Source organism: Saccharothrix sp. CCNWYY140 (genome assembly GCF_037401995.1).
Taxonomy (GTDB): Bacteria; Actinomycetota; Actinomycetes; order Mycobacteriales; family Pseudonocardiaceae; genus Actinosynnema.
In genome coordinates this window covers 1-95,414 of sequence record NZ_JBBEGC010000015.1, presented here as the reverse complement: position 1 = coordinate 95,414, position 95,414 = coordinate 1, and the positions used below count along the sequence as shown (strand labels likewise).

The window sequence follows — 95,414 nt, the reverse complement described above, 5'->3', positions numbered from 1 at the left end:
CGTTCGAGAGCGTGCGAGCGCGGAGAGCGTTCGAGAGCGTGCGAGCGCGGAGAGCGTTCGAGAGCGTGCGAGCGCGGAGAGCGTTCGAGAGCGTGCGAGCGCGGGGAGCGTTCGAGCTTGCGTGGGCGGAGCGTGTTGCGTTTGGACCCGCGAAGCGTGGGCTTGTCGGTGGAAAGTCCGGTTCAAAGATCAAAAGCGCCTCGCCGGCGGGCAGGCCGCCAAGGATGACCCAACTGCAACTGCGGGGGCTTCTTGCTTGTGCCATCCCCGTATGGCCTGGCGGAGCCAACCACAGATTTCCCTGGGTGCCGCTAAATTTTTTGCTCGTTCCTCACAAAAAATTCGGCTGCACCCAGGGAAATCTGTGGTAGCCCTTCGGGCAGGCCATACGGGGATGACACAAGCAAGAAGCCCAAGTTGAGTTGTGTCCTCCCCGGCGGACTGCCCACTCGCCGGCTTCGCCGAAGGGCGGCGCTGCGCGCGGGAGGGTGTTATTGCATGGCGTTGATGGGGGGCTCTTCGGTCACGGGGGGCTTTAGTTGCTTGGTTGTCCAGGCTACTGTCACGGTGATTGCGGCGAAGATCAGGGCGGTGATCACGGTGGCGGGTGCGCCGTGGCGGTCTAGTGCTTGGCCGCCGATGAATGCGCCGAAGGCGATGCCTACGTTGGCTGCCGAGACTGGGAGTGACTGCGCTAGTTGGCCGCCGGGGCCGGCCAGGCTGATCACTCGGACTTGCAGTGAGGGCACGATTCCGTACGCGAACAAACCCCAGGCCAGTAGTGCTAGCGCGACCAGTACGGAGATTGGGCCGACGAAGTGCAGCGTGAGAAGCGACGTTGTGATGCCGATTGATCCGATCAGCAGGGTGCGTCCGGCGTCTCGGTCGGCGAATCTGCCGCCGCTGAACGAGCCGAAGGCTGTGGCGACGCCGAATGCCAGGAGGAACACGCTCAGGACGGCTCCGGAGATGCCGGTGACGTTCTGGAGGAAGGGCACGATGTAGGTCAGTGCTGCGAAGGTTGTTGCGAATACGATGAAGTTCAGGAACAGCACGGCTAGTACGCGTGGGGCGAAGGCGTAGCGGGCCTGGTCGACGGCGCCTGCGCCTGTGGGGGGTACGGGCGGGATCAAGGTCACGGTGGCGACGGCTACTACTGCGGTGATGGCGATGATGGCTGTGAACGAGCCGCGCCAGCCCAAGGTTTGGCCTACCAGGGTGCCTAGTGGCACGCCTAGTGCTGTCGAGACCGATACGCCGGAGACGATGATCCCGATTGCCCTGCCGATGCGTTCGGGTGGGACGACTGACATGCCGGCGATGAACGACGTGGCGATGAACAGGCCTTGCAGCGCGCCGATCAGGACGCGTGCCACGACGAACACGGCGTAGTCGTCGGTCAGGACTGCGGCCACGTTGGCCGCGATGAACAGCACTAGCGTGCCGACCAGGACGGTCTTGCGGTCCAGTTTGATGGTCAGTGCGGCCAGGATTGGGCCGCCGATGGCCAAGCCTAAGGCGTAGGCGGTCACCAGGGCGCCTGCCTCGGAGATGGTGACGTGGAGGTCGGCGGCTATCAGGTCCAGTACGCCGACCACGAGCAGCTCGCCGCTGCCCAGTACGAACATGCCCAGGAACAACGTGGTCAGGACCAGGTTCACCCTGGTCGGGCTCAGCACCGCTTGTTGTGCACTCAATGGGCTCTTCTTCCGCTTCGGCGATCCTTGTGCAACCGACAGGTTGCACGACGATCGGCCAATGTGCAACACTCCGGTTGCACATCAACCTGCCAACGGGAGGAGCACCTCGTGATCGAGGACCGGATTGAACGCGACACCCTGATCGACGCACCGGTCGAGCGTGTCTGGCCGCTGGTGGCCACGCCTGGGTTCTGGGTCGACATCCCGGAGGACATCGCGGGTACGGCGGTCGAGGGTGGGACTGCTGTGGCCAGGCATGTCGAGCATGGGGAGTTTCCGGTGCGCGTGGTGAAGGTCGAGGAGCCGTCCTACATCGCCTACCTGTGGGCGCCTGCCACGCCGGGGCAGGAGTTGGTCGAGGGCAACAGCACGCTTGTGGAGTTCACGTTGTCCGCCGAGGGGGACAAGACCCGGCTCACCGTGACCGAGAGTGGCTTCGCGGCGCTGAGGGTGTCCGACGACGTGCGGGAGCAGACGGTTCGGAACCTCGCCGAGGGCTGGCCCCAGGTCCTCGACGCGGCCAAGAAGCACGTGGAAGAGTCCACCGGGTGAGGCCCGAACCGGACGACGCGGTCGGCGGCGTGCTGGCCGCCCTGGCCGACCCCACCCGTCGCCGGCTGCTCGACCTGCTCGCCGCCCACGGCGCGGTCACCGCGACGACGCTCGCCGGGTGGCTGCCCGTGACCCGGCAGGCGATCGTCAAGCACCTGGCCGTCCTGGAAGCCGTCGGGCTCGTCGGTGGCAGCAAGGTCGGTCGGGAGATGAGGTACTCGCTGCGGCCGGAAGGGCTGGACGCCACCCAGCGGTGGATGAACGCGCTCGCCGCCGACTGGGACCGTCGACTGGCCGCTATCAAGCGGTTCGCGGAGGCTGCGGAGGACTAGGGTCCACTGTGGACGGCATGGCACGGATGTGCTCGTCGGTGAGGACCGTGCAGGTGCACCAATCGCCGTCGCACGGCCTGCCCACCTCGCTGCCGTACGGACCCAGCCCGCGCATCAACGCCAGCACCTCGGCGCGCTGCTCGTCGGTCAGCCTCGGTCGGGTCTTGACGTCCAGGTCCCACGAAGTCGCACGGACGTCCTCCACGTCGCCCACTACCACGCCGTCGATGAACAGGGTGTACAGCGGGTGGTCGGGGAAGCTGTTGCGGCGCAGCACCCACCACCCGTCGTCCACCCGGGCGGCGCGGGCGAAGACGCCGTTGCCGGTGTCCAGCCAGGCGACGGGGCGGGCGAGGACGTCGGGCATGGGGCTCAGGATGCGGGGCGTGCCGTGATCGTGGCAAGGGTGGACGATCCGCTACCTTGGCGCGAAGGGGGTGGAGGAGGGCGGCGTGGCGGCAAGGGATGCGATCGCGTCGGCAGTTCGGCGGGCGTCGCGTCGCAAGCGGCCGGTGTGGTTCGTCGAAGTGCCGGTGTTGGTTGTCGGGTATGTGTTGTTCGGGCTGGCGCGGGCGGCGGTGGATCGGGGGGAGCCGGCGGCGACGGACAACGCCCTGCTGGTCCAGCGCCTGGAGCAGGTGTTGCGCATCGCGGTCGAGTACCCGCTCAACCAGGCGTTGGTCGACAACCCGGTCGCGATCTACGCGACGGGCTACTTCTACCGGTTGAGCGTCCTGGCGGTGCCGGCCGTCCTGATCTGGCTCTACCTCAAGCGCCCGGAGCGCTACGGCCACCTGCGCACGGTCCTGGTGGTGATGATGCTGCTGGACATCCTGCTCGTCTGGCTCTACCCGGAGGCACCGCCGCGTTTCGCCCAACCCGGCATCGTCGACCACATGGCCGTCCACGACATCCTGTTCAGCGCCGAGTCCCGGGTACCGCGGCCGGGGGTGAACCTGTTGGCGGCCATGCCGAGCATGCACGTCGCCTGGACGACCTGGTGCGCCTACGCCGTCTTCTCGTCCCTGCGCTCGCGTGCGGCTTGGGTGGTGTGGCTGTTCCCGCTGGCTGTCGCGTTCATCGTGCTGGTCACCGGGCACCACTACGTGCTGGACATCGTGGCCGGGGTCGCGCTTGTGGCGGTCGTGGCCGGTGTCATGGCGCGAGTTGGTCGCGGCGGCGGAGCAGGTGGGTGATCTCGGCGGTGTTGCCGGCCAGCTCGATGGCCTGGTTGTAGGCGGCTCGGGAGTCCTGGCTGCGGCCCAAGCGACGTAGCAGGTCGGCGCGGGCCACGTGGTAGGCGTGGTAGGTGGTGAGTTGGGTGTCTAGGCGGTCGATCGCGGCCAGGGCGACTTCGGGGCCGTCCAGTTCGGCGACGGCGATGGCCCGGTTGAGGGCGACCACCGGGGACGGGTCGAGGCGCACGAGGTGGTCGTAGAGGGCGACGATCTGGGACCAGTCGGTGTCGCGCACGTCCCGGGCCGAGGTGTGCACGGCGTTGATCGCGGCCAGGACCTGGTAGCGGCCTGGGGGCTGCCCGGTCGCGAGGCGTTCGCGGACCAAGCGGTGGCCCTCGGCGACGAGGTCGGCGTCCCACGCGCCGCGGTCCTGCTCGTCGAGGGGGACCAACTCGCCGGTCGACGAGACGCGGGCGGTGCGGCGGGCCTCGATGAGCAGCATCAGGGCCAGCAGGCCGGCCACCTCGCCGTCGTCGGGCAGGAGCTCGCGGACCAGGCGGGTCAGGCGGATCGCCTCGGCGGTCAGGTCGTGCCGCACCGGGTCGGTGTCCGGGCCGGTGGCCAGGTAGCCCTCGTTGAACACCAGGAACAGCACGGCGAGCACGCCGGACACGCGGGCCGGCAGGTCCTCGGCGGACGGCACCCGGTAGGGGATGCGCGCCGCCTTGATCTTGGCCTTCGCGCGAGTGATCCGCCGGCCCATCGCGCTTTCCTGCACCAGGAACGCGCGGGCGATCTCGGCCACGGTCAGCCCGCCGACCATGCGCAGCGTCAGCGCCAGGCGGGCCTCCACCGCCAGCGCGGGGTGGCAGCAGGTGAAGATCAGCCGGAGCCGGTCGTCGTCGATGGCGCCGAGGGGCTCGGGCGGGTCGTCGTCGTGCACCGTCCGGGCCTCCTTGTGCTTGTCGTCGCGCTTGTTCTCGCGCCGGATGCGGTCGATGGCCTTGCGCACGGCGGTGGTGGTCAGCCAGGCGCCCGGGTTGGGCGGCACGCCGTCGACCGGCCAGTGCTCGACGGCGGTCGCGAACGCCTCGGCCGCCGCCTCCTCGGCGACGTCGAGGTCGCCGAACCGCTTGGTCAGGGCGGCGACCACCCGTGCCCACTCCTCGTGGTAGGCGCGGGTGACCGCCTCGGGGGCACCGGTCACAGGAACGGCCGCACCTCGACCTTGCGGTTGCACGCCTTCGAGCCCTCGACGGCGAGCGCGAGCGCCACGTCGAGGTCGGCCGCCTCGATGATCCAGAAGCCGATGAGGAACTCCTTGGTCTCCACGAACGGCCCGTCGGTGACGACCGGCCGCTCGCCCCGGTTGTCGACGACGGTGGCGGCGTCGGGTCCCGCGAGGCCGCCGGCGAACACCCAGTGCCCCTCGGTCTGGAGCCGCTCGTTGAAGACGTCGATGGCGGCCATCTCCTCGTCGGTGGCCAGCTGGGTGGAGTCGGTGACGACGGACACCAGGTACTGCATGGCAGATCATCTCCCGTGGTTCGCGGCGCCCCTCGCGGGCGACCGGTTCACCTCCACCACGAACGAGCCCACCCCGATCGGACAACGCGGTCCGAAGATTTTTTCCGATCAGTCCGGAGCTTCGAGGATCAGCGGGGTGCCGGCGGTGACTTCCCGCAGGTGGGTCATGGTGCGGTCCAGGTGCACGGCCAGGCGGGGGATCGTGCTGGGCGGGACGTAGACGTCCGCGCCGGCGTTGATGAGGCGGCGGACCGGGCCGTGGTAGCTGACGCCCAGCTCCTCGTCCTCGATCTCCGCGATGACCACCCGCGCCCGCGGGAACATCGCGCGCAGGCTGCCGATCAGCTGGGGGCTGACCGGCGGCACCAGCAGCACCTCGGCGCTCTTCGGGGCCTTGTGCATGTCCAGCACGATGTAGTCCGGGCCGAGCCGGTCGGACAGGGCCGCCCGCGCCGAGTCGGACAGCTTCATCGCGGTGGCCACGACGGTCACGTCGTCGAAGCCCGGGTCACCCGAGGGCGGGCGTGCGAAGGCCTGCGTGCCGGAGATGGTCGCGATCGGGCGGCCGTCCCGCCGCACCACCAGCTCCTCCCCGGGACCCAGGGCGTCGATCAAGGCCACGACGTCGGCCGGGAGGCGGCCGGCGTCGATCTCCCGCTCGGTGTCCCCCGTCATGCCCCCGATTGTTCCACTACGGACCGACGGGGTGCAGGCGACGGCCGGCGCCCTCCGGGCGGATGTGGGCGCCGCCGGACCTCGGGTCGGGCAGCCGGTGGCCGGCGGCGGCGATGACCGCCTCGTCGACGTGGACGCCCAGGCCGGGCTGGTCGCCGAGCACGAACGACCCGTCCTCGACGTGGTGGTCGACCGTGACGCCGAGCGGTGGCCGGAGGTCTTGCAGCTCGCTGACCAGGTGGTTGGGCACCGACGTGGCCGCGTGCAGCAGGCCGACCGGGGTCGTGCCGATGGGGCTGACCGGCAGGTCGTGGGCGTGCGCGAGGGCCGACACGCGCAGGAAGTGGGTGATGCCCCAGACCGCGGCGGTCTGGACGATGTCCACCGCGCCGGCCGCGATGAGGGGGCGGTGCTGTTCCAGCCCGGTCAGGTTCTCCCCGGTGGCGACCGAGGCGCGGACGCCGCGGCTGACGGTCGCGTGGCCCTGGGCGTCCCAGCGGCGCACCGGTTCCTCGATCCAGGTCAGGTCGAGGGTCCGTTCCAGCTCGCTGACGTGCCGGACGGCCTGCTTGCGGGTCCACGTCTCGTTCACGTCGAGCATCAGGCCCGGTCGCGCGCCCCGGCCCGCCTCGGTGAGCACGTCGCGCACCAGCGTGAGCCGGTGCCGGTCGCGCTCGACGTCCAGCCCGCCCTTGAGCTTGGCGGCGCGCAGCCCCAGCTCGGCGTAGGTCTGGTAGAGCGCGACGAGCTGCTCGTCGTCCAGCGCGATGTCCAGGCCGGACGCGTATGCGGGCACCCGCCGGTCGCGTCCGCCCAGCAGCCGCCACAGCGGTTCGCCGGCGGCCTGCGCCTTGATGTCCCACAACGCGGTGTCCAGCGCGCCGATGGTGCCGAACACCGCGCCGGCGTGGCCCGCTTTGAAGGTGTGCCGCAGCATCCGGTCGTACAGGGCGGTGACGCCGCGCGGGTCCTCGCCCTCGATGGCGGCGAAGACGGTCTCCACCTGCACGTGCGACCCGAGGCCGACCCCGGTCAGCCCGGCGTCGGTCTCCACGACCAGGACGGGGACCCGCACGAGGCCGTCGGCGTAGACGCCGTTGGCGTCACCGACCGGCCGACCCCAGTCCTGGACGGTGGTGAGGACCCGGTAACCCGTGATGCGCATGTTCGTCAGCCCTTCGTGGCCCCGGCGGTGACACCGTCGGCGATCTGGCGTTGCAGGAACAGGTAGACCACCAGCACGGGTACCGCGGCGATCAGCACACCGGAGGCGAAGGTGGGGATGTCGTCGGAGTACTGCCCGCGCAGCGAGGTGACGCCGACCATGAGCGTCCGGTGCTCCGCGGACGGCATCACCAGCAAGGCGATCAGCACGTCGTTCCAGCAGAACAGGGCGTTGAGCACGCCGACCGACAGCAGCGCGGGCCTGCCCATCGGCAGCATGATCCGCCAGTAGACGCCGTAGGTGGTGTTGCCGTCGATGCGGGCGGCGTCCACGATCTCCGGTGGCACGGTGGCGTAGTAGCTGGTGAGCAGGAAGATGGTGAAGGGCAGGAACTGCGCCACGTAGGCGAGGATCAGCCCGGGGTAGGTGTCCAGCAGGCCGGTGTCGGCCATGATCCGCGCCAGCGGGACCATGATCACCTGGAAGGGCACGAACAGTGCCGCGAGCACGCCCAGGAACAACGTCGACGAGCCCCGGAACCGCAGCCGTGCCAGCGCGAACCCGGCCATCGAGCCGAGCAGCAGCAACAGGGCCACCGAGCAGGCCACGACGACCACGGAGTTCAGGAAGTACCGGGACATCCCGACGCTGGTCCACGCCTTGACGATGTTGTCCCAGCGCAGGGAGTCGGTCACGGAGAACCGGTCGAGGACGTACTCGCGGCGGGTTTTCATGGCCACGTTGGCGGTGAAGACCAGCGGGTAGATCGTGGCCAGGGCGAGCGCGGCCATCGGGATCGCGACGACCCAGCGGGTGATCCGGGTGCCGGCCATCAGTCCTCCTTGCCCGCGGCGCGGCGCAGGATGCCGATCTGGGCCAGGCCGACCAGCAGCATGATCAGGAACAGGGCGGTCGAGGCGGCGGAGGCCAGCGCGGGCTGGTTCATCTGTCCCTGCTGGATCCAGATGTAGTACTCGGGCAGGTAGGTGGAGCCCTCGGGTCCGCCGCCGGTCATCACGTACAGCAGGCCGAACATCGAGGTCAGCATGCCGATCATGGTGGTGACGAAGACGAACTGGATGGTCCGGGTCAGGCTGGGGACGATCACGTGCCGGATGGTCTGCGGCAGGGTCGCGCCGTCCACCTTGGCGGCGTCCAGCAGCGACGGGTCCAGGGTGGAGAACCCGGCCAGGAAGACCACCAGCGCCATGCCGAAGGTCGCCCACACGTGCACCGCGACCACGGCGAAGATCGTCACGTCGGGGTCGCCGAGCCAGTCGACCGGCCCGAGGCCCACCGCGCCGAGCAGCCGGTTGACCGGGCCGTCGAAGGCGAGCAGCAGGTTGAAGATCGCGGCGACGATCACCGGCGACAGCACGGCGGGGAAGAAGTACACGCCCCGGTAGACCTTGTGGCCGGGCACCTTCAGGTAGACGAACGTCGCCAGCAGGCCGGGGATCGCCACGGCGATCGGCAGCAGCAGGACCAGCAGGCCGACGTTGCGCAGCGAGGTCTGGAACAGCGGGTCGTCCAGCAGGGTCAGGTAGTTGTCGAAGCCCACGGCCGTGCCGTTGCGGTCGCCGTCGCCGGTGAAGGAGAAGTTGATGCCCAGCACCAGCGGCCACAACCGCAGCACGACGATGACCAGGACCGCCGGCGCCACCAGGACCAGCGGCGCGAGCCGCTCGGCCCGCGAGCCCCGGCGCCTGCGCCGTGACCTCGGCCCGGCCGCGGGTCGGCGTTCCGTCGGGGCGACGGCGATCCCCTCGGCCGGCCCGGCAACCGCCGGGTCGACCGAGGGCAGTGAACGTCCGGCCACGTCGGTCAGCCGGTCCGGTCCGAGGTGGCCAGCTGCGCGAGGACGTCGTCCACGGAGGCCGAGCCGCTGAGCAGCTGCTGGGACAGCCGTCCCATCAGGTCGATGGTCTTGGAGGACAGGGCGACGTGTAGGGCGGGCTTGCCGGACTTGACCTCGTCGACGATGGACTTGACCGCCGGTCCGCCCTCGGAGACGTCGATGGTGGTGTCGGAGGCGATCGCGCCGCCGTCGACGTAGAAGGCCTTCAGGGCCTCGGTCGAGGTCAGCGACCGCACCAGGTCCGCGGCGACCTTCGGGTCCTTGGTCCACTTGGCGACCGCGTAGCCGATGCCGCCGTCGTAGGGCAGGCTCGGCGACGCCGCCGCGTTGACCACCGGCGCCTCCAGCACGCCGACCTTGTCCGCGTCGAGGAACTCGGCGAAGTCCTTCCAGTGCCCGATGTCGGACATCAGCCCGATGACGTGGGCGGCCTTGCCGGACTGGAAGGCGGCGAACGCGTCGTTGAACATCGCCGTGGAGTTGGCGCCCTCGGTGTTCAACCCGGCGTCGTTGGTCTGCTTCCACAGCTCGAAGATCCGCTTGACGCCCGGGGAGGTCCAGTCGCGCTTGCCGGCGATCCAGGCGTCGTACTCCTGCGGCGTCAGCGTCGCCGAGCCCAGCGCGGACAGGAAGAACTGGATGCCGATGCCCTCCTTGTTGCCCAGGGAGAAGCACTTCGTGCCGGTCTTCTCGGCGATCACGCCGCAGTTCTTGACGAACTCGTCCCACGTCTTGGCGGGCGTGGAGATGCCGGCCTTCTCGTAGAGGGCCTTGTTGTAGTAGATCGGGTGGCCTTGCAGGGTCACCGGGGAGGCGTAGACCTTGCCGTCCTTGGTGAACGCGTCCCACCCGGACAGCCGCTGCTTGTCCCCGGAGACCATGTCGTCCAACGGGGTCAGCGCGTCGACCCGGTCGCGGATCTGACCGCCACCGTTGAACAACACGACATCCGGTCCCTTGCCGGCCTGGATCGCCGCACCGAGCAGGGTGTAGTACTGGTCGAAGGGCTGGGCCACGAACTCCACGGTCACGCCGGGGTGCTTCTTGGCGAAGTCCGCCTTGGCCTTCTCCACGAACCCGGCCGCCTTCGGGTCGCCGGACTTCCAGTCCCAGACCACGAGCTTGTCACCCGAACCACCGGACGACGCGCCCGGTCCGGCGGCGCTGCCGCACCCGGCGGCGAGGGCCAGCCCCGCGGCCAGGGCGGCGGCCCACAGTGTGCGCTGCTTCATCGCTGCTCACTTCTCCAGACGGTGGCCGGGCTGGGCCCGACGAGGTGCGACGAACGTAACTCGTATGACGTATGACGTCAACGGCCGTGATCGGGTACAGTCGCGCGATGCTCCGGATCGACGCGCACCACCACCTTTGGGATCTCGCCGCCCGACCGCAAGACTGGCTGGACGGGCCGGACCTCGCCCCGATCCGGCGCGACTTCGGACCGGCCGACCTGCGGGCGGTGACCACGCCCGCCGGCGTGGAGGCCACCGTGCTGGTCCAGGTGCTGCCCGACCTGCCCGAGACCGCCGAGTTCCTGGCGCTGGCCGCGAAGTCCGAGCTGGTCGCCGGCGTCGTGGGCTGGGTGGACCTGACCGCGCCCGACGTCGCCGAGCAGTTGGACCGGCTGCGGTCCGGGCCGGGTGGCGACCGGCTGGTGGGCGTGCGGCACCTGGTGCAGTCCGAGCCCGACCAGGAGTGGCTGGTCCGCCCCGACGTGCTGGCCGGGCTGCGCGCGGTGCGCGACGCCGGGCTGGTCTACGACCTGTTGACCCGGCCGCGCCAGCTGCCGGCCGCCGTGGAGGCGGTGCGGGCGGTGCCGGACCTGCTGTTCGTGCTGGACCACCTGTCCAAGCCGGACATCGCGAGCCGGTTGTGGGAGCCGTGGGCGAGCGGGGTGGCGGCGCTGGCGGCCGAGGAGAACGTGGTGGCCAAGGTGTCCGGGCTGGTCACCGAGGCCGGCCCGAACTGGACGGTGGCCGAGCTGTGGCCGTACTTCGACGCCGCCCTGGACGCGTTCGGCCCCGAGCGGTTGATGTTCGGCTCGGACTGGCCGGTGTGCCTGCTCGCCGCGTCCTACGGCGAGGTCGTGGGCGCCGCCGAGCAGCTGACCGCGAGCCTGGGCGAGGCCGAGCGGGCCGCGGTCTTCGCCGGCACGGCCGCCCGCGTCTACGGGTTGGGGGAGCGGTGATGGAGACCGTGCGGCTGGCCTACGGCGAGACCGGCCTGGACCTGCGGGTCGACCCGGATGTCACCACCGTCGTGACGCCCCGGCACCACCAGGCCACCGAACCGCCGGTGGAGATCCTGCGCCGGGCGCTGCGGTCCCCGGTCGCCGGTCCGCCGCTGCGCGAGCGGGTGCGGCGCGGCCAGACCGTGGCGATCTCCGCCTGCGACGGCACCCGCCCGCAGCCGCGCGAGCTGATGATCCCGGCCATCCTGGCGGAGCTGGACGGCCTGGTCGACCTGGACGACGTCGTGGTGCTGGTCGCGACCGGGACCCACCGCGGCAACTCCGAGGCCGAGCTGCGCCGGATGTTCGGCGACGAGGTGGTCGACTCGGTGCGGATCGTCAACCACGACGCCCGCGACCGGAGCAGCCTGACCTGGGTGGGCGAGCTGGGCGAGGGCGTGCCGGTGTGGCTCAACCGGGAGTGGCTGGCGGCGGACGTGCGGATCACGACCGGGTTCGTCGAGCCGCACTTCTTCGCCGGGTTCTCCGGCGGGCCGAAGCTGGTCGCGCCCGGCCTGGCCGCCCTGGAGACCGTGCTGGTGCTGCACGACGCGCGCCGGATCGGCCACCCGCGGGCGGCGTGGGGGATCGTCGAGGGCAACCCGGTGCACGACGACGTGCGCGCGATCGCGGCGGCCACCGGGGTGACCTACGGGTTCGACGTGGTGCTCAACCAGGACAAGCAGGTGGTGGCCACGTTCGGCGGCGACCTGCTCGCCATGCACGCCGAGGCCGTGCGCACCGCCCGCGAGGTGGCCATGCGGCCCGTGCCGCACCGGTTCGACGTCGTGGTGACCACCAACTCGGGCTATCCGCTGGACCAGAACCTCTACCAGGCGGTGAAGGGCATGTCGGCGGCCTACCAGGTGGCCAAGCCGGGCGGCACGATCGTGTGCGCGGCCGAGTGTCGGGACGGGTTCCCCGACCACGGGTCCTACCGGGAGGTGCTGGCGTCGGCGGACTCGCCGGCGGCGCTGTTCGCGGAGATCTCCGCGCGGGAGGTGACCGTGCCCGACCAGTGGCAGGTGCAGATCCAAGCGCGCATCCAGGCCGAGTGCCGGGTCGTGATGCACACGTCGTACCTCAGCGACGCGGAGTTGGCTTCCGCGCACCTGACCCAGACCGACGACGTGTCCGCGACCGTCGCCGAGGCTCTCGCGGCGGCGGGACCCGGCGCCCGGCTCTGCGTGCTGCCCGAGGGGCCGCAGACGATCCCGTACGTGGGGTGAGGCATGGAACTGGGGGCGGTTGATCTCGGGTTCGCCCGGGTGGACGTCGATCGGGAGGCCCGGCAGGGCTTGCCCGAGGTCGTGTACGGCAGCGGGAAGACGCCCGAGCAGGTCGTCGGGATCGTGCGGACGTTGTTGCGGCACAACGACGGACCGGTGCTCGTCACGCGGGTGGAGCCGGACGCGGCGGAGTCCGTGCTGGCGTCCGTGCCCGACGGCGCGTACGACGATGCCGCGCGGTTGCTCGTGTGGCGGCCGGCGGCGCTGATCGGGTTCGACGTGGTCGTGGCGGCGGCGGGGACTGCGGACTTGCCCGTGGCGCAGGAGGCCGCCGCTGTGGCCCGTGCGGTGGGGTTGGGCGTTGCGACGGTCACCGATGTCGGGGTAGCGGGTCTGCACCGGTTGCTGGCCGAGCGAGAGCGTCTGTCCACTGCGGACACTGTGATCGTGGTGGCGGGCATGGAGGGCGCGTTGGCCAGTGCGGTCGGTGGGCTGGTCGCGTGTCCGGTGGTCGCCGTGCCCACCTCCACCGGGTACGGGGCCGGTTTGGAGGGCATCACCGCGTTGCTGGCGATGCACGCCTCCTGCGCGGCGGGGATCACCGTGGTGAACATCGATTCCGGGTTCGGGGCGGCGATGGCCGCGTTCCGGCTCGCGCGCGTGGTGGGGCGGAGGACGACGTGAGCCGGGTGTGCGTGATCTCGCCGTTCACCGGCTTGGCCGGGGACATGCTGTTGGCCGCCTTGGTGGACGCGGGCGCGCCGCTGGACGCGGTGCGGGCGGCCGTGTCCGAGACCGGGCTGACCGGGTGGGACCTCGCGGTCACGTCGGTGCTCAGCCACGGGCTCACCGGTTCGCGGGCGGTGGTGTCGGTGTCGGACACGGCGACCAGTCGCACGGCGGCCGAGTTGATCGCTATGGCGGACCGGGTGCGGGACCGGGCGGTGGCCGACACCGCGGTCGCCGCGCTGCGGGCCATCGCGGAGGTCGAGGGCCGCCTGCACGGCGAGGATCCGGAGCGGGTGCACCTGCACGAACTGGGCGGGCACGACACCCTGGTGGACATCGTCGGCGTGGCCGCCGCCCTGCGCGCGTTGGACGTGGAGGCCGTGCACTGCGAGGCGTTGCCGATCGGGTCCGGGTCCGTGCGGACGGCGCATGGGGTGCTGCCGTGCCCGGCTCCGGCGACCTCGGCGTTGCTGGCCGGCGCGCGGGTCGTGGGCACGACTCTGACCGGCGAGACCGTGACCCCGACCGCCGCCGCTCTGCTGCGCGCGATCGGCGTCTCGTACGACCCCGCGCCGGCGATGCGGATGTCGGCCACCGGGTACGGCGTCGGCACCCGGACCTTGCCCGACCGGCCCAATGTGGCCGTGGTCCGGCTGGGTGACCGGGAATCGGACGTTCGCGACCTGGTGGTGCTGGAAACGAACCTGGACGACGTGACCGGCGAAGTCCTCGGTTACGTGGTGGGTGTGCTGTTGGAGTCCGGTGCGCTGGATTGCTGGATCACCCCGGCGACCATGAAGAAGGGCCGGCCGGGGCACGTGTTGCACGCGTTGGCCACACCGGAGAACGTCGAGACCATCCAGCAGCGGATGCTGGTCGAGACAGGTTCGTTGGGGGTGCGGCGGACGGACGTCGTGCGCACCGCGTTGCCGCGGACCACGTCCGTCGTCGACGTCCACGGGATGCCGGTGCGCCGCAAACACGGACCGCACCACGGAAAACCGGAGTACGACGACGCCGTGGCCGTCGCCCGCGAGACCGGTCTGCCACTGCGGACCGTGCTGGGCCTGGCCTGGGAGGAGCGCTGACATGGACACCGGTACCGCCGCCGCGCGGCTCATGGCACGTCTGACGGAGGTGGGCCCGGTCGCCGTGGCCTTCTCCGGCGGCGCGGACTCCGCCCTCGTGCTAGCCGCCGCCGTCCGCGCCAGTGGCGCTGACCAGGTGCTAGCGGTGACCGCGAACTCCGCGAGCCTAGCCGCCGCCGAACTCGCACACGCCCGGTCCTTCGCCGCCGACCTGGGCGTCCGGCACCTGACCCCGGAGACCCGAGAACTGGACAACCCGTCGTACGCGGCCAACGGCCGAGACCGTTGCTACTTCTGCAAATCCACCGTGCTGGACACCATCACCGCAGTCGCACGCTCAGAGGGCGTGACCGCCGTGGCGACAGGCGTGAACGCCGACGACGCCGTGGACCCGTTCCGCCCGGGCATCCGCGCCGGCGACGAGATCGGCGTGCACACCCCGTTGCGTGACATCGGGTTGACCAAGGCGGAAGTACGCGCGGTAAGCCACCGATGGCTACTGTCCACTTGGGACAAACCGGCAATGCCGTGCCTGGCCAGCCGGGTGCGCTACGGCGTGTCGATCACGCCCGCGCGCCTGGCCAGGGTGGAGCGGGCGGAGACGGCCGTCCGAGCTTGGCTGGCCAACGCCGGCACCCCAAGCCGAGACGTGCGCGTGCGAGACCTGGGCGAGGTCGGCCGAGTAGAACTGGACCCACACCTGGCCACCGCCACCGGCGTCGGCCCGGCACTGACCGAGGTCGTCCGGGCAGCGGGTTTCGCCGACGCCCAGGTGGCGGTATTCCGCTCGGGAGCCCTCAACCACGAGTGACCTGACGGGCCCCCGTGACGACCTGGACAACCAAGCCTGCGCGCCCGCAGGGCGTGCTCTTCGAAGTAGCTCGCGCAGCAGACCGCTCTCCTGGGCTTCTTCCGTCATCCTTGGCGGCCTGCCCGCCGGCGAGGCTCTTTTGATCCTTCGACTCGCGCTTCGCTTCCTCAAGCCCACGCTTCGCGGGTCCAAACGGGACGCGCTCCGCGCTCGCAAGCTCGAACGCGCTCCGCGCTTGAACGCGCGAAGCGCTCGAAAGATGAAAAGCGGCGCTCGCCGCGCGGCAGGCCCCCGGGGGAAAGAAACCGAGGCCCTTCCCGTGGGCGCTGCCGCTTGGCGGAACGCAAGAGCGTGCCGCCTTCGGCGGGAAAGCGCGCGAATTGCGCGTTACTCGTCTAGCAGCGCAGGCCCACGCGCTGGGCCAGCAATGCCGCGTGCATCCGGTTCGGCAGGTCGAGCTTCGTGAGGATGTGGGACATGTGGGTCTTCACCGTCGCTGCCGACACGTGGATCTCCCGCGCGATCTCCACGTTCGACCTGCCCTGCGCCACCAGCCGCAGCACCTCGCGCTCCCGCACGGTCAACCCGCCCAACGGCGGCAGGCCGCGCAGGCGGTCCACCAGGCCGGCGGCCAGGTAGGTCCCGCCGGCTGCCACCGCCCGGACCGCCGGCACCGCGTCCGCCCCGTCCCGGCACGCGAAGCCCCGGGCGCCCGTGTGCAGCGCCCGCACGAGCTCCACCGGCTCGATCAGCACGACCACCCGCAGCCCGGCGTCGGCCAGCCGCCACACCAGGCGCTCGGCGAACCCGTCCACCACCACGACCTGCGGCCGGTCGCGCAGCACCACCTCGGGCAGGGCGCGTCGGACCGGGTCGAGGCCGGGCAGGGGGCGATCGGCTCCGCCCACCAGCAGCACCTCCACCGCCCTGGGCATCAGTGCCCCATCCCCAGGCCGCCGTCGACCGGGATCACCGCGCCGGTGATGTAGCTCGCCGCCGGGCCGGCGAGCCACTCCACCACGCCCGCGACCTCCGTCGGGTCGGCGAACCGGCCCAACGGGATCGAGTCGCGGTAGGCCGCGCCGTACTGCTGCGGGAGGTTCGAGGTCATGTCCGTGGTGACGAAGCCGGGGGCCACGACGTTCGCCGTCACGTGCCTGCTGCCGACCTCCCGCGCGATGGACCGCGCCAGGCCGATCAGGCCGGCCTTGCTCGCGGCGTAGTTGGTCAGGCCCGCGCTGCCGTAGAGGCCGACCACCGACGAGATGAAGATCATCCGGCCGTTGCGGGCGCGCACCATCGAACCCACCGCGCGCCGCGCGCACCGCCACGCGCCGGTGAGGTTGGTGTCGATCACCCGGGTGAACCGGTCCTCGGTCATCCGCGTCAACAGGGTGCTGTCGGTGATGCCGGCGTTGGCCACGAGCACCTCCACCGGCCCCAACTCGTGCTCCACCTCCGCGAACGCCGCGTCCACGGCCGCCGAGTCGGTCACGTCGCACCGCACCCCGAACAGGTACTCGGGCACGGCCGCGCCCCGGTGGGTGATCGCGACCCGGTCGCCGCGCTCGGCGAACGCCCGCGCGATGGCCAGTCCGATACCGCGATTGCCCCCGGTCACCAGAACCGTCCGGGCCATTGGCACTCCTTTACCCTAGGCCGGTCGAATGAAAGAACGCGCATTCACACCGGCGACGTCGATTCGACCAATACGGTGGAAGCCGGTAATGGGCACCGGCGCCCCTCCCCGGACATTAAGGAGGGACGTCCTGCGCGCGTCAGACTTCACCGGCCGCACGATGGGCATTTCCGGCCGGCCGGCCTGGCTCACCCGACGCGGAATCGCCGGAATCCGCAGCATGGTCGAGGTCGCCGCCGCGCACGGCGTGGCCGCGGGGACGTGCCTGGAGGGCAGCGGGGTCACGCCGGACCTCCTCGACGACCCGGACGCCGCCGTGCACGGGTCCCAGGAGCTGGTGGTCGCCGGCAACCTCGTGCGGGCGTGTCCCCGGACCGGTTTGGGTGTCGAGGCCGGGTCGCGGCTCGGGTTGCGGCACTACGGCGTGTGGGGTTTCGCGATGTTGGCCAGCCCGACCCTGGGCGTCGCGGCGGAGGTCGGTCTCCAGCGGCTGGAGTTGACCTACGTGACCGCCGGGGTGGCGTTGTGGGTCGCGGGCGGGGAGGTGCGGGTCGAGGTGGACGCGGCCGGCGTGCCCGCGACCGTCCGGGACTTCGTGGTGGAACGGGAGTTGGCCACCGTCCGGACCATCGTCGATGCCATCCTCGGTGAGCCCGTGCCGTTGCTGCGCATCGAACTGCGCCGCCCGAAGGTCACCGGCCTGTTCCCCGGTGTTCCCGTGGTGTTCGACGCGCCCCGCGATGCGCTGGTCGCCGCCGCCTCGGTGCTGGACAGACCGCTGCCGCAGGCCGACCAGCGCACTATGCGCTTGTGCGCCAGGGAATGCGACCTGCTCCTGCACGACCGCCTGGACCATCGGGTCACCGAATGCGTCCGTAGCTTGTGTCGGACCACGGGCTCGTTCCCGGACATGACCACCACCGCCGCCCGCTTGCACTTGTCCACCCGGACGCTGCGCCGCCGCCTGGCCGCTGAGGGCACCTCGTACCACCGGCTGGTCGCCGAGGTCCGCCACGCGACGGCGATCGAGCTGCTGTCGACCACCAGGCTCGGCGTCGAACCCATCGCCCTGCGCCTGGGCTACACCGACGCGTCCACCTTCACCCGCGCCTTCCGCCGCTGGACCGGCACCACCCCGGGCGCCTACCGCTCCCTGGCCCGCTGACCCCGGTGGTGGGAAGCACTATCCAGGCGACCGGCGGGGGTGGCACCATTCTGGCCGACCTGGCATCACCCGCCAGGCCCGCACCTGCTGAAGGGCTGGGGGCCCGTGGAGCCGACCGCGATCCTGCCGATCGTGTCCTTGCTGTCCATCGTCACCGTCGAGTTCGGCGGCCATGCGCTGCTCAGGTTCATCACCACCGACCGCGAGACCCTCGGTGAGCTGCGGGAGCGGTTCTTCCGGGCCGGGCACGCGCACGCCGGCGTGCTGCTGGTGCTGAGCCTGGTCTACTTCCTGTACCTGCCCAGGGCCGAGTTCTCCACGGGGATGCAGTGGGTGTGGGGGATCGCCTTGATGGCGGGCGTGCTGGCCCAGTCCGGCGGGTTCTTCCTGCACCTGTGGCTGGGCAAGCCCGGCGCGAAGTCGCCCGGCACGGCGGTGACCCGCGTCGGGGCGCTGCTGATCGCCGCCGCGCTGGTGGCGTTGGCCGTGGGGCTGATCCAGGCGCTCTGACCTGGAACGTCCACAAAGGACCAAACGGTCGCCTGGTCATCTGTCAACGTGCGGAAGAGGGTGTTCTCACCGCCCCGCGCGGGGTTGAATCGCGCTCTCACGCCGCACGCATGCAAGGGAGTGCCCATGCGCACAGCCACCGTGGCCGCAGCCGTGGTCGCGATCGCCGCCGCGACCGCCACGCCCGCCTCCGCGATCAACACCTACAACGCCACCCCCGCGCCGGAGCGGACGGAGGTCGGCGCACTGGTCGCGACCTGGGACAACGACGCCAACCCCGCAACCCCCGACCGCGTCGACTGGGTGTGCAGCGGCACGATGGTCGACCGCGACACCTTCCTGACCGCCGCCCACTGCACCACCGACTGGCCGTCGAACGTCAAGTTCTACGTGTCCCTGCTCCAGGACGTGCAGTCCGCCCTCGACAGCGCCACCGGCACGCCCGCGCAGAAGGCGGCGGCCGTCGGCGTCCCCGGCGTGGCGCACAACGACCCGGCCTACCCCGGCACCTCCGCCGACCCGCACGACATCTCGGTGGTCCAGGTCTCCGCCAAGCAGATCGCCGCCCGCTGGTCGTTCACCCCGGCCACCCTGCCCACCGCCGGCAAGCTCGACGCCCTCGGCCCGCAGGCGTTGAACGACACCGACTACACGGTCGTCGGCTACGGCACCGAGGAGGCCCTGAACGCACCCGGCGGCCAGACCCACCCGGGCGGCGGCGTCCGCATGAAGGCCACGCTGGGCTTCAACGCCCTCAACAACAGCTGGCTGCGCCTGTCCATGATCGAGTCCCAGGGCTACGGCGGCGCCTGCTACGGCGACTCGGGCGGCCCGAACTTCGCCACCATCGACGGCAAGCGCACCCTGGTGGCCACCACGATCACCGGCGACGCACCCTGCTACGCCACCAACGTGGTCTACCGCCTCGACACCCCGGCGGCCCGGACCTTCCTGAGCCCGTTCGTCACCCTGCCCTGACCGCCTGGACCTGCTCGGCTCCTCCGCTCAGGCGGGGCCGAGCAGGTCCCACTTGTTGCCGGCGATGTCCCGGAACACCACGATCCGCCCGTAGGACTCGGTGCGCGGCTCGGTCAGGAACTCGACGTTCGCGGCGGTCATCCGGGCATGGGCAGCGTCGAAGTCGTCCACCCGCAGGAAGAACCCGACCCTCCCGGCCACCTGGTCCCCGACAGCGGCGGCCTGCTCGGGACCGTCGGCCTTGGCGAGCAGGATTCCCGTCTCGGCCCCGGGCGGTCGCACGACGACCCAGCGCTTGGGGCGGCCGTCGTTGGTGAGAGACGGTGAGTCGTCGACCAGGTCGAAGCCGAGTACCCGGGTGAAGAACTCGATGGCTGGGTCGTAATCGGCCACGACGATGGTGATGAGATCGACTCGCATCTCCGGGAGCTTAGGCGGTGCCCATCCGTCGAGGCGCATATCTGCGGTGTGGGTTGGCGATGTGGGCGGGATCATGGTTCGTGTTGGGGTTACCCAGTCGGGGGTTGCTCTCTCCGATGGGGGTTGTGCGCGTATGACGCTGCTTGGTGATGCCCTGCTGTCCGTGCGTCGACGTGAGTGGGCGTCGCTGTCCGGGGACGAGAGCCGGTCGATCGAGTCGATCTGGGCGGAGGCGTTCCCGCCCACCGAGCGAGGAGCGCACGACACCGTCTCCCGGCGGGCCGGCACCTGGTTGTGGACCGCTCACCTCGACGGCGACCTCGTCGGGTTCGCGACCGGGTTGGCGCTGCCCACCTCGGGAGCCGCCTACCTGGAGTACCTGGCCGTGTCGTCGGCGACCCGGGGCCTGGGCGTGGGCGCCGCACTGCTGGACGTGATCGCCGAGGACGTGCGGGACGACGTGCGCGGGATCGTGCTGGAGGTGGAGGACCCCGTGCGGACACCCGGGCAGGACCCGCTGCTGGCCCGGCGGGTCGCGTTCTACGAGCGGTGGGGTGCACGGCCGGTGCGGTGGCTGGACGGGTACTCCATACCCGACCCGACCGACCCGGGCGGGGTGGTGCCGATGGTCCTGTTGTGGCGCGGGGACGAGGAATTGGACCCCGACGGGGTGGCGCGAGTGCTCACCGACCTGTACGAGGGCTACTACGCCGGGGTCGCGCCGGCCGGGCACCTCGAAGCGATGCTGCGCCGCGTCTCGACCGGCGCCGATGACTGAGCCCGGTTCCGACCACGTCCACAACGCGGTTGGCAGTTCCGTGACGGGTCCGGTGGTGCAGGCGGGCACCGTGAGCGGCGGGATCACCTTGTCCGTGCCCGCCCCGCCGGTGCACATCGTGCCGCACCAACTGCCCGCTGTGGCCTCGCCGTTCGTCGGCCGGGCCGCGCAGGTGAGTCAGCTGAGCGAGTCGCTCACCGACGCGGGTGACGGCGGGTCGCTGATCCACGTGATCAGCGGGACGGCGGGGGCGGGGAAGACGACGTTGGCGGTGCGTTGGGCGCACCAGGTCGCCGCGCGGTTCCCGGACGGCCAGTTGTACGTCAACCTGCGCGGCTTCGACCCGTCCGGCGCGCCGATGACGCCGGCGGAGGCGATCCGGGGCTTCCTCGACGCCTTCGGTGTGCGCTCCCAGCAGATCCCGGTCGCGCTGGACGCCCAAGCCGCCCTGTACCGCAGCCTGCTGGCCGAACGGCGGGTGTTGGTGGTGCTGGACAACGCCCGCGACGCCGAGCAGGTGCGCCCGTTGCTGCCGGGGCCGCGCTGCTTCGTCCTGGTCACCAGCAGGCACAGCCTGGACAGCCTGATCGTCCGGGAGGGCGCGCGCAGCATCCGGCTGGACCCGTTGAGCCACGCCGAGGCGACCGAACTGGTGGCCGCGAGGGTCGGCGCGGCTCGGGCCGAGACCGACCCGGCGGCCGTGCGCGACCTGGTCGACCGGTGCGTCCGCCTGCCGCTCGCGCTGGTGCTGGCCGCCGCGCGGGCGATCGCCGACCCGGAACTGCCGCTGGACGCCCTCGCGGAGGAGTTGCACGGCGAACAGGACCGGCTGGACGCCCTCGACCTGGGCGACACCTACCTGGGGATGCGCGCGGTGTTCTCGTGGTCCTACCACGCGCTCAGCCCGCCGGCCGCCGACCTCTTCCGTCTGCTGGGCCTGCACCAGGGGCCGAAGATCGGCCTGCACGCCGTCGCCGCGCTCGCCGACGTGCCGGTGCGGCGGGCGCGGGTGCTGCTGGCGGAGCTGACCAAGGCGCACCTGGTGCAGGAGTCGGGGAAGCGGTACGCGCTGCACGACCTGTTGCGCAGCTACGCCGCCGAGCTGGTGGGCCGGTCCGTGCCCGAGGAGGCCGTGCGACGGCTGCTGGACCACTACTTGCACACCGCGCTGGCGGCCGATCGCCGGCTGGCCCCGCACCGCGCGAAGATCACCGTGCCGCCCGCGACCAGCGCGCCGCTGGAGATCGCCGACGAGACCGAGGCGCTGGACTGGTTCGCCACCGAGCACGCGAACTTGCTGGCCGCGGTGAAGACCGCCGAACAGCACCAGGAGCACACCCGCGTGTGGACGTTGGCGTGGAGCGCGGTGAACTACTTCGAGCGCAAGGGCCACTGGCGGGACTGGCTGGCCACCCAGAGCGCCGCCGTGACCGCCGCGTCCCACGCCGGGGACCGCTCCGCCGAGGCCCGCGCGCACCGCCTGGCCAGCCGGGCGGCCATCCGCCTGCACCGCTACGACGAGGCCGCCGAGCACCTGGAACAGGCGTTGGGGTTGTACGAGGAGCTCAACATCCCGGTGGGCAAGGCGCGGACGCACATCTCGTTCAGCTGGGTGCGCGAACTCCAGGAGCGCTACACCGAGGCCGTGGACCACGCGATCTACGCGTTGAAGCTGTTCCAGGAGGTCGGCAGCCGCACCGGCGAGGCACGGGCGTTGGACCAGCTCGGGTGGGAACTGGCCCTGTCCGGCGACCACGAGCAGGGCCTGGTGCACTGCCAACACGCCCTGGACCTGTTCCGCGCCCTGGACCACCGTCCCGGCCAAGCCGAGACCGAGGACAGCGTCGGCCACATCAACCACCTGCTGGGCCGCTACGACCAGGCCGAAGCCCACCTGCGCCGCTCCATCGCCCTGTCCCGTTCACTGGGCGACCGGCACACCGAAGCCGTGGCCCACAACCGCCTGGGCGACACGCTGCTGGCCGTGGGCCGCCGAGACGAGGCCCGTCAAACTTGGACGACCGCGTTGTCCCTGTTCGAAACCGAGGCCGCTCCGGAGGTGACGGCGGTGCGGGCGAAGCTCGCCGGTCTCCGCTAGGCCGGTCTCCGCTAGGCCGGTTTGGTCGGGGTGGAGGTGATGAACGGGCTGCGGAAGGTGAAGTCGGGCCGATTTGGGCGGTCGCGGTGGGGAGGTCGCCTCGGAAGCGGGCCTCGTGGTAGGTCCGGACGGGGGTCATGGCGTCTCCTCGGTGAGGCGTAGGTGCTCTTCGATCCGTCGCTGGTTCTCGACCACTCGCAGGCACAGGTGGCGGAACTGGGCGAGGTCCTCGTGGGTGAAGCCGGCGAAGAGCGCGGACATCGCGCGGCGGGTGGGTTCGCGGAAGGCGTCGAGCCAGTCGCGGCCGGCGGGGGTGAGGTGGACGCGGACCGAGCGGCGGTCTTGGCGGTCGGGGACGCGGTGCACCAGGCCGTCGCGCTCCAGGGTGTCCACCAGGCCGGTGACGTTGCGCGAACTCACGCCGCCGGCGCGGGCCAACTCGCCGATGCTCAGGCCGTCGTCCGTGGCGAGGCGGACCAGGACGTCCATCGCACCGGCACTGACCCCCCGACCGCCGGCGCCGTGCCCCCTCATGCGGTCGACGGCCTGGGTGGCGGAGCGGAGGCCGGCGGCGGCTTCCAGTGCGAGCGTGTCGCCGTCGGTGGCTAGGACCTGCATGGACGTGCGGACTGCGGGGTCGTAGAGGAAGCCGTCTTCGGAGTTATGTACATACTTCACAATGAAGTACTACCACATCTCGGTGATCAGCTCGGCCAAGTGGTCCGGGTCGTGGTGGTCGGTGTCGATGCGGCGGCCGATGGCGCGTTGGTCGAGGTGCTCGGCCTCGGCGACGGCCTGGGCGGTGATCCGGTGCAGGTCGGCCGCCGGGAGGTCGCGGAGTGGGTCGCCCGGCTGGGCCCAGCCCTCGCCCGCCGCGCGGGCGGCGATGCGGGCGGCCAGGCGGTCGGGGCTCGCGTGCAGGCGGTACAGGGTGATGTCGGGGAGGACCTCGGCATAGACCTGCGTCTCCTCCGGCACCGGACCGGTGAGGACCAGGGTGCGGGCGCCGGCTGCGCGGTAGGTGCGCCACAGGTCCGACAGGACGCGGGCACGGAGGCGGTGGTCGAGCGGGCCGTGGCCGGCGATCTGGTCCAGGTCCACGTAGGCGGCGGTGTGGCCGGCGCGCAGGAGGCGTTGGTACACCGCGAAGCCGACCGTGGACTTGCCGACCCCGGTCGCGCCGCACAGCCACAGCACCCGGGGTGGGGCGAGCCGGCCCTGGGCGTGCGGCAACACCTGGTCCACGACGTCCGACACGGCCAACCCGGTGGTGTCCACGCGGAAGGCCACGCCCGGTTCGAGCAGGGCAGCCTCGGCCAGCGCCTGGTCGACCATGTCCGCCGGAGCGCGGCGTTCGAGCAGGCGAGCGCGGAGCACGGGCGGGTCGACATCGAGGCGGCACAGGGTCACCGCGGCGTGGGGGAGGAGGTCTGTCGGGACGCCGCGAGCCACGTCCACCACCCCGGACACCACGACGCACCGCACACCGGTCGCGGCGAGGTGCGAGACCACCGCGTCGAGGTTGCGCGCCTGCATCCGGTGCCGTCCCGGGTCGGACGGGGGTTCCGGGTAGCAGATGCCGAGTTGGTCGATGTCCACGAAGCCCGCGGCCACGCCCGAGTCGCGCAACCGCTGGTGGAGTGCCCATCCGACGGTCGACTTGCCGACACCGGGTGGGCCGCACAGCCACAACACAAGCACGGGTTCCGTCACGACGAGCGATTGTCCGAACCGCACCCGGCCCGTGTCACGCGATTTCCCCGCCCACCGACCGCACGCAGTCACGACCTGGCCGGGCTGGAGCCGGGTAGCTGGGCCGAAAAGGCTGATGTGGTCGCATCCGTGTGCGGTCGGCTCGTGCGCGGGTAGAGAAAACGCTTTCCCAAACCCGAATTTTCGGGTCACGGCTACGCCGACAAGGGCGCGTACCCGAGCACCGGGGTGGGGCTCGTTGTCGCTTTCCCTTGCCGTTCCTAGGGTTTGGCACACGGACCGACCGGCCCGGCGACCATCACCGACCAGATCGGCTCGGCGCACGCCTACGCTCCCGGTTCGCTGCGCGTGCCGCCGGGGTGGACGCCGCAGTGGTCGACCGACGGCACCACCTTCCAGGACGCCGAACCCGCGTCGGGCACGGTCGCGGTCCGGGCGACCAACGCCGCCGCGCGGCCCGGTGGCACGGTGCTCGCGTCGCAGCTCACCCCGCCTGTGCAAGCAGCGGTCACGGCGACGGGCGGCGACGGGTTCACCCCGTTGCTGCACCGGACGCCCTCGGGCTCCTTGCAGGCGTGGAACATCTTCCACCACGCCGCACCGAACACACCCAAGGTGGTGTGCAGCGAGCTGGCCACCGGCACCCTGTGCGCGTGCTGGCGTTCACACCGGAGGTGGTCGTGGGGCCGGACGGTCACACGCGCAGCTACCTCGCGGTGTGGGGCGGCGGCATCGCGGGTGCGGCGATCTGCCACGACTGGACCACCGGCGCGGGCTGCGCGGGCTTCCCGAACCCCGCCACGCACCCCGACGTCAACGGCGGCGCGACCCGCGACTACGGCTACGCCTACGACACCACCACCGGGTGCCTGATCGGCCTGGGTGACTCGGGCGTGCTGTTCTCGATGGACCCGGCCACCGGCGGATCGCCGTGCGCGCGCAGCGGCGCGGCGGTGACGCTGACCCCGTCGGCGTCCTACTGCGACGGCGACACCGACCACGTCACCGGCTACGGCCTCGCGCGGCTGGAGGGCATCACGCCGGCCAACGTGAACTTCGCCGCGTCCAGTGTGTCCGTGGTGGACCAGAACGGCGCGGCCGTGCCCACGCCGGGCTTCGCGTCCGACGGCTCGGTGGGCCTGACCGGCGTGTCGGCCACCGCGCACACGTCCCTGACGGTGACCACCCGGCTGGTGCTCAACGACGGCGCGGACTTCGCCGGCGGCGCCAGGCCGAACCTGGTGGTGGACTTCGTCGGCGACCCGCCGCAGGTGTGCTTCAAGACCACCGCGGTCACCGCCTGCACGGTCACCGACGTGGTGAACACGGCCACGAGCACCGACGCCTCCGGCTCCTTCAGTTCCAACGTGGTGTCGGTGCCGGTCGCGCCCGGCGCGGCGTGCCAGCCGGTCGTGCGGACGGAGAAGGCGATCTGCGCGTCCCACCACGCGGCGGACTGCGGTCCGGGCGGCGCGGGACCGTGGGTGAAGCAGGCCCCGGTCGGCCTGCTGGGCGCGTTGTTCGGCACGGCCCGGTGGCGGATCACCATCACCAACGACGGGCCGGTGGCCGTGGACAACGTCACCGTCTACGACCTGGACGAGCCGTCGTGCGAGACGGCCGGCGGGACGTTCAGCCTGGCGCCGGGCCAGTCCAAGCAGGTCTACTGCTCGACCTACGCGGTGGTCTCGCTGTTCCCGATCACCAACCACGCCAAGGCCAAGTACACACGCGCAACTCGCCGGCGGGCGCCCCGCCGTCCTACTCGCCGTACTCGTCGGCGAAGGCGTGCCTGTTGTTCTGCAACACCTGATCCCAGGGGAACCCGCCATCCAGCCAGGGTGGCGGGTTCCGCATGTTCGGAACTATGCTCCCGCTCATGCCGAATCTGCGGATCAGCGAGGCCGCGGCGCTGCTGGGCGTCAGTGACGACTCGGTGCGGCGCTGGATCGATCAAGGCCGGTTGCACGCGGTCGTGCTCGACAACGGCCGCAAGGCCATCGACGGCGCCGAACTGGCCGCGTTCGCCCAGCAGTTGTCCGAGGTCGCCGAGCCCGGGGTCACCGTGGCCGCGTCCGCGCGCAACCGGATGCGCGGCATCGTCACGCGCGTGGTCAAGGACGGGGTGATGGCGCAGATCGACATGCAGGCCGGACCGTTCCGGATCGTGTCGCTGATGAGCCGCGAGTCCGCCGACGAGCTGGGCCTGGAGGTCGGCAGCGTCGCGGTCGCCTCGATCAAGTCCACGCACGTCGTCGTCGAGATCCCGGAGGCGTGACCGTGCGGAAGCTGCTCGCGGTCGTGGTCTTGCTGGTGGCGGGCTGTGGCACTCCCGGAGCGTCCAGCCGGGGCGGTGCCTCGGGTGACATCACGGTGTTCGCCGCGGCCTCGCTGACCGAGTCGTTCACCAAGCTGGGCAAGGACTTCGAGGCCGCTCACCCCGGGGCGAAGGTGACGTTCAACTTCGCCGGGAGTTCGGCTTTGGCGCAGCAGCTCAACCAGGGTGCCCCGGCCGACGTGTTCGCCTCGGCCGCGCCGGCGAACATGAAGCAGGTCACCGACACCGGGACCGTCAAGGCCGCGCCCACGACGTTCGCGAAGAACACCTTGCAGATTGTGGTCCCCAAGGGCAACCCAGGTGGGGTGACCGGGCTGGCGGACTTCGCCAGGGCGGACCTGAAGATCGCGCTGTGCGCGGAGCAGGTGCCGTGCGGGGCGGCGGCGAAGAAGGTGTTCGAGGCGGCGGGCGTCACGGCCCGGCCGGACACGCTGGAGCAGGACGTCAAGGCCGCGCTGGCCAAGGTGGCGCTGGGCGAGGTCGACGCGGCGCTGGTGTACCGGACGGACGTCAAGGCGGCGGGGGACAAGGTGGAGGGCAAGGACTTTCCCGAGGCCGCCGAGGTGGTCAACGCGTACGTGATCGCGCCGGTGGCCACGGCGTCCAACTCGGTGGGGGCGCAGGCTTTCCTCGACCACGTCGTCTCGGCGGAGGGGCGGGCGGTGTTGGCTGAGGCTGGGTTCGCCGCGCCATGACGGGTGTGCGGAGGGCGCGGCTGCCGGTGGTTCTTGTGTTGCCGGCGGTGGTGGGCTTGGTCTTCCTGCTGTTGCCGCTGGTGGGACTGCTGGTCCGCGCGCCCTGGGCCACCCTGCCGCAGCGGCTGTTCAGCGCCGAGGTCGGGGACGCGCTGCTGCTGTCGCTGGTGTGCGCGAGCCTGGCGACGGTGGTGTGCGTGGTGCTGGGTGTGCCGCTGGCCTGGTTGCTGGCGCGCAGCGACCTGCCGGGACGCGGAGTGCTGCGCGCCCTGGTGACCGTGCCGCTGGTGCTGCCGCCGGTCGTCGGCGGTGTTGCGTTGCTGCTGGTGCTCGGGCGGCGTGGGCTGGTCGGGCAGTACCTGGACGCCTGGTTCGGGGTCTCGCTGCCGTTCACCACGGCGGGGGTCGTGCTGGCGGAGGCGTTCGTGGCCATGCCGTTCCTGGTCATCTCGGTCGAGGGCGCGTTGCGCGCGGCCGATCCCCGGTTCGAGGAGGCGGCGGCGACGCTGGGCGCGTCGCGGTGGCTGACGTTCCGGCGGGTGACCCTGCCGTCGGTGCTGCCCGGTCTCGTGGCGGGGACCGTGCTGTGCTGGTCGCGGGCGTTGGGTGAGTTCGGCGCGACGATCACGTTCGCGGGCAACTACCCCGGCGAGACCACGACCATGCCGTTGGCGGTGTACCTGGCGCTGGAGAGCGACCCGGACGCGGCGATCGTGCTCAGCGTGGTGCTGCTGGTGGTGTCGGTGGGGGTGTTGGCCGGGCTGCGGGACCGGTGGATCAGGGGTGCGGCATGACCCTGGACGCCTCCATCCGCGTGGCTCGCGGGGACTTCCGGCTGGAGTTGGACCTCACCATCGCGCCGGGCGAGGTCGTGGCGCTGCTGGGTCCCAACGGGGCGGGCAAGACGACCGCGTTGCGGGCGTTGGCCGGGTTGGTGGACGGTGGTCGGGTCGCGGTGGGCGAGTCCACTTGGGACGGTCTTCCGGTCGAGAAGCGGCCTGTGGGAGTGGTGTTCCAGGAGTACCTGTTGTTCGCGCACATGACTGCGCTGGACAACGTCGCTTTTGGTCTGCGCGCTCGCGGTATGCCGAAGGCGGCGGCGAACGCGGCGGCGTTGGAGTGGTTGCACAAGGTCGGGTTAGTTGAGTTTGCCCGCGCCAAGCCGCGGACGTTGTCCGGTGGGCAGGCACAGCGGGTGGCATTGGCCCGTGCGCTGGCGACGGACCCGCTGTTGTTGCTGTTGGACGAGCCCTTGGCGGCGCTGGACGCGAGCACCCGGCTGAAGGTCCGATCAGACCTGGGGCGGCACCTGCGGGACTACCCTGGACACACGCTGCTGGTCACCCACGACCCGCTGGACGCGATGGTGCTGGCCGACCGGATCGTCATCCTCGAAGGCGGGCGGGTGGTGCAGGAGGGGACGCCGGCGGAGGTCGTCCGCAGGCCGCGCACGGATTACGTGGCCCACCTGGTCGGCCTGAACCTGTACCGGGGGTGGGCGGATGGTGTCGAGGTGTCCCTTGCGGATGGTGGGCGGGTGACGGTGGCGGAGCCTGTGGAGGGAGAGGTGCACGTGGTGTTCTCTCCGACGGCGGTGGGGCTGTACCCCGAACAACCGGCGGGCAGCCCGCGCAACACGTGGCCCGTGACCGTCGTGGGGATCGAGCAACACGCCCACACCACCCGCGTCCAGCTGGACGGGACGCCGGCGGTGTTCGCCGACATCACCACCGCGACCGTGGCCGACCTGCGCCTGGAGCCGGGGGACAGGCTCTGGGCGGTGCTGAAGGCCACGGAGATCCACACCTACACGGTGTGAGGGGTGATGTGGGTCACGACGTGTCACGGTCGAGGCTTGCTCGGTGTCTTGGGGGCGTTGCGGCCCTGAGCTGAGGAGACACCGAGATGAGCACCGAAGTGGTCGTGGTGGGTGGCGGGTACGCGGGGGTCATGGCGGCCAACCGGCTGACCCGGCGCGGCGATGTGAACGTGACCCTGGTCAACGCCCGGTCGACGTTCGTCGAGCGCATCCGGCTGCACCAACTGGCCGGCGGCACCCATCCCGCGGTGGTCGAGTACCGGGACGTGCTGGCCGAGCGGGTTCGGCTGGTGGTGGGCAGTGCGACCCGGATCGACGCGGCTGGGCGAGCGGTGGAGCTCGCGAGTGGAGAGGTCCTGCGCTACGACTACCTCGTGTACGCGGTGGGGAGTGCCGCCGCGGTGCCGCGGGTGCCGGGGGCGGCCGAGTTCGCCTATCCGATCGCGAGCCTGGAGCAGGCCGAGCGGCTACGGCCTGCGTTGGACGTCGCCAGTGCGGTGACGGTGGTCGGGGGCGGCGCGTCCGGCATCGAGATGGCCGCCGAGCTGGCCGAACAGGGGCGTGCGGTGACCTTGGTGTGCGGCGGGGCGCTGGGGCCGTACCTGCACCCGAAGGGGCGGCGTGCGGTGGCTCGGCGGCTCGCTGACCTGGGGGTTGTGGTGGTCGAGGGCGCTGAGGTGGTGGAGGTCGAGCGGGCGGCCGTGCGGCTGGCCGATGGGCGGGTGATCGCGGGTGAGGTCACCGTCTGGACGGCCGGGTTCGGGGTGCCGGACCTCGCCGCGCGCAGCGGGCTGAGCACCGATCCCGAGGGGCGTCTGCGTACCGACGAGACGCTGACCAGCGTGGATGACGAGCGGATCGTCGCGGCCGGCGACTGCGCCGCCCCCTCGGACCTGCCCTACCGGATGGGGTGCCAGTCGGCGGTCCAGCTCGGGCCGCAGGCTGCGGAAACCGTGCTCAGCCGCATTGCCGGGGAGCAGCCGGCGGTGGTTCAGGTGGGGTTCGCCGGGCTGTGCGTCAGCCTGGGGCGTCGGGCCGGGATCTTCCAGTTCGCCTCGCGGGACGACCAGGCGACCAAGCTGCACGTCGGTGGTCGGGTCGGTGCGGTGATCAAGGAGTTCGTGTGCAAGAGCACGGTGAAGCAGCTGGCGAGCGAGGCCCGCAAGCCCGGTGCGCGTGACGTGTGGATGAAGGACCCCAAGCGCGGCGAGCTGGTCGGGACGGAGCCGGTGCGGGTGAGCTGGTCGGCGTGAGCGAAGATCGACGGTGTGGGGAACCAGGGGGTTGTGGGTATGAGTGAGCACGCGGCGACCGAGGCGTTCGTCACCTACCGCAACCTCTTGTTCACCGTCGCGTACGAGATGCTCGGGTCGGCGGCCGACGCCGAGGACGTGTTGCAGGAGACGTGGCTGCGGTGGGTCGAGGTGGACCTGGCGGAGGTGCGCGACCAGCGCGCCTACCTGGTCCGGGTCACCACCCGCCAGGCGCTCAACCGGCTGCGTACCGTGCAGCGCCGCAAGGAGGCCTACGTCGGGCCGTGGCTGCCCGAGCCGTTGCTGACCACGCCGGACGTGGCCGAGGACGTCACGCTCGCCGAGAGCGTGTCGATGGCGATGATGCTCGTGCTGGAGACGCTGTCGCCGACCGAGCGGGCCGTGTTCGTGCTGCACGAGGCCTTCGGCGTCGGCTACGACGAGATCGCCGAGGCCGTGGGCAAGACCCGCGAGACCGTCCGCCAGATCGCGCACCGCGCCCGCCGCCACGTCGACGCCCGCCGCCCGCGCAAGGCCGTCGCGGCGAGCGAGGTGCGGGCCGTGGTGGAGTCGTTCCGGCGTGCCCTGGACACCCGCGACTTCCAAGGCCTGCTCGACGTCCTCGCGCCGGACGTCGTGCTGACCGCCGATGGTGGTGGCGTGAAGCAGGCGGCTCGGCGGCCGATGGTCGGGGCGGAGAGGCTGGTGCGGTACGTGCTGGGCGGCATCGCCAAGACCCAGGCCGACCTGGCGACCGAGCCGGCGGTGTTCAACGGCAACCCGGCGGTCCTGTTCCGCGTGGGCGGGGAGGTGGACGGTGTGCTGGCGTTCGATGTGGAGGACGGCCGCATCACCGGGCTGTACTTCGTCCGGAACCCGGAGAAGCTGACCCGGATCGGGGCCTCGACGGCGTTGACGCTGAGGTGAGCGGCACTGCGGTGAGGCGGTGCCGCGGTGACCGATCAGGATTCGAGAAGCGGCGGCCAGGGGTCGGCGCTTAGCGTTGTCGGCATGAGGTTCACCGACATCGAGGCGGGGGTGCTGCACTGATGTGCCTCTACCGCGTACCCGGCGCCGCCGAGGCGATCGCCGCCGGACACGCCGAGCCCGCGCCCGTCGACCCGCCCGTGACCACCGACGTCCCCAACCAGGCCCCGATCCTCGAGGAGATCTCCCGATGACCACCAAGACCGCCGCGTACGAGGGTTTCTCCGCCGAAGAGCGCGCGGCCATGAAGGAACACGCCCGCGAGGTCAAGAAGGACGCCCGCCGCAAGTCGGCCGCCGACAAGGAGGCGGAGTGGGCGCAGGACGTGCTGGCCAAGATCGCCGAGATGCCGGAGGCCGACCGCGTCATGGCCGAACGCGTGCACGCCGTCATCACCGCCAACGCCCCGATGCTCGCGCCGAAGCTGTGGTACGGCCAGCCCGCGTACACGTTGGACGGCAAGGTCGTGTGCTTCTTTCAGAACAAGGACAAGTTCAAGACCCGGTACGCCACCCTGGGCTTCAACGACTCGGCGGGCTTGGACGACGGGGAGATGTGGGCCACGCACTTCGCCCTGACCGAGGTCACGCCGAAGGTGGAGGAGCGCATCGCGGAGCTGGTGCGCCGGGCCGTCGGCTGACGAGTGGGTGAGAAGCGCTTGCCTTGACGTGGGCGTCAAGGCTTAGCGTCGGCGGGCGTGAAGTTCGCGATCAGCTACAGCACCACTTACTTCGGCGTGGACCCCGACCGGATGGTGGCCTACGCGCGGCACGCCGAAGAGTGCGGTTTCGAGGCTTTGTACCTTCCCGAGCACATCGCGGTGTACCCGGGTGCGGCGATCGGTGGCCACCGGATCCCGGCCGGGTTGCCCTACGCGGACCCCGTCGACACCCTCAGCTTCATCGCCGCCGCGACCAGCCGGATCCTGTTGGGGACCGGGGTCCTGCTGCTGCCCTACCACCACCCGGTCGTGCTGGCGAAGCGCTTGGCGACGGTGGACGTCCTGTCCCGCGGCCGGATGCGCCTGCTCACCGTGGGGCTGGGCGTCCTGCCGGGTGAGGCGAAGGCGGTGGGTGTCGACTTCGCCTCACGGGGGCGGCGGGCGGACGAGTCGATCGACGTGCTGCGCCTGTTGTGGGAGGGCGGCGAAGAGGGAGTCGACCACGAGGGGGAGTTCTTCGAGTTCGACGGCTTGTGCAGTTTTCCCAAGGTGCATGGCGGCGGGTCGCTTCCGGTCCACGTGGGAGGGTCCAGTCGGGCGGCGGCTCGCCGGGCCGGGTTGAGGGGGGACGGCTATTTCCCGGGTGGTGCGTTGACGCCGGACGAGCGGGAGGCCCAGTGGGAGCTGGTGCGGGAGACGGCCGAGTCGGTGGGGCGTGACCCTGGGCGGTTGGAGTACACGCGGTGGGGGTCGATCGACATGGGGGTGGAGCAGGCGGGGGTGTTCGCGGAGCAGGGGGTGACGCGGGTGGTCGTGACCGCGACCAGTGCGGATCCGGCGGAGCAGCGTGACCAGATGTCCGCCTTCGCCGAGCGGTTCGGTGTGAACGGTGGAGGTTTGGCCAGGTATTAGGCTTGCGGCTTGTGAAGATCCTGTTGGCCATCGTCGCCGTGTTCGGGTGCATGGCGGCGGTGATCGGCGGTGCCGTGCTGGTGATGCGCGGCGATGCGCCGGACCCGCACGCCTACCCGGGCAGTTCGTCGGGAGTCTCCTTCGCCGAGGCGCAGGAGGTTTCGGCGATTGCGTTGCCGGAGTGCGCGCAGGAGACGGCGAAGTTCCACCAGGGGCCTTCCTTTGTGGATGCCGTGGTGGTCATGGACTTCACGGCTCCGGACGAGTGCGTGGCGGAGTTCCTGGCCGGGGTGGGGATCGACGGCAACACCCCGGTGGTGCGGTGGAAGCAGGAGTTCACGGAGAGTGGGTCGCCGATCGTCCCGCCGGTGAACTCGGGCATCACGTGGACCTTCTCGCGTGAGGACCGGGTGGAGTACTGGCGGATCGAGCGGAGCCGCGGGGTGTACGAGAAGGCCGTGATGGTCGTGGTCAACCGGTCCGCGCAGCCCCAACACGTCTACATCGAGTCCTTGCCGTCCAACTGAACGCCTGAGGCCTGGACGCTTGGGGCTCGGGCCTGGGCGTCAGCGGACGACCAGCGCGGCGGCGGCCAGGGTGAGGACCGAGAGGGTGGCGAGTGTGGGGATCAGGTGGGGAAGCGGGCGGGTGGTGGTGCGGGTTCGGAGGTAGGCGGTGGTGCAGAAGAACAACCACGCCGGGACGATCAGGGCTAGCGCGATCGGGTGCTCGGTGGCCTCGCGGGCGGCCAAGAGGGCGACGACGGTGCAGGTGAGGGCGGTGCGTCGCCACGCCAGGCCGGTGCGTTCCGGTTGCAGGCCGGGGTCGGTCACGGGTTGCTCACCACGATGGTGACGATGACCGCGCAGGACAGGGCGAAGAGCAGGACGGCCAGCAGGGCCGGGAACCTGGTCACCGGTAGCGGGTCGCCGCGGCGCATCGCGCGTTCGCAGCGGACCCAGTGGTGGACGGCCCGCAGTGCGCAGACCGTGCCGAGGCCCACGGCGGTCAGGGCGACGGCCGTGCGGAGTGGGGCGGGTAGGTCAGGTAGGAACTGGTCTACCGCCAGTCCCGCGCCGACCAGGGCCAGCGCGGTGCGGATCCAGGCCAGAAAGGTTCGCTCGTTGGCCAGGGAGAAGCGGTAGTCCGGGGTCTTGCCCTCGGCGAGCATCCGGGACGGCGAGAACCACAGCCGCAGGTCGCGCATCACGCGAGTGCTCCGGGATCCATCCGGTCCTCCCAGTGGGTCGGTTGGGACTATCGTGCCACGGCGTGTCCTATGTGGACTGCCAGAGGGTCAGCTTCTCCGGGTTGCGGACCGCCCAGATGTGTCCGATCCGGTCGCCGGTCAGGTCGAACGCCGCCACCGTGACGGTGACGCCGTCGAGCTGGACTACCAGGCCGGGCAGCCCATTGACGGTGCGTTCCAGGATGGTCAGGCTGGGCGTCCGGTCGAGCATGTAGCGGGCGATCCGGTCGCTGCCGCTGATCGGGGTACCGGCCCCACCACGCGCTTGGGTACGTGACCTTCGTCCGGCCTCTGGTCATGGTGGTGGTCGCGGGGTGGCCAGGCTGCCCCGCAGCCTGGTGTGGCTGCCCGGTGTGGTGGTGGCGTTGACGGGGGTGCAGGTCGTGATCGCGAAGGTGGCTCGGGTACTGGACGACTCGGCCGGTGCCCTGGTCTTCGGGCTGCACGCGGTGAACGGCATGGCGATCGCGGCGGTGGTGGGGCTGATCCTGCGGCAGGCGGTGGTGGACCGCGTGTCCGTGTCCGTTTGAGCGGGTTGCTTTCCGTTCGCAGGGTGCGGGTTCAGGCGGTGCCGAACCAGCGGGGGAGGTGGTCGAGCAGGTCCTGTTGGTCGTCGCCGGCCCATGCCACGTGGCCGTCCGGGCGCAGGAGCACGGCGGGCACGTCCAGGTCCTCGCTGACCTCCACGACGTGGTCCACCCGGTCCGACCAGCCGGCGGTGGAGAGCCGTCCCGTCTGGTCCAGGAGCACGCCTCGGGCGGTGTGCAGGTGGTCGTAGAGGTGGCCGGTTTTCAGGGGGAGGTCGGGCAGGCGCCGGCCGACGAGGTCGTGGTTGCCGCCGAAGTCGTAGCGGATGGCGGTCGCCATGACCTTCTCCAGCAGGAACCGGTTGACCTCCTCGAACTCCATCAGTTGCGCGAGCAGGCGGCGCACGGCCTGCGGACCAGGCTCGTTGGTGGTGAGCAGGACTTGGGCGCGGGTGTTGTCCAGGACGTCGGCGGCCACCGGGCGTCGTTCGGTCTCGTAGGTGTCCAGGAGGTCCGGCGGCGCCCAGCCGGCGAGTTCCGCCGCGAGCTTCCACCCGAGGTTGACCGCGTCCTGGACGCCGAGGTTGAGGCCCTGGCCGCCCAGGGGTGGGTGGACGTGGGCCGCGTCGCCCGCCAGCAGCACGCGGCCGTCGCGGTACCGGTCGGCGAGCCGGGTGGCGTCGCCGAAGCGGGACAGCCAACGCGGTGAGTGCACCCCGTAGTCCGTGCCCGCGACCGCGCGGATCGCGTCCTTGAGCTCGTCGAGGGTGGGCGGGACGGTGCGGTCCTCGGCGACGTCGGGCGCGGGCGCGCCGACCCGGTACACCCCGTCGCCGAGGGGGATCGCGCCGAACCCGTGGTGGGTCTTGTACAGCTCCATGACCGACGCCATGAGCTCGTCGTGCGGTGTGCTCACCTCCACCTCGCCCAGCAGCCACTCCTTGCGGGCGGGTTCGCCGGGGAAGCCGATGCCCAGCAGCTTGCGCACCGTGCTGCGCCCGCCGTCGCAGCCAACGAGGTAGCGGGCGCGCAGGGTGGTGCCGTCGAAGAGTTCGGCGGTGACGCCGTCCTCGTCTTGGGTCAGGCCGACCAGCGTGAGGCCCCGCCGGATCTCGGTGCCGAGTTCGATCGCGCGTTCGGTCAGCAGTCGTTCGGTGGTGGTCTGCGGGATGCCCAGGACGTACGGGTGCGTGGTGTCCAGGCGCTCGGGTTGCGGCTTGGTGATGCCCGCGAAGAATCCCCCCACCGGGCGCTGCTTGCCGTGCGCGAGAAATCGGTCCACGATGCCACGCTGCCCCAGCACTTCAAGACTGCGCGCGTGCAACCCAAGCCCCCGCACGACCTTGGTGGGTTCGGCCTCCTTGTCCAGCACCACGACGTCCACCCCGTGCAACCGGAGCTCCGCGGCCAACATGACACCCGTCGGCCCGGCTCCGGCAATGATCACGTCGAACATGAACCCCCCCGCTCCGAGCACATCTTTTGTCGCACTCCCCAGCTCAGGCCGCAGATCGTGCACCACAGCGGGGGTCTTGCGGCAAGAGCCCCTATCGGATATATGTTGAACATGGCGGCGGGGGCCGCCTTTTTTCATGCCTCGAGACGTTCCCGGAGCTGGACGCCATCGTGCCCGGCGGTGGGGTCAGGAGAGGCGCTTGATTTCTCCTCGGGTTCGGTAGAAGGAGCCGCCGGCGGAGGTCAGGACCTCGGAGACCAGGTAGCGGGCGCCGGGGATGCGGATGTTCTTCGGGAACTGCACGCCCCAGGTCCGGTTGTAGCCTTCGGAGATCACGTGGACCCTCAGGCGGCCCGCCTCCTGGACGCATTCGACGATCACGCCCTCGCCCGGCGTCGGGTGCGAGACGAACTCGACCTCCGCTGTCGCCTCCACGCGGGCGATGGCGCCGGCCTTGATGTCCTGGCGTGGGGGCAGGTGGCCCTGTTCGGCGGCGTGCACCGCGGACGGGCTGGCGTCCACACAGGCCAGTGAGCCGTCTGTGGTCACCAAGTAGAGGCGTTCGTCGCGGTACTGCATGGAGAAGGCGGAACCGCAGCCCGTGGCCAGCTTCCACAGGCGGGTGCCGTCGGCGGCGAAGCAGTACACCGAGGACTGGTTGTCGCCGGCGAACACGAACTCGCCGTCCGGGGATGTGGCGCACGAGAACACCGGTGCGTCGCAACGGTAATCGCCTGTCTTGCGCCCGTCCGCCTTCGCGAAGCGGTGCACCCACGCCCGACTCGTGCCCACGAACACGTCTGTGCGCTCCTGCCACCCGAACAGCACCTCGCCGACTGTGTCCGAGTGCCACGCCCGGTGCCCTCGCCCGGTGTAGTGGGTGACGCCGCGCGAGTGGCCGTGGAAGACGCCCTCGTCCGAGCAGCGGACCATCCACGCGCTGTCGCCCGTGGCGGGCATCGACCACTGGAACTCGTCCTCGTGGTCCACCACCGTCACGCGGCCCTGCCGGTCGGACACGCCCAGCACGCCGTCGTGGATGTCCAGCCAGTAGATGTCGACGTCCTCGGCGATCTCGTACGCCACCCGCGGCACCTTGGCGCCCAGGTCGTACACCTTGCCGTCGTCGCACCCGGCGTAGATCCAGAAGTCGTCGGCCACGATGCACTTCACCGAGTCGGGCAGCCCGAACCGCCCGGTGACGCGGCCGTCGTGGGTGAGGGTGAAGACGTCGCCGTTCTCGTTGCCGACCCAGGCCCGCTCCTCGTCGACGAAGATGCCGAACGCGGGCGCGCCGGACGCGAACCGCCACAGCACCGGCGCCTGGTGCGCGGTCGAGCGCGTGCTGACGATCTGCCGCCGGCTCACCGCTCGCCGTTGGCGCATCCCCTTGACCGCGGGCGCGTAGCCCTTGCGGACCTTCTCGCCGATCTTCTTCTCCGCCGCCTTGACCGCCTTGGCGTGGTCGGCGAAGGTCGCCGTTCTGACCTGCCCCTGCTCGCCGATGCGTCCGTAGGTGATGGTGACCTCGGTGTCCTCCACGCGCACCTCGTAGAACTTGTGCGCGCCCCCACCAGCCTCGGACAGCTCCAGGTACGTCGTGCCGGACATCGCTACCTCCCCCTTCGGATCGACCGCTGATCGGCTCCCGACCAACTGCTGATCAAGGTAGCGAGGGGGTACGACAATCCCGCGCGTCGGCGATCCGGGGGAACTGTGTAGCTGGTTATGCGTCAACCGGCGCTGGGCGGGCCGACTACCGGGGGCGGGGCCGTCGGGGTGGGTGCGAGTGGTGCGGTTGGGGGATCAACCGCCGGGTCACCACGGGGAACGGGTGCGGCGCGGAATTGGTAATGATTGGTTTTGTCATTTCTTGAATTGTGCTCGCCTGGGTGGCTAACGTCATTGTTCGGTTGGCGTCGCCGCAAAACACGCGGTGGTGCACCGAAGGTGAAAAAATCCTAGGAGGAGATGATGAGGGCAATTCCCGTCCTCGCTCTGACCGCCGCCGCCCTGGTCGCGAGCGCGTTGCCCGCCAGCGCGGACACCGTGCCGCTGGACGAGGCGGCGGTGGCCGCGTTGGCCGTCGAGGCGACGGCGACGTTGGAGGCGCGGGGCGCGGCCGTGTCCGTGCCGACGACCGTGGTGTGCGCGAAGGGCGCCTCGGGGTCGCTGTTCGTGCAGGTCACGCAGAACGTGCGCGGGGACATCGCCACGGGTGACCGGTACGTCCCGATCCCCACCTGCACCGGCACCTTCCAGCAGGTCCACGTCACGGTGGTCTCGCGGACGAAGGCGTTCCGGCCGGGCACCGCGTACGCGACGGCGTCGCTGAACGTGTGGACCCAGAACGACTGGGGCTCCGCCGAGCAGGAACGGGACATCACGATCGTCCGGTGACCTCCGAAACCGGGGTCGGCCGCGGAATTCTCCGCGGCCGACCTGTTTTGTCACACCTACTTGGAATGCGAGGTGCGCAAGTGCCCAAGTGGCGGCGCTCAACGAGGTGCCGGGGGCCCGGCCGACACCGCGGGAGTACGCGGCGCTGGTCCGGCGGCACCCGCTGCTGAGCGGTCTGCGCAACGTGGTGTCGGCCTACCCGTCGTGGATCGACCCGGCCGAGCTGACCGCGTCGATCTACTCCAAGCGGTTCTGGACCAAGCAGGACCCGTCCTGGACCGACGAGGAGGCCGCCGCCGCGTTCCGGCCCGACCCCGACCCGGTCGTCGAGCGCTGAGGGCTACCCGGCCCGGCGGACCGGTTGGCGCAGCAGGGTCCGCGGGGCCGGGTCGTCCAGGGCGGTCAGGTAGATCTCGTGGTGCAGTCCGTTGTGCACCAGGCCTTGAGCGGCCATGAACTCCTCCATGACCTTCAGGGACAGGTGTTCCTCGCTGAACGGGCCGTCGTGCAACAGTTCCACGCACTCGCCCTCGGCGATGGTGGCCAGCCGCACCCGGTCCACGGCGGGGCACGCGGCACGGGTCTGCTCGCGGGCGCGCTCCACGCCGCCGTCCTGCGGTGCGACGGCCAAGGGGAGCAGGAGGTGCCACCGCCACAACGAGCGCGGCACCTCCAGCGCCGGCCGGTCGTCCTCCGCCCACCACTGGCCCTCCAAGGGGCCGGGGCGGACACCCAGGGCGGCGGCCACGGTGTAGAGGGCCTGCATCGCGGTGACGTGCTCGGTGCCGCCGGGCTCGCCCTGCCCGGTGACGCTCAGGCACGTGACCGGGCCGTGGGTGGTGGTCGTCGGGGTCATGCTTCGTCCTCCAAGGGGATCATCAGGTGGGTGACCAGGTGGTCGGGTTCGGTGGTGGCGGGGTCGGAGACGTAGACCTCGCGGATCGGGCCGTGCAGCGGGTGGCCGCGCTCGACGCACCACGCCAGCAGGGCGTGCGCGGTGAGCGGTACCTGGTCGTAGGGGCCGACGTGGGTGGCGCAGGCGAACGTGCCGCCGGGCAGCACCTCGGCGCCCTCCGAGGACACCAGCGCCACCCGCACCTCGAACGCGTCCGACAACTCGACCGGGAACAGCCCGATCAACTGCGGCACACCGCTACCGGTCAGGACCCGGGACACGGCCAGGGAAGTCGCCCGCGCCACGTCGTCCGCGCCGGCCGCCGTCTCGCCGGCCACGACCACCGTCCGGGCCGGCTCGGTGACCACCCGCACGGGCGTGGCGGGCAACCCCTCGGCCAGCACCCGCCGCAACGCCGCCAGGGTGCGGCGCCGCCGCGCCAACTCCTCCTCCTGCGCCACGCGCACCCCGTCCAGCGCGTCCGCCGACCCCGCCAGCACCGCGGCCACGACCGGCAGCGGCACGTCCAGCGAGCGCAGCAACGCGATCGACAGGGCTTGTCGGGCCTGGTCGCGCCGGTAGTAGCGGTAGCCGGAGTCGGCGTCCACGTGCGCCGGGACCAGCAGGCCCAGCTCGGCGTAGTGCCGCAACTGCTTGACGCTCAGCCGCGCGAGCCTGGCGAACTGCCCGATCGGCAGCAAGTTCTCCTCCACGGGCACCAGCATGGGGTCTCCGGCAGTGGGAGAGTCCAGGGGTCGGTTTCGCGAGGGAGGCGTGGTGTTGGACGAGTTGGTTCGAGCACGGGTCGCGGCGGTGCACTTCTGGCACCTGGCGACGATCAACCCCGACGGTTCGCCGCATGTGTCGCCGATGTGGGTGGACGTCGAGGGCGACCACATCGTGTTCAACACGGCGGTGGGGCGGGTCAAGGAGGAGAACGTGCGGCGCGACCCGAGGGTGTCGCTGTCGTCCTTCGACCCGGAGAACCCCTACGACCGGGTCGTGATCCGCGGGCGGGTGGTGGGGCTGGTGCTGGGCGAGGAGGCGGACCGGTCCATCGACGCCTTGGCGCGCAAGTACCTCGGCGTCGAGCGGTTCGAGTGGACGGTGCCCGGTGAGCAGCGGGTCAAGGTCCTGGTCGAGCCGACGCACGCGCGGCACGTGGTCGGGGTGGAGCCGTTTCGCCCCGGCGCGGGACCGTTGCGCCGACCGGACGAGTGAGCCCACCGCCTCACCGTCACGCAGTGGAGGACTGACAGGATTCCCGACCATGCGTGAGGTGGGCAACGGGCGCTACCGGCTGGTCCGCGAGCTGGGCCGGGGTGGCATGGGGGCCGTGTGGCTCGGGTACGACTCCGTGCTCGGCCGGGACGTCGCCGTGAAGGAGCTGGTGCTCCCCGGCGGCGTCCCGGCCGCCGAACGGGCCGTGTACCAGGAGCGGGTGCTGCGGGAGGCGCGGATCGCGGGCAGGCTCGCCGACCCGTCCGTGGTCACCGTCTACGACCTGGTCAAGGAGGACGACCAGACCTACATCGTCATGGAGCTGATCACGGCTCCGACCCTGGACGACCTGGTCGAGCGGGACGGGCCGCTCGACGCGCGGGCGGCGGCGACGCTCGCCGGGCAGCTGCTGTCGGCACTCGAGGCCGCGCACGAAGCCGGTGTGGTGCACCGGGACGTCAAGCCGGGCAACGTGATGGTGCCCGCCCGCGGTCCGGCGAAGCTGACCGACTTCGGCATCGCCCAGGCGGTGGAGGACCCGAAGCTGACCGCCACCGGCACGCTGATCGGCTCGCCCGCGTACATGGCGCCGGAACGGCTGTCCGGCGCGCCCGCGTCACCCGCCTGGGACCTGTGGGCGTTGGGCGCGACGCTGTTCTACGCCACCGAGGGCCGCAACCCGTTCGAACGCGACACGACCTCGGCGACCCTCCTCGCGGTGATGACCGAGCGCCCGCGGCCGAAGCTGAGCCCCGGCCCGCTGTTCGACCTCGTGGTGGGCCTGCTGGAGCCCGACCCGGAGCGCCGCCTGGGCGCGCCGCAGGCCCGGCGGCTGATCGAACGCGCCCTGGTCGAGACCTCGGACACCACCACCCAGGTGGACCCACCCACCACACGGGTCGAGCCGCCCGCCGCGATGCCCCCGCCACCGCACGTGCCGGTCGCGCCGCGCCGCCGGACGGGCCTGATCCTCTCCGCGACCCTGACCCCGCTGTTCGTGATCGGCGCGGCGATCCTGTTGTACGCCACGGTCTTCAAGCCGTACTTCACCCTGGGCCTCCCGGACACGACGACCACCCTGACCACGACGACGCCACCGTCGCCGGTCCGGACGTCGTCCCCGGCGATGCAGCCGGTGCTGACCGTGGGACCCGACGGCGACATCGGCGTCTACACCCTGCTGGCGTTCGAGAACGACTGCATGAACTGGGTGCCCGCCAAGGGCGCGGGACGCATCGACAACCGGATCGGCTGCTACGCGCCCCACGACGTGGAGGTCCTGCACACCATCCACTCCGGCACCGACCACACGAAGGAGGCTCCGTACCCGTCGCTGGAGGAGCTGACCCGGAAGGCCACCGCCGAGTGCACGCAGGTCTTCCTGTCGGACAAGGTGATCCCGCAGGACAAGGAGACCACCTTGCGCTTCTGGGTGGTCGTCCCGACCGAGGAGGCGTGGAAGCTGCGCACGACCACCAGCGGCGACCGCACCTCCGACCGCACCTCGTCGTGCTACGTGGGCCGGGCGGACGGGGCGAAGCTGACCGAGCCGGTCATGAAAGAGGACTGACCGGGTTGGGCCGCGCGGTCGCCGGGGAAGCGCTGTGGGCGCTGACCGGCAGCTCGGCGCGGACGCGGTAGCCGCCGTCCGGCGTCGGCCCGGCCTCGAACTCCCCGCCCAGTATCGCCACCCGCTCGTGCAAGCCCACCAGGCCGTGGCCGCCGCCGGGGAGGTCCAGCGGCGGCACCTCGTGGTCGGGTGGTCCGTTGTGGACCTCCACGTGCAGGCGGTCGTCGGCCAGGCGCACGCGGACGTGGGTGGTCGCGCCCGGCGCGTGCTTGCGGGCGTTGGTGAGGGACTCCTGGACGATCCGGAACGCGGCCCGCTCGACCGGTTCCGGGCACGGCTCGGGCACGTCGACCTCCAGCGCGCTCCCGTCCACCAGCCTGGGCAGGTCCGACAGCCGGGGCTGCGGGGTCAGGTCGCCGGCCCGCCCGCCGGCCGCGCGCAGCACGCCCACCATGTGCCGCAGCTCCACCAGGGTCCGCACGGCCAGGTCCCGGATCGCGCCGGCGGTCTTGCGCGGGTCCGCGTCCGACACCAGCAGCGCGCCCGCCTGGAGGCTGATGAGGCTCACCTGGTGGGCGACCACGTCGTGCATCTCGCGGGCCAGGCGGGCGCGTTCGGTGGCCAGGACCCGGTCGGCCAGCAGGGCGTCCTCCCGCTCCCGGCTGCTGGTCAGCTCGGCGAGCCGGACCCGCAGCTCCTCGCTGACCGTGGCCAGCCGGCCCAGCGCCACCGCCGCCACCGGGAACACCACCGCCCGGACCCACAGGCTGTGGTCGGCGGTGTTCTTCGCCAGCTCCTCGGCGGTGAAGGGGTAGGGCCACCAGAGGGCGACCGCGAACAGGACCGGGAAGGCGCCCAGCAGCCACCGGTTCCGCCGCAGGCGGGCCACCGTGTACAGGGCGATGCCGCCGGCCACCCACGCGGGACCGAGGGCCACGGCGGCCAGGTTCACCAGCAGGACCGCGACCGGGAACCGCGTCCGCACGAGCAACGCCGCCAGACCGACCAGGCCGACGCCCAGTTGCAGCGGGTCCGCCGGTTCGTCCACGAACAGGTCCACGGCGCCGGCCACCGGCGGGCCGACCACGCGCAGCCACCCCGGGAACCTCACGTCCGCTCCGTGAGGCGGGCTCGTTCGGCGACCACCGCCGCCTGCACGCGGTTGAGGCCGCCGAGCTTGGCCAGCAGGGCGCTGACGTGGTCCTTGACCGTGCCCTGCGCCAGGTGCAGGCGTTCGGCGATGGCGGTGTTCGACAGGCCCCGACCGAGCAGCGCGAGCACGTCCCGCTCCCGTTCGGTCAACCCCGCCACCGCGCGGCGGGCGGCCAGCGATGTGTCCGCGTGCTCGACGAAACCGCCGATGACCGCGCGGGCCACGGACGGGTCCAGGGTGCTGCCGCCGGCCGCGAGCGTCCGCACGGCCTGGGCGAGCTGGTCGGGGTGGGTGTCCTTGAGCAGGTAGCCCGACGCGCCCCGGCACAGCGCAAGGGTCAGGTGCTCCTCGGTGTCGAACGTGGTCAGCATCGTCACGGCCGGCATGGGCGCGCCGCGCAGGGCGGTCCGCAACTCTTCGAGCACGGTCAGGCCGTCCACGTCGGGCATGCGGACGTCGAGCATCACCACGTCCGGCCGGTGCGCAAGCACGGTCTCCACCGCCCGCGCGCCACCGCAGTCGGCCACCACGTCGATGTCCGGGGCCGCGCCCAGGATCATCCGCAGCCCCGACCGCACCAACTGCTCGTCGTCGACGATGACGACCCGGATCACGGTCTGTCCCCATCGGACGCCATAGCCGCACTGTAGGACCGCCGGCCCCGCGCGGACCCCGGCGCGGCGGGAGTCCACCCCGTCGGGTGGCGGGGGTGGTCGCCGACGCCGGACCGGTCCGGCGGACCCCCGCCGCGACCCACAGTGGTCGCATGCCGGACATGGGTTGCCAGAGCGGTTTCCTGGAGTCAGCAACACGGACGGGTGAATCTCGCGGTCGAGGCCGTGAGGTCGGGTGAACGTGGGTGACCGGACCCGCGCGGCGGTCCTACGGTCGGCGGTGCCGGTGAGGCGAACCCGATCGGTGAGGCGGACGGGTGGTGGAGTTCCGGGTCCTGGGCACCTTCGAGGTCCTCGTCGAGGGCCGGGCGGTGCCGCTGGGCACCCCGCTGACCCGGGCGGTCCTCGCGCTGCTGGTGGTGCACGCCGACACCGTGGTCGACACCGACCGGCTGGTGGCGCAGCTGTGGCCCGACCGGCCGCCCGGCAGTGCCCGCGCCGAGATCCACTCCTACCTGTCCCGGCTGCGCCGCGCGCTCGGCCCGGAGGGCGCCGCGTGCCTGGTCACCCGCTCGCCCGGCTACCTGCTGCGCGTGCCCGCCGGCGCGCTGGACCTGCACCGCTTCGACGAACTGGTGGCACGGGCGCGGGCTGCGCGCCGGTCGGGTGCCGCCGCCGAGGCCCTGGCCCACTACCGGGCGGCGCTCGCGCTGTGGCGGGGTCCGGCGCTGGCGGGCCTGCCGTCCACCCCGGCGCTGGACGCCGAGGCGGACCGGCTCGCCGAGTACCGCCTGGAGGTGGTCGCGGAGTCCTTCGACGCGGCGCTGGCGGCGGGCGAGTCCGGTGAGCTGGTCGCCGGGCTGACCGCGCTGGTGGCCGACCACCCGCTGCGCGAACGGCTGCGCGCGGCGCTGATGCTGGCGCTGCACCGGTCCGGGCGGCAGGCGGAGGCGCTGCGGGTGTTCCGGGAGGGCCGGGACCTGCTCGTCGCCGAGCTGGGTGTCGAGCCGGGCGTCGAGCTGACCGGCCTGCACGACCGGATGCTCCGGGGCGACCCGGAGTTGCGGCCGGTGGCGGCGGCGCCGGTGCCCGTCCAGCGGGTCGCGCCGACATCGCCCAACACCCTGCCCGGTGGTCTCGCGGACTTCGTCGGGCGGGACGACGAGATCGCGCGCCTGGAAGCCCTCATCGAGGACGCCGCCGCGCGCGGGACCGCCGTGGTCGGCGCGCTGGGCGGGATGGCGGGCGTCGGCAAGACGGTGACGGCGGTGCACCTGGCGCACCGGCTGGCCGACCGCTACCCGGGCGGGCGGCTGTTCATCGACCTGCACGCGCACACCACGGCCGCACAACGGCCCGTCGAGCCCGCCCAGGCGCTGGACGCGTTGTTGCGCGCCTTGGGCGTGTCCGGGCCGCACATCCCGGACGGGCTCGCCGAACGTTCGGCGCTGTGGCGGGACGAGGCCGCCCGGCGAGGGGTCCTCGTGGTCCTGGACAACGCCGTCGACGCCGCCCAGGTCCGGCCGCTGCTGCCGGGCGCGCCCGGCTGCCTGGCGCTGGTCACCAGTCGCCGCCACCTGCTCGACCTCGACGGGGCGTTGTCGCTGTCGCTGGACGTGCTGCCGGGTGGGGCGGCGGCGGAGTTGTTCGCCCGGGTGGTCGGGGACGACCGGCCGGCGCGTGAGCCGGAGGCGACGGCGGACGTGGTGGGGCTGTGCGGGAACCTGCCGCTCGCGGTGCGGGTCGCCGGCGCCCGGTTGCGTGCACGGCCGTCGTGGCACGTCGCCCACCTCGCGGCGCGGTTGCGCGACCAGCGGCGGTTGTTCGCGGAGCTGACCGCGGGCGACCGGTGTGTGGCCACCGCGTTCGCCCTGTCCTACCGGCAGCTCGACCCGGTGCACCAGCGGGTGTTCCGGCTGTTGGGGCTGGTTCCGGGGACCACGTTCGACGCGGGTGTGGCGGGTGCGCTGGTGGAGGGCGACGCGGAGGAGGTGTTGCAGGACCTGGTGGACGTGCACCTGCTTCAGGAACCCGCGCCCGGCCGCTACCGGTTCCACGACCTGCTGGCCCGGCACGCCGCCGCGACGGCCGAGCGGGAGGAGCCGGAAGCCGAGCGGGCGGCGGCGGTGGAGCGGGTGTTGGACCACTACCTGAGGGAGGGGGAGCGCGCGCATCGCGTGCTGGACGGCGTGGTCGCGGGGGTGCGGGACGTCGAGAAGGTGATGTCGTGGTTCGACGTCGAGCACCGCAATCTGGCCGCCGCGGCGGACCTGGCCGCCGGGCTGGGGCACCACCGGCACTCGTGGCGCATCCGGTGTTCCTTGGGGCGCTACCACTTCAGCCGCAGCAACGCCGTGGAGTGGGTGGCGGGCCAGCGGCAGGCGCTGGACTCCGCGCGGCAGCTCGGCGACCGGCGGGCGGAAGCGGTCGTGCTGGCCGACCTGGCGGCGGCGTGCAGCGCGGCCGGTGACAACGTCGAGGCGCTGGAGCACGTCGAGCGGGCGATCGCGTTGTTCGCCGAGGATGGCGACCAGGGCGGTGAGCTGCGGGCACGGGTCACGGCGAGCCTGGTCCACGTGCGGTGCGGTCGGTACGCGGACGTGTTGCGGGTGCTGCCAGGTGCCGCGGAGCTGCCGGACGTCGACGTGGCCGTGCGCGCGGCCGTGCACAACAACACCGGGTTCGCCTATTGCCGGCTGGGTCGGTACGACGAGGCGTTGGAGAGCCTTGAGGAAGCGCTGCGGCTGTACCGCGAAGCGGGTATGGCCAACCGCGAGTGCCTGACCCTGGTGAGCCTCGGGTGCCTGTACGAGCGGACGGGCCGGTACGACGACGCCACGGCGTGCCTGTCGCGTGCGCTGGAGGTGTTCGAGCGGGTCGGGGACGAGGCCCGGCTGGGGTACGCGCTGGGCAAGCTCGGGGTGGTCCTGCGCGCCCAGGGCCGGGCCGCCGACGCCGTCGAGTACCACGGGCGTGCGCTGGAGCTGGTGCGTGCCGCTCGTGCCCTGGAGCTGGAGTGCGAAGTGCTCAACGACTTCGCCGAGACCCTGCGGGCGGTGGGCGCGGGCGAGCGTGCTCGGGCCTGCCAGGAAGAGGCGTTGGTGGTGGCGCGTCGGGTGGGCAACGCGGTGGAGGAGGCGCGGGCGCGCGAAGGCCTGACCCCGACGCCGCGTCGAGCACCGGATGAGGCCGGAGGGGTATCCGTTCGGCGGTGACGACTTTCTGTCGGTGGTGAAGGGCACGCCACCGGAAGGGAGTTGTCGATGGCAGCACAGCGCCGGGTCGCGATCGTCACCGGGGGATCGCGCGGCATCGGCCGAGCGGTCGCGCTCGCCCTGGCCGAGGACGGGTACGACATCGCGTTCTGCTCGCGGTCGGCGGGCACGGCGGCCGACCGGGTGGTGGAGGAAGTCCAGGCGCGGGGCGCGCGCTGCCTGCACCGACCGTGCGACGTGGCCGACGCGGAGGACGTCAGGGCGTTCGTGCGGACGGTGGAGGAGGAACTGGGCCCGGTCGACGTCCTGGTCAACTCGGCCGGCGTGACCCGGGACCGGCCGATGTTCCAGATGTCGCCGGAGGACTGGGGCGAGGTGCTGGACACCAACCTCACCGGGTCGTTCCACTTCGCGCGGGCACTGGTGTTCGGCATGATGCGCCGCCGGTCCGGGGTCATCGTGAACATCTCGTCGGTGTCGGGCGTGTGCGGCAACGCCATGCAGACCAACTACGCGGCCAGCAAGGCCGGGCTCGACGGGATGACCCGGTCGCTGGCCAAGGAAGTGGCCGGGTACGGGGTGCGGGTCAACAGCGTCGCGCCGGGGTTCATCGAGACCGACATGACGGCCGTGCTGCCGGAACGGGTGCGGGCGTCGGCGCTGGGTGCGATCCCGGTGGGGCGGTTCGGGACCCCCGAGGCGGTGGCGTCGGTCGTGTCGTTCCTGGTGTCCGAGCGCGCCGAGTACGTGGTGGGGCAGGTCCTGCGGGTCGACGGCGGGATCGCTCTGTGACTTCGAGCGGGAGAGTGCAGATGGTGTTGACGTACCCGTCTTATGTCAACGGGCGCGATGTTCCCTCCGACCGGTACGTCTACACCGTCACGACCCGGTCCTTGTTGGAGGACGTGTTTTCGAGTCTGACGCTCAAGCGGCGGCTGGAGAACGGGGAAGACGTTCCGGGTGATCAGCTGCACCATGTGGTGGGGCGGTGCGCGGTTGCCGATGACGAGGTTGTGCGCGAGGCCGTCGAGGCTGCCGCTGTGGCTGCTCGGGAGTGGAGTGCCACTCCACTGGAGACGCGGGTTCAGGTCGTTCGTGGGATTCGGGAGCGGTTGCGGCGCGGCCGGGCCGATCTGGTCGACGTGTTGGTGCAGGAGGGGACTCCTCGGGCGTTGGCGCAGTGGCAGGTGTCCGGGATGGTCGAGGCGTCCAGCGAGGAGACCGTGTCCTGGTGCGCCGGGCAGTTGTGGCAGGAGTTCGAGCACGGGCCTCGGCGGTTGGTGATCCGGCGGGTGGCGGACGGGGTGGTGTGCGTCAACCCGCCGCAGAACGCGCCGGCGGCCAGCGCGTTGTTCGCCACCTCGGCGTTGTTGTCGGGGAACGCGTTGGTGATCCGGGCTCCGCGCAGTGCGCCGCTGGGGGTCATGCACATCCTGCGCGAGTACGTGGTGCCCGAGTTGGAAGCCGTGGGGGCACCGCCCGGGGTGCTGAACGTGTTCTGCTCGCGGCCGGGGCCGGCGTTGCGGTCGTGGTTGGACAGTCCGCTGGTGGACTCCATCTTCTTCACCGGGTCGGTGGAGAAGGGGTTGGAGTTGGAGGCCGCGTGCGTGGCGCGGGGCAAGAAGCCGATCCTCGAACTCGCGGGCAACGACTGCGTGGTGGTGTGGCGGGACGCCGACCTCGACCTGGCCGTCGAGGCGTTGGTCGAGTGCTTCTACGGGTCGGGCCAGATCTGCATGGTGCCCAACCAGGTCGTGGTGCACCCGGCGGTGGCCGACGAGTTGCTGGTGCGGCTGACGGCCGCCGTGGCTCGACTGCGGCCCGGTTATCCGGAGGAAGAGGGCGTCATGCTCTCGCCGGTGTTGCGGGCCGAGCGGTTCTTCGCCCAGGTCGGGGCGGCGTTGGCGGGTGGCGCCCGGCTGGTGTTCGGCGGGCGGCGGTTGGAGGTCGACGGGTCGGCCTCGGACACCGGGTTGTTCCTGGAGCCGACCGTGTTGCGGGTGGACGGGTTGGCGTCCTCGCGGGACATCGAGGTGGTGCGGGAGGAGACGTTCTTCCCCGTGCTGCCGGTGGTCGTGCCCGAGTCCACAGAGGACGATGACGGGCTGCTGCGGGAGGTCGTCGAGTTCGTCAACTCCAACCGGTACGGGCTGCGCAACTCGTTGTGGGCGGACGACCAGGGCGTGGTGGACGAGTTCGTGCGGCGGGTGTCGAACGGCGGGTTGTTGAAGGTCAACGACTCCCACATCGGGTTCGTGCCCTACCTGCCCACGCACGGCGGGACCGGGCTGACCGGCGGGGCTTTCGGCGAGGCGAACTACCTGGCGTTGCGGACCTCGCACCTGCAAGGCGTCTCGATGGCCCGGGGTGTTCGGCCGTCCGCCGCCGTGCTCGACGGCTACACGGCCCTCGGATCCTAGGAGAGACATGAGGTTTCTGGAGATCGAGCGCGCCACCTGCGAAGCGTTCCTCCCGGGGTTGTGGGCGCGGCTCGCGGAGTTGCCGCTGACGGAGAAGGAAGCGCCCGACGGGCCGACCATCGACCTGTTCCGCGCGCACGGCGGCACGAACCTGTTGGTGCCCGAGGAATGGGGTGGTGCGGGGGCCTCGGCGTTGGACGCGGCCCGGGTGGTGCGGGCGTTGGGGTCCACCGCGCCTTCGCTGGCCGTGAGCACGATGATGCACCACTTCTCGCTGGGGTCGCTGCTCGCGGTGGCCGAGCTGGTCGGTCCGGGCACGCCGTTGGACGGTGTGCTGGCCACGATCGCGGCCGACCGGCTGCTGCTGGCCTCCGGGTTCGCCGAAGGCCACGTGGGGCAGGGGATCCTGGCGCCGGGGATGCGGGCCGAGCCGGTCGACGGCGGGTACCTGGTGAACGGGTCGAAGAAGCCGTGCAGCCTGTCCCGGTCGATGAACCTGCTCACCGCGAGCGTCGAGGTGGACGGCGGCATGGGGCTGTTGCTGCTGCCCGCCGGCACGCCCGGCCTCACCGTGCACCCGTTCTGGGGCAGCCCCGTGCTGGCCGGCGCGGAGAGCGACGAGATCCGGCTGACCGACGTGTTCGTGACCCACGAGCAGCTCCTGCGACCCACTCCGGGCCTGGCCGCCCGCGCCTACGAACTCCAGACCGTGGGCCTGGTGTGGTTCCAGATGATCGTCTGCGCCGCCTACACCGGCATCGTCAGCTCGCTGGTGGACCGGGTGCTGGCCCGGGGTCGGGGCGACGCGGCGCTGGTGGCGCGGGTCGAGTCGGCCGCCGCGCTGACCGAGGGCCTGGCCCGGCGGATCGACCTCGGGGACACGGGCAACGACGCCCTCGCGGCGGCGCTGGTCGTGCGGCACGCGGTGCGCGAAGCCCTGACCCGGACCGTGGACGAGGCGGTGGAGTTGTTGGGCGGCATGGCGTTCGTGTCTTCGCCGGACGTGGCCTACCTGGCCGCCGCGTCGCACGCCGTGGCCTTCCACCCGCCGTCGCGGGCCGCGTCGGCCGAGCGCCTCCTGGACTACTACGCCGGCCACGAGCTGGTCATCGCCTGAGGGGTAACCATGTTGTGCGAACACGAGCGGGAAGAGACCCTGCGCCGCTACCGCGCCCACCTGAGCAAGGGGCGTGCCGCGCTGGGGGAGTTGTGCGGCGGCGAGCTGGAGGTGTCCTCGACGGGTGCGTGGGTGCGCACCCACACCGGCCGCGACCTGCTCAACTGCGGCGCGTACGGCGTGCTGATCATGGGCGCCCGCCACCCGCTGGTCGTCTCCGAGGTGTCCCGGCAGCTGTGGACCAACCCGGTCGCCACCCGGGTCCTGCTGGAGCCCGAGGTGGCCCGCGCGGCCGAGGCGTTGGCCGCGGTGACGCCGCCGGGGTTGGACAAGGTGCACTTCGCCAACTCGGGCGCGGAGGCCGTGGAGGCGGCGCTGAAGATGGCCCGCACGCACGGCAAGTACCACCTGGTGTCGATGCGGGGCGGCTACCACGGCAAGACGTTCGGGGCGTTGAGCGTCACCGCGAAGGACGTCTTCCAGGACCCGTTCCGGCCGTTGCTGCCGGAGGTCTCGCACGTGCCGTTCGGCGATGTCGAGGCCTTGGACGAGGTGTTGCGGCAGCACCACGGGACCGCCTGTGTCGTGGTGGAGCCGGTGCAGGGTGAGGCGGGCGTGATCGTGCCGCCGGAGGGGTACCTGCGCGAGGTCGAACGGCTGTGCCGCGAGCACGGGGCGTTCTTCGTGCTCGACGAGATCCAGACCGGCCTGGGCCGGCTCGGCCACTGGTGGGGCGCGGACCGGGAACGCGTGCGGCCCGACGTCCTGCTGGTGGGCAAGGGGCTCAGCGGTGGCGTGGTGCCGGTCTCGGCCGCGGTCGCGACCCGCGAGGCGTTCCAGGCCTTCGACCGCGACCCCTACATCCACACCTCGACGTTCTCCGGTTCGCCGCTGGCGGCGGCGTCCGTGCGCGGCGCGCTGCGGGCCATCGGCGAGGACGGGCTGGTGGAGCGGTCCCGCGTGCTCGGCGACCGGCTGCGCCCCGCGCTGGACGACCTGCTGCGCCCCGCGCTGGGCCGCCGGCTGCGCGAGGTGCGCGGGGTCGGCCTGCTGATCGGCATCGAGTTCACCGTGCCGGGCCTGGCCGCCGACCTGCTGATGGAGCTGGTCACCGCCGGTGTGGTGGCCAACCACTCGCTCAACTCCTCGACCGTGCTGCGGCTGACGCCGCCCGCCGTGCTCACCGACGAGGACGTGGACTTCCTGCTCGCCGCCTTCGCACGCGCCACCCGCGCCGTGCTGACCGCCTAGAGGAGAAGACGATGCGACAGACCCACCTGAGGGCCGTCGTGCCCGCCGACCCCGACGTCGTGCTGGAGAAGTTCCTCGACTTCACCGACTTCCCGGCGCTGGCCGAGGACATCCGCGCGGTGAAGGTGCTCGACCCCGGGGAACCCGGCGGGGACCGGCGCAGCGAGTGGGAGGTGAACTTCCGGCGCGGCGTCATGCGCTGGACCGAGGTCGACCGCGTCGACCGGGACCGGGGCCGCATCGACTTCGACCAGCTCGACGGCGACTTCGAGCGGTTGCAGGGTTCCTGGGTGTTCACCGCCGTGGCCGACGGCTGCCAGGTCGACTTCGACGTCACCTACGACTTCGGCATCGAGAGCCTGGCCGGGATCATGGACCCGCTGGCCGAGCGCGTGATGAAGCGCGCCGCGTGCGACGTGCTGGCCGGGCTGTTCGGGCGGGTGACGGTGACCGCGGGCGGGTCGGCGCTGACCGACCTGGTGGACCTGCCCGCCGACTCGTGCGTCCACGTGCTGCCGGACGGCGCCCGGTGACCGCCGCGCCGGCCGACCGGCGCTACTGGGACGTGGTGCGGCGGTTCCCGACCGGCGTGTCCGTGGTGACGACGGGCTCGGGCATCGCCGCGCACGGGGCCACCGTCACCTCCTTCACCTTCGTCTCCCGCGAACCGCCGCTGGTGGCGGTGTGCCTGCGCCGTACGAGCGCGTTGCTGGACCTGCTCGGGCCGCGCCGGGTGTTCGCGGTCAACGTGCTGGCCGACGACCAGGCGGAGCTGGCACGCCGGTTCGCCGACCCCGCCCGCGGGCCGGGCGCCCGCCAGTTCGACGGCGTGCGCTGGAGCCCGGCGGTCGGCGCCGGCGGGGTGCCGCTGCTCGGGGACGCGGTCGCGTGGCTGACCTGCCGGTACGTGCGGCGGGTGCCGGCCGGGGACCACTCGGTGGTGCTCGCGCGGGTCGAGGACGCGGTGGCCTCCGAGCGCCGGCCCCTGGTGTACTTCGCGGGCCGCCTGCACCCCGGCGTCGTCGAGGCGGAGGCCGGGCCGTGACCGCCGCCGTGCTGTGCGGCGTCGGCGGGTACGTGCCGCCGCGCGCGGTCACCAACGACGAGCTGGCCGCCCGCCTGGACACCTCCGACGAGTGGATCCGCCGCCGCACCGGCATCCGGCGGCGGCACGTCGTGGACGCCGGGTCGGGCACCGGGGACCTGGCCGTCGCCGCCGGCCGCCGCGCGCTGGACCACGCGGGTGTCGGGCACGTGGACCTGGTCGTGCTGGCCACCACGACCCCCGACCGGCCGTGCCCGGCGTCGGCCCCCGAGGTCGCGCACCGGCTGGGCCTGTCGGCGGCGGCGCTGGACGTGAACGCGGTGTGCACCGGGTTCGTCTACGCCCTGGCCTGCGCGGCGGCGCTGATCACGGCGGGCACCGCCGGGTCCGCGCTGGTCGTCGGGGCCGACGCGTTCTCCACCATCCTCGACCCGACCGACCGCACCACCACCGCGATCTTCGGCGACGGCGCGGGCGCGGTCGTGCTGCGGGCCGGCACACCGGACGAGCCGGGCGCGGTCGGGCCGTTCGACCTGGGCAGCGACGGCGGCCTGGCCGACCTGATCCAGGTGCCGGCGGGCGGGTCGCGGCAGCGGTCCACCGGCGTGCTCTCGCGTGACGGCGACCACTTCTTCCGCATGGACGGCAAGGCCGTCTACCGGCACGCGGTGCTGCGCATGACCGCGTCGGCACGGGCCGTGCTGTCCCGCGCCGGCCTGGACGTGTCCGATGTGGACCGTTTCGTCGCGCACCAGGCCAATGCCCGCATCCTCGACTCCGTCGCCGACGCGCTGGGCCTGCCCGCCTCCCGCGTCGTGCGCAACATCGACCGCGTCGGGAACACCGCGGCCGGCTCCGTGCCGCTGGCCCTGGCCGACGCCGCCGCGTCGGGCGCGCTGCGCCCCGGCGACCGGCTCCTGCTCACCGCGTTCGGCGGCGGCCTCACCTGGGGCTCCGCCCTCCTGACCTGGCCGGACACCACCACCACCGGAGGAATGCCATGACCGCCCTGTTCGACCGCCTCGCCGACCTGCTGGCCGCCCGCTTCGGCGTCCCCCTGGCCGAGATCCGCCCCGAGGCCAGGCTGACCGAGCTGGACCTGGACTCCCTCGCGCTGGTCGAGTTCGGCCTGGCCGCGGAGAAGGAGTTCGGCGTCCGGATCTCCGAGGACGACGTGACCACCGACGACACCGTGGACGACCTGGTCCGCCTGCTGACCGGCAAGGGCGGGCGCTGATGGCCCCCGAGACCGCGGTGACCGGCGTCGGGCTGGTCACCCCGGCCGGGACCGGGGTGGCGGCGAGCTGGGCGGGCGTGCTGGCGGGCACGTCCACCGCGACCCGCGACCCCGACCTGGCCGGCATCCCGGTCGACTTCACCTGCCGCGTCCCCGACTTCGACGCCGACGACCTGCTGGGCAGGCGCATCGCCTGGCGCCAGGAGCGCATGGTCCACCTGGGACTGGTCGCCGCCCGCGAAGCCCTCGCCGACGCCGGCCTGGACCCCCGCACGTGGGACGGGGCCAGGGTCGGCGTGGTGATCGGCAACGCCCTCGGCGGCACCGCGATCTTCGAGCGCGAGGCCGGCGTCCTGCGCGACGAGGGTCCGCAGGGCGTCGCGCCGCTGCTGATCCCGAAGATGGGCCTCAGCTCGCTCAGCGGGTACCTGGCCATCGACTGCGGCGCGACCGGACCCAACATCACCACGGTGACGGCGTGCGCGTCCGGCGCGACCGCCATCGGCACCGCGCGGGACCTGCTGCGGTCGGGCGCGTGCGACGTGGTGCTGGCCGGTGGCACGGAGTCCGCGCTCAGCCCGCTGGTCGTGGCCGCGTTCCACCAGCTCGGCGCGCTGTCCACCAACGCCGTGCCCGAGCGTGCGTCCCGGCCGTTCGACCGCGACCGGGACGGGTTCGTGGCCGCCGAGGGCGCGGGGGTGTTGGTGCTGGAACGGGCTGAGGACGCCAGGGCACGCGGTGTCCGGCCCCGCGCCCTGATCAGCGGCTATGGCGCGTCGGCCGACGCGCACCACCCCACCGCGCCGGACCCGTCCGGGCGCGGGGTGGAGCAGGCCGTGCGCGCCGCCCTCGCCGACGCCGACCTCGCGCCCGAGGACGTCGACCACGTTAACGCCCACGGCACCGGCACCCCGCTCAACGACGTCACCGAGGCCCAGGTCGTGCGCCGCGTGCTGGGCGAGCGGCCGTCGGTGACGTCGGTGAAGGGCGCCTTGGGGCACACCCTCGGGGCGGCGGGGGCCATCGAGGCGATCTGCACCGTCTTGTCCGTGCAGGAGGGCGTGGTGCCGCCGACCGCGAACCTCGACCAGCGTGACCCGGCCGTGGACCTCGACGTCGTGACCGGCACCGCCCGGCGGGGGCCGGTGCGGGCCGCGATCAGCAACTCGTTCGGGTTCGGCGGCCTCAACGCGGTGCTCGTCGTGACCGCCGCGTAGCGAAAGGACGCTGTGATGTTGTTGCAGGGCAAGAAGATTCTCGTGAGTGGCGTGCTCACGGCCCGGTCCATCGCGTTCTCCGCCGCGCGGATCGCCCAGGAGCAGGGCGCGGAGGTCGTGCTGACCGGGTTCGGGCGCGGCCTGTCCATCACCCGGTCGGTCGCGGAGAAGTTGCCGCGGCCGTGCGAGGTGCTGGAGATGGACGTGACCCGGCCGGACCACCTGGAGGCCGTCGCCGGGCACCTGGACCGGGAATGGGGCCGGCTGGACGGGGTGGTGCACGCGGTCGCGTTCGCCCCACCGTCCGCCCTGGGCGGCAACTTCCTGCACGCGCGGTGGGAGGACGTGGCCACGGCGGTGGAGGTCTCCACGTACTCGTTCGCGGCTTTCGGGCGGCACTTCGGCCCGTTGCTGGCGGCGTCGGGCTCGGGTTCCCTGGTGGGCCTGGACTTCGAGGCCGACCGGGCGTGGCCGGGCTACGACTGGATGGGCGTGGCCAAGGCCGGGTTGGAGAGCTGCTGCCGGTACCTGGCCCACGAGCTGGGTGGCCAGGGCACCCGGGTCAACCTGGTCGCCGCCGGTCCCCTGAACACCATCGCGGCGAAGGCCATCCCCGGCTTCGGTGTGTGGGAACGCCTCTGGGCCGCCCGCGCCCCGCTGGGCTGGGACGTCCGCGACGCCGACCCCGTGGGCCGCGTGGTGTGCGCGCTGCTGTCGGACTGGATGCCCGCCGTGACCGGCGAGATCGTCCACGTCGACGGCGGCGCGCACGCCATCGGCCTGTCGGCTCAAGAGGCTCTGCTCAGCCAGTCGGGAGCCGCCTGATGAGGGTCTTCGCGCATCCCGACGAGCTGGAGGGTGCCGTGGGCGCCCGGCTGGGCGAGAGTTCCTGGCACGAGGTGCCCCAGCACCGGATCGACCTGTTCGCCGAGGCGACCGGGGACCGGCAGTGGATCCACCAGGACTGCCCGGAGGCCCACGACGGCCCCTTCGGCGGCCCGGTGGCCCACGGGTACCTCACCGTGGCGCTGCTGCCGGAACTGCTGGCCGAGGTGATCCGGGTGGACGGGGCCGACATGCTCCTCAACGGCGGCATGGACCGGTTGCGGTTCCACGCCCCGGTGCGGGCGGGTGCCCTGGTCCGCGCGGTGGCCGACCTGGCGTCGGCGCGGACCAGGGCGCGGGGGTTCACCGAGATCGTGCTCGCGGTGACGTTGGAGATCGAAGGCTCGCGGAGCAGCGCCCTGACCGCCCAGGTCCGCACCCTGGTGCACGCCCGGTCCTGAGCACACCCGCACGGAAGAAGAGGCGGTGGCCCCCGAGCCACCGCCTCTTCGGGTTCACCGGCACGCGGTGGTCAACCAGTCCTCGACCACGTCCGCAGCCCGGTCCACCCCGCGTTCGGCCCGCACGTCCTCCCCGAGCACGCGAGCCCGCTCACGCGTCAGCGGGTCCGCGGTGACCTCGGTTATGGCCTCGGCCAGCCGTTCGGCGGTGAGCGTGCGGATGGGCACGGGCGCGGCGGCCACGCCCAGGTGGTGCAGGCGCTCGCCCCAGAACGGCTGGTCCAGGAAGAACGGCGTGGTCACGCTGGGCACCCCGGCGCGCAGCGCGGCGGCGGTGGTCCCCGCCCCGCCGTGGTGCACGACCGCGGCCATGCGGGGGAAGAGCCACTGGTGCGGGATGTCGGCCACCACGTGGACCTGCTCGTCGGACGGCTCGACGGTCGGGCCGCCCAGCAGGACACCCCGGTGCCCCGAGCGCCGCAGCGCCCGCCGCACGGTCTCGGCGGTCGTGCGAGGGTCGCCCGGGACCATGCTGCCGAAGCCGACGAACACCGGAGGCGGGCCGGCTTCGAGGAAGGCGGCCAAGCCCTCGGGCGGTGTCCACGTGCTCGGCAGGTCGGTGAACCAGTAGCCGGTGACGTGCACCGATCCCGGCCAGTCCGGCGGTCGCGGCACCACGTGCCGGCTGAACCCGGCCAGCACGGGGTGGCCGGCGCGGCGGAGCTGCGTGGTGGGTGCCCGCCACGGCAGGCCGGACGCGCGTCGGCGCAGGACCGACCGCGCGCCTTGCCACATCAGGGTCTCCACGACGCGGTGGCTCAGGCGGTTGGCGAGCCGGCCCAGCGACCTGCGGTGGGGCAGCTGGATCGTGGGGAACGACCCGGTCGGGTAGGTCGGTTGCAGGGCGCCGAAGCAGAACGGCGTGGTCGCGGGGACGATCGCCGGGCGCAGGAGCGCACCCAGCAGCGAGCAGATCACCGCGTCCGTGTCGCCGCACGCCTCCGCGGCCTCGATGAGCCGGTCCGCGTAGGCGTCCACGAGCGGTCGGAGGCTGACGGCGAGGCGCACGGGGTCGCGGTGGGCGGCCAGCCAGTCCTGGCCGTGGCCGCTCTCCAGGATCGCCTTGACGTCCACGTCGACCGGCACACACCGCAGGCCCGCCTCGCGCACGAGCGGCGCGTAGCCGGCGGACGTGAGCACGCTGACGTCGTGGCCGCGTTCTGACAATCTGCGGCCCAGGGGCAGGTACGGCTGCACGTCACCGCGTGAGCCGATGGCCAAAATCGTTATCCGGTGTCCCATGTTCTCCGTTCCATTCCTACTTTGGGCGTGCTCTACCTGTACTTTTCGCACCTTGATGAACCCTTGGTGACGGCATCAGGGTTTTATCCGGAATTCTTCGATGTGCGCTCGTCACGGTTTCTCTGCCTGGGGTCGGCGGAAATCGTGAGGAGCGGTGGAATGGTCGAGAACACTGTGGCGCGGGACGCGTGGATGGTGGACGTGGTGCGGCGCTGCCAGCGGGGTGAGCCGACGTCCTGGGGCGAGGCGATCCGGCTGTTCCGGCCGCTGGTCGCCCGGGTGGCCCGGTCGTTCGGGCTGTCCAACGGGCACGTGGAGGACGTCTGCCAGAACACCTGGATCCGCATGGTCCAAGGCATCGGCACGCTGCGGGAGCCGGAGAAGGCGCGCAGCTGGATGGTGACCGTGGCCCGGCGGGAGGCGTTGCGGCACCTGCGCGAGCACGAGCGGCACGTGCCGGTGGGGGACGGGCACGAGTGGGACGCGCGCCCGTGCCCGGACCCCTCTCCGGAGGACCGGGCGTTGACCGGCAGCGAGCGTGATCAGGTGCGGGCGGCCGTGGCGGCGTTGTCGCCGGTGCAGCGCAAGCTGGTGGCGCTGCTGTTCGGCGACGAGGAGTGCAGCTACGAGGAGATCTGCGCCCGGTTGGGGATGCCGCGCGGGTCGATCGGGCCGACCCGGGCGCGGATCATCAAGCGGGTCCGGCAGCACCTCGCCGACCTGGGGTGAAGTTCAGAGAGTCCAGGTGACGACCGAGGCCGTCGGAGCCGACGGCCAGGTCGGCCGGGTCCAAGGCGATGACCAGGTTGGGCGTGGCGTAGTCGGGGATGTGCTTGGCCGCGGTCAGGCGCTCGTAGGGCACGTCCAGCACCCGGCAGTGCCGCGCCAGCCACTCCTCCACCAGGGCGTAACCCCGGCGGTAGTGGTGGTGGGCGGCCCACGCCGCCACCGCGCGCAGGAGGACGAGGAAGGCCGTGCGCTGCACCCTCTTGTCCTCGTGCCGGGAGATGAAGCGGGACGCCTCGCAGCTGCGCGCCACCGCGGGAGTGCCGCCGAACACCTCCGGGAAGTAGCGCTCCACCGGCAGGGTGTCGCCGGGGCGTTCCCGCAGGATCAGCCGCACGGTCGCGATCACCCGACCGGTGCCCGGACCGGTCCGCTCGACCACGCCGAAGTGGGCGGACCTGGCGTCGTCGGCGTCCCGTTCGCCGCCATCGGCGTGGCGCGCGTCGTCGGGGAGGAAACCCTGCTCGTCGATGTAGACGTCGGCGCGCAGCCGCAGCGCGGCCTCGTGCTCGCGTGGCCGGACCGTCCAGCCGGGCAGGGCCAGGACGCCGACGTAGTACCGCGCGTCGGGGTGCCGGTCGAACAGGTCGGTCTCGACCTCGGGCGGTGACGTGAGCGTGTTCGTCATCGGGTGCGGCCCTTCAGCAGCAGACTGGGCAGGACGCCGCCGGCGACGACCGCGGCGGCGGTGAGCACGGCCCGGTGCGCCCCACCGGCGAGGCACGCGCCGAGCACGACCGTGCCCAGCGCTCCGCCGAGGTTGAGCGCGCACTGGCGCAGACCGGCGGCCACCCCCGCGACCCGCGGCGGGGCCTCGGTGACGGCGGTGGTGGCGGTGGCGACGAGGATCCCGCCCAGGCCGACGCCCAGCAGCGCGGGCCACACGGGTTGCGCGCCGAGGTCGTCGGCCACGGCGATCAGCGCCACGGCGGCCATCACGGCAGACCCGACGCCCACTGCCCGCGCTCCCGAACGAGCGACCAGCGGTCCACAAAGGACGGATCCGGCGATCACGCCGGTGGTGAGCGGGAGGATGCGCAGGCCCGTCGCCAGCGGGCCGAGGTCGGGCAGCGAGACGGCGAGCACGAACGCCGTGCCGATCAGGGTGAACCCGGCGACACCGGTCAACGCGACGGCGGCGAGGAACCCCGGCGTGCGCAGGTCGGAGAGCGACCCGGCGGCGGGCCGGTGGGAGGCACGTCCGACCGGCAGCCGGGTGCCGGCGGCGAACGCGACCGCCGCGATGGGCAAGGTCAGCAGGAACACCGCCCGCCACCCGGCGTGCTCGACGGCCAGTCCGCCGACCACCGGACCCACCACGGTCGACACGTAGATCGTCGCGGTGAAGACCCCGACCGCGTTCGACACCCGCTCGACCGGGAACGCGGCGCGCACCAACCCCAGTGCCGAGGTGTGCAGCAGCGCGCCGAAAAACCCTTGTGCCACGCGGAAAGCGACCAGAGCGGCGATACCGCTGGCGGTCGCGGCCGACACCGACGCCACGGCGAACCCGACGAGACCGACGAGGAACGCGGTCCGCGGCCCGTGCCGGTCCGACAGCGCGCCGGCGGGGACCAGGGCCGCGGTCAGCGCGAGCAGGTACCCGGTGGTCACCCACTCCCGGCCCACCCCGCCGAGGTCCGCGTCGATGGCCGGGGTCGCGACGACCACCAGGGTGGTGTCCAGCGCGGCGACGACCGCCCCGGCCGCCGCCGTGAGCAGGACCGGCCAGGGGCGCACCGCCGGCCGGATGGCGACGGCGGTCACGCGGGACGCTCGTCGAGGTCGAGCGCCGCCGCCACACCCAGTGCCCGCCGGCCCAGGTACTGGCGCACCGCCGCCGGCGTCGGCGGGTGGAAGCGGATCGCCTGGGCGTCCCGCCACAACCGCTCCAGCGGCGTCGACCGGGCGTAAGCCGCGCCACCGCAGGCCTCCACCAGGGCCGCGACCGCTTCGGGCACCACTCGCACCGCCGTGAGCTTCACGCCCAGCGCGGCGGCCGTCAGGTCCTCCGGCGGGTGCCCGGCGTCGACCCGGGCGGCCAGCCCGGCGCACGCCGCCTCCAGTTCCAGCAGGGCCGCGACGTGCTCGCCCACGGGCTGCTGGAAGCACGACAGCTCGCTGCGCCGGGCGTCGAGGTGGGCGATCCGCAGGCGCCCCAACAGGTCCCGGGCGACGGCCAGCGCGGCCTGGGCCACCCCCAGGTACACCGCGGTGGTGGTGAGGCTGAACCACACCAGCGAGGAGGCCAGGCCGGGGTCGGACTCGTCGCCGGTGGGGGCGCGGTAGAAGACCAGGTCGTCGGGGACGTGGCAGTCGGTCAGGACGATCGTGTCCGAGCCCGACCCGCGCATGCCCAGGGTGTCCCAGGTCGGTTCGACCGCCAGGCCCGGGGTCGTGGTCGGCAGCACGGTGACCACGAGGTCCGTCCCGCCGTCGTCCCCGGGCACCTCCAGTTGCATGTAGGCCAGGTCGGCCTGGCTCGCGAGCGAACACGGCGTCTTGCGGCCCGACACCCGCCAGCCGCCGTCCACCCGCCGCGCCCGCAACGTGGACCGCGCCACCGCCCCGCCCAGCTGGGGTTCGGCCACCGCCGAGGCGACCAGGAGTCCGTGGTCGGCGATGTCGCGCAGCATCATGGGCAGGCGGGGGTGTCGCCGCCATTCGTGCGCCATGAGGCTGACGGTGAGCAGGTGCATGTTGACCGCGATCGCGAGCCCTGGATCGGCCGCTCCCAGCGCACGCTGCGCGGCACATGCCCGCATCAAACCTTCGCCCGCGCCCCCGAACCGCTCGGGCACGACCAGGGCAGGCCAGCGCACCTCGCGCAGCAGCTTCAGCCCGGCCTCGCTGAGCTGCCCGTCCCGATCGGCGTCCGCCGCCCGTGCCGCGACCTCGTCCAGCACGTCGAGCGGCAGGATGTCGTCTACTGCGGGCCAAAGGCCGTCGTGCGTGCTCATGCGCTCTCCTGCTCCTGCGACGTCTCACAGGGACAGTGCGCGGGTGGCGCGGCGGTGATACGCCGTCGGTCAGGAGCACGCGCCGCCGACTGGTCAGGAATCGAGAAGCGCCCGGCGGCGGGGCCGACCTAGCGTTGTGGCCATGACGAACATCGCTTCCCTCACCCTCGACGTGGCCGACACCGAGGCCGCCCACCGCTTCTACACCGAGGCCTTCGGCCTGGACGTGCTGCGCTTCCGCGAGGCGGACGCACCCACCGAAGGCTTCCGCGGGTTCATCCTCGGGCTGACGGTGTCCCAACCGTCCACCGTGAACAGCCTGGTCGAGACCGCCGTCGCCGCCGGCGCGACGGTGCTCAAGCCCGCCGCCAAGTCGATGTGGGGCTACGGCGGCGTGGTGCAGGCGCCGGACGGGACGATCTTCAAGATCGCCACGTCGGCCAAGAAGGACACCGAGCCGTTCACCCGCCGGGTCGACACGATCGTGGTGCTGCTGGGTGTCGGTGACATCGTGGCGAGCAAGAAGTTCTACGTGGAGCGGGGTTTGGCGGTCGGCAAGAGCTTCGGCCGCATGTACGTGGAGTTCGCCGCCGGGTCGAGCCCGGTCAAGCTCGCCCTGTACCGGCGGCGTGCGCTGGCCAAGGACGTCGGTGTCGCCCCGGAGGGCTCCGGCTCGCACCGCATTACGATCAACGGCGACGGGGGCGTGTTCACCGACCCCGATGGGTTCGCCTGGTCGGAAGCCGTGCCGGCGACCCGGTCCTGAGCAGATGGCACTGGGAGGAAGCATGACCGCCGCGCCGCCGCGTGGACTGGACGAGCGCTTGCGGGACACCCGCGCGCGCTTCGACGGCGACGTCGACCTGTGGGTCGCCACGTCCCACCCGACGGACGGCGTCCACCTGATCCCGCTGTCGTTCTTGTGGGACGGTGCCACCTTCCTGCTGTCGACCCCGTACGCCTCGGTCACCGCGCGGAACCTGCGCGGTGACGGCCGGGTGCGCCTGAGCTTGGGGGCGACGCGGGACGTGGTGGTCGTGGAAGGTGTCGCCGAAGTGGTGGAGGACCTGGACGCCGGCGTGGGTGACGCGTTCGCCGCGCGGACCGGGTTCGACCCGCGTGAGTTGGACGAGCCCTACCAGTACTTCCGGATCGTGCCGCGGCGCGTCCAGGCGTGGCGGGAAGCCAACGAGCTGCGGGGCCGCGACCTCATGCGGGATGGTCGCTGGCTGGGGTGAGCACGGCGGTCGCGCCGCGCGGCAGGCCCTGTGCAGGAGGGCACTGCCGCGCGACCGGACCGTCAGGCGGGTTTGCCGCCCAGCAGGGTGCTGGTCAACGCGTGCCGCTGGTCGGTCATCGTGCGGGCCAGGTCGAGCAGCTCGTCACCCACGACCGGGACCGCGGAACCGTTGCGCCGCACCGCGTCCAGGACGGCCCGACGCAGCAGCTCCTTGATGAAGCTGGCCGTCACGCCCTCGGTCGCCTCGACCACCGGGGCCAGGTCGGCCCGCAGGTCGACCTCCCGGCCGTAGAGCCGGAGCAGCCGCAGCCGGCCCTCGGCGTCGGGCCGGGGCACCTCCACCGCCAGGTCGACGCGGCCGGGCCGGTCGGCGAGGGCGCGTTCCAGCTCGTCGGCGCGGTTGGTGGTCAGGACGAAGGTGACGTCCGCGTCGGCGCCCACGCCGTCCATCGTGTCCAGCAGGCCGAACAGCAGGGGAGTGGCGCCGCCCCCGCTGTGCGAGCGGTCCATCGCGATCAGGTCGACGTCCTCGATGACCACCATCGACGGCTGGAGCCGCCGGGCCAGGGCGGCGGCGTGGCCCAGGAACCGCATCGCCGGGCCGGTCAGCAGGATCACCGTGCACTCGCGCAACCGGCTCATCAGGAAGCGCACCGTGTGCGTCTTGCCGGTGCCGGGCGGACCGTGCAGCAGCAGGCCGCGCTTGAGGTGCTGCCCGGCGGCGAGCAGTTGCTCGGAGTGCTCGGCGATGCCCACGACGTGCTGCTCGATCGAGTCCAGCAGCCCTTCGGGCAGGACCACGTCGTCGGCGTCGAGCGCGGGCCGCGGCAGGAAGCTGACCAGCTCGTTGCCGCGGTGCTCGCTCACCCCGAACACCAACACCTGCCCGCGGAACACGTCGTGCGCCCGCATGAGCCTCTCGACCTCGACCCCGACCGCGCGGGCGGCGGCCCGGTCGGCGGCCAGGACCTCCAGCTTGCAGGCGGGCGGCCCGTACTCGCTGTAACCCCGAACCCCGATCAGCACCGGTGTGCCGTCCGGCGCCGTGGTGGGCGCCAGCCCGAGTTGGACGATGTCCACGCTGTCGTCCGGCCCGGTGGCGGCGGTGGTGTACTCGGCCGCGCCCACCCCGTGGTTCTTGTGCTGCCGAGCCGCCACGAGCATGTCGACGATGTCCTCATGCCCCCGGTGCTGCCCGCTGACCCCGAACCACTCGGGCTCCGGCGTGCGGTCGGCGAGGTAGGCCTCCACCCCCCGGTGCAGGTTGACGTGCTCCCACAACTCGAACCGGCTGACCACCGACACCACGGAGCCCAACTCACACCCGAGGTGCTCCTGAACCCTGGCCACCACCGGCGGCGGCCGGTCGTCGTCGGCGGCGAGGCCGTCGGCCAGGGCGAGCAGTCGCCGCAACCCCAGGGCCAGCGCTTTGAGTTCTTCCGGACTTACTTCCCCCATGTCGTCCACAGGCCCCATCCTGTTCCTCCGAATCCGCACCCGCAAACCCGTTAGCTCCGCCCACGGCTGGGTTGGCCGTCGACAATGGGAGCCATGACTCCTCAGGGCGAGGTGCGGAACAGCATCACCGGTGAACCGACGTTCGCGGTGCAAGCGGGCAGCATCCACGGAGACGTGCACATCACCACCACGCATGTCGACACCCAGACCGTTCCCCGTCAGCTCCCCGCGGGCGGCGGGAGGCTCACCGGACGCGAAGACCTGCTGGCTCGCCTCGATGCGCTACCACCCAGCGGGTTCGCCGTGGTGTCGGGCATGGCCGGGGTCGGGAAGACCGCGCTTGTGGTGCAGTGGGCGCACGGCGCGGCCGACGAGTTTCCGGACGGCCAGCTCTACGTGGACCTGCACGGCTTCGGTGGAGGTGAGCCGTTGCGCCCGCAGGACGCCCTGGCGGGGTTCCTGCGCGCCCTCGGGTACTCGCGGCCGGAGGCGTTGACCACGCTGGAAGAACGCGCCGCGCACTTCCGGACGCTGATGAGCGGAAGGAGGGCACTGGTCGTGCTGGACAACGCCCGGTCCACCGAGCAGGTCCGGCCGCTGCTGCCCGGTCCGGCCGCCGGCACGGTGGTCGTGATCAGCCGGCACCAGCTCAGCGGCCTCGTGGTCCAGCACGCCGCCACGCCGATCCGGGTCGAGCCGCTGGCCGAGGACTCCGGCCTGGAACTCGTGCGCGCACAGCTGGGTGACCGCGCCGACCACCCCGCCGCCCGCGCGTTGGTGCAGGCGTGCGCGGGACTCCCGCTGGCGCTCCGCATCGTGACCGAGCGGATCGCCCGCTCCACCGACCTGGACGCCGTCGCGGCGGAACTGGCCGACGAACGTGCCCGTCTGGACGTGCTCGACACCCAGGACGACGACGCCCGTTCCGCGGTGCGGACGGTGTTCTCCTGGTCCTGCCGCGCATTACCGGACCACGAGTTCGCCGCGTTCCGATTACTCGGGCGGCACCCCGGTTCGGAATTCGGCACGAACGCCGTGGCCGCACTGCTCGACGTGCCACCCACCGCCGCCACCAAGCTGCTGAGGTCGTTGGCGCGCAAACACCTCCTCCTCGACCTGGGCTCCGACCGCTTCGGCCTCCACGACCTGCTGCGCACCTACGCACGCGAGACGTCCGAACGGACCGACACCGCCGAAGCCCGGCAAGCCGCGACGATCCGGCTCTTCGACCACTACCTGCACACGGCCGACCTGGCCGGGCGGATCGTCATGCCGCACCGGCTCCGCTTCCCCCTCGCCGGACAAGCCGTTGCCCCGCTCGACCTCTCCACCCGCGAGGACGCCCTGCGGTGGCTGGACCTCGAGCGTCGGAACCTCGAAGCGATGTGCGCCCTCGACGATCCCACCCTCGACACCCGGCGCTACCAGCTCGCGTACACCCTGCGGGACTACTACTTCCTGACCAAAGCCCTCGACGGCTGGCTGAGCACCCACGAACACGCCCTCGCCGCCTGTGTCCGGGCGGCCGACCCGCTCGCCGAGGCACGCACGCGCAACAACCTCGGCATGGTGCACGTCGAAACGGGCGACCTGGACCAAGCGGCGGAGCACTACCGACGCGCACGCGAGCTGTTCGAAGGGCTCGGCGACGGGCACGGTCGCAGCAACGCCCTCGCCAACGAGGCCGCCGTGCTGCGCAGGCGCGGCGACTTCGCGGCGGCGTTGCGCAACCAGGACCTCGCGCTGGCCTGGTACCGCGACAGCGGCGCACAGCGCAACATCGGGATCACCCTGCGCAGCAAGGCCATCGTGGAGATGGAACTGGGCCGGTTCGCCGACGCCGTCGAGCACGTCGAGGAGGCCATCGACATCGCGATCGGGCTCGACCTGGAGGTGGACGCGGCCGAGGGGTTCGGCCGGCTCGGCCGCGTCCACCAGCGGGCGGGCGACCGGCCCCGGGCCGAGATCGCGTTCCGGCGGGCCGTCGACCACGCGAGGCGGTGCGGCAGCAGGCACGAGGAAGCACGCGCGTTGCAGGAACTCGGCTCGCTCGCCGCGTCGGCGGGCGACTTCGAGCAGGCGGCCCGCCGGTGGGGCGCCGCGCTGGACCTGTACCGGGCGCTCGGGTCGGTCGAGGGCGGCGCGGTGGCGATGGCGCTGGCCCGGCTCGGCGTCGATCAGTAGTCCGGCTGCTCCCCGGCGAGGTCCAGCAGCCAGTGGTGGACGATCTCGGCGATGTCGAGGTCGAACGGCTCAACGGCGAGCGGCGTGCGCGCGGCGGCCTCGGCCAGGCCGTCGCGGGCGTCCTCCGCGATCGCCACCGCCTCCTCCAGTTGGTCGCCGACGACGTCTCCGGCGGCCCCGAGCGCGTGCGCTAGCACGACATTGGCGCGCAACGCCCTCGGGTCGGCCGGACCGTGCGCCGACTCCTGGTCGGCGAACGCGGCAGCCAACTCCAGCACCTCCACCACCACGTCGTCCAAGGTCACGACGTCGCTGGTCGGGGCCGATCGCAGGCTCGCGTTGAGCAGCCGCTGGGCCGTTTCGAGGGTGTCGATGTGCGCCGGTCCCTGCGCGCGCAGCCGTTCGGCGTACACGACCCAGAACGCCCATCCGCGTGCGATGGCGGCGTTTTCGCGGGCGTCGATGGTGTCCGGGTGGTCCGGGCCGAGGACCACGTGCCTGTGCGCGGCGACGTGGTCGTAGGCGTTCGCGGCGTCTTCGGCGTGGCCGAGTCGCAGGAGGTTATGGCCGATGGCCTCGACGGCGTCGAGCGTGCCGGGCGCGTCCGGTCCCGCCGCTCGGTGCCAGCGCGCCCACGCACCCAGGGCGAGTCGGAGGGCGAGTTTCGGCAGACCGCTTCGCCCTACCGCCAGCACGAGGTTGTTGAGCGCGGTCAACGTCCGGGGTGAGGTGCTCCCGTGCAGGTCGCTGCGGTCCCGGTAGACCGAGCGGTGCAGGGCCAGCGACTCGTCGTGATCACCCAGCTTGCCGAGCGTGTTGGCGAGGTTTTCCTTGGCCTGGAGGGTGTCCGCGTGCGTGGCCCCGACGAGTGCGCTCAGCCTGGCCACGCTTTCCCGTTGGAGCTTGGCCGCTGTGGTGTAGTCGCCTTGACCGAAGTGCGCTGCGGCCAGGCTCACCAGCGCCACGAGCCGGGTCTCCTCGTCGGCCGCCGCCGAGGACTCGCAGGACCGGTGGAGGATCTGGAGGGAGTACAGGGCACCGGCGGTGTCCCCCAGGTCGTACTGCGCCCGACCGGCCTCGTTGAGCGCGTGCCACTCGCTGGGACCCGGCGGCCACTCGTCGGTCGTGGCGAGCGTGAGCACGTGCGGCAGCCGCGACGAAAGCGACCTGGTGACGTCGAACCGGTCGCGTGCGGCTTCCAGCGAATCGCCGATCACGTCGACCGCAGCCACGTGCAGCCGCCTGCGGTACTCGGCGGGGAAGTGGAACCTGGCCGCACGGGCCAACAACGCGTGCACCCGGTGGCTGTCGTCGCCGAGCCGGGTGGCCAGGCCGTGCCGGACCAGGGTGTCGAAACCGGTGGCCGGCCGCGCGACCGCCGCCCGCAGCACCTCCTCGACGAGGTCGAGGGGGAGCGGGGCGTCGCCGAGGACGCTGCTCACCGCCAACGCGTCCCGGCCCTCATCGGAGAGCGCCCGCAAGCTGCGCAGCACCGTGGCGCTGAACTCCTTGCGGTGCGCGAGGGGGACGTCGGTCAGGTGTGCCGCCATCTCCAGCGCGTCTGGCAGCGTGCGGCGCAGGTCCTGCCGGAGTGCCGCGTAACCCGTGAACCCCGCTGTCCTGGTGAGACCGGCGGCGATCGTCAGGCCCAGCGCGTTGCGCCCGAGGTCAGTGACGATGCCCAGGGCGGCCGACCGCTCCGCAGACGGGCCGTCCGGCAGCTTGTGGGCGGCGGTGAGCACCTTGACGCAGCTGCGTTCGTCGAGCGGGTCGAGCACGAGTTCTTCCGACACCACCCCCGCCAACTCGCCTCGGGTGGTCAACAGCGTCCGGCCGTTGTCCGTGGGCGCGTACAGCGCGGTCAGCAGCGGCTCGTCCACCGCAGACGGCACGTCGTCGACCAGCCACAGGTAGGGTCCGCGCTCCCGCAGCTTCCTTCCGATCGCCGCCGCCAGTTCGTCGGTGCCGCCCGTCGTGGCCTCGACGCCGAGGTTGTCGGCGATGTCCCGCAGTTGGAGGCGGAATCGCGCCCGCACGGTGGTCGGGTCGAGCCGGCCGCGCCGGTCGCTGCCGCCGAGGCGGATCACGAACACACCGCCTGGGTGGTCCTCGGCGAACAGGCGCGCGTACTCCTCGCACAACGCCGTCTTGCCCTCGCCGCCGTCGCCGCGGACCGACACGACCGGGTGGCCGCGGTTGCCCGGCTTGGCCTTGATCCGCAACGACTCGTGCAGCTCCCACATCACCTCGCCGCGCCCCTGGAACCGCTTGTTGACCGGCACCGCACGCGGGTACCACTCCGGCTCGTCGGGCGGCGCGGCGTCGCCGAACCTGCGGTCGTCGGCGGCCAGGACGCGCGCGAGCTTCGCCGCGACGATCTCGGCCTGCTCGGCGACGTCGTGGCCCTCGCGGGTGAGCAGTTTGGGTGCTTTCAGCTGACGTGGCCGCAAGGCGCTGGGCCGCACCCGCCAGGTGATCGGCATGACCCGTTCGGTGTGGCCGTCGAGCCGGTAGGCCGCGGTCAGCGCGATGAGCAGTTCCCTGCGGCAGCTCGGGCTGTCGTGGAACGTCGGCGTCATCAGCGGGACGAGCATCCGCGAGCCGAGCAGGGCGGTCCGGAGCGCGGGGTCCAGCGTGTCCCCGTACGGGATGCCCTTGTCGTCCTGGAAGGCCCGCACACCCAACGCTTCCAGCGCGTCGTGCAGCGCGTCGGCCCAGTCTTTGTCGTCCCAGTTGTAGCAGATGAACACGTCGTCCACCGTCGACAACCTATCGCCTAGGTGGCCAGGACGTGGGGGTGGTCGCGGGGGCCGTTGACGTGGGTGACCGAGACCGTGCCCGGTCCGTCCTGGATCGTCTTCCACGCTTCGATCGCGCTGCCGCCGTTGGCGGCCATGAGGGCGGCGAGGCGGCCGGTGACGGTGGCCGCGGCGAACGACGTGCCACTCCACTCCGCCCAGCCGCTGAAGGGCGTGTCGTCGCGGCGGCGCGGGGTGGGGTAGCCGGGCGCGAAGTACGGCCCGACCCGGTCCACGCCGGGGGCGTAGGCCGAGACCCACGGGCCGTAGCCGCTGAAGGCCGCCACCTCGCCGTTCACCGTCGCGCCCACCGCCAGCACCTCGGCGTGACCTTGGCCCAGGTCCAGGGCCGCCGGCCACAGCAGTTGGGTGGAGCCGCGGTTGCCCGCCGCCGCGACGACCACGACGTCCGGGGCCAGGCCGAGCAGGGCGTCCTCGATGGCCAGGGGCGGGGCGTCCTCCCAGGAGCTGCCGGAGAAGGACAGGTTGATCAGCTTGACCCCGGCTTCACCCAACCGGGTGATCGCGTGCGCGACGGCCAGGTCCTCGATCTCGCCGGTGCTCTTGTCGACCACGCCCTTCATGATCACCTTCGCCTGCGGGGCCTCGCGCAGGACCAGCCCGGTGACGAAGGTGCCGTGGCCGTCCGAGCCGGTCGGGTTGCCGTCGCGGTCCGGGACCACCGGGTCGACGTCCTCCTCGCCGAACTCGACTCGGCCGTCGAGGTAGGGGTGGGGTTCGCCCCCGTGCCGGACGATGCCGGTGTCGACCACGCCCACCGCGACCCGTTCGCCGCCGGTGAGCGGAGGCAGGTGTTCGAGCGACTTGGTGGTGGGTCGCGGGCGCAGCGATCCCCAGATGATGCGGTCGGCGGTGTAGACGTGGTTCGGGCTGACGCGGAGGCCGGTGCCGTGGCGGGCGCGCAGGTGTGCGAGCAGGTCCGGGACGCGGACGTGGCCGCCGACGAACCGGCGCACCGAGCCCGACGCGTCCGCGGGTCGGAAGCCGGCGTGCGCCAGGTCGGGCGTCACGGCGGCACAATCGTCGGCATGGACCAGCAGTTCGCCGGTGCGGTAGCCGTAGTCGCTCATCCGGGGCCTCCGTGGGACGTTGTCGACCGGTTGGTGATGCCGTGCCGCCGCCGCGTGATACCGCGATAAGTCCACCATGCGGGCACCGGCCATCGAAGCACTGTCCACTGCGAACCAAGCCGCAGATCTCGCGTTGGGCAACCCGACCCGCGCCCGCGCCCTCGCGGAGGCCGCACGGGCGGCGGCGGGCGAGGACGTCGAGCCGGTGGCCGTCGCCGAACAGGCGCTGGGCTTGGCCGCGCTGTCCGTGGGCCGCCTGACCGACGCCGAACGTCACCTGCGCACCGCGATCGGCCTGGCCGACCAGGCCGGACTGGCCCCGGTCGCGGCCAAGGCAAGAGGCGTGCTCGGGTACGTCCTCACGCTGACCGGCCGCACCGCCGAGGGCCTGCGCGAGATGGACCGCGCCGCACCCGCGCTCAGCGGTCCGGCGGCGGCGAGGTTGGCGATGCAGCGGGCCGTGGTGCTGACCGAGGTCGGCCGTTTCGCGGACGCGGCGACGGTCTTCGCGCAGGCCCTGGACACACTGCGGCACGCGGGCGGCGACGCTTTCATCGAGGCCACGATCCGCAACAACCGCGCCATCCTGCTAGCTCGACTGGGTGACTGGCGCGGCGCGGAGGACGACCTGCGCCGCGCGGAGGAGGTGTTCACCGCCACCGGCCACGGCGGACGGACGGCGATGGTCCACCAGAACCGCGGCCTGGCGGCGTCCGTGCGCGGTGATGTGCCGGCGGCCCTGGCGGCCTACGACGAGGCGGCGCGGCGGTACCGGGAGGCGGGCACCGATCCTGGTTTGTTGCCGGTGGAACGTGCCGAGGTGCTGCTGTCCGTGCGCTTGGTCGCGGAGGCCCGTGCGGCGGCGGACGCGGCCGTGGCGCACTACGCGAGCCGCCGCAACGCCGTGGACCTGGTGCAGGCGCGGCTGCTGTCGGCGAAGGTCGCACTGGTCGAGGGCGATCCGGGGGCGGCGTTGGCGGAGGCGGTGCGGGCGCGTCGGTCGGCGTCCCGGCAGGGCAGGCCTGGATGGGCGGCGTTGGCGGCTTACCTGGTGTTGCGCGCCCGGTGGGAGTTGGGGCAGCGGGACGACGCGGTGCTGCGGTCCGGGAGGCGTGCGGTCGCGGCGCTGACGGCGGCGGGGTGGTTGGTCGCGGCGCTGGATGCGCGGCTGATCGTGGCGCGGCTGGCGATGGAGACCGGCCGGCGGTCGTTGGCGCGGCGGGAGCTGCTGGTCGCGACCCGTGCGGGCCTTGGCGGGCCGGCGGAGGTGCGGGGCGGGTCGGGAGGTCGGGCGGCGGTTGCGGGGGTCGGCGGTCCGGCGGCGGGCGTGGGCCTGGGTGGGCCGGCGGAGGTGCGGGCGCGGGTGTGGCATGCGGTGGCTTTGGTGCGGCTTGGGGATGGTGATCGGCGGGGCGCGGATGCCGCGTTGCGGGCCGGGGTGCGGGTGCTCGACCGGTTTCGCGCGAGTCTGGGTGCCACCGAGTTGCGTGCGCACGCCTCCGGGCACGCCGACGAGCTGACCGGGCTGGGACTGCGGCTGGCCGTCGAGCGGGGACGGCCGGAGTCGGTGCTGCGCTGGGCGGAACGCCGGCGGGCGTGGGCATTGCGGCTGCGTCCGGCCCGACCTCCCGATGACGCCGAGCTGGCGGCCGACCTGTCCCGGCTGCGCCAGGTGGCAGTCGACCTGGCGGCCGGTGGCGACCCGCGCCCCCTGCTGCGCCGCCAGGCCGAGCTGGAACGCGCAGTGCGCAACCGCGCCCGCCACGCCGCCGGGACCAGCCTCGCCGCCGGCCGGCCGCAGCCCACCCGCGCCCGCCACCCGGGCGGCCCACCTGCCGCGCCACTGCCCACCCGCGCGCGGCACCCCGACGGCCCACCTGCCGCGCCACTGCCCACCCGCGCGCGGCACCCCGACGGCTCACCTGCCGCTGCGCCGCTGTCCACCCGCACCCGACACCCCGACGGCGCACCCGACGCCGCCGCGCTGCCCGCCATGCGTGACCTGCACACTGCCCTCGGCCCGGCCGCCCTGGTCGAATACCTCGACCTCGACGGCCGACTGCACGCCGTGGTCGTCGCGGACGGCCGGGTGGACCTGCACGCTCTGAGCCCGGTGGACGACATCGCCCGAGCCGTGGCCGACCTGCGCTTCGCCCTCCACCACCTGGCCCACGCACCCCGCTCCCACCGCCGCTTCACCGACCTGCTCGACCGCACCGCAGCCCAACTCGACGCCGCCCTACTGGCACCCCTTCTCCCAACCCTCGGCAACCGCCCGCTGGTGGTCGTGCCCACCGGCCCACTGCACGACCTACCTTGGCCAGTACTCCCCAGCTGCCTGGGGCGTCCCCTGTCGGTGACCCCGTCCGCAGCCCTGTGGCACCGCGCGGCGACCACCGACCTCCCGGCCCCCGGCGGCAGGGTCGTCGTCGCCGGCCCGGACCTGCCGCACGCGGTGGCCGAGGTCGACGCCCTGGCCCGTCGCCACCCCACCACCCGCCACCTGACCGGCTCGGACGCCCGGGTGGCCGACGTCGTCGCCGCACTGGACGGCGCGGACCTGGGGCACCTCGCCGCGCACGGCCGGTTCCGCGCCGACAACCCGCTGTTCTCCGCGCTCCGCCTGGCCGACGGCCCCCTGACCGGCTACGACCTGGAACGCCTGACCCGCCCGCCGCGCCGGGTCGTGCTGTCGGCGTGCGACTCCGGCCGGTCCGCGGTGCACCCGGGCGACGAGGTCCTGGGGCTGGCGTCGGTCCTGCTGGCGTTGGGCACGACGACCCTGGTCGCCACCGTCGTCCCGGTGCCCGACGAGGCGACCCGACCGCTGGTGCTGCGCTTCCACACCCTCCTCGACGACGGCCTGCCCCCGGCCCACGCCCTCGCCGAGGCCCAGCGCGACCTGTCGACCGAAGCCCGACCGGCGGACCGCGTGGCCGCCGTGGGCTTCCTGTGCTTCGGCGCTGGCTGAAGGTCAGACCGGCTCAGCGGTCCCAGACCAGGTCCCGGCCGGCGCGGGCGTACCAGCGGGACAGTTCGGCGTCGATGCGCGCGGAGTCCTCGTCGGACAGCGCCACGGTGGGCTCCGCGTGCGGCCACGCCTCGACGATCCGGGCCCGCAGCCCCGCCGGCGGGTGGCTGTCCCACAGGCTCGACCCGCCCAGCGACGCCTCCCGCAGCTCCGCCATCGACCACGTCGGACGCTCCCGGGCCACCTCCGCGCGCCACAGCGCCGGACCGGGGTGGTCGCGCCGGGAGGTCGTGTGGTTCGCGCGCTCGGCGTTGACGACGACCCGCAGCACCTGGTCGCCGGCGACCACGAGGTCCATCAGCTCCACGGTCGCGTCGGTGCCGCCCACGCGCACGGACATGGCGTCCGCGCAGTACTCCGCGCGCTGGCGGTCCCGGGCGGCCACCACCAGCAACCCGGCCTGGACCAGCAGGAACCCGCGGGCCAGCAGCACCTGGAGGGGCGCGACCAAGCGTTCCACCAGCTCGGTCAACGGGTTCGCGCCGGTCGGCGAGCTGCTGGGCCGCACCAGGTCGGCCAGCACGCCGGGGGTGACCAGCGCGGGGGAGGTCGCGAGGCCGCGTGCCGGGTCGCCGTTGACGAAGTGCCCGATCTCGTGGGCCAGCAGCGCGACCCTCTGCCGCGGCGCGAGCACGCCCCACAGCGCCAGGCCGAGGGTCAGCCGACGCCGGCGGCGCAGCCCGTACACCCCGGCGCCGGCGTTGAAGTCGAAGTCCAGCGCCAGTTCGTGCGGGACGGGCGCGCCCGCGGCGGCGGCGACCCGGTCCACCAGCGCGAACAGCGTCGGGGCGGCGTCACGGGTGACCGTCGCCCACTCGTCGCCGGTCCGGCCCAGCCGGGGCCGCAGCTCCCACGCCAGCCCGATCAGCAGCAGCCCCGGCAGGATCGACCACGACGGGAAACCGCTCACCACCAGCCACGCGCCGAGCAGGAACCCGGCGAGCACCAGCAGCGCCAACGCCGCCGACACGGCGATCAGCGCGACCCGCGCGGCGGTCCACTCCGGACGGCTGGGCGGCGCCGCCGAGTAGGCGGCGAACTGGCGGGCGTCGAGCCGGCGTGCCACGGCCTTGAGTCTGTCCACGGCGGGACAGTGTGCGGTCCACCGGGCCGGGACCGGCCCAGGTTCGCCCAGTCGTTACCGCGGCGGGACAGTGTGCGGTCCACCGGGCCGGGACCGGCCCGGGTTCGCCCAGTCGTTACCGCGGCGGGGTGTGGCGGATGGCCAGCAGGGCGATGTCGTCGTCGGGCGGGTGGTCGCCGACCAGGGTGTCCATGATGCGGGCGCACGCCAGTTCGGGCGTGGCGGGCGTGACGGACCGCCGCAGCAGGTCCAGGCGTTCGTCGAGGTCCTCGTGCCGGCGTTCCACCAAGCCGTCGGTGTAGAGGGCGACCAGCGCGCCGGTCGGCAGGTCCAGCGTCGCGGTGTGGCGGCCGGTGACGGCCAGGTGGTAGCCGATCGGCGGGTCCACCTCGGCGTCGACGAAGCGGGGCTCGGCGCCCGGGACGGCCAGCACCGGCGGCAGGTGGCCGGCGAGGGCAAGGTCCATGCGGCCGGAGTCGTTGTGGACCACCGCGTAGGCGACCGTGGCCATCGTGTGGTGCTCGAAGTGGGCGGCCTTGCGGTCCAGCTTGCCCAGCACCGTGCCGGGGTCGTCGAACTCCAGGGCGTAGGCGCGCAGGGCGCTGCGCAGGCGGCCCATGACGATCGCGGCGGCCAGCCCGCTGCCGACGACGTCCCCGATGACCAGCCCGGTCCGGCCGCCGGGCAGCTCGAACACGTCGTACCAGTCCCCGCCGACGCCGCTGTCCGCGCCCGGCACGTACCGCGCGGCCATGCCCCAGCCCGCGGTCATCGGCAACCGGGTGGGCAGGAGGCTGTCCTGCAAGACGGAGGCGGCGGACCGCTCCGAGCGGGACCGGTGCGCGTAGACGCCCACCGCGAGCCGGTCGGCGATGAGCTGGAGCAGGTCCACCTCGTCGTCGGTGAACATGCGATCCTTGGTGCTGCCGATGTGCAGCACACCCACCAGGTGGTCCTCCGCGATCATCGGCACACCCAGCAGCACGTGCAGCCCGCGCCTCCACAGCAACGGGTTCACCACGGTGGACTCGTCCACCCGCGAGATCTGCACCGGTTCCCGCGACTGCGCCACCCGTCCGGCGAACCCGGACCCGAACGGCACGCGGACGCCCTGGAAGACCTCTTCCTCCAGCCCGACGGTGGCCCGTGCGACCAGTTGGGTGCCACCGGGGTCGGTCAGCAGGGCGGTGACGGTGTCGACGGCGAGCAGCTCGCGGGTCTTGTTCAACAGGACGTCGAACAACTTGTCGAGGTCCAGCTCCCGCAACGCGCTGTCGGTGATCGCCTCCAGGACCCGAAGCCGCATTTCCGAACTCCGGCCGACGCTCATCCCCACTCCGTCCACATCCTCACGTGCGAACCCAGACGATACTTCCTCCGACCTCCACACCGCCCTTCGCACCGCAAACGCAAGTCCGGGCCGCATGGCCGCGAACCGCCGCCACACCGTTCCTCTTTCGTCGACCACACCTCGATCGGTCGTTGCGAACGCGTCGGAGGCGCTTGATCGGCACACCTCCGGCCCGCTTGGGGACATTTCGGGTCCATCGGCGTTTCGTAGTCGCCAACCCGCGGCTTCGGGCCGCGTGCACCCGATCTACCTGCGTGGACGTGCCACCCCTGGGGGTCGCCAGGGGCAGCTGGGGTTGGCAGGGGGTGCCCGGGTAGGGGTGGCGTGGTTAATGTCGAAGGGCGTTGTGGGTTTCTCGGTCCGAATCGGCCGAATTCGTCCTTGGCATTCTTTTGGGGGAAACATGAGCGCTTTGGCCGCTGCGCTGCTCGCGGGTGCTCCGCCGGGGGAGATCGAGCGGTTGCCGTTGCCCGAGGAGCACGTCGCCGCGCACCTGCGGGCCGAGGACCAGGACATGTTCCGGGGTGTGGCGGACAAGGACGTGCGCAAGTCGTTGCGGGTGGGCAAGGTGCCGGTGCCCGAGCCCGCGCCGGACGAGGTGGTCGTCGCGGTGATGGCCAGCTCGGTCAACTACAACACCGTCTGGTCGGCCATGTTCGAGCCCGTCTCCACCTTCCGGTTCCTGGAGCAGTTCGCCCGCCAGGGCGGCTGGGCGACCCGGCACAACCTGCCCTACCAGGTCGTCGGCTCGGACGGCGCGGGCGTGGTCGTGCGGCTCGGGTCCGGTGTGCGGCGGTGGAAGGTCGGCGACCACGTCGTGATCAGCCCGGCCTACGTCGACGACCAGGAACCCGCTTCGCACGCGGACGGCATGTTGGGCGCGGAGCAGCGGGCGTGGGGGTTCGAGACGAACTTCGGCGGCCTGGCCGAGTACACCGTCGTGCGCGCCAGCCAGCTGGTACCCAAGCCCGCGCACCTGACCTGGGAAGAGGCCGCGTGCAACACGCTGTGCGCGGGCACCGCCTACCGGATGCTGGTCAGCGACCGGGGCGCCCGGATGAAGCAGGGCGACGTGGTCCTGGTGTGGGGCGCGGCCGGCGGGCTGGGCGGGTACGCGGTGCAGTTCGTGCGCAACGGCGGCGGCATCCCGGTCGGCGTCGTCGGCTCGCCGGAGAAGGCCGAGCAGCTGCGCAAGCTGGGCTGCGAGATCGTCGTCGAGCGCTCGGAGATCGGGTTGCACGGCGACCCTTCCGACGACCCAGACCAGGTGCTGGAGATCGGCCGCCGGCTCGGCCGGATCATCCGCGACAAGGTCGGGCGCGACCCGGACATCGTGTTCGAGCACGTCGGCCGCGCCACCTTCGGCATCTCCGTGTTCGTCGTGCGGCGCGGCGGTGTCGTGGTGACCTGTGGGTCGAGCACCGGCTACCAGCACGTCTACGACAACAGGTACCTGTGGATGAAGCTCAAGCGGGTCATCGGCAGCCACGTCGCCAACCTCCAGGAGCAGTGGGAGACCAACCGGCTCATCGCCTCCGGCGCGATCGCCACCACGATGACCGAGGTGTACCCGCTGGCCGAGGTCGCCGAGGCGGTGCGGCTGGTGCAGGAGAACCGGCACAGCGGCAAGGTCGCGGTGCTGTGCCTGGCGCCCGAGCCCGGTCTCGGGGTGACCGACCCGGACCTGCGCGCCCGGCTCGGCCAGGACCGCATCACGCCGTTGCTGGCGGGGCGGTGAGCGGGATGGCGATCGGGTTCCTGGGCACCGGTTCGTACGTCCCCGAGCGGGTCGTCACCAACGAGGAGATCGCCGACCTCGTCACCGACGCCACCCCGGAGTGGGTGCTGGCCAAGACCGGCATCGCGACCCGGCGGTGGGCCGCGCCGGACGAGGCGACCTCCGACCTCGCGGCGAAGGCGGCCCGGCGGGCGTTGGACGCCGCCCGGCTGACCCCCGGCGAGGTCGACTACCTGATCGTGTCCACCTCCACCGGCGACTTCCCGCAGCCGCCCACGGCGTGCCTGGTGCAGGACCTGATCGGCGCGCGGGACGCGGCCTGCTTCGACATCAACGCCGTGTGCGCCGGTTTCGTCTACGGCGTCGAGCTCGCGCAGGCGCTGACCACCGCGCGGCCGGGCACCCGCGCCCTGGTCATCGGCGCGGACGTGTACTCGCGCATCCTCGACTTCACCGACCGGCGCACGGCCGTGCTGCTGGGCGACGGCGCGGGCGCGGCGGTCATCGGGTCGGTGCCCGACGGCGGCATCCTGCGCGTGGACCTGGGCAGCCGCGGCGACGCGCAGGACCTGATCAAGGTGGTGGCCGGCGGCAGCCGGGTGCCGACGTCCGCGGCGACCGTGGCGGCGGGCGGGCACTTCTTCACCATGCAGGGCCGGGGCGTGCGCGACTTCGTGATGGAGAACGTGCCGAAGCTGGTCGACGAGCTGGTCACCGACCTCGGTCTGTCGGTGGCCGACGTGGACTGCTTCGTGCCGCACCAGGCCAACGGCGTGCTGCTGCGGGAACTCGCGCAGCGGTGCGGGTTGGGCGGCGCGCACACGCACCTGGTGGTCGAGCGGTACGGCAATCTCGGCAGCGCGTCGGTCCCGGTCGCGCTGGACGACGCCGTGGCCTCCGGCCACATCCGCGCGGGCGACCTCGTGCTGCTGTCGGCGTTCGGCGGCGGGATGTCGGTGGGCACCGGCCTGGTGCGGTGGTCCGCGTGAGCGCCGTGACGCGGGTCGGCGTGGTCGGCCCCGGGCAGATGGGGTGCGGGTTCGCCGAGGTGTGCGCGCGGGCCGGGGCCGATGTGGTGGTCGTGGCACGCGGCGAGGCGTCGGCCGAGCGGGGACGGCAGCGGCTGGAGAAGTCGCTGGACCGGTTGGTGGCCAAGGGGAAGATGGGCGTCGACGAGCGGGCGGAGACGTTGGCGCGGGTCGCGTTCTCGTGGGATGTCGGGGCGCTGGCGGACCGCGAGTTCGTGCTGGAGGCGACACCGGAGGACCTGGACCGCAAGCTCGCCGTGTTCGCCGAGCTGGACGAGGTGGTGTCCGAAGCGGACGCGGTGCTGGCGTCGACCACGTCCGCGCTGTCCATCATGAAGCTGGGGCGGGCGACCCGTGATCCCGGGCGGGTGCTGGGCGTGCACCTGTTCAACCCGGTGCAGGTGATGCCGCTGGTGGAGCTGATCTCGTCACTGGCCACGGACCCGGCAATCGCCGAGCGGGCGCGGGCGTTCCTGGAGGACGTGCTGGGCAAGCAGGTCGTGTGGGCCAAGGACCGGGCCGGGTTCGTGGTGAATTCGCTGCTGGTGCCGTACTTGTTGGCGGCCGTGCGGCTGGTCGAGTCGGGGGTCGCGTCGGCCGAGGACGTGGACCGGGGCATGACGGCCGGGTGCGGGCATCCGATGGGTCCGCTGCGGCTGATCGACTTGATCGGGCTGGACACCATCGCGGCGGTGGGGGAGGCGATGTACGCGGAGACGAAGGAGGCGCTGCACGCTCCGCCCGCGCTGCTGCTGCGGATGGTGGAGGGCGGGTACCTGGGGCGCAAGACCGGGGAGGGCTTCTTCTCCTACCGCTGAGGGTTCTGCTTCGGCTTGGGTGGACACGGTCGGTGACCGAGGTGATTCCCGGCTGCCTGGAATCGGGGTGTTGTCGGGAGTCCGCATCGAATTCCGGCGCGGGGCGTGCGAGGGTCGAGGAGGTGTCGACAGGAGCTGGTACGTTGGCGTTGTCGCAGGCGGGAGTGCCCGCCCGGGCCGCGGTCGTCCTCGCGGTCGGCGTTCGCGACGAGTCGGTGTGCCAGGCGTCCGCCGCGCCCGTGGTCGTGTTCGGAGCGTGTTCTCGGGGGAGAAATGGTGCGATCGAGCAGGTGGGTGGGCCGTGCGCGGGAGTTGGCGGGCGGCTGGTCCGGTCAGGGGGAGGTGGTCCTCGTCCACGGGGGTCCGGTGACCGGCAAGAGCACCCTCCTGCACCGGTTGGCCACCGAGTCGGCGGGGTCGGTTGGGCCGGCGGGGTCAAGCAGGTCGGCGGGGTCGGCTGGGCTGGCGGGGTCGGTTGGGTCGGCGCGGCCGGTTGGGTCGGCGGGGTCGGCGCGGCCGGTTGGGTTGAGCGGGTTGGCGGGGCCGGCTGGCGCGAGCGGGTCGGCGGGGTCGGCTGGGGTGCTTGTGCTCTGTGCGACGGCGTCGGCTGAGGAGTGTGGGCTGCCGCTGGGCGTGGTGGGGCAGTTGTTGCCGGGGTGGCGGGGCGTGTCGCCGGAGGATCCGTGCGTGGTCGGCGAGGTGGGGGAGGCGCTGCTCGCGCTCGCCGCCGACCGGCCCGTCCTGGTGTGCGTGGACGATGCGCAGCACGCCGACCGGCTTTCATTGCGGTGCTTGGCTTATGCGGCTCGGCGGGCGGGGTCGCGGTCGTTGCGGGTGGTGCTGGCGGCCGATGGTGGCGACGACTACTACCGGCGGTTCGAGGCGCAACTCGGGCGGCTGCCGCACTTCCGGCACGTGCGATTGTCCACTGTGGAGCTTGACGAGGTCGGCGAGCTGGTGTCCGGGGACGGTGTGCCGGTGGCGGAGGTCCACCGGATCAGCGGCGGGAACCTGTTGCTGCTGGACGCGTTGGTCGAGGACTTCCGCGCTACGGGGCGGGCGGAGCCGGGGGAGCGGTTCGGCGAGGCGGTGCGGGATTACCTGGGGCGCTGCGATCCCGAGACGGCCGCCGTGCTCAAGGCCCTGTCGGTGCTGAGCGTGGCGCGGCCCCTGGAACACGACCGTGAGGCGTGGCCTCCGGCCCCCGAGCGCGGGGCGCAGACTCTGGCCTCCCAGCGCCGGGCGTGGCCTCCGGCCCCCGATTCCATTGTCTCATGGGGGACCGACAATTCCGGTGGGGCGGCCCTGGTGGGTGCCGTGGCGGGGATCGGGGCGGTCGAAGGGGTTGTGCGGCGGCTGGAGGAAGCCGGGCTGTTGGAGCGGGGTGGGTTTCGGCATCGTGCTGTGCCGGAGGCCGTGGTGGGGGTGTTGTCTGCGGCTGAGCGGGAGCGGTTGCATGGTAAGGCTGCTCGGGTGCTGCATGACGGTGGTGCGTGTCCGACGGTGGTTGCGCCGCATCTGCTTGCCGCTGGGGTGCGTGGCGGCGGGTGGGGGATTTCCGTCCTGGTGAGTGCTGCCGCAGTCGAGGTGGAACGGCATCGGGTTGGTGTGGCGGTGGCGTTGTTGGAGACGGCGGGGCAGCGGGGCGGGGTGCGGTACGACGTCGTTGCGCGGCTGGCTGAAGTGGAGTGGCGGGTCAGTCCGGTGGCGGCCTATCGGCGGCTGGGTGACCTTGTCGAGGCGCAGCGGCGGGGTGAGTTGTCGCAGGTTGCGGCGGTGGCGTTGGTCGGGTTGCTGGTGCGGTTGGATCGGGTGGCGGAGGCGCGGGACGCGTTGGAGTTGTTGGTCGGGGCCGTGCGGCGGGACGGGCCGGAGTGTCCGGCCGCCTTGACCCGGTTGCGGTTGCTGGTGGAGCACTTCCACCCGTCGCTGCTGACCTCGGGGGTGCGCACGGTGTTGCGGGCCGAGTTGTCGCCGGCTGCCATCGCCGCCGCGCCGCACTTGGAGGCGTTCACGTTGCTGCGGCGGGTGCTCGCGGTCGGGCCTTCGGGCGGGCTGGTGGCCTGCGTGGAGCACATCTTGCGTACGCACGCCGTGGATGAGTCCACAGTGGACTCGGTGGTGGCCGGGGTGCGGGCGTTGATCGGGATCGACCGGCTGGTGGAGGCGGCGGCGGTGGTCGATCGGGCCGCCGACGAACCTGCGGTGCGGTGCTCGCCGACCTGGCGGGCCGAGTTCGCGTTCCTGCGGTCGGTGATCGCGTGGCGTGCCGGGGACCTGGCCGCGTGCGTCGAGCACGGCGAAGCGGCGCTGTCCCACCTCGGCGAAACGGAGTGGGGCGTGCGGGTCGGCGGGCCGCGTGCGGCGCTGGTGCTGGCGCACACCGCGATGGGCCACCACGACGCGGCGGGCGCGATCCTGGACCGGCCGGTGCCGCCGGAGCTGTTCGACACCGCGCACGGCCTGTTCTACCTGCACGCCCGCGGCAACCACCACCTGGCCACCGGCCGCCTGCACGACGCCCGCCGCGACTTCGAGGTCTCCGCCGAACTGGCCCGCCGCCTGCGCCTGGACCCGGCGCCGCTGTCCCCGTGGCGCACCGACCTGGCCGCCCTGCACCTGCGGCACGGCAACCACCGCCTGGCCCGCCGGTACGCCGAGCAGGAACTGGCCAAGGCCCCACGCACCCCTTCCCACGCCCGTGGCACCGCCCTGCGCCTGCTGGCGGCCACCGCACCCGCCCGCGACCGGGTCGCTCTGCTCACCGAGGCCCGCGAGGTCCTCGACGCGTGCGGAGCGAAGCTCGAACTCGCCCGCGTCCTGCACGACCTGGCCCAAGCCCACCAGGCGGAGGGCGACACCGAACGCGCCCGGATCGTGGAGCGCCGCGCGTGGCACCTGGCCCGCCAGTGCGGGGCGGAGCTGTCCCCGCCCCGCCTGGTCCTGGCCACCGCCGGCACCCGGACACCGGACCCCGCCCATGTGCTCAGCGACGCCGAACTCCGCGTCAGCGCCCTCGCCGCGCGCGGCCTGACCAACCGGGAGATCGCCGAACGCCTGTACGTCACGGTCAGCACGGTCGAACAACACCTGACCAAGGCCTACCGCAAGCTCAAGGTCACCGGCCGCGAAGCCCTGCCACCCCGGCTCAGCCCAGCCGTCGCCGAACCGGCCTGAGGACCGGGACCGACCGGACCGGCCTGAGGACTGGCGCCGACCGGACCGGCGTGAGAACCAGCACCGCGGGGCAGGCGCTCGGTCCCGCGGGAGGGGTCCCGCCGGCCGCGGTTAGCGTGCGGCCATGACCGTCGACGACCCGCACCACCGCGAGTACCGCTACTCGGGGGGCGACTGGTTGTGGGCCGGACTGGCCGCACCCCTGGCCGGCGCGGGCTTCCTGGTCGTCCGGCTGGCCCTGGACGACGAAGTGCCGACCGCCGTCCCCGTCGCCATCGGCGTCGCGTTCGCCGCCCTGGTCGTGTTCGTCGTGCGCCTGACCAAGGTGACCGCCACGATCAGCGATCGGACCGGTCTGACCGCTAAGGGAGCGTTCCGCGGCCACGCCACGGCCTGGTCGGACGTGCAGGGCATCGAGGTCGAGGTGAACCCCGGCGCCGGGGCGCGGGGAGCGCCCGGCAGGATCGCCGTGCTCTACGACGCGTCGGGCCGCAGGCGCGTCCTGCCGCACCTCAACGACCGCAACACCCCCGACCTGGACGGCGAGGTGGCGGACCTGCACGAGACCTGGACCCTGCACAGGGGCGAGGACTGGGCACCCGTGCCGGACGTGGCGCAGAAGATCGCGCGCGTGCGCAGACACCCGACACCGCTGGTGCACATCGCGGTGAAGGCGATGGTGGGCGCTTTCCTGGTCGGGACCGTGGGCTGCCTCATCGCGCTGGCCACGGGGGCCTACAGCCGCCCCGGCAACGCTGTCGTCGACACCGTGCTCGACCCGTTCGCGTTAATCCTGGTGCTGCCTCTCGGGGTGTACATCGGCACTCTCGTCGTCGGGGCGATCCTCCGCCGCCGCTAAGGCGTCCCGTAGGTGGCCCGCACGGTGATGTTGTCGCCGGACTGCGACAGCACCTCGATCCGCACACCACCCGCCGTGAACGTCCGGCCCACGTCGTAAGGGGCGTCGTTCAGCTCGTTGCCCCCACACCCACCGGACCTGGGCCGCGAGTCCACCACTCTCACCGGCCCGGACCCCGACGCCACCGCACTGTCCACTTTGTACACCAGCACGCCGGTCTTGCAGGCCCGCACGTCGTTCGCCTTCCGTGCCCGCACCTCCGCCACGTAAGCGGTGGTGGTGCCGTACCGCACGACGACTGCCTTCATCCCGCCCGGCGTCTCGACGGGGGACAAGGTAGTGGTCACCGACGTGTTCAAGGTCCGGACGCAGGAGATCTGCGGATCGTCGAGCCAGCCCAACTTCCACTTGTGCCACGCGAAGTGGTCGGGGGCGACGCCGCCCAGGTTGCCCATCAGGTCCCAGCTGCCGATGTACCCGTGCCCGCCCGGCCCGCCGTACAGGTCCGGCAGGCTGATGGTGTGCCCGCCTTCGTGCGCGAGCAGCAGGTGTCGGTGGCTGCCCCAGTCCGTGCCCAGCACGGCGCCGGCCTTGATGGTGTGCCCGTCCAAGGTCACGTTGTCGAACTGGGCGTAGGACCGGCTGGTGCCCGAGTCGGTCAGGAACACGATGTCGATGCCGGAGAAGTCGAAGTACCGGTCCACGGACCGCGCCGCGTCACCCCACGTGCTGGCCTGGCCCACGGCCACGTCGCCGATCATCGTCTCGGGGGTGGGGTGGTCGGCGGTGAGGGCGGCCGGGCGGCGGACGGGGACCAGTTCCAGTTGGTAGCGGCCGAAGGAGCTGTTCAGGTACCACTGCTCGGCGGGCTTGTACTTGGCCATCTCGGTGTCGATGTTCCAGTTGCCGCGGAACAGCACCGCCGCGCGGACCCGGCCGATCGGGCGGGGGAAGTTCGCCCAGTTCGTCGTGCCCTCGCCGAGGAAGCTGCGGTTGGGCAGTCGGCAGGCCGCCGGGGTGTCGCCGGACTGGATCTGGGAGTTTGCGGGCGCCGCGTGGGCGGGCACCGCGAGCAGGGTGGCCGACAGCACCGCCAGGAGTGCGGTCAGGCCTCGTCGGTGTGACATGGCTGCCTTCCTTCGCAGGGGATCAAACGCAGGGGATCAAACAAGGGGAACGGTCACCGAGCTGCCCGCGGGGTTGAGGCGCAGCCGGGTGCCGGGCGACGGGCGCAGGGTGTAGTCGTGGTCCGTCGAGATCACGACCAGGCCCAGGCGACGGCCCGCCGCGAACACGTGGTCCTTCGGTTCCATCGAGAAGCGCAGCTCGTACTCCTGACCGCGCACCACCCGCTCGCCCGCCGACACCGAACCCCGGTTCTGCGGGTCGATCCAGCCGCGGGTCACGACCACGGGCGTGCTGCCGGACGGGCCGTAGTCCACCAACAACGCGGTCACGTTGGCGTCGTCGCGGTTCTCCACCGCCAGGCGCAGGGTCACGGTGGTGACACCGGACATGCGAGTGGCGGTGGCGAGCGGGGCCGTGCGGTAGACGAGCCGGTACGGGTTGGCCGTGTCGGGGTTGGCGGCGAGGGTGGAGGCGGTCGTGGTGCGGCCCCGGTCCTCGAAGCCCTGCGCCACACCGCCTCCCGGCGTGGTGGACAGCGTGCCGGGCGCGGTCGCCGAGGTCGTGGCGAGGTGGTGGGTCACCGGCTTGGCGGCCGGGTCGGGCCAGTCGGGCATCCGGCGCCAGCCGCCGGGCAGTTCGACCTCCGCCACGGGCTCGCGCATGATGCCGTTGTCGACGCCCTTGAGCCAGTAGTCGAACCAGCGAGCCACGGTCGCCTGGTAGTCCGACCGGGCGGGAGCGCCGTGACCACCTCGGTGCAGCCAGATCTTGCGCGGGACGTTGGTGCGCCGCAACGCCTCCCACCACTGCGAGTACTGCGATCCCTTGACGTTCCAGTCGGAATGCCCGTGGACGACGAACACGCTCGCCTTCACGCCACCGGCCCGCTTGGTGTAGTTGCGCTCGTCCCAGAACGCGTTGTAGTCGCCGGACACCCGGTCCTGCCGCGCGGTCACGCCGCCGATCTCGTCCGCGCACCCCGACCGGGTCACCACGGCCTTGGCCAGCGCGTCGGCGTCCTCGCCCTGCCAACCGCCGGGCGCGACGACCAGCCCACTCGCGCGGTAGTAGTCGTACCAGTTCGACTGGGCCGCGACCGGCACGATCGTCTTCAGGCCCTCGACCCCGGTCGTGGCCACCATGTTCGGCAGGGTGCCGTTGTAGGAGACGCCGGTCATCCCCACGCTGCCGGTGCTCCACGACGCCGAGACCGGCCGGCCGTTGCGGTCGAACGCCCTGGCCCGACCGTTGAGCCAGTCGATGACAGCCTGGGCGCCCAACGCCTCCTGCCGGTCACCGGAGGTCGGGCACCCGTCGGAGTCGCCGGTGCCGATGCTGTGCCCCAGCACGACGGCGTACCCGCGCGGCACGTAGTAGTTGTCCAGGGAACCGGGCAGGTCAGGGGCGGCCCGGCGGACCCGAGGCCCTTCCGAGGCGGCCGTGAACAGCCCTTCCTGGGGCAACCGGTCGACGTCGACCGGGTGGAACGGCACCGTGCCCAGCCCGTGCCGGTAGGGGCTGTGCTCGAAGATCACCGGGAACCGCCCGGACCCGGCCGGCCGGGTGACGTCCAGCGCGATCCGGTCGGGCCGCCCGTCCCGGTCACTGTCCACAGAGGACTCGACGTAGACCCGTTGCTCGACGGCCGCCGCCGCGGGCGTGGCGACGACCAACGGTGACAGGACGGCTGTGGTGCACAGGAACAACAGGGCAGGTGACGACCGCAGGGACATGATCCGCCTCCACCGGTAGCGGTTCTTCGACGTCCCAGTTGTAGCGGTGCGGTCGGCGTGCCGGACCCGTTCGCGGTTTGACCGAGTTTGACAAAGCGCCACAGGCACGACGAAGGGCGCCGGCGGGGCGCGAACCCCGCCGACGCCCTCAGGGGGTTCAGCGCACGGTGATGTTGGAGTTGCCGCTGCTCTGGTACCCCTCGGTGGCCATGATCATGTAGTAGTTGAAGCTGCCCAGCCGCATGCCCGCGCGGGACCAGGCGTCGAAGTGGTTGCCGGTGGTGATGGTGCCGCCGGTCTTCTTCTGCTGCCGGACGCTCCAGAACTGCGGGAACGTCTTGGTGCCCTCCACGGACGGGGCGTTGTAGCGCATCGTCTGGTAGATGTCGTACGTGCCGCCGTCGGTGGTGACGGTGCCCTTGTACTGGCCGGTGGGCCGGTAGTTGCCCCAGTTGTCGACGATGTAGTACTCGACCAGCGGGTTGGACGTCCAGCCGTACAGGGTCAGGTAACCGTTGCCCGACGGGTAGAAGGAGCCGGAGTACGTCACCGTCCGGCGCGACCCGTTGGCCCACCCCTTGCCACCGACGAAGTTCCCGGTGTTGCGCCAGGAAGTGCTGTAGTTGCCCCCCGACCCCAACTCGATGCAGGCGGAGCCGCCACCGTCGGTCCACCACGAGTAGTAGTAACCGTTGTGGTAGCCGGTCTGGCTGCCACACACGGCCGCGCTGGCGACACCGGGCACGAAGGCCATCACCAGTACCGCGCACGTGCCACCGATGAGCGCCCGCAACAGGCCACGCCTGCGGCGCCGAACTTGGGTCTCGATCACGTGTTCTTCCCCTCGTCGCTGAGGTTTCCAGAACGCGGCGGCGGAGTTACCGAGTGTTGGCGCGGGTGCCGGTGCCGGTCAACGGTTTGCGCAAAACTTCGAAAGTCGCCGGGGTGTTCAGGCGCGGGTGGGCTTGCGGAGGACGGTGAGGGTCACGACGATCGCGGCGACCAGGAGGGCGGCTGCGGTGGTGAAGGCCGTGTGGTAGCCGGAGGTCAGGGCGGCCGGCTCGGGGACACCCGCCGCCACCTCGTCCTTCGTGCGGGAAGCGGCCAAAGTGGACAGCACGGCGACGCCGAGGGCCATGCCGACCTGCTGGGTGGTGTTGAACAGCCCCGACACCAGGCCCGCGTCGTCCGGCTTGGCGTCGGACATGCCCAGGCTCGCCAGCGCCGGCAGCACCAGCCCGCCGCCCGCGATCAGCAGCATCACCGGCAGCAGGTCCGTCACGTAGCTCGCCGCCACCGGCACGGTCGTCAGCTTCAGCATCGCGCCCAGCAACAGCAGCAGCCCGACCGTCAACACCGCCCGCTCGCCGAACCGGGTGTTCAGCCTGGCCGAGACGAACAGGGACACCCCGCCGATCGCGATCGCCGCCGGCAGCATCGCCAGGCCCGTCGCCAGAGCCCCGTACGCCAGCACCTTCTGCATGTACAGCGCCACGATGATCTGGAAGGCGAACATCGCCGACAGCGTCAGCACCTGCACCACGTTGGCCCCCACGACGTCCCGCGACCGCAGGATCCGCAGCGGCATCAACGGGGTCCTGGCCGTGCGCTGGCGGAGGACGAACAACGCCAGCAGCACCAGCGACACCGCGCCCAGGCCCAGCGTGTGCGCGGCCAGCCAACCGTGTTCCTCGACCTTGACCACGGTGTAGATGCCCAGCATGAGCCCGCTGGTGACCAGGCCCGCGCCCAGCACGTCCGCGCCGGCCGACAGGCCCGTGCCGCGGTCGGCGGGCAGGGTGCGCAGGGCGAAGAAGACCGTGGCGGCGCCGATCGGGAGGTTGATGAAGAAGATCCAGTTCCAGCTCAGCGCGTCGGTCAGGACACCGCCCAGCACCTGGCCGATGGACGCGCCGGCCGCGCCGGTGAAGCTGAAGACGCCGATGGCCTTGGCGCGTTCGGCGGGGTCGGTGAAGAGGGTGACGAGGATGCCCAGCACGACCGCCGAGGCCAGGGCGCTGCCCGCGCCCTGGAGGAACCTCGCCGCGATCAGCAGGCCGGGGCTCGTGGCCAGGCCCGCGAGCAGCGAGGCCGCGGTGAACAGGGCGTTGCCGGCCAGGAAGACCGTCCGGCGGCCGACCAGGTCACCCAGGCGGCCGGCCAGCAGGAGCAGGCCGCCGAACGCGATGAGGTAGGCGTTGACCGTCCAGCTCAGGCCGGCGGGGGAGAAGCCCAGGTCGTGCTGCATCGCGGGCATGGCGACGGTGACGATGCTGCCGTCCAGGACGGTCATCAGCATCGCTGCGGACAGCACCGCCAGCGCGGCCCAGCGGCCCTGGCGGGGTGTTTCGAGGGAGGTGGACACGGTTCGCTCCTGTTCCGAGATCGACAAGAGCAACCGTAACGGATAGTTCCGTAGTAGACAATCTCTTACGGGTTCACTTGGTGCGCTCCCGCGCCCGCCGAGCGCCCGCCGGAGCCGGGGAGGGGGTGGCCAGGTGGCCGGCGACCAGCAGGTTCAGGGCGTGCAGCAAGGCCTCGCGGTCCTTGTCGGGCAACGACTCCAGCGCCGCCCGGTGGACGCCGTCCACGATCGCCTGGCTGCGCTTGGCCAGTTCTGCGCCCTTGTCGGTGACGGCGATGATCCGGGCGCGCCGGTCGGTGCTTGACGGGCGGCGCTCGGCCAGGCCGGCCTTCTCCAGGGCGTCGATCGTGACGACCATCGTGGTCTTGTCCATGTCGCCGATCTCGGCCAGCTGGATCTGCGTGCGCTCGCCTTCGAGGGCGTGCACCAGGACGCAGTGCATGCGCGCGGTCAGGCCGATCTCGGCCAGGGCGGCGGCCATGCGGGTGCGCAGGACGTGGCTGGTGTGGTCGAGGAGGAAGGACAGGTCGGATTCGGTGCGTGCGGGAGCCAGGGCGGACATGGGTCGATTCTATCCGGCTCTGGATTATCTGCCACGGACCTTGATGGGTGTGATCAGCGCCGCTCTGGCTTGAGTTACCCATAGTCAGCTACCTTGCTGGCTATGGGTACCGATAGTCAGGAGGAGCGATGAGGGACGCGGTGATCGTGGAGGCCGTCCGGACGCCGATCGGCAAGGGCAAACCCGGCGGCGCGCTGTCCGACGTGCACCCGGTGGACCTCCTCGCGCACACCCTGCGCGCGCTCGTCGACCGCTCCGGCATCGACCCGGAGCTGGTGGACGACGTGATCGGCGGGACCGTCGACCAGGTCGGCGAGCAGGCGATGAACACCACCCGGTACGCGGTGCTCGCCGCCGGGTTCCCCGAGTCCGTCCCGGCGACCACGGTCGACCGGCAGTGCGGCTCGTCCCAGCAGGCGGTGCACTTCGCCGCTCAGGGCGTCATGGCCGGCGCCTACGACGTGGTCATCGCGTGCGGGGTCGAGTCGATGAGCCGGGTGCCGATGTGGTCCAACGTGCCGCCCGGCACGGACCCGTTCGGCCCGGCCGTGGCCGCCCGCTACCCCGACGGGCTCGTGCCGCAGGGGATCAGCGCCGAACTCATCGCCGCCAAGTGGTCGCTGAGCCGCGCCGACATGGACCGCTTCGCCACCGACTCCCACCGCAAGGCCGCCGCCGCGCGCGACGCGGGCCTGTTCGACGCCGAGATCGCGCCCCTCGGCGAGGTGGGCACCGACGAGTCCGTGCGGCCGGGCACCACCCCCGAGGTCCTCGCGGGCCTGCGCCCGGCCTTCGCCGATCCCGTCATGGCGCGGCGGTTCCCCGAGATCGACTGGTCGGTGACGGCCGGGAACAGCAGTCCGATCAACGACGGCGCCGCCGCCGTGCTGATCACCAGCAGCGAGACCGCCGCCCGCCTCGGCCTGCGCCCGCTGGCCCGCCTGCACTCCTTCGCGGTCACCGGCTCGGACCCGCTGCTCATGCTGACCGGCGTCATCCCGGCCACCGAACGGGTCCTGCGCCGCGCCGGCCTCGCGCTGTCCGACATCGACCTGTTCGAGGTCAACGAGGCCTTCGCGGCGGTCGTCCTCGCCTGGCAGGCTGAAACCGGCGCGGACCCGGCGAAGGTCAACGCGCACGGCGGCGCCATCGCCCTGGGCCACCCGCTGGGCGCGAGCGGCGCACGCCTGATGACGACCCTCGTGCACGCCCTGCGCACGCGCGGCGGTCGCTACGGGTTGCAGACCATGTGCGAGGCGGGCGGTCTGGCCAACGCGACCATCGTGGAGAACCTGGCGTAGGTCAGCCGCCCTGCGGGGCGCCCGCCAGGCCCAGCTGCGTCATCATCCCGAAGGTGTCCGGGTGGGTGTGGAACTGGCTGACCTTCCCGTTCACGGTCTTGACGAAGTACGTGCCCACGGTGTCGATCCGGCGGCCCGTCGGCGGGATCGTGGCGCCGCCCATCTCCATCGGACCGGAGTTCGTCCCGGTCAGGCGCAGCTCGCCCGCGACCGCGTCGTCGCCGACGACCCGGTTGGTCACGTCGATGTGCATGTCCGGGAACGCGGTGAGCCACGCCTGCATCGCCTTGCGGGCCTCGTCCCGGCCGTGGATCGGGCGGGGTTCGGCGTCGTCGATCCACTCGACGTCGTCGGTCATGGTGGCCAGGAAGCCGTCCACGTCGTGGCGGTTCCACGCGCTGGTGCCCTCGTCGTCCAGCCGCAGCAGCTCTTCTCTCGTCGTCATCTCAAGCCTCCTCAAGGGGCGGGACGTCCGAGCCTTCGCCCGTTGGGCCGTTCGCACCAGTGCCGAACGGCCCTGCTCACACCCGGACGGTCGAAGCCGCGCGGGCGAGCGCCGTGACGACCGGGTGCGGGCGCGTGCCGTCGCCGGCCAGTTCGGGTTGGAACAGGGTGCCCAGGAAGAACGGGTGGTCGGGCAGTTCGGCCACCCGGACCTCGCCGTCGGCGTCGTGGCCGCTGAAGACCAGGCCGTGGGCGCGCAGGAGGTCCAGGTAGCGGGGGTTGAGGCCGTAGTTGCAGTGGTAGCGCTCGGTCGTGCGGTCGGTGCCGAGGACGCGTTCGGCGAGGGTCCCCGGGGTGAAGTGCACCGCGCCCTCGTGGCCGACGAGGGAGCATGCGAGCGGGGCCACCAGCGGGTCGGCGGCGTCCGGGTCCACCTCGGCGTGGGCGGCGGTGGTCAGGCCGCAGACCGTCCGCGCGAACTCCACCAGGGCGTGGTGGAAACCGGCGCACGTGCCCAGGAACGGGACGCCGTTCTCCCTCGCGTGCCGCACGGCCGCCAGCGCGCCCTCCTCCGAGGCGTAGGGACTACCGGGCAGCAGCCAGACCGCGTCGAACCCGTCGAGGTCGTCCGGGCTCGTGATGTCGTCGGTGCGCACCCAGTAGGCGTCGAGGTCGAGGTGGTCGCGGTCGCGCAGGGCGTCGAGCAGGACCGGGATGCGGGTGTGCGAGCGGACGTGCGGGGAGCGGTCGGCGACCAGGGCCAGGCGCGGTGTCATGTGCTGATCGTGGGTGGTGTGGCTGTTAACGTCCAACGATCGTTTGTGCACTGTCCATAAGCGATACTGATGCTGATGGATCCGCACCTGCTCAGATCGTTCGTGTCGGTCGTCCGCCACGGGTCGTTCTCGGCTGCGGCGGCGGAGTTGGGCTACACGCAGTCGGCGGTGTCCCAGCACATCGCCGCGCTCGAACACGACTTGGGCGTGGCGTTGGTGACCCGCCGTCCGGTGGCGCCGACCCTGGCCGGCGAACGGTTGCTCGACCACGCGGCACCTTTGTTGTTGCGCCTGGACGCTGCTCGGGCGGATGTGCGTCGGGCTGCTGCGCCGGTGCCCGCGCGGACGGTGGTGGCGGCTTCTCCGCTGGCCGCTGGCGTGGCTGTCGGGGAGGTGCGGGGTGCGCTCCACGTCGTGCCGCGTGGGGAGGTGGTCGCGGGTGTGGCGACGGGGGAGTACGACGTCGGTTTTGTGGATGGTGTGGTCGCGCCGAGCGATCCCTTGCACCTGCCGGACGCCGTGGGTGTGAAGGCGGCGGTGGTTGCGGAGAAACCGCTGGTCGTGGTGTTGCCGTCGGGGCACCCGCTTGCGCGCCGGAAGGGTCTGCGGCTCGATGACCTGGTGGACGCGCGGTGGATCGACGCGCCCGACGCGGCGGTGCCCTTGGAGGACTTGCGTGCGGTGGTCGGAGGGCTGCGTGGTGTGACGGTGTACCGGGGTGCGGACACGGCGGCTCTGCGTGCCCTGGTGGCTGCTGGGCACGGGCTGGCAGTGCTGCCTGGCGGCGACGGTGTGCCGTTGGTGTCGCCCAAGCTGGTGCACCGGGTGGAACGCCTGCACCTCGGCTGAACCCGTGCGGTTCAGCCGAGGTACGCGGCGGTTAGCGGCCGATCACCGTGCAGGACGCGGTGGCGGTCTTGGTCGGGTCGCTTTCGGAGGTGGCGGTGAGCGTCACCTTGCCGATCAGCGGCCCGCCGTCGCGCTTGGCGTGGACCCGGACGGGTGTTTGACCGCCGAACTCCGCCGTCGCCAGGGCGTTGGGCACCGAGACCGACCAGCCGCCCGCGGTCGTGGCCGACACGCGGTAGACGTCGCCGTCGAGGTACTGGGTGACGTCCTCCGGGTGCTGCCCGGTCGGGGTGGCCGCGCGACCGGTGTTGAGCAGCGGGAAGTGGCAGGTCGCCACGCCGTCCGACCCCGTGCGGCCGGCGGTCGGCAGCACCCGCACGCCGCGCTGCTGTGGGCCGCCGCCGTCCAGCGACCGGATGGCGACGGTGTAGGACAGGATGCCCTGGTGGTCGCGCTTGACGTCCAGGACGTAGAAGTGCAGCCGGTTGGCGGGGTCGACGTACTCGTACTCACTGCCCGAGCCGGTGCCCGCGTGGAACAGCGCGTCCGAGAGTTGCCGGTAGTCGCCGATCGTGATCGGCACCTTGCGGCCGTCGGGCAGGACGTAGTCGGTCATGCCGATGTCCTGCGGGTTCGCGTCGACCACCCACGCGAACGGCGCCCGATCCTCGTTCTTGGTCTTGGCCAACAACACGCCCGCGTCCGGCGTGAACGAGTCCGCGCCCATCCGGTCCACGACCTCGACGGTGTAGTTCTGGTAGCCGCCGCCGTCGCACAACGGGTCGGTGCGGATGTCGCAGGCAGGTGAGAGGTCACCGGTGCCGAGCTCGATGTTCACCCCGGACAGCGCGTTCGGCCCGGCCTGCACGGTCCGCGCGGTGACCTTGGCGACCACCACACCGGAGCCTGCCAGTGCTTCGCGGGACAACCTCAGCACGTTGCGCTCGTCCACGATGCCAAGCTTCATCTTGTTGCGCAGCACGTGCTGCGCCCCCATCGACCCGCCCGCGGTGGCCGGGATGACCCAACGGGAGTGCGGCCCGCCGGGACCGTTGAACGAGCCGCGCGAGAGCATGTCCCAGATGCCGGTGTAGGCGCGGCGGGGTGGGTTGGAGTAGGGGTTGTTGTAGTTGTCGCCGATGCCGAGCAGGTGGCTCAGCTCGTGCGCGTACACCCCTTGGCCGGAGCTCTCGGCTTGCGTGGAGGAGCCGTTACCCGCGTTGGGCCACAGGCTCGACCCGGCCGCCCAGGACGTCCAGTCGACGTACCGGGTGCGCGACCAGTTGGGTAGTGCCTCGTCCGGTGGTCCGAACGCGTCGGGCACGTCCTCCTTGGTCGGGAACTTCATCATCCCGAACTCCTGCCACGTGCCTGATTCGTCTTGGCCGGCGGACAGGAAGTACACGAAGTCGAACCCGGCGGGGACCTGCGTGCCGACGTCAGCCACCCAGGCAGCCCGGCCGTCCGTGCGGATGTCGCGGGTGCAGGTGTCCCCAGCGGGACAGGCTGTGCCGCCTTGGAACTCCATCGCGTACTCGTGATCCTTGCCCGGCATGGTGTAGGGGCCGAACGCGGTGAGGTCCACGCCGTAGCGCCCGCCCGAGTCTTCCATCCAGTACTCGTGGACGGTGTGGCCTCGGTTGAGGGCGTTGGGTTTGTTGAGGAAGTCCTGGTAGAAGCGCGCTACCTGGTCGCGTGGGATGTCGTGGGCTTCGGAGCTGGGGTTGTTGAAGACGGTGGAGTGGCGGGGTTGGGTGACCACGAAGGGCTGGTTCGGGTAGTCGAGGAGGACCAGGGCACCCTTGAAGTTGCGGACCGAGCCCTTGGTGGAGGGGTCGGCCCAGTTGGTGCCTGGGACCTTCTTGTAGTCGCGTTCCCAGGTCATGTGATCGGGGTTGACCCAGTTCTGGGGGTCTATGGGGGTGTTGAAGCCGTTGGCTTGGGTGGCGATGCGGGTCGCGTCGCGGGGTTGCTGCCAGGGTTGTTGCTGCGGCCAGTGGTCGTACTGCCAGGGGTGTGGGGGGTTCTCGGGGGGTGCGGCTAGTGCGCCGGTGGGGCTGGCTGCCGCGAGGGCGGCTACGGAGAACAGGGCGGCGGCGACTAGGAGTGGACGCCTGGGGCCGCGACGAACACGTGTGTGGTCCATACCACCTCCGTGAGGATGATCCACCTACGCTAACGGGCTTGGCGACCGGGTTTGGCGTTGTCAGTTGACGCTGATCACACCCAGGCCAGCCACACACCCGCTGGCCGCACCCCCAACCGCGCCGTATCAGCGCCGGCCACATTTCCGCCGGCCGCAAGCCCGCTGCACCACCCATCAGACCGGCCGCGCCGCTCTTCGCCCAAACACGGGATGCAACGCGCCGAAGGCGCGAGCCGAAGCGGCTAGCGCCCACGGGAAGGGCCTCGGTTTCTTTCCCCGTCCGGCCTGGGCG

The 95,414-nt window shown here is 72.1% G+C and carries 93 protein-coding genes and 1 pseudogene; 53 read left to right on the top strand and 41 right to left on the bottom strand.

Going from position 1 to position 95,414, the window contains the following annotated elements; translation table 11 throughout:
* Positions 1–491: 491 nt before the first annotated feature.
* Positions 492–1,661 (bottom strand): MFS transporter, encoded by a 1,170-nt coding sequence (locus tag WBN91_RS11200; protein ID WP_337723066.1) that lies wholly within the window; start codon positions 1,659–1,661, stop codon positions 492–494.
* Positions 1,662–1,808: 147 nt separating this feature from the next.
* Here WBN91_RS11200 and WBN91_RS11195 point away from each other — a divergent pair, with 147 nt between their 5' ends.
* Together WBN91_RS11195 and WBN91_RS11190 are read left to right on the top strand one after the other, a co-directional pair.
* The gene (locus WBN91_RS11195) at positions 1,809–2,252 is read left to right on the top strand and encodes an SRPBCC domain-containing protein (protein ID WP_337723067.1); all 444 of its coding nucleotides are present in this window, start codon (positions 1,809–1,811) and stop codon (positions 2,250–2,252) included.
* Complete coding sequence (locus WBN91_RS11190) at positions 2,249–2,584, top strand: ArsR/SmtB family transcription factor (protein WP_337723068.1); 336 nt, start codon at positions 2,249–2,251, stop codon at positions 2,582–2,584. The genes WBN91_RS11195 and WBN91_RS11190 overlap by 4 nt, the downstream gene beginning before the upstream one ends.
* Here the strand turns inward: WBN91_RS11190 and WBN91_RS11185 are convergent.
* Complete coding sequence (locus WBN91_RS11185; RefSeq protein ID WP_337723069.1) at positions 2,553–2,951, bottom strand: hypothetical protein; 399 nt, start codon at positions 2,949–2,951, stop codon at positions 2,553–2,555. The two genes, WBN91_RS11190 and WBN91_RS11185, sit on opposite strands and share 32 nt — an antisense overlap.
* A gap of 85 nt (positions 2,952–3,036) precedes the next feature.
* Here WBN91_RS11185 and WBN91_RS11180 point away from each other — a divergent pair, with 85 nt between their 5' ends.
* On the top strand, positions 3,037–3,780 hold the full coding sequence (locus WBN91_RS11180) for a phosphatase PAP2 family protein (RefSeq protein ID WP_337723070.1): 744 nt from the start codon (positions 3,037–3,039) through the stop codon (positions 3,778–3,780).
* On the opposite strand, the gene WBN91_RS11175 is transcribed toward WBN91_RS11180, so the two are convergent.
* From WBN91_RS11175 to WBN91_RS11145, 7 genes are all read right to left on the bottom strand, one after another.
* Entirely contained in the window at positions 3,740–4,969 is a 1,230-nt protein-coding gene (locus WBN91_RS11175) for an RNA polymerase sigma factor (protein WP_337723071.1), read from the bottom strand. The genes WBN91_RS11180 and WBN91_RS11175 overlap by 41 nt on opposite strands.
* The gene (locus tag WBN91_RS11170) at positions 4,966–5,289 is read right to left on the bottom strand and encodes a YciI family protein (RefSeq protein ID WP_337723072.1); all 324 of its coding nucleotides are present in this window, start codon (positions 5,287–5,289) and stop codon (positions 4,966–4,968) included. Before WBN91_RS11170 ends, WBN91_RS11175 begins: the two co-directional genes overlap by 4 nt.
* A gap of 108 nt (positions 5,290–5,397) precedes the next feature.
* On the bottom strand, positions 5,398–5,964 hold the full coding sequence (locus WBN91_RS11165; RefSeq protein ID WP_337723073.1) for a hypothetical protein: 567 nt from the start codon (positions 5,962–5,964) through the stop codon (positions 5,398–5,400).
* 16 nt (positions 5,965–5,980) lie between these two features.
* Positions 5,981–7,129 (bottom strand): mandelate racemase/muconate lactonizing enzyme family protein, encoded by a 1,149-nt coding sequence (locus WBN91_RS11160; RefSeq protein ID WP_337723074.1) that lies wholly within the window; start codon positions 7,127–7,129, stop codon positions 5,981–5,983.
* A gap of 5 nt (positions 7,130–7,134) precedes the next feature.
* The gene (locus WBN91_RS11155; RefSeq protein ID WP_337723075.1) at positions 7,135–7,962 is read right to left on the bottom strand and encodes a carbohydrate ABC transporter permease; all 828 of its coding nucleotides are present in this window, start codon (positions 7,960–7,962) and stop codon (positions 7,135–7,137) included.
* On the bottom strand, positions 7,962–8,948 hold the full coding sequence (locus WBN91_RS11150; protein WP_337723076.1) for a carbohydrate ABC transporter permease: 987 nt from the start codon (positions 8,946–8,948) through the stop codon (positions 7,962–7,964). Before WBN91_RS11150 ends, WBN91_RS11155 begins: the two co-directional genes overlap by 1 nt.
* A gap of 5 nt (positions 8,949–8,953) precedes the next feature.
* Positions 8,954–10,219, bottom strand: coding sequence for an ABC transporter substrate-binding protein (locus WBN91_RS11145; protein WP_337723077.1), 1,266 nt, complete (start codon positions 10,217–10,219; stop codon positions 8,954–8,956).
* 107 nt (positions 10,220–10,326) lie between these two features.
* Between WBN91_RS11145 and WBN91_RS11140 the strand changes: the two genes are divergently transcribed.
* Genes WBN91_RS11140 through larE form a run of 5 tightly spaced genes read left to right on the top strand, consistent with a single transcriptional unit; the run spans position 10,327 to position 15,074 of the window.
* Positions 10,327–11,175, top strand: a complete 849-nt coding sequence (locus WBN91_RS11140) for an amidohydrolase family protein (RefSeq protein WP_337723078.1) — start codon at positions 10,327–10,329, stop codon at positions 11,173–11,175.
* Positions 11,175–12,446 carry a nickel-dependent lactate racemase gene (gene larA, locus WBN91_RS11135; protein ID WP_337723079.1) on the top strand — a complete coding sequence of 424 codons (1,272 nt, stop codon included), beginning with the start codon at positions 11,175–11,177 and terminating at the stop codon, positions 12,444–12,446. Before WBN91_RS11140 ends, larA begins: the two co-directional genes overlap by 1 nt.
* 3 nt (positions 12,447–12,449) lie before the next feature.
* Positions 12,450–13,130 carry a nickel pincer cofactor biosynthesis protein LarB gene (gene larB / locus WBN91_RS11130; protein WP_337723080.1) on the top strand — a complete coding sequence of 227 codons (681 nt, stop codon included), beginning with the start codon at positions 12,450–12,452 and terminating at the stop codon, positions 13,128–13,130.
* Positions 13,127–14,263: a nickel pincer cofactor biosynthesis protein LarC gene (gene larC, locus WBN91_RS11125; RefSeq protein WP_337723081.1), complete on the top strand. Its 1,137-nt coding sequence runs from the start codon at positions 13,127–13,129 to the stop codon at positions 14,261–14,263. The genes larB and larC overlap by 4 nt, the downstream gene beginning before the upstream one ends.
* A 1-nt stretch (position 14,264) precedes the next feature.
* A complete protein-coding gene (larE, locus tag WBN91_RS11120) occupies positions 14,265–15,074 on the top strand; it encodes an ATP-dependent sacrificial sulfur transferase LarE (RefSeq protein ID WP_337723082.1) in 810 nt (269 codons plus the stop codon).
* Between the two features lie 395 nt (positions 15,075–15,469).
* Here larE and WBN91_RS11115 read toward each other — a convergent pair whose 3' ends face one another.
* Positions 15,470–16,009 carry a helix-turn-helix transcriptional regulator gene (locus WBN91_RS11115; RefSeq protein WP_337723083.1) on the bottom strand — a complete coding sequence of 180 codons (540 nt, stop codon included), beginning with the start codon at positions 16,007–16,009 and terminating at the stop codon, positions 15,470–15,472.
* Entirely contained in the window at positions 16,009–16,713 is a 705-nt protein-coding gene (gene fabG, locus WBN91_RS11110; protein ID WP_337723084.1) for a 3-oxoacyl-ACP reductase FabG, read from the bottom strand. The genes WBN91_RS11115 and fabG (WBN91_RS11110) overlap by 1 nt, the downstream gene beginning before the upstream one ends.
* 220 nt (positions 16,714–16,933) lie before the next feature.
* Here fabG (WBN91_RS11110) and WBN91_RS11105 point away from each other — a divergent pair, with 220 nt between their 5' ends.
* The 3 genes from WBN91_RS11105 to WBN91_RS11095 all read left to right on the top strand — a co-directional run bounded on the left by WBN91_RS11105 (position 16,934) and on the right by WBN91_RS11095 (position 19,366).
* Entirely contained in the window at positions 16,934–17,878 is a 945-nt protein-coding gene (locus WBN91_RS11105; RefSeq protein WP_337723085.1) for an AraC family transcriptional regulator, read from the top strand.
* Positions 17,879–18,010: 132 nt separating this feature from the next.
* Positions 18,011–18,388 carry a hypothetical protein gene (locus tag WBN91_RS11100; RefSeq protein WP_337729374.1) on the top strand — a complete coding sequence of 126 codons (378 nt, stop codon included), beginning with the start codon at positions 18,011–18,013 and terminating at the stop codon, positions 18,386–18,388.
* Between the two features lie 126 nt (positions 18,389–18,514).
* Positions 18,515–19,366, top strand: coding sequence for a trypsin-like serine protease (locus WBN91_RS11095; protein WP_337723087.1), 852 nt, complete (start codon positions 18,515–18,517; stop codon positions 19,364–19,366).
* Between the two features lie 27 nt (positions 19,367–19,393).
* Here WBN91_RS11095 and WBN91_RS11090 read toward each other — a convergent pair whose 3' ends face one another.
* Positions 19,394–19,786 carry a VOC family protein gene (locus WBN91_RS11090; protein ID WP_337723088.1) on the bottom strand — a complete coding sequence of 131 codons (393 nt, stop codon included), beginning with the start codon at positions 19,784–19,786 and terminating at the stop codon, positions 19,394–19,396.
* A 163-nt stretch (positions 19,787–19,949) separates the two neighbouring features.
* On the opposite strand from WBN91_RS11090, the gene WBN91_RS11085 reads away from it, so the two are divergent.
* Together WBN91_RS11085 and WBN91_RS11080 are read left to right on the top strand one after the other, a co-directional pair.
* The gene (locus WBN91_RS11085) at positions 19,950–20,564 is read left to right on the top strand and encodes a GNAT family N-acetyltransferase (protein WP_337723089.1); all 615 of its coding nucleotides are present in this window, start codon (positions 19,950–19,952) and stop codon (positions 20,562–20,564) included.
* On the top strand, positions 20,557–22,662 hold the full coding sequence (locus WBN91_RS11080; protein WP_337723090.1) for a tetratricopeptide repeat protein: 2,106 nt from the start codon (positions 20,557–20,559) through the stop codon (positions 22,660–22,662). The genes WBN91_RS11085 and WBN91_RS11080 overlap by 8 nt, the downstream gene beginning before the upstream one ends.
* A 135-nt stretch (positions 22,663–22,797) precedes the next feature.
* On the opposite strand, the gene WBN91_RS11075 is transcribed toward WBN91_RS11080, so the two are convergent.
* The 3 genes from WBN91_RS11075 to WBN91_RS11065 all read right to left on the bottom strand — a co-directional run bounded on the left by WBN91_RS11075 (position 22,798) and on the right by WBN91_RS11065 (position 25,013).
* Entirely contained in the window at positions 22,798–23,340 is a 543-nt protein-coding gene (locus WBN91_RS11075; RefSeq protein ID WP_337723091.1) for a MarR family winged helix-turn-helix transcriptional regulator, read from the bottom strand.
* Between the two features lie 9 nt (positions 23,341–23,349).
* Complete coding sequence (locus WBN91_RS11070) at positions 23,350–24,375, bottom strand: AAA family ATPase (protein ID WP_337723092.1); 1,026 nt, start codon at positions 24,373–24,375, stop codon at positions 23,350–23,352.
* 326 nt (positions 24,376–24,701) lie between these two features.
* Positions 24,702–25,013 (bottom strand): hypothetical protein, encoded by a 312-nt coding sequence (locus WBN91_RS11065; protein WP_337723093.1) that lies wholly within the window; start codon positions 25,011–25,013, stop codon positions 24,702–24,704.
* Between the two features lie 267 nt (positions 25,014–25,280).
* Between WBN91_RS11065 and WBN91_RS39145 the strand changes: the two are divergent.
* From WBN91_RS39145 to WBN91_RS11010, 11 genes and pseudogenes are all read left to right on the top strand, one after another.
* Positions 25,281–26,054 (top strand): annotated as a pseudogene (locus tag WBN91_RS39145) (DUF7617 domain-containing protein); the annotation flags it as partial.
* Positions 26,055–26,254: 200 nt separating this feature from the next.
* Positions 26,255–26,653 (top strand): TOBE domain-containing protein, encoded by a 399-nt coding sequence (locus tag WBN91_RS11055; RefSeq protein WP_121230654.1) that lies wholly within the window; start codon positions 26,255–26,257, stop codon positions 26,651–26,653.
* Between the two features lie 2 nt (positions 26,654–26,655).
* Entirely contained in the window at positions 26,656–27,408 is a 753-nt protein-coding gene (gene modA / locus WBN91_RS11050; protein ID WP_443217699.1) for a molybdate ABC transporter substrate-binding protein, read from the top strand.
* Positions 27,405–28,202, top strand: coding sequence for a molybdate ABC transporter permease subunit (gene modB / locus WBN91_RS11045; RefSeq protein ID WP_337723096.1), 798 nt, complete (start codon positions 27,405–27,407; stop codon positions 28,200–28,202). Before modA ends, modB begins: the two co-directional genes overlap by 4 nt.
* On the top strand, positions 28,199–29,227 hold the full coding sequence (locus tag WBN91_RS11040; RefSeq protein WP_337723097.1) for an ABC transporter ATP-binding protein: 1,029 nt from the start codon (positions 28,199–28,201) through the stop codon (positions 29,225–29,227). Before modB ends, WBN91_RS11040 begins: the two co-directional genes overlap by 4 nt.
* 86 nt (positions 29,228–29,313) lie before the next feature.
* Positions 29,314–30,480 carry an NAD(P)/FAD-dependent oxidoreductase gene (locus WBN91_RS11035; RefSeq protein WP_337723098.1) on the top strand — a complete coding sequence of 389 codons (1,167 nt, stop codon included), beginning with the start codon at positions 29,314–29,316 and terminating at the stop codon, positions 30,478–30,480.
* Between the two features lie 39 nt (positions 30,481–30,519).
* Complete coding sequence (locus tag WBN91_RS11030; RefSeq protein WP_337723099.1) at positions 30,520–31,407, top strand: RNA polymerase sigma-70 factor; 888 nt, start codon at positions 30,520–30,522, stop codon at positions 31,405–31,407.
* Positions 31,408–31,529: 122 nt separating this feature from the next.
* Positions 31,530–31,661 carry a hypothetical protein gene (locus tag WBN91_RS11025; RefSeq protein ID WP_337723101.1) on the top strand — a complete coding sequence of 44 codons (132 nt, stop codon included), beginning with the start codon at positions 31,530–31,532 and terminating at the stop codon, positions 31,659–31,661.
* Complete coding sequence (locus WBN91_RS11020; RefSeq protein WP_337723102.1) at positions 31,658–32,107, top strand: iron chaperone; 450 nt, start codon at positions 31,658–31,660, stop codon at positions 32,105–32,107. Before WBN91_RS11025 ends, WBN91_RS11020 begins: the two co-directional genes overlap by 4 nt.
* 57 nt (positions 32,108–32,164) lie before the next feature.
* Complete coding sequence (locus WBN91_RS11015) at positions 32,165–33,040, top strand: TIGR03619 family F420-dependent LLM class oxidoreductase (protein WP_337723103.1); 876 nt, start codon at positions 32,165–32,167, stop codon at positions 33,038–33,040.
* Between the two features lie 11 nt (positions 33,041–33,051).
* Entirely contained in the window at positions 33,052–33,567 is a 516-nt protein-coding gene (locus tag WBN91_RS11010; RefSeq protein WP_337723104.1) for a hypothetical protein, read from the top strand.
* Positions 33,568–33,606: 39 nt separating this feature from the next.
* Here WBN91_RS11010 and WBN91_RS11005 read toward each other — a convergent pair whose 3' ends face one another.
* From WBN91_RS11005 to WBN91_RS10995, 3 genes are all read right to left on the bottom strand, one after another.
* Positions 33,607–33,873 (bottom strand): DUF202 domain-containing protein, encoded by a 267-nt coding sequence (locus tag WBN91_RS11005; protein WP_337723105.1) that lies wholly within the window; start codon positions 33,871–33,873, stop codon positions 33,607–33,609.
* Positions 33,870–34,247: a YidH family protein gene (locus tag WBN91_RS11000; protein ID WP_337723159.1), complete on the bottom strand. Its 378-nt coding sequence runs from the start codon at positions 34,245–34,247 to the stop codon at positions 33,870–33,872. The genes WBN91_RS11005 and WBN91_RS11000 overlap by 4 nt, the downstream gene beginning before the upstream one ends.
* 70 nt (positions 34,248–34,317) lie before the next feature.
* A complete protein-coding gene (locus tag WBN91_RS10995) occupies positions 34,318–34,500 on the bottom strand; it encodes a hypothetical protein (RefSeq protein ID WP_337723106.1) in 183 nt (60 codons plus the stop codon).
* A gap of 103 nt (positions 34,501–34,603) precedes the next feature.
* Here WBN91_RS10995 and WBN91_RS10990 point away from each other — a divergent pair, with 103 nt between their 5' ends.
* Positions 34,604–34,819 carry a hypothetical protein gene (locus WBN91_RS10990; protein ID WP_337723107.1) on the top strand — a complete coding sequence of 72 codons (216 nt, stop codon included), beginning with the start codon at positions 34,604–34,606 and terminating at the stop codon, positions 34,817–34,819.
* Between the two features lie 31 nt (positions 34,820–34,850).
* Here the strand turns inward: WBN91_RS10990 and rox are convergent, their stop codons facing one another.
* Both rox and WBN91_RS10980 read right to left on the bottom strand, forming a co-directional pair.
* Complete coding sequence (gene rox, locus WBN91_RS10985) at positions 34,851–36,272, bottom strand: rifampin monooxygenase (RefSeq protein WP_337723108.1); 1,422 nt, start codon at positions 36,270–36,272, stop codon at positions 34,851–34,853.
* 186 nt (positions 36,273–36,458) lie between these two features.
* Entirely contained in the window at positions 36,459–37,883 is a 1,425-nt protein-coding gene (locus WBN91_RS10980) for a WGR domain-containing protein (protein WP_337723109.1), read from the bottom strand.
* A 363-nt stretch (positions 37,884–38,246) separates the two neighbouring features.
* Between WBN91_RS10980 and WBN91_RS10975 the strand changes: the two genes are divergently transcribed.
* Together WBN91_RS10975 and WBN91_RS10970 are read left to right on the top strand one after the other, a co-directional pair.
* Positions 38,247–38,672, top strand: a complete 426-nt coding sequence (locus WBN91_RS10975) for a hypothetical protein (RefSeq protein ID WP_337723110.1) — start codon at positions 38,247–38,249, stop codon at positions 38,670–38,672.
* An 88-nt stretch (positions 38,673–38,760) separates the two neighbouring features.
* The gene (locus WBN91_RS10970; RefSeq protein WP_337723111.1) at positions 38,761–39,009 is read left to right on the top strand and encodes a hypothetical protein; all 249 of its coding nucleotides are present in this window, start codon (positions 38,761–38,763) and stop codon (positions 39,007–39,009) included.
* Between the two features lie 3 nt (positions 39,010–39,012).
* Here WBN91_RS10970 and WBN91_RS10965 read toward each other — a convergent pair whose 3' ends face one another.
* Positions 39,013–39,528 (bottom strand): hypothetical protein, encoded by a 516-nt coding sequence (locus WBN91_RS10965; protein WP_337723112.1) that lies wholly within the window; start codon positions 39,526–39,528, stop codon positions 39,013–39,015.
* Complete coding sequence (locus WBN91_RS10960; protein ID WP_337723113.1) at positions 39,525–40,292, bottom strand: MerR family transcriptional regulator; 768 nt, start codon at positions 40,290–40,292, stop codon at positions 39,525–39,527. The genes WBN91_RS10965 and WBN91_RS10960 overlap by 4 nt, the downstream gene beginning before the upstream one ends.
* A gap of 55 nt (positions 40,293–40,347) precedes the next feature.
* On the opposite strand from WBN91_RS10960, the gene WBN91_RS10955 reads away from it, so the two are divergent.
* Positions 40,348–40,788 (top strand): PPOX class F420-dependent oxidoreductase, encoded by a 441-nt coding sequence (locus tag WBN91_RS10955; RefSeq protein ID WP_337723160.1) that lies wholly within the window; start codon positions 40,348–40,350, stop codon positions 40,786–40,788.
* 49 nt (positions 40,789–40,837) lie between these two features.
* Positions 40,838–42,358 (top strand): serine/threonine-protein kinase, encoded by a 1,521-nt coding sequence (locus tag WBN91_RS10950; protein ID WP_337723114.1) that lies wholly within the window; start codon positions 40,838–40,840, stop codon positions 42,356–42,358.
* On the opposite strand, the gene WBN91_RS10945 is transcribed toward WBN91_RS10950, so the two are convergent.
* Together WBN91_RS10945 and WBN91_RS10940 are read right to left on the bottom strand one after the other, a co-directional pair.
* Positions 42,342–43,469 (bottom strand): sensor histidine kinase, encoded by a 1,128-nt coding sequence (locus WBN91_RS10945; RefSeq protein ID WP_337723115.1) that lies wholly within the window; start codon positions 43,467–43,469, stop codon positions 42,342–42,344. The genes WBN91_RS10950 and WBN91_RS10945 overlap by 17 nt on opposite strands.
* Positions 43,466–44,125, bottom strand: a complete 660-nt coding sequence (locus WBN91_RS10940) for a response regulator transcription factor (RefSeq protein ID WP_337723116.1) — start codon at positions 44,123–44,125, stop codon at positions 43,466–43,468. Before WBN91_RS10940 ends, WBN91_RS10945 begins: the two co-directional genes overlap by 4 nt.
* Before the next feature lie 320 nt (positions 44,126–44,445).
* On the opposite strand from WBN91_RS10940, the gene WBN91_RS10935 reads away from it, so the two are divergent.
* Genes WBN91_RS10935 through WBN91_RS10880 form a run of 12 tightly spaced genes read left to right on the top strand, consistent with a single transcriptional unit; the run spans position 44,446 to position 56,913 of the window.
* Entirely contained in the window at positions 44,446–47,340 is a 2,895-nt protein-coding gene (locus WBN91_RS10935) for an AfsR/SARP family transcriptional regulator (RefSeq protein WP_337729373.1), read from the top strand.
* Between the two features lie 48 nt (positions 47,341–47,388).
* On the top strand, positions 47,389–48,132 hold the full coding sequence (gene fabG / locus WBN91_RS10930) for a 3-oxoacyl-[acyl-carrier-protein] reductase (protein WP_337723118.1): 744 nt from the start codon (positions 47,389–47,391) through the stop codon (positions 48,130–48,132).
* A 20-nt stretch (positions 48,133–48,152) separates the two neighbouring features.
* Positions 48,153–49,760: an aldehyde dehydrogenase family protein gene (locus tag WBN91_RS10925; RefSeq protein ID WP_337723119.1), complete on the top strand. Its 1,608-nt coding sequence runs from the start codon at positions 48,153–48,155 to the stop codon at positions 49,758–49,760.
* A gap of 7 nt (positions 49,761–49,767) precedes the next feature.
* On the top strand, positions 49,768–50,877 hold the full coding sequence (locus tag WBN91_RS10920; protein ID WP_337723120.1) for an acyl-CoA dehydrogenase family protein: 1,110 nt from the start codon (positions 49,768–49,770) through the stop codon (positions 50,875–50,877).
* A 9-nt stretch (positions 50,878–50,886) separates the two neighbouring features.
* Positions 50,887–52,128, top strand: coding sequence for an aspartate aminotransferase family protein (locus WBN91_RS10915; protein WP_337723121.1), 1,242 nt, complete (start codon positions 50,887–50,889; stop codon positions 52,126–52,128).
* A gap of 11 nt (positions 52,129–52,139) precedes the next feature.
* Positions 52,140–52,661, top strand: a complete 522-nt coding sequence (locus tag WBN91_RS10910; RefSeq protein ID WP_337723122.1) for a type II toxin-antitoxin system RatA family toxin — start codon at positions 52,140–52,142, stop codon at positions 52,659–52,661.
* The gene (locus WBN91_RS10905) at positions 52,658–53,173 is read left to right on the top strand and encodes a flavin reductase family protein (protein ID WP_337723124.1); all 516 of its coding nucleotides are present in this window, start codon (positions 52,658–52,660) and stop codon (positions 53,171–53,173) included. The genes WBN91_RS10910 and WBN91_RS10905 overlap by 4 nt, the downstream gene beginning before the upstream one ends.
* Positions 53,170–54,177: a beta-ketoacyl-ACP synthase III gene (locus WBN91_RS10900; RefSeq protein WP_337723125.1), complete on the top strand. Its 1,008-nt coding sequence runs from the start codon at positions 53,170–53,172 to the stop codon at positions 54,175–54,177. The genes WBN91_RS10905 and WBN91_RS10900 overlap by 4 nt, the downstream gene beginning before the upstream one ends.
* Entirely contained in the window at positions 54,174–54,410 is a 237-nt protein-coding gene (locus WBN91_RS10895) for an acyl carrier protein (protein ID WP_337723126.1), read from the top strand. Before WBN91_RS10900 ends, WBN91_RS10895 begins: the two co-directional genes overlap by 4 nt.
* Entirely contained in the window at positions 54,410–55,627 is a 1,218-nt protein-coding gene (locus WBN91_RS10890; protein ID WP_337723127.1) for a beta-ketoacyl-[acyl-carrier-protein] synthase family protein, read from the top strand. The genes WBN91_RS10895 and WBN91_RS10890 overlap by 1 nt, the downstream gene beginning before the upstream one ends.
* Positions 55,628–55,642: 15 nt before the next feature.
* Positions 55,643–56,452 (top strand): enoyl-ACP reductase FabI, encoded by an 810-nt coding sequence (fabI, locus tag WBN91_RS10885; protein ID WP_337723128.1) that lies wholly within the window; start codon positions 55,643–55,645, stop codon positions 56,450–56,452.
* Positions 56,452–56,913, top strand: coding sequence for a MaoC family dehydratase (locus WBN91_RS10880; RefSeq protein ID WP_337723129.1), 462 nt, complete (start codon positions 56,452–56,454; stop codon positions 56,911–56,913). The genes fabI and WBN91_RS10880 overlap by 1 nt, the downstream gene beginning before the upstream one ends.
* 54 nt (positions 56,914–56,967) lie before the next feature.
* Here WBN91_RS10880 and WBN91_RS10875 read toward each other — a convergent pair whose 3' ends face one another.
* On the bottom strand, positions 56,968–58,215 hold the full coding sequence (locus tag WBN91_RS10875) for a glycosyltransferase (protein ID WP_337723130.1): 1,248 nt from the start codon (positions 58,213–58,215) through the stop codon (positions 56,968–56,970).
* 159 nt (positions 58,216–58,374) lie between these two features.
* Between WBN91_RS10875 and WBN91_RS10870 the strand changes: the two genes are divergently transcribed.
* Positions 58,375–58,944, top strand: coding sequence for an RNA polymerase sigma factor (locus WBN91_RS10870; protein WP_337723131.1), 570 nt, complete (start codon positions 58,375–58,377; stop codon positions 58,942–58,944).
* Here WBN91_RS10870 and WBN91_RS10865 read toward each other — a convergent pair.
* From WBN91_RS10865 to WBN91_RS10855, 3 genes are read right to left on the bottom strand one after another with little or no spacing between them, the layout of a single operon-like run.
* Positions 58,907–59,629 (bottom strand): N-acyl amino acid synthase FeeM domain-containing protein, encoded by a 723-nt coding sequence (locus WBN91_RS10865; RefSeq protein WP_337723132.1) that lies wholly within the window; start codon positions 59,627–59,629, stop codon positions 58,907–58,909. The genes WBN91_RS10870 and WBN91_RS10865 overlap by 38 nt on opposite strands.
* Entirely contained in the window at positions 59,626–60,768 is a 1,143-nt protein-coding gene (locus tag WBN91_RS10860) for an MFS transporter (RefSeq protein ID WP_337723133.1), read from the bottom strand. Before WBN91_RS10860 ends, WBN91_RS10865 begins: the two co-directional genes overlap by 4 nt.
* Positions 60,765–61,961, bottom strand: a complete 1,197-nt coding sequence (locus WBN91_RS10855) for an acyl-CoA dehydrogenase family protein (RefSeq protein WP_337723134.1) — start codon at positions 61,959–61,961, stop codon at positions 60,765–60,767. The genes WBN91_RS10860 and WBN91_RS10855 overlap by 4 nt, the downstream gene beginning before the upstream one ends.
* A gap of 142 nt (positions 61,962–62,103) precedes the next feature.
* On the opposite strand from WBN91_RS10855, the gene WBN91_RS10850 reads away from it, so the two are divergent.
* Complete coding sequence (locus tag WBN91_RS10850) at positions 62,104–62,727, top strand: glyoxalase (RefSeq protein WP_337723135.1); 624 nt, start codon at positions 62,104–62,106, stop codon at positions 62,725–62,727.
* 22 nt (positions 62,728–62,749) lie between these two features.
* Positions 62,750–63,199: a pyridoxamine 5'-phosphate oxidase family protein gene (locus WBN91_RS10845; protein ID WP_337723136.1), complete on the top strand. Its 450-nt coding sequence runs from the start codon at positions 62,750–62,752 to the stop codon at positions 63,197–63,199.
* A 62-nt stretch (positions 63,200–63,261) separates the two neighbouring features.
* Here the strand turns inward: WBN91_RS10845 and WBN91_RS10840 are convergent, their stop codons facing one another.
* A complete protein-coding gene (locus WBN91_RS10840; protein ID WP_337723161.1) occupies positions 63,262–64,659 on the bottom strand; it encodes an AAA family ATPase in 1,398 nt (465 codons plus the stop codon).
* A gap of 93 nt (positions 64,660–64,752) precedes the next feature.
* Here WBN91_RS10840 and WBN91_RS10835 point away from each other — a divergent pair, with 93 nt between their 5' ends.
* A complete protein-coding gene (locus WBN91_RS10835) occupies positions 64,753–66,843 on the top strand; it encodes a tetratricopeptide repeat protein (RefSeq protein WP_337723137.1) in 2,091 nt (696 codons plus the stop codon).
* Here the strand turns inward: WBN91_RS10835 and WBN91_RS10830 are convergent.
* Positions 66,837–69,602: a tetratricopeptide repeat protein gene (locus WBN91_RS10830; protein WP_337723138.1), complete on the bottom strand. Its 2,766-nt coding sequence runs from the start codon at positions 69,600–69,602 to the stop codon at positions 66,837–66,839. The genes WBN91_RS10835 and WBN91_RS10830 overlap by 7 nt on opposite strands.
* A gap of 17 nt (positions 69,603–69,619) precedes the next feature.
* Positions 69,620–70,732: a S8 family peptidase gene (locus WBN91_RS10825; RefSeq protein WP_337723139.1), complete on the bottom strand. Its 1,113-nt coding sequence runs from the start codon at positions 70,730–70,732 to the stop codon at positions 69,620–69,622.
* Positions 70,733–70,808: 76 nt separating this feature from the next.
* Here WBN91_RS10825 and WBN91_RS10820 point away from each other — a divergent pair, with 76 nt between their 5' ends.
* Positions 70,809–73,703, top strand: coding sequence for a CHAT domain-containing protein (locus WBN91_RS10820; RefSeq protein ID WP_337723140.1), 2,895 nt, complete (start codon positions 70,809–70,811; stop codon positions 73,701–73,703).
* Positions 73,704–73,716: 13 nt separating this feature from the next.
* On the opposite strand, the gene WBN91_RS10815 is transcribed toward WBN91_RS10820, so the two are convergent.
* Positions 73,717–74,847 carry a M48 family metallopeptidase gene (locus tag WBN91_RS10815; protein WP_337723141.1) on the bottom strand — a complete coding sequence of 377 codons (1,131 nt, stop codon included), beginning with the start codon at positions 74,845–74,847 and terminating at the stop codon, positions 73,717–73,719.
* A gap of 115 nt (positions 74,848–74,962) precedes the next feature.
* Positions 74,963–76,153, bottom strand: coding sequence for a PP2C family protein-serine/threonine phosphatase (locus WBN91_RS10810; RefSeq protein WP_337723142.1), 1,191 nt, complete (start codon positions 76,151–76,153; stop codon positions 74,963–74,965).
* Positions 76,154–76,601: 448 nt separating this feature from the next.
* On the opposite strand from WBN91_RS10810, the gene ccrA reads away from it, so the two are divergent.
* From ccrA to WBN91_RS10785, 5 genes are all read left to right on the top strand, one after another.
* The gene (gene ccrA / locus WBN91_RS10805) at positions 76,602–77,936 is read left to right on the top strand and encodes a crotonyl-CoA carboxylase/reductase (protein WP_337723143.1); all 1,335 of its coding nucleotides are present in this window, start codon (positions 76,602–76,604) and stop codon (positions 77,934–77,936) included.
* Between the two features lie 5 nt (positions 77,937–77,941).
* Positions 77,942–78,925 carry a 3-oxoacyl-ACP synthase III family protein gene (locus tag WBN91_RS10800; protein ID WP_337723144.1) on the top strand — a complete coding sequence of 328 codons (984 nt, stop codon included), beginning with the start codon at positions 77,942–77,944 and terminating at the stop codon, positions 78,923–78,925.
* Positions 78,922–79,782, top strand: a complete 861-nt coding sequence (locus WBN91_RS10795; RefSeq protein WP_337723145.1) for a 3-hydroxybutyryl-CoA dehydrogenase — start codon at positions 78,922–78,924, stop codon at positions 79,780–79,782. Before WBN91_RS10800 ends, WBN91_RS10795 begins: the two co-directional genes overlap by 4 nt.
* A gap of 585 nt (positions 79,783–80,367) precedes the next feature.
* On the top strand, positions 80,368–82,959 hold the full coding sequence (locus WBN91_RS10790; protein WP_337729372.1) for a helix-turn-helix transcriptional regulator: 2,592 nt from the start codon (positions 80,368–80,370) through the stop codon (positions 82,957–82,959).
* Positions 82,960–83,083: 124 nt separating this feature from the next.
* Positions 83,084–83,818, top strand: a complete 735-nt coding sequence (locus WBN91_RS10785; protein WP_337723147.1) for a hypothetical protein — start codon at positions 83,084–83,086, stop codon at positions 83,816–83,818.
* Here the strand turns inward: WBN91_RS10785 and WBN91_RS10780 are convergent.
* From WBN91_RS10780 to WBN91_RS10760, 5 genes are all read right to left on the bottom strand, one after another.
* Positions 83,815–84,945: a hypothetical protein gene (locus WBN91_RS10780; RefSeq protein WP_337723148.1), complete on the bottom strand. Its 1,131-nt coding sequence runs from the start codon at positions 84,943–84,945 to the stop codon at positions 83,815–83,817. The genes WBN91_RS10785 and WBN91_RS10780 overlap by 4 nt on opposite strands.
* Positions 84,946–84,981: 36 nt before the next feature.
* On the bottom strand, positions 84,982–86,679 hold the full coding sequence (locus tag WBN91_RS10775; RefSeq protein WP_337723149.1) for a Xaa-Pro dipeptidyl-peptidase: 1,698 nt from the start codon (positions 86,677–86,679) through the stop codon (positions 84,982–84,984).
* A 157-nt stretch (positions 86,680–86,836) separates the two neighbouring features.
* Positions 86,837–87,511, bottom strand: a complete 675-nt coding sequence (locus tag WBN91_RS10770; protein WP_337723150.1) for a glycoside hydrolase family 11 protein — start codon at positions 87,509–87,511, stop codon at positions 86,837–86,839.
* Between the two features lie 117 nt (positions 87,512–87,628).
* On the bottom strand, positions 87,629–89,044 hold the full coding sequence (locus WBN91_RS10765; protein ID WP_337723151.1) for an MFS transporter: 1,416 nt from the start codon (positions 89,042–89,044) through the stop codon (positions 87,629–87,631).
* A 73-nt stretch (positions 89,045–89,117) separates the two neighbouring features.
* Positions 89,118–89,606 (bottom strand): MarR family winged helix-turn-helix transcriptional regulator, encoded by a 489-nt coding sequence (locus WBN91_RS10760; RefSeq protein ID WP_337723152.1) that lies wholly within the window; start codon positions 89,604–89,606, stop codon positions 89,118–89,120.
* A 128-nt stretch (positions 89,607–89,734) separates the two neighbouring features.
* Between WBN91_RS10760 and WBN91_RS10755 the strand changes: the two genes are divergently transcribed.
* Positions 89,735–90,907, top strand: a complete 1,173-nt coding sequence (locus WBN91_RS10755) for a thiolase family protein (RefSeq protein ID WP_337723153.1) — start codon at positions 89,735–89,737, stop codon at positions 90,905–90,907.
* 1 nt (position 90,908) lies between these two features.
* Here the strand turns inward: WBN91_RS10755 and WBN91_RS10750 are convergent, their stop codons facing one another.
* Together WBN91_RS10750 and WBN91_RS10745 are read right to left on the bottom strand one after the other, a co-directional pair.
* Complete coding sequence (locus WBN91_RS10750; RefSeq protein WP_337723154.1) at positions 90,909–91,352, bottom strand: ester cyclase; 444 nt, start codon at positions 91,350–91,352, stop codon at positions 90,909–90,911.
* 76 nt (positions 91,353–91,428) lie between these two features.
* Positions 91,429–92,127, bottom strand: coding sequence for a CTP synthase C-terminal region-related (seleno)protein (locus WBN91_RS10745; protein ID WP_337723155.1), 699 nt, complete (start codon positions 92,125–92,127; stop codon positions 91,429–91,431).
* A gap of 75 nt (positions 92,128–92,202) precedes the next feature.
* Between WBN91_RS10745 and WBN91_RS10740 the strand changes: the two genes are divergently transcribed.
* Complete coding sequence (locus WBN91_RS10740; protein ID WP_337723156.1) at positions 92,203–92,976, top strand: LysR family transcriptional regulator; 774 nt, start codon at positions 92,203–92,205, stop codon at positions 92,974–92,976.
* Positions 92,977–93,007: 31 nt separating this feature from the next.
* Here the strand turns inward: WBN91_RS10740 and WBN91_RS10735 are convergent, their stop codons facing one another.
* On the bottom strand, positions 93,008–95,122 hold the full coding sequence (locus WBN91_RS10735; RefSeq protein WP_337723157.1) for a M6 family metalloprotease domain-containing protein: 2,115 nt from the start codon (positions 95,120–95,122) through the stop codon (positions 93,008–93,010).
* Between the last annotated feature and the right edge of the window lie 292 nt (positions 95,123–95,414).

Coding starts and splice junctions, on each gene's coding strand:
- WBN91_RS10950 (WP_337723114.1), top strand. CDS start 40,838: ATGCGTGAGGTGGGCAACGGGCGCTACCGGCTGGTCCGCGAGCTGGGC.
- WBN91_RS11160 (WP_337723074.1), bottom strand. CDS start 7,129: ATGCGCATCACGGGTTACCGGGTCCTCACCACCGTCCAGGACTGGGGT.
- WBN91_RS10750 (WP_337723154.1), bottom strand. CDS start 91,352: ATGACGACGAGAGAAGAGCTGCTGCGGCTGGACGACGAGGGCACCAGC.
- WBN91_RS10820 (WP_337723140.1), top strand. CDS start 70,809: ATGCGGGCACCGGCCATCGAAGCACTGTCCACTGCGAACCAAGCCGCA.
- WBN91_RS11155 (WP_337723075.1), bottom strand. CDS start 7,962: ATGGCCGGCACCCGGATCACCCGCTGGGTCGTCGCGATCCCGATGGCC.
- WBN91_RS10995 (WP_337723106.1), bottom strand. CDS start 34,500: ATGCTCGACCGGACGCCCAGCCTGACCATCCTGGAACGCACCGTCAAT.
- WBN91_RS10840 (WP_337723161.1), bottom strand. CDS start 64,659: ATGGGGGAAGTAAGTCCGGAAGAACTCAAAGCGCTGGCCCTGGGGTTG.
- WBN91_RS11145 (WP_337723077.1), bottom strand. CDS start 10,219: ATGAAGCAGCGCACACTGTGGGCCGCCGCCCTGGCCGCGGGGCTGGCC.
- fabG (WP_337723084.1), bottom strand. CDS start 16,713: ATGGCCCGGACGGTTCTGGTGACCGGGGGCAATCGCGGTATCGGACTG.
- WBN91_RS11080 (WP_337723090.1), top strand. CDS start 20,557: ATGACTGAGCCCGGTTCCGACCACGTCCACAACGCGGTTGGCAGTTCC.
- larA (WP_337723079.1), top strand. CDS start 11,175: ATGGAGACCGTGCGGCTGGCCTACGGCGAGACCGGCCTGGACCTGCGG.
- fabI (WP_337723128.1), top strand. CDS start 55,643: ATGTTGTTGCAGGGCAAGAAGATTCTCGTGAGTGGCGTGCTCACGGCC.
- WBN91_RS11170 (WP_337723072.1), bottom strand. CDS start 5,289: ATGCAGTACCTGGTGTCCGTCGTCACCGACTCCACCCAGCTGGCCACC.
- WBN91_RS11040 (WP_337723097.1), top strand. CDS start 28,199: ATGACCCTGGACGCCTCCATCCGCGTGGCTCGCGGGGACTTCCGGCTG.
- WBN91_RS11090 (WP_337723088.1), bottom strand. CDS start 19,786: ATGCGAGTCGATCTCATCACCATCGTCGTGGCCGATTACGACCCAGCC.
- WBN91_RS10845 (WP_337723136.1), top strand. CDS start 62,750: ATGACCGCCGCGCCGCCGCGTGGACTGGACGAGCGCTTGCGGGACACC.
- WBN91_RS10775 (WP_337723149.1), bottom strand. CDS start 86,679: ATGTCCCTGCGGTCGTCACCTGCCCTGTTGTTCCTGTGCACCACAGCC.
- WBN91_RS10925 (WP_337723119.1), top strand. CDS start 48,153: ATGGTGTTGACGTACCCGTCTTATGTCAACGGGCGCGATGTTCCCTCC.
- WBN91_RS10735 (WP_337723157.1), bottom strand. CDS start 95,122: ATGGACCACACACGTGTTCGTCGCGGCCCCAGGCGTCCACTCCTAGTC.
- rox (WP_337723108.1), bottom strand. CDS start 36,272: ATGTTCGACGTGATCATTGCCGGAGCCGGGCCGACGGGTGTCATGTTG.
- WBN91_RS10980 (WP_337723109.1), bottom strand. CDS start 37,883: ATGTCCGGCACGACGTACCTGGAGCTGTCCGAGGCTGGTGGGGGCGCG.
- WBN91_RS11035 (WP_337723098.1), top strand. CDS start 29,314: ATGAGCACCGAAGTGGTCGTGGTGGGTGGCGGGTACGCGGGGGTCATG.
- fabG (WP_337723118.1), top strand. CDS start 47,389: ATGGCAGCACAGCGCCGGGTCGCGATCGTCACCGGGGGATCGCGCGGC.
- larB (WP_337723080.1), top strand. CDS start 12,450: ATGGAACTGGGGGCGGTTGATCTCGGGTTCGCCCGGGTGGACGTCGAT.
- WBN91_RS10960 (WP_337723113.1), bottom strand. CDS start 40,292: ATGCTGGTGCCCGTGGAGGAGAACTTGCTGCCGATCGGGCAGTTCGCC.
- WBN91_RS11055 (WP_121230654.1), top strand. CDS start 26,255: ATGCCGAATCTGCGGATCAGCGAGGCCGCGGCGCTGCTGGGCGTCAGT.
- WBN91_RS11025 (WP_337723101.1), top strand. CDS start 31,530: ATGTGCCTCTACCGCGTACCCGGCGCCGCCGAGGCGATCGCCGCCGGA.
- modB (WP_337723096.1), top strand. CDS start 27,405: ATGACGGGTGTGCGGAGGGCGCGGCTGCCGGTGGTTCTTGTGTTGCCG.
- WBN91_RS10740 (WP_337723156.1), top strand. CDS start 92,203: ATGGATCCGCACCTGCTCAGATCGTTCGTGTCGGTCGTCCGCCACGGG.
- WBN91_RS10825 (WP_337723139.1), bottom strand. CDS start 70,732: ATGAGCGACTACGGCTACCGCACCGGCGAACTGCTGGTCCATGCCGAC.
- WBN91_RS10965 (WP_337723112.1), bottom strand. CDS start 39,528: ATGACCCCGACGACCACCACCCACGGCCCGGTCACGTGCCTGAGCGTC.
- WBN91_RS10745 (WP_337723155.1), bottom strand. CDS start 92,127: ATGACACCGCGCCTGGCCCTGGTCGCCGACCGCTCCCCGCACGTCCGC.
- WBN91_RS11165 (WP_337723073.1), bottom strand. CDS start 5,964: ATGACGGGGGACACCGAGCGGGAGATCGACGCCGGCCGCCTCCCGGCC.
- WBN91_RS10855 (WP_337723134.1), bottom strand. CDS start 61,961: ATGAGCACGCACGACGGCCTTTGGCCCGCAGTAGACGACATCCTGCCG.
- WBN91_RS11095 (WP_337723087.1), top strand. CDS start 18,515: ATGCGCACAGCCACCGTGGCCGCAGCCGTGGTCGCGATCGCCGCCGCG.
- WBN91_RS10870 (WP_337723131.1), top strand. CDS start 58,375: ATGGTCGAGAACACTGTGGCGCGGGACGCGTGGATGGTGGACGTGGTG.
- WBN91_RS10780 (WP_337723148.1), bottom strand. CDS start 84,945: ATGTCACACCGACGAGGCCTGACCGCACTCCTGGCGGTGCTGTCGGCC.
- WBN91_RS10835 (WP_337723137.1), top strand. CDS start 64,753: ATGACTCCTCAGGGCGAGGTGCGGAACAGCATCACCGGTGAACCGACG.
- WBN91_RS10810 (WP_337723142.1), bottom strand. CDS start 76,153: ATGCGGCTTCGGGTCCTGGAGGCGATCACCGACAGCGCGTTGCGGGAG.
- WBN91_RS10910 (WP_337723122.1), top strand. CDS start 52,140: ATGCGACAGACCCACCTGAGGGCCGTCGTGCCCGCCGACCCCGACGTC.
- larE (WP_337723082.1), top strand. CDS start 14,265: ATGGACACCGGTACCGCCGCCGCGCGGCTCATGGCACGTCTGACGGAG.
- WBN91_RS10895 (WP_337723126.1), top strand. CDS start 54,174: ATGACCGCCCTGTTCGACCGCCTCGCCGACCTGCTGGCCGCCCGCTTC.
- WBN91_RS10850 (WP_337723135.1), top strand. CDS start 62,104: ATGACGAACATCGCTTCCCTCACCCTCGACGTGGCCGACACCGAGGCC.
- WBN91_RS10875 (WP_337723130.1), bottom strand. CDS start 58,215: ATGGGACACCGGATAACGATTTTGGCCATCGGCTCACGCGGTGACGTG.
- WBN91_RS10890 (WP_337723127.1), top strand. CDS start 54,410: ATGGCCCCCGAGACCGCGGTGACCGGCGTCGGGCTGGTCACCCCGGCC.
- WBN91_RS10915 (WP_337723121.1), top strand. CDS start 50,887: ATGTTGTGCGAACACGAGCGGGAAGAGACCCTGCGCCGCTACCGCGCC.
- WBN91_RS11105 (WP_337723085.1), top strand. CDS start 16,934: ATGGTCGAGGTCGCCGCCGCGCACGGCGTGGCCGCGGGGACGTGCCTG.
- WBN91_RS10920 (WP_337723120.1), top strand. CDS start 49,768: ATGAGGTTTCTGGAGATCGAGCGCGCCACCTGCGAAGCGTTCCTCCCG.
- WBN91_RS10865 (WP_337723132.1), bottom strand. CDS start 59,629: ATGACGAACACGCTCACGTCACCGCCCGAGGTCGAGACCGACCTGTTC.
- WBN91_RS10755 (WP_337723153.1), top strand. CDS start 89,735: ATGAGGGACGCGGTGATCGTGGAGGCCGTCCGGACGCCGATCGGCAAG.
- WBN91_RS10975 (WP_337723110.1), top strand. CDS start 38,247: ATGAGGGCAATTCCCGTCCTCGCTCTGACCGCCGCCGCCCTGGTCGCG.
- ccrA (WP_337723143.1), top strand. CDS start 76,602: ATGAGCGCTTTGGCCGCTGCGCTGCTCGCGGGTGCTCCGCCGGGGGAG.
- WBN91_RS11020 (WP_337723102.1), top strand. CDS start 31,658: ATGACCACCAAGACCGCCGCGTACGAGGGTTTCTCCGCCGAAGAGCGC.
- WBN91_RS10800 (WP_337723144.1), top strand. CDS start 77,942: ATGGCGATCGGGTTCCTGGGCACCGGTTCGTACGTCCCCGAGCGGGTC.
- WBN91_RS11115 (WP_337723083.1), bottom strand. CDS start 16,009: ATGCCCAGGGCGGTGGAGGTGCTGCTGGTGGGCGGAGCCGATCGCCCC.
- WBN91_RS11140 (WP_337723078.1), top strand. CDS start 10,327: ATGCTCCGGATCGACGCGCACCACCACCTTTGGGATCTCGCCGCCCGA.
- WBN91_RS11030 (WP_337723099.1), top strand. CDS start 30,520: ATGAGTGAGCACGCGGCGACCGAGGCGTTCGTCACCTACCGCAACCTC.
- WBN91_RS10785 (WP_337723147.1), top strand. CDS start 83,084: ATGACCGTCGACGACCCGCACCACCGCGAGTACCGCTACTCGGGGGGC.
- WBN91_RS10880 (WP_337723129.1), top strand. CDS start 56,452: ATGAGGGTCTTCGCGCATCCCGACGAGCTGGAGGGTGCCGTGGGCGCC.
- WBN91_RS11000 (WP_337723159.1), bottom strand. CDS start 34,247: ATGCGCGACCTGCGGCTGTGGTTCTCGCCGTCCCGGATGCTCGCCGAG.
- WBN91_RS11185 (WP_337723069.1), bottom strand. CDS start 2,951: ATGCCCGACGTCCTCGCCCGCCCCGTCGCCTGGCTGGACACCGGCAAC.
- WBN91_RS10760 (WP_337723152.1), bottom strand. CDS start 89,606: ATGTCCGCCCTGGCTCCCGCACGCACCGAATCCGACCTGTCCTTCCTC.